General features: G+C 54.8%; 109 protein-coding genes and 5 tRNA genes (1 of these 114 running past the window's edge). 65 read left to right on the plus strand and 49 right to left on the minus strand.

The window, feature by feature from the left end:
• Positions 1-303: 303 nt before the first annotated feature.
• Positions 304-379: transfer RNA gene (locus tag ACOTX3_RS09050), tRNA-Phe, on the minus strand.
• 169 nt (positions 380-548) lie between these two features.
• Between ACOTX3_RS09050 and ACOTX3_RS09055 the strand changes: the two genes are divergently transcribed.
• On the plus strand, positions 549-1,394 hold the full coding sequence (locus tag ACOTX3_RS09055) for an AraC family transcriptional regulator (RefSeq protein ID WP_040020545.1): 846 nt from the start codon (positions 549-551) through the stop codon (positions 1,392-1,394).
• A gap of 36 nt (positions 1,395-1,430) precedes the next feature.
• Positions 1,431-2,021 (plus strand): LysE family translocator, encoded by a 591-nt coding sequence (locus ACOTX3_RS09060; RefSeq protein ID WP_020688994.1) that lies wholly within the window; start codon positions 1,431-1,433, stop codon positions 2,019-2,021.
• Here ACOTX3_RS09060 and ACOTX3_RS09065 read toward each other — a convergent pair.
• The 5 genes from ACOTX3_RS09065 to aspA all read right to left on the minus strand — a co-directional run bounded on the left by ACOTX3_RS09065 (position 2,018) and on the right by aspA (position 7,609).
• A complete protein-coding gene (locus ACOTX3_RS09065) occupies positions 2,018-2,593 on the minus strand; it encodes a transcriptional regulator (RefSeq protein WP_057071266.1) in 576 nt (191 codons plus the stop codon). The two genes, ACOTX3_RS09060 and ACOTX3_RS09065, sit on opposite strands and share 4 nt — an antisense overlap.
• 48 nt (positions 2,594-2,641) lie before the next feature.
• Positions 2,642-4,342, minus strand: coding sequence for a protein-disulfide reductase DsbD (locus tag ACOTX3_RS09070; RefSeq protein WP_058678919.1), 1,701 nt, complete (start codon positions 4,340-4,342; stop codon positions 2,642-2,644).
• The gene (gene cutA, locus ACOTX3_RS09075; protein WP_038985610.1) at positions 4,318-4,641 is read right to left on the minus strand and encodes a divalent cation tolerance protein CutA; all 324 of its coding nucleotides are present in this window, start codon (positions 4,639-4,641) and stop codon (positions 4,318-4,320) included. Before cutA ends, ACOTX3_RS09070 begins: the two co-directional genes overlap by 25 nt.
• Positions 4,642-4,754: 113 nt before the next feature.
• Entirely contained in the window at positions 4,755-6,056 is a 1,302-nt protein-coding gene (locus ACOTX3_RS09080) for an anaerobic C4-dicarboxylate transporter (protein ID WP_013095257.1), read from the minus strand.
• Between the two features lie 116 nt (positions 6,057-6,172).
• Positions 6,173-7,609, minus strand: coding sequence for an aspartate ammonia-lyase (gene aspA / locus ACOTX3_RS09085; RefSeq protein ID WP_003855923.1), 1,437 nt, complete (start codon positions 7,607-7,609; stop codon positions 6,173-6,175).
• Positions 7,610-7,944: 335 nt separating this feature from the next.
• Between aspA and ACOTX3_RS09090 the strand changes: the two genes are divergently transcribed.
• Positions 7,945-8,409 (plus strand): FxsA family protein, encoded by a 465-nt coding sequence (locus ACOTX3_RS09090; protein ID WP_013095258.1) that lies wholly within the window; start codon positions 7,945-7,947, stop codon positions 8,407-8,409.
• Between the two features lie 37 nt (positions 8,410-8,446).
• On the opposite strand, the gene yjeH is transcribed toward ACOTX3_RS09090, so the two are convergent.
• Positions 8,447-9,667 carry an L-methionine/branched-chain amino acid transporter gene (gene yjeH / locus ACOTX3_RS09095; protein WP_058678918.1) on the minus strand — a complete coding sequence of 407 codons (1,221 nt, stop codon included), beginning with the start codon at positions 9,665-9,667 and terminating at the stop codon, positions 8,447-8,449.
• A gap of 178 nt (positions 9,668-9,845) precedes the next feature.
• Here yjeH and ACOTX3_RS09100 point away from each other — a divergent pair, with 178 nt between their 5' ends.
• Positions 9,846-10,139, plus strand: coding sequence for a co-chaperone GroES (locus ACOTX3_RS09100; protein WP_003855929.1), 294 nt, complete (start codon positions 9,846-9,848; stop codon positions 10,137-10,139).
• Positions 10,140-10,178: 39 nt separating this feature from the next.
• Positions 10,179-11,825, plus strand: coding sequence for a chaperonin GroEL (gene groL, locus ACOTX3_RS09105; RefSeq protein WP_013095260.1), 1,647 nt, complete (start codon positions 10,179-10,181; stop codon positions 11,823-11,825).
• Between the two features lie 89 nt (positions 11,826-11,914).
• Here groL and ACOTX3_RS09110 read toward each other — a convergent pair whose 3' ends face one another.
• Both ACOTX3_RS09110 and ACOTX3_RS09115 read right to left on the minus strand, forming a co-directional pair.
• Positions 11,915-12,376: a YjiG family protein gene (locus ACOTX3_RS09110; protein WP_023622425.1), complete on the minus strand. Its 462-nt coding sequence runs from the start codon at positions 12,374-12,376 to the stop codon at positions 11,915-11,917.
• Complete coding sequence (locus ACOTX3_RS09115) at positions 12,357-13,034, minus strand: nucleoside recognition domain-containing protein (protein WP_013095262.1); 678 nt, start codon at positions 13,032-13,034, stop codon at positions 12,357-12,359. Before ACOTX3_RS09115 ends, ACOTX3_RS09110 begins: the two co-directional genes overlap by 20 nt.
• Positions 13,035-13,288: 254 nt before the next feature.
• Here ACOTX3_RS09115 and ACOTX3_RS09120 point away from each other — a divergent pair, with 254 nt between their 5' ends.
• The gene (locus ACOTX3_RS09120; RefSeq protein ID WP_013095263.1) at positions 13,289-13,642 is read left to right on the plus strand and encodes a DUF4156 domain-containing protein; all 354 of its coding nucleotides are present in this window, start codon (positions 13,289-13,291) and stop codon (positions 13,640-13,642) included.
• Positions 13,643-13,689: 47 nt separating this feature from the next.
• Here the strand turns inward: ACOTX3_RS09120 and epmB are convergent, their stop codons facing one another.
• Positions 13,690-14,718: an EF-P beta-lysylation protein EpmB gene (gene epmB / locus ACOTX3_RS09125; RefSeq protein WP_020688987.1), complete on the minus strand. Its 1,029-nt coding sequence runs from the start codon at positions 14,716-14,718 to the stop codon at positions 13,690-13,692.
• A 40-nt stretch (positions 14,719-14,758) separates the two neighbouring features.
• Here epmB and efp point away from each other — a divergent pair, with 40 nt between their 5' ends.
• The 3 genes from efp (at position 14,759) to ecnB (ending at position 15,759) form a co-directional block, all read left to right on the plus strand.
• Positions 14,759-15,325 (plus strand): elongation factor P, encoded by a 567-nt coding sequence (gene efp, locus ACOTX3_RS09130; RefSeq protein ID WP_014830362.1) that lies wholly within the window; start codon positions 14,759-14,761, stop codon positions 15,323-15,325.
• Between the two features lie 47 nt (positions 15,326-15,372).
• Positions 15,373-15,504: an entericidin A/B family lipoprotein gene (locus ACOTX3_RS09135; RefSeq protein ID WP_013095266.1), complete on the plus strand. Its 132-nt coding sequence runs from the start codon at positions 15,373-15,375 to the stop codon at positions 15,502-15,504.
• 108 nt (positions 15,505-15,612) lie between these two features.
• Positions 15,613-15,759: a lipoprotein toxin entericidin B gene (gene ecnB, locus ACOTX3_RS09140; RefSeq protein ID WP_003025482.1), complete on the plus strand. Its 147-nt coding sequence runs from the start codon at positions 15,613-15,615 to the stop codon at positions 15,757-15,759.
• A 37-nt stretch (positions 15,760-15,796) separates the two neighbouring features.
• Here ecnB and ACOTX3_RS09145 read toward each other — a convergent pair whose 3' ends face one another.
• A complete protein-coding gene (locus ACOTX3_RS09145; RefSeq protein ID WP_020688984.1) occupies positions 15,797-16,396 on the minus strand; it encodes a response regulator transcription factor in 600 nt (199 codons plus the stop codon).
• A 262-nt stretch (positions 16,397-16,658) separates the two neighbouring features.
• Between ACOTX3_RS09145 and sugE the strand changes: the two genes are divergently transcribed.
• Positions 16,659-16,976, plus strand: a complete 318-nt coding sequence (gene sugE, locus ACOTX3_RS09150; protein ID WP_013095268.1) for a quaternary ammonium compound efflux SMR transporter SugE — start codon at positions 16,659-16,661, stop codon at positions 16,974-16,976.
• Here sugE and ACOTX3_RS09155 read toward each other — a convergent pair.
• On the minus strand, positions 16,973-17,503 hold the full coding sequence (locus tag ACOTX3_RS09155) for a lipocalin family protein (protein ID WP_058678917.1): 531 nt from the start codon (positions 17,501-17,503) through the stop codon (positions 16,973-16,975). The genes sugE and ACOTX3_RS09155 overlap by 4 nt on opposite strands.
• Before the next feature lie 158 nt (positions 17,504-17,661).
• The gene (locus tag ACOTX3_RS09160; RefSeq protein WP_058678916.1) at positions 17,662-18,807 is read right to left on the minus strand and encodes a class C beta-lactamase CMH-19; all 1,146 of its coding nucleotides are present in this window, start codon (positions 18,805-18,807) and stop codon (positions 17,662-17,664) included.
• A 132-nt stretch (positions 18,808-18,939) separates the two neighbouring features.
• On the opposite strand from ACOTX3_RS09160, the gene ampR reads away from it, so the two are divergent.
• Positions 18,940-19,815 carry a LysR family transcriptional regulator AmpR gene (gene ampR / locus ACOTX3_RS09165; RefSeq protein ID WP_013095271.1) on the plus strand — a complete coding sequence of 292 codons (876 nt, stop codon included), beginning with the start codon at positions 18,940-18,942 and terminating at the stop codon, positions 19,813-19,815.
• Between the two features lie 29 nt (positions 19,816-19,844).
• Here the strand turns inward: ampR and frdD are convergent, their stop codons facing one another.
• Genes frdD through frdA form a run of 4 tightly spaced genes read right to left on the minus strand, consistent with a single transcriptional unit; the run spans position 19,845 to position 23,138 of the window.
• Positions 19,845-20,204 (minus strand): fumarate reductase subunit FrdD, encoded by a 360-nt coding sequence (frdD, locus tag ACOTX3_RS09170; protein ID WP_013095272.1) that lies wholly within the window; start codon positions 20,202-20,204, stop codon positions 19,845-19,847.
• A gap of 10 nt (positions 20,205-20,214) precedes the next feature.
• A complete protein-coding gene (frdC, locus tag ACOTX3_RS09175; RefSeq protein WP_013095273.1) occupies positions 20,215-20,610 on the minus strand; it encodes a fumarate reductase subunit FrdC in 396 nt (131 codons plus the stop codon).
• A gap of 10 nt (positions 20,611-20,620) precedes the next feature.
• Positions 20,621-21,355 (minus strand): fumarate reductase iron-sulfur protein, encoded by a 735-nt coding sequence (gene frdB, locus ACOTX3_RS09180; protein ID WP_013095274.1) that lies wholly within the window; start codon positions 21,353-21,355, stop codon positions 20,621-20,623.
• Positions 21,348-23,138: a fumarate reductase (quinol) flavoprotein subunit gene (gene frdA, locus ACOTX3_RS09185; protein ID WP_013095275.1), complete on the minus strand. Its 1,791-nt coding sequence runs from the start codon at positions 23,136-23,138 to the stop codon at positions 21,348-21,350. Before frdA ends, frdB begins: the two co-directional genes overlap by 8 nt.
• Positions 23,139-23,447: 309 nt before the next feature.
• Between frdA and epmA the strand changes: the two genes are divergently transcribed.
• Positions 23,448-24,425 carry an elongation factor P--(R)-beta-lysine ligase gene (gene epmA / locus ACOTX3_RS09190; protein ID WP_058678915.1) on the plus strand — a complete coding sequence of 326 codons (978 nt, stop codon included), beginning with the start codon at positions 23,448-23,450 and terminating at the stop codon, positions 24,423-24,425.
• A gap of 42 nt (positions 24,426-24,467) precedes the next feature.
• Here epmA and mscM read toward each other — a convergent pair whose 3' ends face one another.
• From mscM to rsgA, 3 genes are all read right to left on the minus strand, one after another.
• Positions 24,468-27,791 (minus strand): miniconductance mechanosensitive channel MscM, encoded by a 3,324-nt coding sequence (gene mscM / locus ACOTX3_RS09195; protein ID WP_029883866.1) that lies wholly within the window; start codon positions 27,789-27,791, stop codon positions 24,468-24,470.
• 19 nt (positions 27,792-27,810) lie between these two features.
• Positions 27,811-28,779 carry an archaetidylserine decarboxylase gene (asd, locus tag ACOTX3_RS09200; RefSeq protein WP_038984051.1) on the minus strand — a complete coding sequence of 323 codons (969 nt, stop codon included), beginning with the start codon at positions 28,777-28,779 and terminating at the stop codon, positions 27,811-27,813.
• Between the two features lie 96 nt (positions 28,780-28,875).
• The gene (rsgA, locus tag ACOTX3_RS09205; RefSeq protein WP_013095279.1) at positions 28,876-29,928 is read right to left on the minus strand and encodes a small ribosomal subunit biogenesis GTPase RsgA; all 1,053 of its coding nucleotides are present in this window, start codon (positions 29,926-29,928) and stop codon (positions 28,876-28,878) included.
• 107 nt (positions 29,929-30,035) lie between these two features.
• Between rsgA and orn the strand changes: the two genes are divergently transcribed.
• The 5 genes from orn to ACOTX3_RS09230 all read left to right on the plus strand — a co-directional run bounded on the left by orn (position 30,036) and on the right by ACOTX3_RS09230 (position 31,216).
• Entirely contained in the window at positions 30,036-30,581 is a 546-nt protein-coding gene (gene orn, locus ACOTX3_RS09210; protein ID WP_013095280.1) for an oligoribonuclease, read from the plus strand.
• Between the two features lie 196 nt (positions 30,582-30,777).
• Positions 30,778-30,853 (plus strand) — tRNA-Gly (locus ACOTX3_RS09215).
• A 45-nt stretch (positions 30,854-30,898) separates the two neighbouring features.
• A tRNA-Gly gene (locus ACOTX3_RS09220) sits at positions 30,899-30,974 on the plus strand.
• A gap of 45 nt (positions 30,975-31,019) precedes the next feature.
• Positions 31,020-31,095: transfer RNA gene (locus tag ACOTX3_RS09225), tRNA-Gly, on the plus strand.
• 45 nt (positions 31,096-31,140) lie between these two features.
• Positions 31,141-31,216 (plus strand) — tRNA-Gly (locus ACOTX3_RS09230).
• 270 nt (positions 31,217-31,486) lie between these two features.
• Here ACOTX3_RS09230 and queG read toward each other — a convergent pair.
• Positions 31,487-32,626 carry a tRNA epoxyqueuosine(34) reductase QueG gene (gene queG / locus ACOTX3_RS09235; RefSeq protein ID WP_013095281.1) on the minus strand — a complete coding sequence of 380 codons (1,140 nt, stop codon included), beginning with the start codon at positions 32,624-32,626 and terminating at the stop codon, positions 31,487-31,489.
• On the opposite strand from queG, the gene nnr reads away from it, so the two are divergent.
• The 14 genes from nnr to rlmB all read left to right on the plus strand — a co-directional run bounded on the left by nnr (position 32,625) and on the right by rlmB (position 48,401).
• Positions 32,625-34,148: a bifunctional ADP-dependent NAD(P)H-hydrate dehydratase/NAD(P)H-hydrate epimerase gene (nnr, locus tag ACOTX3_RS09240; RefSeq protein WP_058678914.1), complete on the plus strand. Its 1,524-nt coding sequence runs from the start codon at positions 32,625-32,627 to the stop codon at positions 34,146-34,148. The two genes, queG and nnr, sit on opposite strands and share 2 nt — an antisense overlap.
• Complete coding sequence (gene tsaE / locus ACOTX3_RS09245) at positions 34,141-34,602, plus strand: tRNA (adenosine(37)-N6)-threonylcarbamoyltransferase complex ATPase subunit type 1 TsaE (RefSeq protein WP_013095283.1); 462 nt, start codon at positions 34,141-34,143, stop codon at positions 34,600-34,602. Before nnr ends, tsaE begins: the two co-directional genes overlap by 8 nt.
• 16 nt (positions 34,603-34,618) lie before the next feature.
• Positions 34,619-35,956, plus strand: a complete 1,338-nt coding sequence (gene amiB, locus ACOTX3_RS09250) for an N-acetylmuramoyl-L-alanine amidase AmiB (RefSeq protein WP_023619489.1) — start codon at positions 34,619-34,621, stop codon at positions 35,954-35,956.
• 9 nt (positions 35,957-35,965) lie between these two features.
• Entirely contained in the window at positions 35,966-37,810 is a 1,845-nt protein-coding gene (gene mutL, locus ACOTX3_RS09255; protein ID WP_045295644.1) for a DNA mismatch repair endonuclease MutL, read from the plus strand.
• Positions 37,803-38,753, plus strand: a complete 951-nt coding sequence (gene miaA, locus ACOTX3_RS09260) for a tRNA (adenosine(37)-N6)-dimethylallyltransferase MiaA (RefSeq protein WP_020688973.1) — start codon at positions 37,803-37,805, stop codon at positions 38,751-38,753. The genes mutL and miaA overlap by 8 nt, the downstream gene beginning before the upstream one ends.
• 85 nt (positions 38,754-38,838) lie before the next feature.
• Entirely contained in the window at positions 38,839-39,150 is a 312-nt protein-coding gene (gene hfq, locus ACOTX3_RS09265) for an RNA chaperone Hfq (RefSeq protein WP_013095287.1), read from the plus strand.
• Between the two features lie 74 nt (positions 39,151-39,224).
• Entirely contained in the window at positions 39,225-40,505 is a 1,281-nt protein-coding gene (gene hflX, locus ACOTX3_RS09270; RefSeq protein ID WP_127869107.1) for a ribosome rescue GTPase HflX, read from the plus strand.
• Between the two features lie 56 nt (positions 40,506-40,561).
• Entirely contained in the window at positions 40,562-41,821 is a 1,260-nt protein-coding gene (hflK, locus tag ACOTX3_RS09275; RefSeq protein ID WP_013095289.1) for an FtsH protease activity modulator HflK, read from the plus strand.
• Between the two features lie 2 nt (positions 41,822-41,823).
• Complete coding sequence (gene hflC, locus ACOTX3_RS09280; protein WP_013095290.1) at positions 41,824-42,828, plus strand: protease modulator HflC; 1,005 nt, start codon at positions 41,824-41,826, stop codon at positions 42,826-42,828.
• Between the two features lie 71 nt (positions 42,829-42,899).
• Positions 42,900-43,097 (plus strand): DUF2065 domain-containing protein, encoded by a 198-nt coding sequence (locus ACOTX3_RS09285; RefSeq protein WP_013095291.1) that lies wholly within the window; start codon positions 42,900-42,902, stop codon positions 43,095-43,097.
• Between the two features lie 104 nt (positions 43,098-43,201).
• Complete coding sequence (locus ACOTX3_RS09290; RefSeq protein ID WP_006178975.1) at positions 43,202-44,500, plus strand: adenylosuccinate synthase; 1,299 nt, start codon at positions 43,202-43,204, stop codon at positions 44,498-44,500.
• Between the two features lie 193 nt (positions 44,501-44,693).
• Positions 44,694-45,119, plus strand: a complete 426-nt coding sequence (gene nsrR, locus ACOTX3_RS09295) for a nitric oxide-sensing transcriptional repressor NsrR (RefSeq protein ID WP_014830384.1) — start codon at positions 44,694-44,696, stop codon at positions 45,117-45,119.
• A gap of 38 nt (positions 45,120-45,157) precedes the next feature.
• On the plus strand, positions 45,158-47,599 hold the full coding sequence (gene rnr / locus ACOTX3_RS09300; RefSeq protein ID WP_058678913.1) for a ribonuclease R: 2,442 nt from the start codon (positions 45,158-45,160) through the stop codon (positions 47,597-47,599).
• Between the two features lie 67 nt (positions 47,600-47,666).
• Positions 47,667-48,401 (plus strand): 23S rRNA (guanosine(2251)-2'-O)-methyltransferase RlmB, encoded by a 735-nt coding sequence (gene rlmB, locus ACOTX3_RS09305; protein WP_013095294.1) that lies wholly within the window; start codon positions 47,667-47,669, stop codon positions 48,399-48,401.
• Between the two features lie 78 nt (positions 48,402-48,479).
• On the opposite strand, the gene ACOTX3_RS09310 is transcribed toward rlmB, so the two are convergent.
• Positions 48,480-49,754: an MFS transporter gene (locus tag ACOTX3_RS09310; protein WP_020688968.1), complete on the minus strand. Its 1,275-nt coding sequence runs from the start codon at positions 49,752-49,754 to the stop codon at positions 48,480-48,482.
• A gap of 193 nt (positions 49,755-49,947) precedes the next feature.
• Here ACOTX3_RS09310 and ACOTX3_RS09315 point away from each other — a divergent pair, with 193 nt between their 5' ends.
• On the plus strand, positions 49,948-51,570 hold the full coding sequence (locus ACOTX3_RS09315; RefSeq protein WP_058678912.1) for an isovaleryl-CoA dehydrogenase: 1,623 nt from the start codon (positions 49,948-49,950) through the stop codon (positions 51,568-51,570).
• Here ACOTX3_RS09315 and ACOTX3_RS09320 read toward each other — a convergent pair.
• The 3 genes from ACOTX3_RS09320 to bsmA all read right to left on the minus strand — a co-directional run bounded on the left by ACOTX3_RS09320 (position 51,567) and on the right by bsmA (position 54,422).
• Entirely contained in the window at positions 51,567-53,498 is a 1,932-nt protein-coding gene (locus ACOTX3_RS09320) for a methyl-accepting chemotaxis protein (protein ID WP_058678911.1), read from the minus strand. The two genes, ACOTX3_RS09315 and ACOTX3_RS09320, sit on opposite strands and share 4 nt — an antisense overlap.
• Positions 53,499-53,668: 170 nt before the next feature.
• Positions 53,669-53,956 carry a DUF1471 family protease activator YjfN gene (gene yjfN, locus ACOTX3_RS09325; protein ID WP_058678910.1) on the minus strand — a complete coding sequence of 96 codons (288 nt, stop codon included), beginning with the start codon at positions 53,954-53,956 and terminating at the stop codon, positions 53,669-53,671.
• A 136-nt stretch (positions 53,957-54,092) separates the two neighbouring features.
• Positions 54,093-54,422: a biofilm peroxide resistance protein BsmA gene (gene bsmA / locus ACOTX3_RS09330; RefSeq protein ID WP_071830088.1), complete on the minus strand. Its 330-nt coding sequence runs from the start codon at positions 54,420-54,422 to the stop codon at positions 54,093-54,095.
• A gap of 137 nt (positions 54,423-54,559) precedes the next feature.
• Between bsmA and yjfP the strand changes: the two genes are divergently transcribed.
• Positions 54,560-55,282, plus strand: coding sequence for an esterase (gene yjfP, locus ACOTX3_RS09335; RefSeq protein ID WP_058678909.1), 723 nt, complete (start codon positions 54,560-54,562; stop codon positions 55,280-55,282).
• Here the strand turns inward: yjfP and ulaR are convergent.
• Both ulaR and ulaG read right to left on the minus strand, forming a co-directional pair.
• Positions 55,279-56,034 carry an HTH-type transcriptional regulator UlaR gene (gene ulaR, locus ACOTX3_RS09340; RefSeq protein ID WP_013095301.1) on the minus strand — a complete coding sequence of 252 codons (756 nt, stop codon included), beginning with the start codon at positions 56,032-56,034 and terminating at the stop codon, positions 55,279-55,281. The two genes, yjfP and ulaR, sit on opposite strands and share 4 nt — an antisense overlap.
• A 110-nt stretch (positions 56,035-56,144) precedes the next feature.
• A complete protein-coding gene (ulaG, locus tag ACOTX3_RS09345) occupies positions 56,145-57,209 on the minus strand; it encodes an L-ascorbate 6-phosphate lactonase (RefSeq protein ID WP_010427455.1) in 1,065 nt (354 codons plus the stop codon).
• 359 nt (positions 57,210-57,568) lie between these two features.
• Between ulaG and ulaA the strand changes: the two genes are divergently transcribed.
• Genes ulaA through ACOTX3_RS09375 form a run of 6 tightly spaced genes read left to right on the plus strand, consistent with a single transcriptional unit; the run spans position 57,569 to position 61,983 of the window.
• Positions 57,569-58,969, plus strand: a complete 1,401-nt coding sequence (gene ulaA / locus ACOTX3_RS09350) for a PTS ascorbate transporter subunit IIC (RefSeq protein ID WP_013095302.1) — start codon at positions 57,569-57,571, stop codon at positions 58,967-58,969.
• A 12-nt stretch (positions 58,970-58,981) separates the two neighbouring features.
• Complete coding sequence (gene ulaB / locus ACOTX3_RS09355; RefSeq protein WP_004109091.1) at positions 58,982-59,287, plus strand: PTS ascorbate transporter subunit IIB; 306 nt, start codon at positions 58,982-58,984, stop codon at positions 59,285-59,287.
• Between the two features lie 9 nt (positions 59,288-59,296).
• Entirely contained in the window at positions 59,297-59,764 is a 468-nt protein-coding gene (gene ulaC, locus ACOTX3_RS09360) for a PTS ascorbate transporter subunit IIA (protein ID WP_013095304.1), read from the plus strand.
• Between the two features lie 13 nt (positions 59,765-59,777).
• Positions 59,778-60,428, plus strand: a complete 651-nt coding sequence (ulaD, locus tag ACOTX3_RS09365; RefSeq protein ID WP_013095305.1) for a 3-keto-L-gulonate-6-phosphate decarboxylase UlaD — start codon at positions 59,778-59,780, stop codon at positions 60,426-60,428.
• Positions 60,429-60,437: 9 nt separating this feature from the next.
• Positions 60,438-61,298, plus strand: a complete 861-nt coding sequence (locus tag ACOTX3_RS09370) for an L-ribulose-5-phosphate 3-epimerase (RefSeq protein WP_013095306.1) — start codon at positions 60,438-60,440, stop codon at positions 61,296-61,298.
• A complete protein-coding gene (locus ACOTX3_RS09375) occupies positions 61,291-61,983 on the plus strand; it encodes an L-ribulose-5-phosphate 4-epimerase (RefSeq protein ID WP_127869106.1) in 693 nt (230 codons plus the stop codon). Before ACOTX3_RS09370 ends, ACOTX3_RS09375 begins: the two co-directional genes overlap by 8 nt.
• A gap of 140 nt (positions 61,984-62,123) precedes the next feature.
• Here the strand turns inward: ACOTX3_RS09375 and yjfY are convergent, their stop codons facing one another.
• Positions 62,124-62,399 carry a DUF1471 family protein YjfY gene (gene yjfY / locus ACOTX3_RS09380; protein WP_058678908.1) on the minus strand — a complete coding sequence of 92 codons (276 nt, stop codon included), beginning with the start codon at positions 62,397-62,399 and terminating at the stop codon, positions 62,124-62,126.
• 343 nt (positions 62,400-62,742) lie between these two features.
• On the opposite strand from yjfY, the gene rpsF reads away from it, so the two are divergent.
• The 5 genes from rpsF (at position 62,743) to ACOTX3_RS09405 (ending at position 65,263) form a co-directional block, all read left to right on the plus strand.
• A complete protein-coding gene (rpsF, locus tag ACOTX3_RS09385; protein ID WP_003856034.1) occupies positions 62,743-63,138 on the plus strand; it encodes a 30S ribosomal protein S6 in 396 nt (131 codons plus the stop codon).
• Positions 63,139-63,144: 6 nt separating this feature from the next.
• A complete protein-coding gene (priB, locus tag ACOTX3_RS09390) occupies positions 63,145-63,459 on the plus strand; it encodes a primosomal replication protein N (RefSeq protein ID WP_008502895.1) in 315 nt (104 codons plus the stop codon).
• A gap of 4 nt (positions 63,460-63,463) precedes the next feature.
• Positions 63,464-63,691 carry a 30S ribosomal protein S18 gene (gene rpsR / locus ACOTX3_RS09395; RefSeq protein ID WP_000135199.1) on the plus strand — a complete coding sequence of 76 codons (228 nt, stop codon included), beginning with the start codon at positions 63,464-63,466 and terminating at the stop codon, positions 63,689-63,691.
• Positions 63,692-63,732: 41 nt separating this feature from the next.
• Entirely contained in the window at positions 63,733-64,182 is a 450-nt protein-coding gene (rplI, locus tag ACOTX3_RS09400) for a 50S ribosomal protein L9 (protein ID WP_008502894.1), read from the plus strand.
• 151 nt (positions 64,183-64,333) lie between these two features.
• Complete coding sequence (locus ACOTX3_RS09405; protein WP_013095309.1) at positions 64,334-65,263, plus strand: DMT family transporter; 930 nt, start codon at positions 64,334-64,336, stop codon at positions 65,261-65,263.
• 46 nt (positions 65,264-65,309) lie between these two features.
• Here ACOTX3_RS09405 and ACOTX3_RS09410 read toward each other — a convergent pair whose 3' ends face one another.
• Entirely contained in the window at positions 65,310-65,954 is a 645-nt protein-coding gene (locus tag ACOTX3_RS09410; RefSeq protein ID WP_058678907.1) for an OapA family protein, read from the minus strand.
• A gap of 233 nt (positions 65,955-66,187) precedes the next feature.
• Between ACOTX3_RS09410 and fklB the strand changes: the two genes are divergently transcribed.
• Positions 66,188-66,808 carry an FKBP-type peptidyl-prolyl cis-trans isomerase gene (fklB, locus tag ACOTX3_RS09415; RefSeq protein ID WP_008502892.1) on the plus strand — a complete coding sequence of 207 codons (621 nt, stop codon included), beginning with the start codon at positions 66,188-66,190 and terminating at the stop codon, positions 66,806-66,808.
• A gap of 311 nt (positions 66,809-67,119) precedes the next feature.
• On the plus strand, positions 67,120-68,529 hold the full coding sequence (gene cycA, locus ACOTX3_RS09420) for a D-serine/D-alanine/glycine transporter (protein ID WP_023619712.1): 1,410 nt from the start codon (positions 67,120-67,122) through the stop codon (positions 68,527-68,529).
• A 95-nt stretch (positions 68,530-68,624) separates the two neighbouring features.
• On the opposite strand, the gene ytfE is transcribed toward cycA, so the two are convergent.
• Positions 68,625-69,287, minus strand: a complete 663-nt coding sequence (gene ytfE / locus ACOTX3_RS09425) for an iron-sulfur cluster repair protein YtfE (protein ID WP_048971397.1) — start codon at positions 69,285-69,287, stop codon at positions 68,625-68,627.
• A 244-nt stretch (positions 69,288-69,531) separates the two neighbouring features.
• Between ytfE and ACOTX3_RS09430 the strand changes: the two genes are divergently transcribed.
• Complete coding sequence (locus tag ACOTX3_RS09430) at positions 69,532-71,181, plus strand: methyl-accepting chemotaxis protein (protein ID WP_047023498.1); 1,650 nt, start codon at positions 69,532-69,534, stop codon at positions 71,179-71,181.
• Positions 71,182-71,243: 62 nt separating this feature from the next.
• Here ACOTX3_RS09430 and ACOTX3_RS09435 read toward each other — a convergent pair whose 3' ends face one another.
• From ACOTX3_RS09435 to ACOTX3_RS09445, 3 genes are all read right to left on the minus strand, one after another.
• Complete coding sequence (locus tag ACOTX3_RS09435) at positions 71,244-72,209, minus strand: DMT family transporter (protein ID WP_058678906.1); 966 nt, start codon at positions 72,207-72,209, stop codon at positions 71,244-71,246.
• A 75-nt stretch (positions 72,210-72,284) separates the two neighbouring features.
• A complete protein-coding gene (locus ACOTX3_RS09440; protein ID WP_013095315.1) occupies positions 72,285-73,109 on the minus strand; it encodes an AraC family transcriptional regulator in 825 nt (274 codons plus the stop codon).
• A gap of 49 nt (positions 73,110-73,158) precedes the next feature.
• The gene (locus ACOTX3_RS09445; protein ID WP_234355668.1) at positions 73,159-74,202 is read right to left on the minus strand and encodes a GlxA family transcriptional regulator; all 1,044 of its coding nucleotides are present in this window, start codon (positions 74,200-74,202) and stop codon (positions 73,159-73,161) included.
• A 177-nt stretch (positions 74,203-74,379) separates the two neighbouring features.
• Here ACOTX3_RS09445 and ACOTX3_RS09450 point away from each other — a divergent pair, with 177 nt between their 5' ends.
• Positions 74,380-76,278, plus strand: a complete 1,899-nt coding sequence (locus tag ACOTX3_RS09450) for a beta-ketoacyl synthase (protein WP_058678905.1) — start codon at positions 74,380-74,382, stop codon at positions 76,276-76,278.
• A gap of 214 nt (positions 76,279-76,492) precedes the next feature.
• Here the strand turns inward: ACOTX3_RS09450 and ACOTX3_RS09455 are convergent, their stop codons facing one another.
• Positions 76,493-77,341 (minus strand): SDR family oxidoreductase, encoded by an 849-nt coding sequence (locus tag ACOTX3_RS09455; protein WP_058678904.1) that lies wholly within the window; start codon positions 77,339-77,341, stop codon positions 76,493-76,495.
• Positions 77,342-77,430: 89 nt separating this feature from the next.
• On the opposite strand from ACOTX3_RS09455, the gene ACOTX3_RS09460 reads away from it, so the two are divergent.
• Positions 77,431-77,811 carry a winged helix-turn-helix transcriptional regulator gene (locus ACOTX3_RS09460; protein WP_028027891.1) on the plus strand — a complete coding sequence of 127 codons (381 nt, stop codon included), beginning with the start codon at positions 77,431-77,433 and terminating at the stop codon, positions 77,809-77,811.
• A 531-nt stretch (positions 77,812-78,342) separates the two neighbouring features.
• Here ACOTX3_RS09460 and ACOTX3_RS09465 read toward each other — a convergent pair.
• Complete coding sequence (locus tag ACOTX3_RS09465; RefSeq protein ID WP_058678903.1) at positions 78,343-80,286, minus strand: bifunctional 2',3'-cyclic-nucleotide 2'-phosphodiesterase/3'-nucleotidase; 1,944 nt, start codon at positions 80,284-80,286, stop codon at positions 78,343-78,345.
• Positions 80,287-80,476: 190 nt separating this feature from the next.
• On the opposite strand from ACOTX3_RS09465, the gene cysQ reads away from it, so the two are divergent.
• Complete coding sequence (cysQ, locus tag ACOTX3_RS09470) at positions 80,477-81,217, plus strand: 3'(2'),5'-bisphosphate nucleotidase CysQ (protein WP_013095322.1); 741 nt, start codon at positions 80,477-80,479, stop codon at positions 81,215-81,217.
• Here the strand turns inward: cysQ and ACOTX3_RS09475 are convergent.
• Positions 81,211-81,768 carry a YtfJ family protein gene (locus ACOTX3_RS09475; RefSeq protein ID WP_127869105.1) on the minus strand — a complete coding sequence of 186 codons (558 nt, stop codon included), beginning with the start codon at positions 81,766-81,768 and terminating at the stop codon, positions 81,211-81,213. The two genes, cysQ and ACOTX3_RS09475, sit on opposite strands and share 7 nt — an antisense overlap.
• A 324-nt stretch (positions 81,769-82,092) precedes the next feature.
• Here ACOTX3_RS09475 and ACOTX3_RS09480 point away from each other — a divergent pair, with 324 nt between their 5' ends.
• From ACOTX3_RS09480 to ACOTX3_RS09495, 4 genes are all read left to right on the plus strand, one after another.
• Positions 82,093-82,299, plus strand: a complete 207-nt coding sequence (locus ACOTX3_RS09480) for a DUF1107 domain-containing protein (protein WP_008501430.1) — start codon at positions 82,093-82,095, stop codon at positions 82,297-82,299.
• A gap of 263 nt (positions 82,300-82,562) precedes the next feature.
• Positions 82,563-83,048: an Hcp family type VI secretion system effector gene (locus tag ACOTX3_RS09485; protein WP_038418543.1), complete on the plus strand. Its 486-nt coding sequence runs from the start codon at positions 82,563-82,565 to the stop codon at positions 83,046-83,048.
• A 1-nt stretch (position 83,049) separates the two neighbouring features.
• Entirely contained in the window at positions 83,050-83,466 is a 417-nt protein-coding gene (locus ACOTX3_RS09490; protein ID WP_071885244.1) for a polymorphic toxin type 44 domain-containing protein, read from the plus strand.
• Entirely contained in the window at positions 83,444-83,851 is a 408-nt protein-coding gene (locus ACOTX3_RS09495; RefSeq protein WP_058678902.1) for a hypothetical protein, read from the plus strand. Before ACOTX3_RS09490 ends, ACOTX3_RS09495 begins: the two co-directional genes overlap by 23 nt.
• A gap of 76 nt (positions 83,852-83,927) precedes the next feature.
• Here ACOTX3_RS09495 and ACOTX3_RS09500 read toward each other — a convergent pair whose 3' ends face one another.
• The 6 genes from ACOTX3_RS09500 to ACOTX3_RS09525 form a co-directional block, all read right to left on the minus strand.
• The gene (locus ACOTX3_RS09500; RefSeq protein ID WP_013095324.1) at positions 83,928-85,265 is read right to left on the minus strand and encodes a hemolysin family protein; all 1,338 of its coding nucleotides are present in this window, start codon (positions 85,263-85,265) and stop codon (positions 83,928-83,930) included.
• A 197-nt stretch (positions 85,266-85,462) separates the two neighbouring features.
• Positions 85,463-87,010 (minus strand): MFS transporter, encoded by a 1,548-nt coding sequence (locus ACOTX3_RS09505; RefSeq protein ID WP_023619690.1) that lies wholly within the window; start codon positions 87,008-87,010, stop codon positions 85,463-85,465.
• Between the two features lie 79 nt (positions 87,011-87,089).
• Positions 87,090-88,112: a Gfo/Idh/MocA family protein gene (locus tag ACOTX3_RS09510; protein ID WP_058678901.1), complete on the minus strand. Its 1,023-nt coding sequence runs from the start codon at positions 88,110-88,112 to the stop codon at positions 87,090-87,092.
• Positions 88,113-88,124: 12 nt separating this feature from the next.
• Positions 88,125-89,192 (minus strand): Gfo/Idh/MocA family protein, encoded by a 1,068-nt coding sequence (locus ACOTX3_RS09515; protein ID WP_058678900.1) that lies wholly within the window; start codon positions 89,190-89,192, stop codon positions 88,125-88,127.
• Positions 89,189-90,373, minus strand: coding sequence for a Gfo/Idh/MocA family protein (locus tag ACOTX3_RS09520; RefSeq protein ID WP_127869104.1), 1,185 nt, complete (start codon positions 90,371-90,373; stop codon positions 89,189-89,191). Before ACOTX3_RS09520 ends, ACOTX3_RS09515 begins: the two co-directional genes overlap by 4 nt.
• Positions 90,374-90,389: 16 nt before the next feature.
• Complete coding sequence (locus tag ACOTX3_RS09525; RefSeq protein WP_013095330.1) at positions 90,390-91,541, minus strand: Gfo/Idh/MocA family protein; 1,152 nt, start codon at positions 91,539-91,541, stop codon at positions 90,390-90,392.
• 192 nt (positions 91,542-91,733) lie between these two features.
• Here ACOTX3_RS09525 and ACOTX3_RS09530 point away from each other — a divergent pair, with 192 nt between their 5' ends.
• A complete protein-coding gene (locus tag ACOTX3_RS09530; RefSeq protein WP_029882373.1) occupies positions 91,734-92,792 on the plus strand; it encodes a LacI family DNA-binding transcriptional regulator in 1,059 nt (352 codons plus the stop codon).
• Here ACOTX3_RS09530 and msrA read toward each other — a convergent pair whose 3' ends face one another.
• Positions 92,793-93,434, minus strand: coding sequence for a peptide-methionine (S)-S-oxide reductase MsrA (msrA, locus tag ACOTX3_RS09535; RefSeq protein ID WP_014830428.1), 642 nt, complete (start codon positions 93,432-93,434; stop codon positions 92,793-92,795).
• Positions 93,435-93,659: 225 nt separating this feature from the next.
• Between msrA and tamA the strand changes: the two genes are divergently transcribed.
• Genes tamA through ACOTX3_RS09550 form a run of 3 tightly spaced genes read left to right on the plus strand, consistent with a single transcriptional unit; the run spans position 93,660 to position 99,513 of the window.
• Complete coding sequence (gene tamA / locus ACOTX3_RS09540; RefSeq protein ID WP_250116759.1) at positions 93,660-95,393, plus strand: autotransporter assembly complex protein TamA; 1,734 nt, start codon at positions 93,660-93,662, stop codon at positions 95,391-95,393.
• Entirely contained in the window at positions 95,390-99,166 is a 3,777-nt protein-coding gene (tamB, locus tag ACOTX3_RS09545; RefSeq protein WP_058678898.1) for an autotransporter assembly complex protein TamB, read from the plus strand. Before tamA ends, tamB begins: the two co-directional genes overlap by 4 nt.
• 2 nt (positions 99,167-99,168) lie before the next feature.
• The gene (locus tag ACOTX3_RS09550) at positions 99,169-99,513 is read left to right on the plus strand and encodes a gamma-glutamylcyclotransferase family protein (protein WP_028027890.1); all 345 of its coding nucleotides are present in this window, start codon (positions 99,169-99,171) and stop codon (positions 99,511-99,513) included.
• A 313-nt stretch (positions 99,514-99,826) separates the two neighbouring features.
• Here the strand turns inward: ACOTX3_RS09550 and ACOTX3_RS09555 are convergent, their stop codons facing one another.
• The 3 genes from ACOTX3_RS09555 to ppa all read right to left on the minus strand — a co-directional run bounded on the left by ACOTX3_RS09555 (position 99,827) and on the right by ppa (position 101,627).
• Positions 99,827-100,297 carry a hypothetical protein gene (locus ACOTX3_RS09555; protein WP_038984263.1) on the minus strand — a complete coding sequence of 157 codons (471 nt, stop codon included), beginning with the start codon at positions 100,295-100,297 and terminating at the stop codon, positions 99,827-99,829.
• Positions 100,294-100,878 (minus strand): hypothetical protein, encoded by a 585-nt coding sequence (locus ACOTX3_RS09560; protein WP_013095338.1) that lies wholly within the window; start codon positions 100,876-100,878, stop codon positions 100,294-100,296. Before ACOTX3_RS09560 ends, ACOTX3_RS09555 begins: the two co-directional genes overlap by 4 nt.
• A gap of 218 nt (positions 100,879-101,096) precedes the next feature.
• Entirely contained in the window at positions 101,097-101,627 is a 531-nt protein-coding gene (gene ppa, locus ACOTX3_RS09565) for an inorganic diphosphatase (RefSeq protein WP_008501423.1), read from the minus strand.
• 309 nt (positions 101,628-101,936) lie between these two features.
• Between ppa and ytfQ the strand changes: the two genes are divergently transcribed.
• From ytfQ to ACOTX3_RS09590, 5 genes are all read left to right on the plus strand, one after another.
• Positions 101,937-102,893 carry a galactofuranose ABC transporter substrate-binding protein YtfQ gene (gene ytfQ / locus ACOTX3_RS09570; protein WP_014882271.1) on the plus strand — a complete coding sequence of 319 codons (957 nt, stop codon included), beginning with the start codon at positions 101,937-101,939 and terminating at the stop codon, positions 102,891-102,893.
• Between the two features lie 131 nt (positions 102,894-103,024).
• A complete protein-coding gene (ytfR, locus tag ACOTX3_RS09575; protein WP_038418554.1) occupies positions 103,025-104,527 on the plus strand; it encodes a galactofuranose ABC transporter, ATP-binding protein YtfR in 1,503 nt (500 codons plus the stop codon).
• Between the two features lie 10 nt (positions 104,528-104,537).
• The gene (gene ytfT, locus ACOTX3_RS09580; protein WP_161496896.1) at positions 104,538-105,563 is read left to right on the plus strand and encodes a galactofuranose ABC transporter, ATP-binding protein YtfT; all 1,026 of its coding nucleotides are present in this window, start codon (positions 104,538-104,540) and stop codon (positions 105,561-105,563) included.
• Entirely contained in the window at positions 105,550-106,551 is a 1,002-nt protein-coding gene (gene yjfF, locus ACOTX3_RS09585) for a galactofuranose ABC transporter, permease protein YjfF (RefSeq protein ID WP_014830436.1), read from the plus strand. Before ytfT ends, yjfF begins: the two co-directional genes overlap by 14 nt.
• Positions 106,552-106,644: 93 nt before the next feature.
• Positions 106,645-108,216 carry a methyl-accepting chemotaxis protein gene (locus tag ACOTX3_RS09590; protein ID WP_038418556.1) on the plus strand — a complete coding sequence of 524 codons (1,572 nt, stop codon included), beginning with the start codon at positions 106,645-106,647 and terminating at the stop codon, positions 108,214-108,216.
• On the opposite strand, the gene ACOTX3_RS09595 is transcribed toward ACOTX3_RS09590, so the two are convergent.
• Positions 108,188-108,547 (minus strand): helix-turn-helix domain-containing protein, encoded by a 360-nt coding sequence (locus tag ACOTX3_RS09595; protein WP_038418557.1) that lies wholly within the window; start codon positions 108,545-108,547, stop codon positions 108,188-108,190. The genes ACOTX3_RS09590 and ACOTX3_RS09595 overlap by 29 nt on opposite strands.
• Before the next feature lie 145 nt (positions 108,548-108,692).
• Positions 108,693-109,691, minus strand: coding sequence for a class 1 fructose-bisphosphatase (gene fbp, locus ACOTX3_RS09600; protein ID WP_013095345.1), 999 nt, complete (start codon positions 109,689-109,691; stop codon positions 108,693-108,695).
• Between the two features lie 197 nt (positions 109,692-109,888).
• Here fbp and mpl point away from each other — a divergent pair, with 197 nt between their 5' ends.
• A complete protein-coding gene (gene mpl, locus ACOTX3_RS09605) occupies positions 109,889-111,262 on the plus strand; it encodes a UDP-N-acetylmuramate:L-alanyl-gamma-D-glutamyl-meso-diaminopimelate ligase (RefSeq protein WP_013095346.1) in 1,374 nt (457 codons plus the stop codon).
• Positions 111,263-111,365: 103 nt separating this feature from the next.
• On the opposite strand, the gene yjgA is transcribed toward mpl, so the two are convergent.
• Positions 111,366-111,917 carry a ribosome biogenesis factor YjgA gene (yjgA, locus tag ACOTX3_RS09610; protein WP_008501414.1) on the minus strand — a complete coding sequence of 184 codons (552 nt, stop codon included), beginning with the start codon at positions 111,915-111,917 and terminating at the stop codon, positions 111,366-111,368.
• Between the two features lie 95 nt (positions 111,918-112,012).
• On the opposite strand from yjgA, the gene pmbA reads away from it, so the two are divergent.
• Positions 112,013-113,282, plus strand: the 5' portion of a protein-coding gene (gene pmbA / locus ACOTX3_RS09615) for a metalloprotease PmbA (protein WP_032618803.1). It continues 83 nt past the right edge of the window; 1,270 of the gene's 1,353 nt are visible here — the first part of the coding sequence; the start codon lies at positions 112,013-112,015; the stop codon falls past the right edge of the window.

The following is a 113,282-nucleotide window of genomic DNA, read 5'->3' on the forward strand; positions in this document are numbered from 1 at the left end:
GAAGTGAAACGCCGTAGCGCCGATGGTAGTGTGGGGTCTCCCCATGTGAGAGTAGGGAACTGCCAGGCATCAAATAAGAAGAACCCCGTACCGTAAGGTGCGGGGTTCTTTGCTTTGCACGCCAGAAAATATGCCGGATGGCGGCTTCGCCTTGCCTACAAAACCTGTAGGCCCGGTAAGCGCAGCGCCACCGGGCATGGCAGATCGCACGATCCCACGGTAAAGAGAAACAAGAATACTGAAGAAGGGATTTATAGATGCAGAAAAGCAAAAACCCAGCCATAGGCTGGGTTCTTTAAATAGTGGTGCCCGGACTCGGAATCGAACCAAGGACACGGGGATTTTCAATCCCCTGCTCTACCGACTGAGCTATCCGGGCAACGGAGCGCATTAAACCGCAATCCTGCCCGAGCGTCAACATTATTTAGGGAAAAGCTGTTCAACTGCTTAAGTTTGCGGCAATCTGTCGGTTTATGCGACGAAAGTGCACAAATCTTCCAGACAGAACCCGTTCACTGCAGCAATGCTGATAGTAAGAGGAGGGCAGTATGGCGAACGACTGGCTTGAGCTGCGTCAGCATGCAGAGACGGGCATTGAGACGATTAAAGCGCACTTCGAAGGGCATGCCTACGATCCGCACTGGCACGACAGCTATCTGGTAGGGATCACCCTTTCGGGTACTCAACAGTTTCACTGCCGCCGCGTGCGTCATCGTAGTCAACCGGGGGATGCGTTTTTACTGGAACCGGGTGAGATCCATGATGGTGACGCACCTGTAGAAGGCGGCTTTACCTATCTTACCTTTTATCTGGATGAGCAGTGGCTAACACGTACGCTGCGCGGATTATATGACGCTACGCCTGACAGCTATTCACTGCACTTTTCTCAAACGCTGACGCGCGAGCCACGGCTGGTACGTAGCATCGGTGAGACCTTTGCCACACTGCATAACGCGGAGATGAAAATCGTTCAGCAGAGCGCGATGGATAATTTGCTCTCTCAGATCACCGCCCACTGCCACTGGCGTAAGCGGCTCCCGTCTCAACGGCAAAGCGCTGCCGTCGCGCATCGTGCACGCGATTACCTCTACGCGCATATGGACGAAAACGTCGGGTTGTCGGATCTGGCACGTGAGACGGGAACCGACCGCTTCACGCTGACGCGCTGTTTTAAACGCGAGTTTCACCTGGCACCGCATGCGTGGCTTATTCAGCTACGCCTTGCAAAAGCTCGCCAGTTGCTGGCTCATGGTGAGCTGCCCGTGGATGTGGCATCGGCGGTAGGCTTTGCCGACCAAAGCCACCTTGGACGCTGGTTCCAGCGAGCATACCGTATATCGCCAGCCTATTACCGTCGGCTGTGCACAAACCTTCCAGACGTTTCCAGAAAATAGCGGCACATTGATGGCTCTGATAATAAGGAGCCATCTGTGAGTACAATACCTTTTCTGCTGTTTGCCTTTGTCGCTTCGATAACGCCAGGGCCGACCAATATCCTCATTCTCACCAACAGCCAGCACTTCGGCATCAAAAAAACCGTTCCGGCCATTCTTGGAGGATGCATGGCGGCGAGCATGATTGTGCTGGTTTCAGGTGCCGGTGCAGGGGAAGTGCTTCGCCAGTACCCCCTGATTCGTCAGATGATGAGCTGGGCAGGGGTGTTATGGCTAAGCTGGATGAGCTGGCAGTTATTTAACGCGCCTGCAGCAAACCTCTCTGCGAAGACGCATACCCGTTTTACCGCGCAAGCTGCAGCCCTGTTGCAGATCGTAAACCCGAAAACCTGGATGATGGCGCTGGCGGTTGTCAGCCTGTTTGCCCCTGCAAGCGAGCACGCGCTGCGGGATATAGCGCTGATGGCGCTGTGGTTCCTGGCCATCTCGGTGGTGTGTCTGATGTGCTGGGCGTGGCTGGGGAAGGCGGTAAATAAATTCTTTCGCACCACCGTGGCGATGGTGCGATTTCAGCGGCTGATGGCATTGTGCCTGCTTGTCTCAGCCTGGGCTGGGGTGCTGGCTTAGGTCAACGCGCCGCCCATGCGGCACTGGGCAAAGCGCAGGATGTCCTCTGCCAGGCGGTGAGCGGTATCCACATCGGCCTGGCTACGGTTTACCAGCATACGGCTCAGGCAGCCTTCCAGCACCAGCTCCATTTGCTTTGCCACCATTGCCGGATCATCCACTTCAAGCGTTGTCAGCAGTTCGTGGGTGAAGTCGTGCGCCGCCCGTTTTTGCTGATCCGCCAGCTGATGGATCGGATGGCCTGGATCGGGGTAGTACGTGCAGGCGGCGATAAACAGACAACCCGGATAGCGGTTGTTACTTACACATTCCGTCAGCGCGGTATAGCGCGCCAGCAGCTTCTGTTCGGCGGTCAGTTCTTCATTCAACATCAGCTGCCTGCGCCAGATATCAACCTGCTGGCTGAGGTAGTGCAGGGCATCATAAAGCAGCGCCTCTTTATCGGGCCAGAAGCGCGTAAGCTCATCCAGAGGGTAATCGATACGGTCGGCTACCATCTCAAGCGTGGTGCTGGCGATCCCTTGAATCTCAAGTAATTGCAGGGCTTGTCCCAGTACGTCTTCGCGTTGCACGGTTCTCTCCTCCGTTATTCCCAACGGTTGTCCCGTTTAAAGTGTTGTTTACGGTTGGCGATCGCGCAAATGCGCGCTGAAAGCCGCCGCGTCCATAAACCCGGTCACACGCTGCCCTGGCTGTTCTTCACCTTGTTGATTGAAGAACAGAATGGTCGGCAGCCCGAGCACGTTAAGTTGCTTCAGCAGGGCTTTATCCTGCGCATTGTTGGCGGTCACGTTTGCCTGAAGCAGAACGGTCCCGTTTAGCGCACCTTGCACCTGCGGGTCGCTAAAGGTGTACTTTTCAAACTCTTTGCAGGCAACGCACCAGTCTGCGTAGAGATCGAGCATCACCGGTTTGCCGCGCGCCTGGGCCAGAGCCTGATTAAGATCATCCACGTTCTTAATCTGGATGAAATTCAGATGCGCCTGATTCTGAGCCACTGGCGTGCCAAATGCCCAATCCTGAAGTGGACGCACGCTTACCAGCGCAGCGGCGAGCAGGACGATTTGTACCAGACGCATCCACGCGCTTTTTGCCCCCAGACTGACGATAAACGCCCAGGAGAAGAACGCTACGCCGAGCATCGCCCACAGGCGCATCCCCCAGACGTCACCGACAATACGCTCCAGCAGGAAGACCGGCAGCGCCAGAATGACAAAGCCAAACGCGGTTTTCACCGTCTCCATCCACGGCCCGGTCTTCGGCAGCAGGCGGTTGCCAAATACCGTGACCAGGATCAGCGGCAGACCCATCCCAAGCGCGTAAAGGTACAACGTACCGCCGCCAAGCCACATATTACCGCTCTGGGCGATATAGAGCAGAATCGCGCTAAGCGGTGCAGTGGTGCAGGGCGAACAAATCAGCCCGGCGATAGCTCCCATCGCAAACACACCACCTGCTGACCCCCCCTGTTGGCGGTTGCTGAGCAGCGTTAAGCGGGTTTGCAGGGAAGACGGCAGTTGCAGGGTGAACAGGCCAAACATCGACAATGCCAGCAGGATAAACACCACCGACAGGCCGATAAGGACATAAGGGTGCTGAAGAGCCGCCTGGAACTGTAAGCCGGCCGCCGCAACCACGAGGCCGAGTGCCGTATAGGTTAACGCCATTCCCTGCACGTAAATAAAGGCAAGCAGTAGCGCGCGGGCGGTGCTAAGACGCTGTTTTCCGCCCAGCACTATCCCGGAGATCAACGGGTACATCGGCAGTACGCATGGCGTGAAGGCGATGCCGATACCTATCAGCAAGGCCCAGAGCGCGGAGAAAGGGAGGTCTGACGCAGGCTCACCTTCACGCTTGACCTCTGCAGGAAGAGGAGCAACGTTGGCGGCAGACGCTTTAACTTCACTAAGCGGAACGACCTTGGTTTCTGGGGGATAGCAGAAGCCTGCATCGGCACAGCCCTGGTAAGTAACGGTGAGCGTAGCGCCTTTGTCTGCCTGTTGCACCGTTACGGGCACGCTTAAGTGCTGGCGATAAATCTCGCTTTTGCCGTAAAACTCATCCTCGTGCCATTCGCCCGCAGGCAGTTGCAGCGCGCCCACGCTTGCGTGAGCGGGTGTGATACTGACCTGCTTACGATACAGGTAATAGCCCTCTTTCACCTGCCAGGTGAGGTTGAGGTCATGCTGGTTTTGCTGGAAATCGAAAACAAATGCCTGATCGGCAGGAATAAAGTTCGAACGGCCGGGCGCGTCAAACAACCCGGCAAAGACTGACGTGCTGCACAGCAGCAGGATCAGCGTAAGGAAACGTTGAGCCATGAGAGATAATCGTTATCACCGTGGAGCACTGGCAATACCAGCAGTTCCGGAGTTTGGTAAGGATGATGAGATTTGAGGCAGTCAAGAAGCGCCTGCTGGTTTGCCAGGTTGGTTTTGAGCAACATCTGGACTTCGTACTCCTGCTCCAGTTTGCCTTCCCAGTAATAAAGGGAGGTCGCTCCGGGGAGGAGGGTTACACAGGCAGCCAGTTTTTCGGCCAATACTTTGGCGGCGAGATCCTGGGCGGAAGCTTCATCAGGGGCGGTACACAATACGACAACAGCATCAGGCGTGTTCACAAGTCGACCTCCTCATCACGAAAGTGGTCACTATATCACGCAAGGCGATTGGTCATTAATGAAACGGGCCGCAGAGCGGCCCGATTTTAACTATTTTTACAACCCGAAACGGTTTACAGCACGACGCCGCCGATGATAAAGCCGAGGATCACGCACAGCGTAATCGCGACCACACCCGGGATCAGGAACGCATGGTTAAACACATACTTACCGATGCGGGTTGAACCGGTGTCATCCATTTCAACCGCCGCCAGCAGGGTTGGATAAGTGGGCAGAACGAACAGGGCAGAAACGGCAGCAAACGAGGCAATGGCCGTCAGTGGCGTTACCCCCAGCATCAGAGCCGCAGGCATCAGCGCCTTGGTCGTGGCAGCCTGAGAGTAAAGCAGGGTCGCGGCAAAGAACAGCACCACCGCCAGCAGCCATGGGTAGTTGTGCAGCAGGTCACCCGCAACGGTCTGGATATCGCTGATGTGCGCTTTTACGAAGGTATCACCGAGCCATGCCACACCCAGCACGCACACGCAGGCGCTCATACCGGATTTAAAGGTGCTGGCATTCAGCACTTCGCTGGTATCGATTTTACAGGTGATGCTGATCAGGGTTGCGATGGTCAGCATGAATACCACAATCGCTTCGTTACGCGGCAGAACCGGGTTCTGGATGAGGCCTACTGTGTCACTGATGGCCGTCGCGTAGAACATCACCGCCACGATACCGATCAGGAACAGCACCACGGAGCGTTTCGCATGCGGCTTCAGCTTGAAGACCTGGCTACCGCGCAAGCTCACTTCGCCCTTGGCCAGACGTTCCTGATAAACCGGATCGTCTTTCAGTTCAGCGCCGAGGAAGTTACACAGCACGGCGGTGATCATGACTGCAATCAACGTTACCGGAATACAGATCGCCAGCAGCGTCAGATAGCTCACACCCATGGGTTCCAGGATACCGGCGAAGAACACCACTGCCGCGGAGATAGGCGAGGCGGTAATCGCAATCTGGGAGGCCACCACCGCAATAGAGAGCGGGCGAGATGGACGGATACCCTGTTCTTTCGCCACTTCGGTAATCACCGGCAGCGTGGAAAAGGCAGTGTGACCGGTACCGGCGAGAATGGTCATGAACCAGGTCACCAGCGGGGCAAGGAAGGTAATGTATTTAGGATGACGGCGCAGCATACGCTCCGCCAGACTCACCAGGTAGTCCATACCGCCAGCCACCTGCATGGCGGCGATAGCGGCAATAACTGCCATGATGATTTCGATAACGTCAAACGGGATTGCGCCGGGTTTAATCTGAAAGATAAGGGTAAGAACGAGCACCCCGAGACCGCCGGCAAAACCGATGCCGATACCCCCGAGTCTTGCTCCCAAATAAATCGCCAACAGGACGATGACGAGTTCTGCTCCAAACATAAGGACCTGCCTTGCTTATTAACAAGTTGATATTGAATTGTTGTATTTTGGTAACGCCTAAAAAGAAAAAAGGCACGTCACAAGTGACGTGCCTTTCGGAAGCTTAGCCTGAACGGTTACTGTTCGCTTTCATCGGTGTATCGTTTCGCTTTATATGCCGGGTGCATCAGGTTCTGGGCGGAGAAGATATCGTCCAGCTCGGCTTCGGTCAACAGTCCGCGCTCCAGTACGACTTCACGCACGCTCTTACCGGTTTCGGCGCAAATCTTACCGACGATGTCGCCGTTATGGTGGCCAATGAACGGGTTAAGGTAGGTGACGATCCCGATGGAGTTGTACACGTAGCCTTCGCAGACTTCTTTATTCGCGGTAATGCCGTTGATGCATTTTTCCAGCAGGTTATAGCAGGCGTTAGTCAGGATGTGGATAGATTCGAACATCGCCTGGCCAATCACGGGCTCCATGACGTTCAGCTGCAGCTGACCGGCTTCAGAGGCCATGGTTACGGTCGTATCGTTACCAATAACCTTGAAGCAAACTTGGTTCACCACTTCTGGCACTACCGGGTTCACTTTCGCTGGCATGATGGACGAACCGGCCTGCAGTTCTGGCAGGTTGATTTCGTTCAGGCCAGCGCGTGGGCCGGAAGAGAGCAGGCGCAGGTCATTACAGATTTTGGACAGTTTCACCGCCAGACGTTTCAGGGCGCTGTGTACCATGACGTAGGCGCCGCAGTCGGAGGTGGCTTCAATCAGGTCTTCCGCAGGCACCACCGGCAGGTTAGAGACTTCAGCCAGTTTCTGAACCGCCAGCTGCTGATAGCCATCCGGGGTGTTCAGACGCGTACCGATGGCGGTGGCGCCCAGGTTCACTTCCAGCAGCAGCTCGGAGGTGCGCAGCAGGTTTTTGGTTTCTTCATTCAGCAGCACGTTAAACGCGTGGAATTCCTGACCGAGGGTCATTGGTACCGCGTCCTGCAACTGGGTACGCCCCATTTTCAGAATGTCCTGGAACTCAACCGCTTTGCGCTGGAAACCGTCGCCCAGCTGGTTGATGGCGTCGACCAGTTTCACAACGGAGGCATAAACCGCGATGCGGAAGCCGGTTGGGTAGGCGTCGTTAGTGGACTGACATTTGTTGACGTGATCGTTCGGGTTCAGGTACTGGTATTCACCTTTCTGGTGGCCCATCAGCTCCAGGCCGATATTTGCCAGTACTTCGTTGGTGTTCATGTTGACGGAGGTGCCCGCGCCGCCCTGATAGACGTCAACCGGGAACTGGTCCATGCATTTGCCGTTGTTCAGCACTTCATCGCAGGCCGCGATAATCGCATTTGCCGCGCTTTTAGGAATGGTTTGCAGCTCTTTGTTTGCCAGCGCTGCCGCTTTCTTCACCATCACCATGCCACGGACAAACTCAGGAATGTCGCTGATTTTGCTGTTGCTGATGTAGAAGTTTTCAATCGCTCTCAGAGTGTGGACACCGTAGTAGGCATCCGCTGGAACTTCCCTGGTACCCAACAAGTCTTCTTCGATACGAATGTTGTTTAACATGTGAACCTTCTTTTCAAGCTGCCGATGGATTGTACTAAACACACAGTATTTATGTGGTTTTGAATATTTTCTGACCGACGATTATTCCCTCAATCGGCCAATTGCTCGAGATCATATGCTGATGATAGCGAATTGCCGTAAGCTGGATCACTTATTATGGACCCGATTCCATGATAATTATTAATCTGTGAAATGGGTCACCGCTTTAATATTTCCAAAAAAAATATCCGTGCAAACCGATTGAATTTTAGCTAACCGTCCTCATCTCTTACAGACGCGTGTCGCGAACACATTCAGACAGGGGCCAAAAGGCACCTGCCACACAGGAGATGCCAGTGCGCTGGATACCGTTTATTGCTTTCTTTCTCTATGTTTACATTGAGATTTCAATTTTTATCCAGGTCGCCCATGTGCTGGGCGTCCTGCTGACGCTGATTCTGGTGATTTTCACCTCCGTCATCGGCATGTCGCTGGTGCGTAATCAGGGTTTCAAAAATTTCCTGTTAATGCAGCAGAAGATGGCCGCAGGCGAGAGCCCGGCGGCCGAGATGATCAAAAGCGTATCGCTGATTATTGCTGGTCTGCTGCTGATCCTGCCGGGCTTCTTCACCGACTTCCTCGGTCTGCTGCTGCTGTTGCCGCCGGTGCAAAAACACCTGACCATGAAGCTGCTGCCGCATCTGCGCTTTAGCCGGATGCCGGGCGGCGGGTTCAGCACCGGCCCGGGTGATACGTTTGAAGGGGAATACCAGCGTAAGGATGACCAACACGACCGTTTGGATCATAAAGACGATCGGTAATGTCTTTGCCCGGTGACGCTTCGCTTACCGGGCGCGACTAAAGCGCCACCCACAGCCCTGCCAGCATGACGACAGCGTACATACTCTTCCATCCCACCATCATCAGCAACAGCAGGCAAAGCACTCCCCCGACAACGGCCAGTGCTTTATAGCGACCCTTCAACAGACGACAACCAGCCAGCATGCACAGCAGGTAGATCATAATAAATATGCCGTTGGCATAAATGATCAGTGCATCCAGATTGATCTTAAGCGCGTAAATACACAACGTGCTCACAACGCAACTTCCCAGCACGAGATTCAGCGCATTCAACGGCAGCTGACGCTTAGACAACTGCGCAAGACGGCTCTGCGGTTTATTGCGCGCTTGAGACCACACCAGCCGCGCAAAGCTCTGGATGTAAATATTGAGGCTGGCAAAACAGGCCAGATAGCCAATCACACAGGCCACCCACAGCGCTTTTACGCCAAACAGCTGTACCACGATACCCGGCAGCGAAGCGGCGGCTGCTTTATCTGCGCCAAAGGCGTCGAAGTGCAGCACCAGCACAGTACAGGCCCAGTAAACCGTGCCTGCGACCAACAGGCCAATCATCAGGGCTCGCGGAAAATCGCGCTCGGGATGCTTAAACTCCGACGCCAGATGGGCGAACGCTTCCAGACCGACAAAACACCAGAACATGACTGACAGCGCAGCGAAGAGCTGCGCATGATTGATATCGGTGATGGCCGGGAAGGGGATCTCCTCGACGCGAATATCACCTGCCCACCAGATAGCGGCGATGAGCGCGACAATCAGCACCGCGACGATCGTCTGCAGGTTAGCGCTGGAACTGGCCCCGCGTGAGCCCACACACCAGACGATAGCCAGCGTACCCAGTTCAGCCAGCAGCAGTGCTTCGTCATGCCAGCCGAAGAGCGCTTGCCCAAAGCCGGTTGCGATATGCAACGCCGCAGGCAGACCAACCGGAATGACGGAAAGGAACAGCCAGCCGGTGACGCGCTCCAGTCGTGGGCCAAACGCCATGCCGACAAAGTGCGCCACGCCGCCCGCGCTGGGAAAATGCCTTCCCAGAATGGCGAACACGAGCGCAACCGGGAACACCAGCACAATCAGCACCGGCCACGCCCACAGGCTGTTATTACCGGCAACCAACGCCGCCAGTGCGGGCACCGCAAACACCCCTGTTCCTAACAAGGAGGTTGAGAGCAGACCTACCCCCTGCGCCAGCCCCAACTCCTGTTTGAGTCCACTCATTGACATCGTCCCGTCACCATTCAAAGAGAGCCGATGGTAACACTTTCGCAAATTTTTTTTCGACTCCCCCTTGAAGGGGTAAAAAGCTATCCCCATCTCTCAGGGCACTAGCCGGAAAACCGTGTGCGGCCCGGCGTCATCCATAACTGATAATGACTTTCTCAAAGGAGAGCTATCAATGAGTATTCGTCCGTTACATGATCGTGTGATCGTCAAACGTAAAGAAGTTGAAACCAAGTCTGCTGGCGGCATCGTTCTGACGGGTTCTGCAGCAGCAAAATCAACGCGTGGCGAAATCATCGCTGTCGGTAAGGGCCGCATCCTGGAAAACGGAACTGTGCAGCCACTGGACGTTAAAGTTGGTGACATCGTCATTTTCAACGATGGCTACGGCGTGAAATCCGAGAAGATCGACAATGAAGAAGTGTTGATCATGTCCGAGAGCGACATTCTGGCAATTGTTGAAGCGTAATTAACGCACGAAACTGTACGAATTTGAGGAAATAAGAACATGGCAGCTAAAGACGTAAAATTCGGTAACGACGCTCGTGTAAAAATGCTCCGCGGCGTAAACGTACTGGCAGACGCAGTGAAAGTCACCCTGGGCCCGAAAGGCCGTAACGTAGTGCTGGATAAATCCTTCGGCGCGCCAACCATCACCAAAGATGGTGTTTCCGTTGCACGTGAAATCGAGCTGGAAGACAAGTTCGAAAACATGGGCGCGCAGATGGTGAAAGAAGTGGCCTCTAAAGCGAACGACGCTGCAGGCGACGGTACCACCACCGCGACTGTACTGGCGCAGGCAATCATCACTGAAGGTCTGAAAGCCGTTGCTGCGGGCATGAACCCAATGGATCTGAAACGTGGTATCGACAAAGCTGTCGCGTCCGCTGTTGAAGAACTGAAAGCGCTGTCTGTACCATGCTCTGACTCTAAAGCGATTGCTCAGGTAGGTACCATCTCCGCTAACTCCGACGAAACCGTAGGTAAACTGATCGCTGAAGCGATGGACAAAGTCGGTAAAGAAGGCGTGATCACCGTTGAAGACGGTACCGGTCTGGAAGACGAACTGGACGTGGTTGAAGGTATGCAGTTTGACCGCGGTTACCTGTCCCCATACTTCATCAACAAGCCAGAAACTGGCGCTGTTGAACTGGAAAGCCCGTTCATCCTGCTGGCTGATAAGAAAGTCTCCAACATCCGCGAAATGCTGCCAGTGCTGGAAGCCGTTGCGAAAGCAGGCAAGCCGCTGGTTATCATCGCTGAAGACGTTGAAGGCGAAGCGCTGGCGACCCTGGTGGTTAACACCATGCGTGGCATCGTGAAAGTGGCTGCGGTTAAAGCACCTGGCTTCGGCGACCGTCGTAAAGCTATGCTGCAGGACATCGCTACCCTGACCGGTGGTACCGTAATCTCTGAAGAGATCGGTATGGAGCTGGAAAAAGCGACCCTGGAAGACCTGGGCCAGGCGAAACGTGTTGTGATCAACAAAGACACCACCACCATCATCGATGGCGTAGGTGAAGAGTCCGCTATTCAGGGCCGTGTTGCTCAGATCCGTAAGCAAATTGAAGAAGCAACGTCTGATTACGACCGTGAAAAACTGCAGGAGCGCGTAGCGAAACTGGCAGGCGGCGTTGCGGTAATCAAAGTCGGTGCGGCTACCGAAGTTGAAATGAAAGAGAAAAAAGCACGCGTTGACGATGCCCTGCACGCGACCCGTGCTGCGGTAGAAGAAGGCGTGGTTGCTGGTGGTGGTGTTGCGCTGGTGCGTGTTGCCGCCAAACTGGCTGGCCTGTCCGGTCAGAACGAAGACCAGAACGTGGGTATCAAAGTTGCGCTGCGCGCGATGGAAGCGCCTCTGCGTCAGATCGTTTCCAACGCCGGTGAAGAGCCATCTGTTGTTACCAACAACGTGAAAGCGGGCGAAGGTAACTACGGTTACAACGCGGCAACAGAAGAATACGGCAACATGATCGACTTCGGTATCTTGGATCCAACTAAAGTGACCCGTTCTGCTCTGCAGTATGCGGCATCTGTAGCTGGCCTGATGATCACTACCGAGTGCATGGTGACCGACCTGCCTAAAGGCGACGCACCTGATTTAGGTGCTGCTGGTGGTATGGGCGGCATGGGTGGTATGGGCGGCATGATGTAATTGCCCCCTTCGCCCGGCAGCCATCAGGCGTTGGGCGTATCTACCTCTTAATAAAAAACCCCGGGCATCGCTGTCCGGGGTTTTTTGTTTTAGAACAGCAGTTGCATGACCCACATAGAGAGCAGAGCGTTAATTACGCAGACGCCAATAATATGCGGATAGTATTTAGGGTTTACCCCTGCCGTACCGAGACAGCGGCCGGTGTTTTGCACCGGATTACCCATCAGATAGATAGCCGGAAGCAGTACGGTGGCGTCATGCCCGCTGAGCGACCCTGCCACCACCAGGCTTGCGCAGACGCCCACGCCGCCGCCCATGCTCATCACCGACGCCAGCAACACGGTGGCGGCTTCTCCGGGCAGCCCCCACAGCGCCATAATCGGCTCGCAAACGCGGCCAACGATATCCAGCAATCCTGTTACCTTCAGCGCCTGGATGATCACAAAGGCCATTACGACGTTTGGCAGCAGGCTGGTGGTGGCGATGGTAAAGCCACGGCGAGCGCCGTCGATAAAGAGATCCATCAGGTTTTTACGCACTTCGGCGGTCATCTTCTCTCTCCTTGATCTGACGGGTTTCCATGTGCGCAATCCATGCTCTGAGAAAATTGGCACCTATAAATTTAAAGACAAGAATCACTGCCAGCGGGGTGATAACCGGCACGGTGATGCTGGTGAACAGCGCCGCGCCGGACGAGAAGTAATTGGTGATAATTGCGCTACCGCTGGTCTGAAAGGTGGCGAAAATCGCTCGTTCCCTGTCGCTGATAACGCCTTCATCGGCGAGCTCTTTGGTCATACCTGCAGCCGCATCGGTGTTTTGCAAATTGGCGATAAGCGCCAGAGAACAAATGCCTGGAATGCCCAGCAACGGTTTCAAAACGGGCGTCATCAATTGCTGTGCCGCCCGCAGCCCGCCCAGCCCTTCGGTCACTGAAATGATGCCCAGCGACAAAATAACAGACGGTGCCAGTTCCAGCGCAAACAGAAAGCCATCTTTTGCGCCGGTACCGCCTGTGCCGCGAAAAGAGACGCTTGCGGCGCCTTCGCCGTTAACCTGACCAAATGTGCCGTTCAGCACGGTGAAATCAAAGACTCGCCACCATTCGGTGGCTTTGGCGAAAAAGCCAGAAAAGAAAATGATGGTTAGAAAGAAAGCGAGATACCCCACCCACGTCACTTTCCCCTGATTCGGGGATACTTCACTCATGTTGCCTCCTGTTTTTATGTTTCCCTGTCACCACACGCGCAAAAAATAAGCCGGTGGCCTGTCACTAAAAACGAAAAAGCATAAAAAAACGATATCCGCGGGGTGATTATCAGAATTCATTTAGGGGAGGCGAAGGCACCATTCGTGCTTGATATCTCGCAGAAACGCACGGAGGTTTTTCTTTTGGTCATCTTTTTAGTATAAGGTTTACACACGGACAACTACTGTCCAGCTTATTGAAAACGAGGAATAACATGCGCGTAAAAGTCTGTGCAGGGATTGTAGGAGCAGCATTGCTGCTGGCGGGTTGTAGCTCCAGCAATGAGCTGACTGCAGCGGGTCAGGGCGTTCGCTTTGTGGAAGATAAGCCGGGTAACGAGTGCCAGTTTTTAGGCACGGCAACCGGTGAGCAAAGCAACTGGATGTCGGGTCAGCACGGCGAAGAGGGCGGCTCTATGCGTGGCGCGGCCAATGCCCTGCGTAACCAGGCCGCGGCGATGGGTGGCAACGTGATTTACGGAGTAAGCAGCCCGACGCAGGGAATGTTATCCAGCTTCGTGCCAACCGCCAGCCAGATGAATGGCCAGGTCTATAAGTGCCCGAACTGATTGCCTTTTTCCCTCTCCCGCCGGGAGAGGGTTAGGCTGAGGGGAAACTAGCTCTGTCTTAGCTGCAAATCCAGCGGCGTCTTGCTCGGTTCACCGCCAATCTCACGCGCCAGCTTCGGCACCATATAGCCTGACACCAGCGTTAACAGTTCACGCACGATCTGCCGGGCTTCTTCATCCGTCACCATGAAATGGGCCGCACCCTGAACGCGATCCAGCACGTGCAGGTAATAGGGCATCACTCCCGCATCAAACAGCGCATTGCTGAGGTCCGCCAGCACGCGGGCATTATCATTTACGCCGCGCAGCAGCACGCTCTGGTTCAGAAGCGTCACGCCTGCCTTGCGTAAACGCACCATTGCCGCACGAAATGCATCATCAATTTCATTGGCGTGATTGATATGGTTCACCAGCAGCACCTGCAGGCGGGACTGCTCAAGGCGTGAGACCAGTCCGTCGGTGATACGTGCCGGAATAACAATCGGCAGACGGCTGTGTATGCGCAGGCGCTTAATATGCGGAATGGCTTCAAGCTGGGTCAGCAGCCAGTCCAGCTCATGATCTTTCGCCATCAGCGGATCGCCACCGGAAAAAATGATCTCATCCAGCTCAGAATGGGCGGCGATATAGTCCAGCGCGACCTGCCAGTTGCGTTTATTGCCCTGATTTTCGGCATACGGGAAGTGTCGACGGAAGCAATAACGGCAATTTACCGCACAGCCACCTTTCACCAGCAGCAGCGCACGGTTCAGATACTTGTGCAGCAAACCGGGTACCACGCTGTTCTGCTCTTCCAGCGGATCGGTGCTATAGCCCGGTGCCGTAATGAACTCTTCCTGTGCGGTAAGCGTCTGTTTTAATAATGGATCGTCAGGATTGCCTTTCTCCATACGGGCAACAAACGCGCGGGGAACGCGCAGGGCGAAAAGCCGCTTCGCCTCCCGGCCAGCCAGCAAATCGGTATGCTGTTCGAGCTCAAGAAGACGCAGTAATTCATCAGGACTGGTGATTACATCGGCAAGTTGCGATAACCAATCTTCTCTGGACGGGGTGTTTAGGGTTACAATATGCGCCATTTTGTGGCTAAGCTACCAGTTAACAAATTTAGAGGGCCTTATGGCAACGTACTATAGCAACGATTTTCGTGCTGGTCTTAAAATCATGTTGGACGGCGAACCGTATGCGGTTGAAGCCAGCGAATTCGTTAAACCAGGTAAAGGCCAGGCATTTGCACGCGTTAAGCTGCGCCGCCTGCTGACCGGTACCCGTGTCGAAAAAACCTTCAAGTCTACTGACTCCGCTGAAGGCGCTGATGTTGTCGATATGAACCTGACTTACCTGTACAACGACGGTGAGTTCTGGCACTTCATGAACAACGAAACGTTCGAACAGCTGTCTGCTGACGCTAAAGCCATTGGCGATAGCGACAAATGGCTGCTGGATCAGGCTGAGTGCATCGTGACCCTGTGGAACGGCCAGCCTATCGCGGTTACCCCACCGAACTTCGTTGAACTGGAAATCGTTGAAACTGACCCAGGTCTGAAAGGTGACACCGCCGGTACAGGTGGTAAGCCAGCGAAACTGTCTACCGGTGCCGTGGTTAAAGTGCCACTTTTCGTACAGACTGGCGAAGTGATCAAAGTGGATACCCGCTCCGGCGAATACGTATCTCGCGTGAAGTAAGTGTTAAGGCGCAGCGTTGCTGCGCCTGATTTTTGCAGGCAGGGATGATGAAACGCACCGTTAAAATTCTGCTTCTGTTAGCGCTGTCCAGCGCGTTGCTTTCCGGCTGTAATACCACACGTGGAATGGGGGAGGATATCCAGGATCTCGGCCATATCATTTCTCACGCCGCCAGCTAATCCCGTCTAATTTTCCTAAAAATGCTTCCTTTTCCGTCAACTGGCGGGATCTTGTCTATTCTTAAGTTGCTATACACAAAACAACTCTGGCTATAAAAGGAAGATATTATGGTTAAGAAGACAATTGCAGCGATCTTTTCAGTTCTGGTACTTTCTTCAGTATTAACGGCCTGTAATACCACGCGCGGCGTTGGTCAGGACATTTCTGAAGGCGGTAGTGCAATCTCCGGCGCGGCAACAAAAGCTCAGCAGTAATTTAAAAACGGTACGGGCCCGGACGGGTTTCGTACCGTCAGTTTTCTGATTCCTGCAGAGATAAAAACGGGGAAAAGCGCGTATCCATATGCAATTTCATGCGGATATTTCGCTTATAGGTATAGACCGTTTTTCCATTGATACTCAGGTGAGTGGCAATCTTCTGATTGCTTGCGCCATCCATCCACAGCGTCAACACCTTCTCCTCCTGGCGAGTGAGCAGAGGGGCCGCGACCGCAGGGATCTCAACGCTTGCGCGAGTCGTCAGGGCGTCGTTGATGACCGTCGCCAGCGTCTCCAGTCCGACATTTTTGGTAAGCGAAGCCCATATCGGAAATTGGGACAGAAAGCCTGCCATCTCTTTATCTTCCCCCGACTGCAGCAAAATGAAAGGCACTTTTTCACTGGCGTTCAGCAGGGAAGAAAGCTGCTGGAAATGATGAATGTCCTGCATAAAGCCGTGCAGATCGGCGATAACCACCGATGGATCCCACTGCAGAATATGCTCTCTGGCGAGGATGAGATTATTCAGCCCGGTCACGACGAAGTGCCCGGGAAACAAACCGGAATGATTGAGCCATGCTTCAAACCCCGCGCGGGTGAAGTGACATCGGTCAATCAAAAGAATTTTGAACATAATAGATTCGCAGTCGGCTAGTGGTTTGGCTTCCTGCCATCAGAAAGCACATCATGATAGAGAAGTCGGATGAGTGATAAATGCCTGAACTACGCGCCATACTGAGGCTATTTCTTGCCTTAACAGGTTCAGCACAAAGGGATTGAAAAAAAATCGTTCGTTAACCAAAATAAGTGACCTAATCTATGCCTTACGGGACGACCCGTAAGCGTTTCGTTCACCGGGGACGGCCCCAACTTGCAGTTAAGTTAAGGAGCCTGAAATGTCCTGGATTATTCTTGTTATCGCCGGTCTGCTCGAAGTGGTTTGGGCAATTGGTCTGAAGTACACCCACGGATTTACCCGCCTGACACCCAGCGTGATTACCGTTACCGCCATGATTGTGAGTATTGTGCTGCTCTCCTGGGCGATGCGCTCTTTGCCGGTGGGGACGGCCTATGCTGTCTGGACGGGCATTGGTGCAGTGGGCGCGGCGATTACCGGGATTTTGCTGCTGGGAGAGTCGGCGAGTCTGGCGCGTATCGCCAGCCTCGCGTTGATTGTGTGCGGTATCATTGGGCTGAAACTCAGCGCCCACTAATGCGGTTGTTCTACCCAGATGAGTTTTGACACATCAAACCCTTGCCGGGTCGCAACGTCCAGCATCTGCTGTTTCATCTCTGACGAAATGGTCGGCGTGCGGGAGAGTATCCATAAATAGTCGCGATCCGGCCCGCAGACCAGCGCATGGCGGTACTCTCTGTCGAGGGCGATGACATTGTACCCGCCATAGAACGGGCCAAAGAACGAGACTTTTAGCGCGGCCCGGCGCGGGTCGCCGGTAAAGTACGCTTTTCCCGTCGACTGTTGCCACATCTGCCGATCCGGATTGTATCCACGGTTGATCACCTGAATACCCCCGTCGTCCATCGAACTGTAATGTGCTGTGACTTTCTCTAACCCCCGCTCAAACCGATGATCGAGCCGGGCGATTTCATACCAGGTTCCGAGGAAACGTTGAGCGTCGAAATTACTTACAACAGTGACGCCGGAGGGAGGGGTAGGGGAACTGCAGGCAACCACTAAAAACACGGCTGTCACCGCGGCGATAACAGGCAGAATGCGCATAGGAGTTTCCTTACTGTTTTTTGTTAAGTGTAGATGACAGCAGGGAAATTGCGGAAGATTGTGCAGCGTGTTTCGCCGGGTGGCGCTGCGCTTACCCGGCCTATACAACGCGTAAATTTTGTAGGCCGGGTAAGGCGAAGCCGCCACCCGGCAAAGGTTTAGTGTAGCGCGTCGAGGATACGGTAAGCCGTTTCCACCCGTACCGGGTTCGGATAGCTTTTATTTGCGAGCATCACAATACCGATCTGCTTTTCAGGAATAAACGCCACGTAGCTGCCAAACCCACCCGTAGAGCCCGTTTTATGCACCCAGGAGGCTTTTACTGGCGGAGCCGGAGGATTCACTTCTGCGACCGGCAACGGCGCCAGTGCAACCTTATTATCGCTGCCATCCACCACGGTTTTGGCATCGACCGGCCAGTTGAGCATCTCCCAGCCTAACCCTTGATACATGGCACCCACGCGCCAGTAGCGAGACTGCGCCAGCGCAATACCCTGCTGCAGAGTGGACGGCGGGAGTGTCTCAGGTGCCATATTGGCCATCACCCAGCTCGCCATATCTTTGACGTTAGATTTCACGCCATAGGCTTCTGCATCCAGCATACCAGGCGAAACGTGGACCGCTTTTCCCTCACGATAACCCCATGCGTAGTGCGGCTCTTCAGCGTGTGGAACGTTTATCCACGTATGGTTGAGTTTCAGGGGCTTAAAGACCCGCTCCGCCATGGCCTGCTCGAAGCGCATGCCGGAAGGTTTAACGGCCAGTGAGCCAAACAAACCGATGCTGGTGTTGGCGTACAGACGCGTGGTACCCGGTGCCCACTTTGGCTGCCAGGACTGGTAGAAACGCAGCAGAGAGGCGTTATCGGTGACATCATCCGGTACCTGCAACGGCAATCCGCCTGCGGTATAGGTTGCCAGGTCGAGCAGGCGAATGCCTTGCCACTGCTTGCCCGTCAAATCAGGCCAATATTTCGTGACCGGGTCGGCCAGCGAAATCTCTTTGCGGGCAATGGCATCGCCACCCAGCACGCCGGTGAAGGTTTTGCTGACGGAGCCCAGCTCAAATAAGGTTTGCGGCGTGACGGGCTTATTCGCCGCAACGTCTGCTTTACCGAAAGTAAAATAGTGTGGCTGGCCCTGATAAATGACGGCCACGGCCATACCGGGTATGGCCTGCGCCTTCATCAGGGGCGTAACGGTACGTTCCACGACGTCAGCCAGCTGTTTTTCTGACATCGGCGCGGCAAAAGCAGAGCAGGCAACGCTGAGCAGCAGGGCGCAGCTTAGGGATTTTTTCATCATCAGTTATCTTCCGTAATAGCGAATCAAGGGGATGTCCGGGCCCGTCAGACGTTCGTAGTCTGGGTGATTTGACTGAGGCTGACAAACGGTTAAATTTAGCATTAGCTGTTAATTTTTCTAACGGAAGGAACCATGACACGCAGCTATCTCCCTCTTAATTCGCTTCGGGCGTTCGAAGCCGCCGCCAGGCACCTCAGTTTTACTCATGCCGCGATTGAGCTGAATGTGACCCATTCCGCGATTAGCCAGCACGTGAAGGCGCTGGAACAACACCTTAACTGCCAGCTGTTTGTCCGCGTTTCGCGCGGGTTGATGTTAACCACCGAAGGCGAGAATCTGCTGCCGGTGCTGAATGACTCCTTCGATCGTATCGCAGGCATGCTGGATCGCTTTGCTAACCATCGGGCGCAGGAGAAGCTGAAAATTGGCGTGGTGGGGACCTTTGCCACTGGGGTGTTATTTTCACAGCTGGATGATTTCCGTCGCAGTTATCCGCATATCGATCTTCAGCTTTCCACGCACAACAATCGCGTCGATCCGGCAGCTGAGGGGCTTGATTACACCATTCGCTACGGTGGGGGAGCGTGGCACGGCACGGAGGCGACGTTCCTCTGTTCAGCGCCGCTGGCACCACTTTGCACGCCGGACATTGCAGCCGCGCTGCACACCCCTGCCGATATCCTGAAGTTTACCCTGCTGCGCTCTTACCGGCGCGACGAGTGGACAGCCTGGATGCAGGCCGCCGGAGAAAACCCGCCTTCACCCACGCATCGGGTGATGGTGTTTGATTCGTCGGTCACTATGCTGGAGGCCGCACAGACAGGCACAGGCATTGCTATCGCCCCTGTCGATATGTTTACCCATCTGCTGAACAGCGAGCGCATTGTGCAGCCGTTTACGACGCAGATTGATCTTGGCAGTTACTGGCTAACGCGGCTGCAGTCACGCGCCCAAACCCCGGCAATGCGTGAATTTGCTCAGTGGCTGGTGGGGAAGATGCAGAAATAACAGGCCCGCCGGAGGGCGGGCCTGGTGTGTCAGATAGTGACTACGGCAATCAGTGTGACCACGGTCAGGATGGTTGCCAGACCGTAGAACACCCATTTACCGCTCGGTACGTGGATCTTAAGATCATGCATCGCATGATGGATACGGTGCAGGCCGCACCACAGCGGCAGGACAATCATCAGGAAGATGAATACCCGACCAATAAAACTACCTGCAAATGCCAGGACGCGCTCATAGCTCAGCGCATCACCGGGGAACAGACCCAGCGGCAGCATAATGCCGACCAGCAGTATAATGACAGGCGCAATGATGGCACTCCACATGCCGCCTGCGCCAAAGAGGCCCCAGAAGACCGGCTCGTCTGAACGTTTTGGATTTGGATTGATCACAATAGTCTCCTTACCAGAACAGTGCGACAAACAGAATGACCACAGAGACCACTGCCGTCACTGCCCAAAGCCCTTTAATGACCGGCTCTGGCCCCATTTTTTCGCCTTTTACGATAATATTCGCCGCTTTTGGCGCCAGTTCAAACCAGGTTTTGGTATGAAGCAGGGCGGCTGCGAGCACAATCAGGTTCAGGATCACGATGATCGGGTTTTGCAGGAACCCGACAAAACTGGCCCAGGTTTCAGGACCATGTTTGAGGGCAAAGACGCCATACATCAGTTCAAGGCTGAACCAGACCGCAGGCACCGCAGTGCCTTCACGCAGCATATAGAAGCGATAAAACGGCAGTTTCTTCCACCAGGTGGACGGCATCGGCCGCACGTAGGCTTTGCGTTTAGTCGTCATCATGCACTCCTTAGCGTGGTTTCAGGGTGGCGATAAGAAAGTCTTTCGAGCTTTCCACTTTACCCTGCTGAATAGCGGCGGCCGGGTCGACGTGCTTCGGACAGACTTCGGAGCAGTAGCCCACAAAAGTACAGCTCCAGACGCCGTTCTGGCTGTTAAGCTGCGGCATACGTTCTTTTTTACCGTGGTCGCGGCTATCCTCGTTGTAGCGGTGCGCCAGCGTGATCGCCGCCGGGCCGATGAACTCAGGGTTCAGGCCAAACTGTGGACACGCGGCGTAGCAAAGACCGCAGTTGATGCACCCGGAGAACTGATGGTATTTCGCCATCTGGGCGGGTGTCTGGGTATTCGGTCCCTGATCCGGCGTGCGCGGGTTGCCAATGATGTACGGCTTAATGGCTTCCAGGCTTTCGATAAAGTGGGTCATATCGACCACCAGATCGCGCTCAATCGGGAAGTTGCCCAGCGCTTCAACCTTGATGCCTTTGGTGTAATCACGCAGGAAGGTTTTACAGGCCAGTTTCGGTACTTTGTTCACCATCATGCCGCAGGAGCCGCAGATGGCCATGCGGCAGGACCAGCGGTAGCTCAGGTCCGGTGCCAGGTTATCCTTGATATAGCCGAGCGCATCCAGCAGAGAGGTTTGCTCGTCATAGGGCACTTCATAGAAAGCGCTGTGTGGCGCGGTGTCCACTTCCGGGTTGTAGCGCACCACTTCAACTTTCAGTGTTTGCATCTCAGCCATTCGCCTTCTCCTTCTTCTCGGCGGCTTCTGCTTCTGCGCCGTAAACGCGTTTAGCCGGTGGCAGCGTTGTGATCTTCACGTCGCTGTAGTCCAGACGAGTGGTGCCATCCGCGTCGCGCCAGGCGAGGGTGTGTTTCAGGAAATTGACGTCGTCACGCTCGGTGCAGCCCTCATCAAGACGCTGATGTGCCCCGCGTGACTCTTTGCGTGCCAGCGCAGAGTGCGCCATACATTCCGCGACGTTCAGGCCGTGACCGAGCTCGATGGTATAAAGCAGGTCGGTGTTGAACACGCTGGAGGTGTCGGTGATGCGCACGCGTTTGAAACGCTCCTGCAGTTCCGCCAGCTTATCGACAGTTTTCTGCATCAGCTCTGGTGTACGGTAGATACCGCAGCCCTCTTCCATCGACATGCCCATTTCGTCGCGGATTTTCGACCAGTTTTCGTTGCCTTCCTGATTGACCAGATCCTTCAGCCGTTTCTCTACGTCAGCGACCTGCGCGTCCAGTGCTGCGCCGTTGGCTTCGCCCGCCGTTGCGGCACGCTCCATCGCGCGTTCGCCCGCCATGCGGCCAAAGACAACCAGCTCCGCCAGCGAGTTTGACCCGAGACGGTTGGCACCGTGCAGGCCGACAGAGGAGCATTCGCCGACGGCGAACAACCCTTTGATGCGCGTTTCACACTGCTGGTCGGTTTCGATCCCACCCATGGTGTAGTGCGCTGTTGGGCGTACCGGAATCGGCTCTTTCACCGGGTCGACACCCACGTAGGCTTTTGCCAGCTCGCAGATGAACGGCAGACGTTCCAGCAGTTTCTTCTCGCCGAGGTGACGCAGATCGAGGTAGACCACATCGCCACGCGGCGTGGAGATCGTGTTGCCTTTGCGCCACTCATGCCAGAAGGCCTGAGACACTTTGTCGCGCGGGCCGAGCTCCATGTATTTGTTTTTCGGCTCACCGAGCGGCGTTTCCGGGCCCATGCCGTAATCCTGCAGATAACGGTAGCCATTCTTGTTGACCAGAATACCGCCTTCGCCACGGCAACCTTCCGTCATCAGAATGCCGGAACCCGGCAGGCCGGTAGGATGATACTGGACAAATTCCATATCGCGCAGCGGTACGCCGTGGCTGAGCGCCATGCCCATACCGTCACCGGTGACGATGCCGCCGTTGGTGTTGTAGCGATAAACCCGGCCCGCGCCGCCCGTTGCCATCACTACCGCGTTAGCGCGGATCTGCACGAGCGTGCCTTCCATCATGTTCATCGCCACCAGACCACGCGCGTGACCGTCATCGACCAGAATATCGAGGACAAAATGTTCGTCAAAACGCTGGATTTGTGGGAACTGAAGGGAGGTCTGGAACAGGGTGTGCAGCATGTGGAAGCCGGTCTTATCAGCGGCAAACCAGGTGCGTTCAATTTTCATTCCGCCGAAGCGGCGAACGTTGACGCTGCCGTCCGGACGGCGACTCCACGGGCAGCCCCACTGTTCAAGCTGGGTCATCTCCGTTGGACAGTGATGTACAAAGTAGTCAACGACATCCTGTTCGCAAAGCCAGTCGCCCCCTGCAACCGTGTCGTGGAAATGGTATTCGAAGCTGTCATGATCCTGCGCAACGGCGGCGGATCCTCCTTCTGCGGCAACCGTGTGGCTGCGCATCGGATAGACTTTTGAAATCAGTGCGATTTTAGCGTTGGGATTAGCCTGTGCTGCAGCAATCGCAGCACGTAATCCCGCTCCGCCAGCGCCTATTACGGCAAGATCGGCTTGAAAAGTTTGCACGACATTCCTCCAGATTTTTGTTATTTCGCAACGCGATAAACTAAAGGTAGCCCACCTGTCCGCAAGGACGATTGCGAAAGCGTTTCCACTGCTCCTTTATGGGTAAAGAAGTATAACCGCGCGAACGGCAGGGAAATTTGACGTGTTCGATTTTTTTGCTGTTCTGTGCGGTGATTTATCATCGTGAATGATGAATTCCGTCACGTGATAGTTGCCCTAAATGAAATGCGATTTTTATTGCGCAAAATTTGTCTCTGTCCGTGCTAACGAGTAGACTTCGTGCCCTTGTCTGAAATCGGAGAATTACCCATGAGCGAAACGGCCACCTGGCAGCCGAGCGCATCCATCCCCAATCTGCTGAAACGCGCTGCAATTATGGCGGAGATCCGCCGCTTCTTTGCCGACCGCGGAGTCCTTGAGGTGGAAACGCCGTGCATGAGTCAGGCTACGGTAACGGATATTCATCTGGTGCCGTTTGAAACCCGTTTTGTTGGCCCCGGCCATTCACAGGGCATGAACCTCTGGCTGATGACCAGCCCGGAATACCACATGAAACGCCTGCTGGCGGCAGGGTGTGGCCCGGTGTATCAGTTGTGCCGCAGTTTCCGTAATGAAGAGATGGGGCGTCACCATAATCCGGAATTCACCATGCTGGAGTGGTACCGTCCGCATTACGATATGTACCGCCTGATGAACGAGGTGGACGATCTGCTGCAGCAGGTTCTCGACTGCTCAGAAGCGGAAACGCTCTCTTATCAGCAGGCTTTCCAGCGTTATCTGGAAATTGATCCACTGTCAGGGGATAAAACCCAGCTGCGCGAAGTCGCGGCAAAACTGGATCTGAGCAACGTGGCGGATACTGAAGAAGATCGCGACACGCTGCTGCAACTGCTCTTCACCTTTGGGGTTGAACCGCAGATTGGCAAAGATCGTCCGACTTTCGTCTACCACTTCCCGGCAAGCCAGGCTTCTCTGGCGCAGATCAGCACTGAAGATCACCGCGTGGCGGAGCGTTTTGAGGTCTATTACAAGGGCATTGAGCTGGCGAATGGTTTCCACGAACTGACCGACGCCCGCGAACAGCAGCAGCGTTTTGAGCAGGATAACCGCAAGCGCGCCGCGCGCGGTCTGCCGCAGCAGCCTATTGATACTAACCTGCTGGAGGCCCTGAAAGCGGGTCTGCCGGATTGTTCTGGCGTGGCGTTGGGTGTGGATCGTCTGGTGATGCTGGCGCTGGGCGCAGAACAGCTGGGCGATGTGATTGCTTTTACCGTCGATCGAGCCTGACGGCAGTACCCCCTCTCCCACGGGAGAGGGGTACTGGCTGGCTTACAAACTCCCCGCCGGGCGTTTACGTGCCGCAGAGGTTAATGTTTTTCCTGTCTTAAGTCCGTCCAGGCTTTCCAGACGCATCTGGAACGGTGGGAACGGCATATCAATACCGTGCTCACGGAAGCCAGCCAGAATCAGCTGGTGGATCTCATGGCGCAGCGGCATACGGTGCCCCATTTCGGCGGCGTAAATACGCAATTCGAAAATCTGGATACCTTGCTGGAGATCGACCAGGAACACTTCCGGCGCCGGGTTATCAAGGACCAGCGTGCAGCGTTCGGCGGCGGTGTAGAGGATCTGTGTGACCTCTTCACTGTTGGCATCCGAGGGCGCCGGTACCGTCAGCACCACACGCGTGACGGAGTCTGACAGCGACCAGTTGATAAACTGCTCGGTGATAAACGCCTTGTTGGGCACGATGATCTCTTTGCGATCCCAGTCGCTGATCGTGGTGGCGCGGGTGTTGATTTTGGTGATGCTGCCTGTCAGATCGCGGATCGTCACCGTATCGCCAATACGAATCGGTTTTTCAAACAGGATAATCAGGCCGGACACAAAGTTAGCGAAAATCTCCTGCATGCCAAAGCCCAGACCAAACGTCAGCGCGGCAACCAGCCACTGCAATTTAGACCACTCAATACCAATCATGGAGAATCCAACCATCCCGCCAAAGAGCAGAATCAGGTATTTGGTGATGGTGGTAATGGCATAGCCCGTACCGGGGGTTAAATCCAGGTGCTGCAACAGCGCCAGCTCCAGCAGTGCCGGGAAATTACGCACCAGCTGCGTGGTGATGATCAACACCAGAATGGCAATCAGCACCGCACCTAAGGTTATGGGCTCCAGGCTCTCCACACCCTGCACCGTGGACGTCACATCCCATAGCGAGATGTTCTCCAGGAAACCAAACGCGGAGTGGATTTCTGACCACAGGAAGATCACCGACAGCAGCGCAATCAGCATCAGGATGGAGCGTACCAGACGCAGAGACTGGGTGCTGATAGCGTCGAGATCCAGCTCAACCTCGTCCGCATCTATCGTGCCTTCGGTGCTGTTGACGTGGTTTGGCTCATCCTCGCCTCGCGCACGCTGGGCGAGGATCTCTGCCCGACGGTGCTTGGCGCGGTCAAACGCCAGACGGCGTCGCTGGATCAACATCCCCCGGCGGATGACGTGATAGATCACCAGCAGCAGGAACCAGATGGCAACGGAGGTTTCCAGTCGCGCCAGCAGTGCCTGCGAGGTCGCCAGGTAACCCACCGCCGCTGCCAGCATGGCAACCAGGGGGGCGCACAGCAGCAGGTTCCAGAGCATGCGGTTAAACATGTTGTCGCCGCTGCCGGTTTTATCCAGATAGAGCGGTATACCAGCCCGTTTCAGGCTGAGCGTGACGATGGCCAGCGCACCGCATATCAACATAAAGCAGAGACGGCCCAGCGAGCCCGAAAACTCCCGGTCATTGAGATTATCAAACATGATCAGCGCCATAATCAGCGGCACAATCAGCCCGATGCTCATCAGGTAGTAACGCATGGCGCGCGCCACGCGGTTACGCGGCCAGCCAAAGTGAGCAATGAACAGACCATTCGGTCGCGCAAACGTGGCGCAAATCATCACTACCCACAGCAGGGGGACGGTAGCGGTCACGCCATCGCCAATGGCGACCGCGAGCGGGTAGGGCCAGGCCTCCCTCAGGCCATAACCGAGCGTCATCCACAGGACCGGCAGCGGCGAGGCGACAAGTATTGACCAGAACACGGTACGCAGCGTCAGCCAGAAGTGATCCTGCGTAACCTTACCCACCCGGGCGCTGGAGCGTTCCAGGAAGCGGGTGAAGTGTCTGCGTGAGTAAATGCTAAAGCCCACCAGAATCAACGCGCCCAGAAGAGGGAAAATGGTCTCTTTGCTGGTGAGCATCATCACGCTGGCTTTTCCAAGCTGGCTAAAGGTATCCAGCGAGATCAAACGGCGCAGATCCTGAACGATCTCGATTGGCCATGAGAAGGTCATTGGGCGCACGTCAGAGGTCCAGAAGAGATAACGGTGCGTTGCCTCGTTCACCTCTTTCAGCGCATCTTCCAGCTGACTGTTGGAGACCTTCAGCTTGGTCAGCTCCAGAATCAGCGTATCCCCGCCCTGTAACAGGGAGTTCAGCAGCTCGCGCTGGGTCCGCAACTGGGCTTCCAGAATACGATTTTGCTCGCTGGTGAGAGGCTGCCCATCGGCCTGACGGATCTGGCGGATTTGCGGCTGTTTATTGAGAAGGTCTTCATAGTGCAGGCGTTGAACACGCAGTTGCGCCATCTCGGTATCCAGTTGCTGCGGTTTTGGCATCTCCGGCAGGCGTGAAACCTGGGCGCGTAATGCCTCTCCCAGCAGGTTGGACGAGCCCAGCCATTGAGACTGTTCACGCAGGGTGTTGAGCGCCTGGCGAACCTGAAGGGTTTGATTGGTGGCCTGACGTTGCTGGGACGCCACCAGATCCATACGCTGCGCCTGCTGATTCAGTGCAGCAGAGAGTTCACGGTTAACCTTAAACTGGTCAACGATGCCCGCTGGCAGGTTATCGCTGTTTTCTGCCAGCAGCTCGGTGCTTTCGAGCGCGCGCTCTGCTTCACGCTGGCGCTGGCTGTTAAGTTGATTACGTAAAGCCTGCAGGTAAGCATCGAGCTGTTCGCTCTGCTTTTGCGCCAGTTCGGAGCGCATCCGCGACAGCTCCTGGCGGTTGTTTGCCGAGAGCTGCGCCAGCTCCAGTTCATCGACCAGTGCTTTAAGTCTGGCTGATTCAGCCTGAAGCGACAGATTTTGCGCCTGGTTCTGCGGTGTGTTACCCGTTTGGGTACCGATACGGCGCTCAACCTCGTTGAGCTGACGGCGGGCATCGGTTTGCTGTTGCGGAAGCTGGCTCAGCGAGTCGGCGATTTCACGTGCGCGTTCCTGCTCCTGCTGTGCCAGACGGCTCTTTTCCAGAAGCTGACTGCTAACCTGCAGGATCTCCTGATTCAACGCGTCAGAGGTCATGCCAGCAGGCACATCGCGCGGTTCATCGCGCAGATTGCTCAACTGATTGCGTAGCGTTTGCGAGAGTTTGGGGAAGTTGTCGATAACCTGCTGATATTGCTGAGCGCGCTCGAGGGAGCCTTTCCGCTCCTCAAGCGCATTCAGTGCAGACTGGAGCGACTCCACGGTCTCTGGCTGAGCGGGTTTTGCCGCTTTCGCCTGCTCCAGTTCCTGGGTTATCTGTTTTGCGTCGGGGGCTGTCGCTGCGTACGCCCCCATGCTGAGGCACCAGGCCATCAGTAGTACGATAATCGGGCGCACGTCAGCGTTCCTTCTGTTGTTAGCCTTCGTCTTTTTTGTCGTCAACCAGCGGGCTGGCGTCAAGTTCGGCCTTGATCTCTTCTTCCGGGAGCGGTGCAGGCTCTGCGTCCGGCGTCACGAAAGGTTCAGTCGAGACCGCCAGCGGCTGGCCGAGTTTGGTGACCGACAGGCTCTGGAGCTGTTCAACCAGTTTCACTTTGCCAGGGGCAAAGAGGTTGATAACCGTGGAACCCAGCTTGAAGCGACCCATCTCCTGGCCTTTCAGCAGAGCGACCGCGCCTTCTTCTTCACCGGCAGGCCAGGTCCAGCGTTTGATCACGCCTTCACGTGGTGGGGTGATGGTTCCAGCCCAGACCGTTTCGATGCTGCCGACAATCGTTGCACCCACCAGAATCTGCGCCATTGGGCCAAACTCAGTATCAAACAGGCAGATGACGCGTTCGTTACGCGCGAACAGGTTGGGAACGTTTTGTGCGGTCAGGTGGTTCACGGAGAACAGATCGCCCGGCACGTAGATCATTTCACGCAGGATCCCGTTGCACGGCATGTGCACGCGGTGATAGTCACGCGGAGAGAGATAGGTGGTGGCGAAGGTACCGTTGCGGAACAGATCCGCCATCAGGTAGTTACCCGCCAGCAGCGCTTCCAGGCTGTAGTTGTGGCCTTTTGCCTGCAGGATTTTGTCGTCTTCGATGTTACCCAACTGGCTAATCACGCCATCCGCAGGCATGACCAGCACGTTAGGATCGGTATCAACCGGGCGGACTTCGTCACGCAGAGGGCGCACGAAGAATTCGTTGAAGGTGCGATAGCTGGCGGTATCTGGCTTCTGCGCCTCTTTCATGTCGACCTTGTAATATTTTACGAAAAGGTCGATGACCAGTTTGGTCAGCCAGCCCGCTCGTTTGCTCGCGCCCCAGCCCGCCAGGCGAGTGAGCCACAGTTTTGGCAGAATGTATTGAAGCGAAAGTTTAAATGCGTTTAACAAGGTAGCCTCCAGGCCATTTTTTGTCGTTCCTGATCCGGCTGTAATCAGCCGGAACCTGAAAAAAGGGGACGATTTTAGCGATGCTTAGCTTAGTTGTCAGTTATCAGAATCAGAAAAGTTTTTACGCGTTTTTACCTGATCCATGCTCTCAAGAATGCGGTGGTAGTTATCAAAGCGGGTCTCCGCAATCTCACCTTTCTCGACCGCTTCGCGGATGGCACAGCCCGGGTCGTTATCGTGTTTGCAATCCCGGTATTTGCAAGCCCCTAAATAATCATGGAATTCGACAAATCCGTTGAAGATTTGTTCCGGTTCAAGGTGCCACAAACCGAATTCGCGCACGCCCGGAGAGTCAATCACATCGCCGCCATGCGGGAAGTGGTAGAGACGAGAAGCGGTAGTGGTGTGCTGGCCCAGGCCCGAGACATCAGAGACATCGTTAGTCAGAATTTCTTGCTGGAGACCGAGAAGATTATTCAGCAGGCTGGATTTCCCCACGCCGGACTGACCCGCAAAGATACTGATGCGCCCGGTCAGCGCTTCTTCTAAGGGTTTCAGGCCATCTTTGGTGTAGCTGGAGACCATCAGCACGCGATATCCGATCTTGCGGTAGATATCCATCTGCTCATTCACGAAATCCATACCTTCATCATCCAGCAGATCGATCTTGTTCAGAACAATGATCGGCTCAACCTGTAACGTTTCGCAGGCAACAAGGTAGCGGTCGATAATATTGAGCGACAGCTCGGGCAAAATCGCCGAGACGATGACGATCTGGTTGATATTGGCGGCAATGGGTTTTACCCCGTCGTAGAAATCGGGACGGGTAAGTACCGACGTGCGCTCGTGAACCGCTTCAACGATACCTTTGACCGTTACGCCTTCCGCCGCCTCTTTACCTGGACGCCAGACAACGCGATCGCCGGTGACCAGCGAACGAATAGTCCGTCGAATGTTGCAACGGTGGATCTCACCGTCGGCGGATTCCACGTCGGCATGCATACCGAAACGGCTGATGACGACGCCTTCCGTCGGTTCACCAAACAGGTTGTCGTCGTAATCGACCTTCTCCGAAGTGGTTTTAAGGCGGCGCTGGTGATTGGCATTCACGCGGCGCTGCTGCCCTTTGGAGAGTTTATTTTTACTCAATCGCGCTGGCTCCTGGTCGCCCGTAAGGGGCAAAACCTCTATGATACACTCTAATTAATACTAGTTAACCTGCTACAGCCGGTTATGCGAGAAGGGTGGAAAATAACATGAGCGCGGATGAAAACAACCTGATTTGGATCGATCTTGAAATGACCGGGCTGGATCCCGAGCGCGATCGCATTATTGAGATTGCCACGCTGGTCACCGATGCAAACCTGAATATTCTGGCGGAAGGGCCAACCATTGCGGTGCACCAGTCCGACGATCAGCTGGCGTTGATGGATGAGTGGAACGTGCGTACCCACACCGGCAGCGGGCTGGTTGAACGCGTGAAGGCGAGCACGATGGGCGACCGCGAGGCGGAGCTGGCGACGCTTGAGTTTCTGAAACAGTGGGTCCCGGCGGGCAAATCCCCTATCTGCGGTAATAGCATTGGCCAGGATCGTCGTTTCCTGTTTAAGTACATGCCGGAGCTGGAGTCTTACTTCCACTACCGTTATCTGGACGTGAGCACCCTTAAAGAGCTGGCGCGCCGCTGGAAACCCGAAATCCTCGATGGCTTTAAAAAGCAGGGTACGCATCAGGCGATGGACGATATCCGTGAGTCCGTCGCGGAGCTGGCGTACTATCGCGAAAACTTTATTAAGCTGTGATTTTGAGACCTGGCGCCTTGCGTGGCCGGGTTTTTGTCGTTAAATTGTTCAGCTTGCCGATTAAATAAGCACTTGAACTGATTTTCGAAAAAATCGCGTTGAGGGGGGTTGCAGCTAAAAGGATTTCTCGTATAATGCGCCTCCCGTAACGACAGAGAAATACGCGTTACGACAGCAACAAAAGCAGTACAAATTTGCGGGAATAGCTCAGTTGGTAGAGCACGACCTTGCCAAGGTCGGGGTCGCGAGTTCGAGTCTCGTTTCCCGCTCCAAAATTTGAAAAGTATCGCAAGATACGCCAGCACCAGAACACCCAAGCGGGAATAGCTCAGTTGGTAGAGCACGACCTTGCCAAGGTCGGGGTCGCGAGTTCGAGTCTCGTTTCCCGCTCCAAAATTTGAAAAGTATCGCAAGATACGCCAGCACCAGAACACCCAAGCGGGAATAGCTCAGTTGGTAGAGCACGACCTTGCCAAGGTCGGGGTCGCGAGTTCGAGTCTCGTTTCCCGCTCCAAAATTTGAAAGTATCGCAAGATACGCACAGCTTCAGAACACCCAAGCGGGAATAGCTCAGTTGGTAGAGCACGACCTTGCCAAGGTCGGGGTCGCGAGTTCGAGTCTCGTTTCCCGCTCCAAATTCTTCTTGATATCAAAAATATCCACAGCGATAAAATGCGTTGGGGACGTTTTCTATTACTTCCGAAATACTCTTGTAAACAGAGTTATCCACAGATTTTGGGTATGACCGAAACCGTGTGAAAAGTTAGCAGGGTGAATAGTATCTCTGTAACTTGCTGTATATGCTTGAGAAAATTTGATTTCAAAATGTTATTGAGATCACTTGACCTCATCTCCAGCCCTGATGCTGCTTGAGTTTGTAATTTTATTCACAGGCTGTGAATAGTTCACGCATCCCGCGGAAGCCCTTTTTCTATCACCCTCACCAGGCGTTGTTTTTGCGGTGGTTGCACCTCAACCACGCAGGCATTTCGCTTCTCGATTTGCTGCGCAATCGCCCACTCTATGTGTTCATCGAGAAGTGGGTGCTCACCTCTACGGCTCTCAAGCGCCCGGATATTCGCTTCATCCCACGGGGCATTCCCCAGCGCAACGGCGACATTACGCAGCCAGCGCAGATGGCCAATACGGCGAATGGCCGAACCTTCCGTCACTTTCAGGAACCAGGCTTCACTCCAGGCGAACAGTTCAATGAGCTGTGGCGCATGCAGCGCCTTACGCGGGCTAAAATCCTCTTCGTCTGTGAGCTGCGAATAACGGTTCCACGGGCAAATTAACTGGCAGTCGTCGCAGCCGTAGATGCGATTGCCAATAAGTGGTCGGAACTCTTCAGGGATCGCCCCTTCCAGTTCGATGGTGAGGTAAGAGATGCAGCGTCGGGCATCCACCGTATAGGGCTCAACGATAGCGCCCGTCGGGCAGATAGTCATACAGGCCACGCAGCGCCCACAACCTTCTTCTACCGGGCCGTCTACCGGCAGTGGTAAATCAATCAGCAGTTCACCAAGGAAAAAGAACGATCCGGCGTCGCGGCTCAGAATAAGTGAGTGCTTACCAGTCCAGCCAAGCCCGGCTTTTTCAGCGATAGGGCGCTCAAGAACAGGCGCGGAGTCGACAAACGGTCTAAAATTCAGCGAAACACAGTGCTGCTGAATAGTTTCGCCGAGTTTTTTTAGTCGGTTACGCAGAAGCTTATGGTAATCACGCCCCAGGGCATACCGGCTAACGTAACCGAGAGAGGGATTTTTTAACGTACGCGCAAAAGCCGCGTTGGCGGGAAGATAATTCATGCGTACGCTGATAACGCGTAACGTACCCGGCAACAGCTCGTGTGGACGGGCCCGCATCATGCCGTGACGTGCCATCCACTCCATTTCGCCGTGGTATTGTTTATCCAGCCAGGCCTGCAGTTTTGGCTCGCTGGCGGAGAGATCGGTGTCGGTGATCCCCACCTTCTGGAAGCCCAGTTCAGCACCCCACTGTTTTATTTTTTGCGCTAACTGATTGAGATCGAGGGGCTGTGACATGACGGACCATACTGTGAAGAAAAACCCCGCAAGTATACCACATTCCATCTGGCATGCGGATGACCTCAGACGCGCCGAAAAAGAGGCCGCAGACAGTCTTGGCATTACCCTTTATGAGCTCATGCAACGGGCGGGCGAGGCGGCATTCAACATTGCCCGCAGTGCGTATCCGCAATCCGGCCACTGGCTCATTTTATGCGGACACGGCAATAACGGCGGCGATGGTTACGTTGTCGCCCGGCTGGCGGTCGCGGCAGGTCTCCGCGTTACGTTACTGGCGCTGGAGAGCGATAAGCCGCTGCCGGAAGAAGCCAGCGCCGCGCGGGAAGCCTGGCTGAATGCAGGCGGAGTGATTCATGCATCCAATATCGTCTGGCCAGAGGATATTGATCTCATTGTTGATGGTCTGCTGGGCACCGGGTTACGTAGTGCGCCCCGTGATAACGTAGCCGCTCTGATTGCGCGCGCCAATGCCCATACCGCGCCGGTGGTGGCACTGGATATTCCCTCTGGTCTGTTGGCGGAAACCGGTGCGACGCCAGGAGCGGTGATCCAGGCCGCGCATACTGTCACGTTTATTGCCCTGAAGCCCGGGTTACTCACCGGGAAAGCGAGGGATGTGGTGGGCTCGTTGCACCATAACGCCCTGGGGCTGGAGAGCTGGCTTGCCGGGCAGGAGATACACCTTTCCCGCTTTGATGCTACTCAACTTAGCCACTGGCTGCCGCCGCGTCGGCCAACGTCGCACAAGGGCGACCACGGCAGGCTGGTCATCATTGGCGGCGATCACGGCACGGCTGGCGCAATCCGGATGACGGGTGAAGCTGCGTTGCGTAGCGGCGCGGGGCTGGTCCGGGTGCTGACGCGCAGTGAAAATATCCCGCCCATTATTACGGCCCGACCGGAACTGATGGTGCATGAGCTTACGCCGCAGACCCTTGAAGAGAGTCTTGAGTGGGCGGATGTGGTGGTGATTGGCCCGGGACTCGGGCAACAGGCTTGGGGTAAGCAGGCGCTGCAAAAGGTCGAGAATTTTCGTAAACCGATGCTCTGGGATGCCGATGCGCTGAACCTTCTGGCAATCAACCCGGATAAGCGTCACAATCGCATCCTGACGCCACACCCCGGCGAAGCCGCGCGGCTGCTTAACTGCAGCGTGGCAGAAATTGAAAGCGATCGCTTACTTTCTGCCCGCCGTCTGGTAAAACGTTACGGAGGTGTTGCCGTTCTCAAAGGGGCGGGAACCGTCATCGCAAGCGATGAGGCACTGGGCATTATTGATGCCGGAAATGCGGGCATGGCGAGTGGCGGAATGGGCGATGTGCTTTCAGGCATCATCGGCGCATTGCTCGGGCAGAAACTTCCCCTTTATGATGCAGCCTGTGCCGGCTGCGTGGCTCACGGTGCGGCGGCTGACAGCCTGGCTGCACGGTATGGCACACGCGGTATGCTGGCCACCGATCTTTTTTGCACGCTGCGGCGTGTTGTTAACCCGGATGTGATTGACGTAGAAAATGACTAATCGAGCGATTCCTTTACCTGATGAACAAGCCACTTTAGAACTCGGCAAGCGCGTGGCGCAGGCCTGTCAGGGGGCGACTGTCATTTATCTTTATGGTGATTTAGGTGCGGGTAAAACCACCTTCAGCCGGGGTTTTTTGCAGGCGTTAGGCCATAACGGGAATGTGAAAAGCCCAACCTACACGCTGGTAGAACCGTACACTCTTGAAAATCTCATGGTGTATCACTTCGATTTATACCGACTTGCGGATCCTGAGGAGCTGGAATTTATGGGGATCCGTGATTATTTTGCCAATGATGCCATCTGCCTGGTGGAGTGGCCGCAACAAGGTGCGGGTGTGTTGCCTGACCCGGATGTCGAAATTCACTTAGATTACCAGGCACAAGGGCGTGAGGCGCGCATCAGTGCTGTTTCCTCATCAGGCAGTTCCTTACTGGCGCGTTTAGCCGGTTGAGCGTAGGGATGACGGGATGATAAATCGCGTTAAAGGTTGGTTATTGGCTGCCACAGTGCTGCTGTGCGCGCAGGCTGGTGCGGCAAGCCTCTCGGATATTCAGGTGTCGAACGGGGAGAGTCAGGCCCGGATCACGTTCAGTTTTATGGGCGACCCTGAATATGCTTTTTCTCAACCAGACAGCCGCAGCGTGGCGCTGGATATCAAACAGACGGGTGTGATCCAGGGGTTGCCCTTGCAGTTCAGCGGTAACAACCTGGTCAAAAGTATTCGTTCCGGTACGCCAAAAGACAGTCAGTCATTGCGCCTGGTGGTCGATCTGACCGAAAAGGGTAAAACGCGGGCGGTGAAGCAGCAAAACGGCGCGAATTATACGGTGGTCTTTACCATCAATGCCGATGCGCCTCCGCCACCGCCACCGCCGCCGGTTGTGGCGAAACGGGTGGAAGAGCCGGTTTATACCCCGCGCCCGTCTGAACCTGCGCGTAATCCGTTTAAAACCGACAACGATCGCATCACCGGCGTCACCAGCAGTAATACCGTGACGCGCCCGGCGGCCAGCGCGCGTCGGGTGGTCAGCGGTGATAAAGTGATTATCGCCATTGATGCCGGTCATGGCGGGCAGGATCCTGGTGCAATTGGTCCAGGTGGTACGCGCGAGAAAAACGTGACCATCGCCATTGCCCGTAAGCTACGGACGCTGTTGAACGATGACCCGATGTTTAAAGGCGTATTGACCCGTGACGGCGATTATTTTATCTCCGTGATGGGACGCTCAGACGTGGCGCGTAAACAAAATGCTAACTTCCTGGTCTCCATTCATGCGGATGCCGCACCAAACCGTAACGCCACGGGGGCATCGGTGTGGGTGCTGTCAAACCGTCGGGCGAACAGTGAAATGGCTAACTGGCTTGAAGAGCATGAGAAGCAGTCCGAACTGTTGGGTGGTGCGGGCGATGTGCTGGCCAACAGCCAGTCTGACCCGTATCTCAGCCAGGCGGTGCTCGATTTACAATTCGGTCATTCTCAGCGCGTCGGGTATGATGTCGCCACCAACGTACTGAATCAGCTGCAAGGCATCGGGGCATTGCATAAACGCCGTCCGGAGCATGCGAGCCTTGGGGTTCTGCGTTCGCCGGACATTCCATCGATCCTCGTGGAAACGGGCTTTATCAGTAATAACAGCGAAGAGCGTTTGCTGGGCAGCGACAGCTATCAGCAGCAAATTGCCGAAGCAATTTATAACGGTCTGCGTAAATATTTTGAGGCTCATCCGCTGCAGTCTGCGCCGCAGGGCGGTGCAGCCCAGACGGCCAGCGCCGTGCTGCCGGGTGAGATGACCGCGACCAACTAAGGAGAATTCATGCCGATTCAGGTTCTACCGCCGCAGCTTGCGAACCAAATCGCCGCCGGTGAGGTGGTGGAGCGCCCTGCGTCGGTGGTGAAGGAGCTGGTCGAAAACAGTCTTGATGCGGGAGCCACCCGCATCGATATTGATATCGAACGTGGTGGTGCAAAGCTGATTCGCATTCGGGACAACGGGTGCGGTATCAAAAAAGAGGAGCTGGCGCTGGCGCTGGCGCGTCACGCGACCAGTAAAATCGCCTCTCTGGACGACCTGGAAGCGATCATCAGCCTCGGGTTTCGCGGCGAGGCGCTGGCCAGTATCAGCTCGGTTTCCCGTTTAACGCTAACCTCCCGTACGGCCGAACAGCAGGAAGCCTGGCAGGCCTATGCCGAAGGGCGCGATATGGACGTCACGATTAAACCTGCGGCGCATCCTGTTGGCACGACGCTCGAAGTATTGGATCTCTTCTACAACACTCCCGCCCGCCGTAAGTTTATGCGCACCGAGAAGACCGAATTCGGCCATATCGATGAGATTATCCGCCGTATCGCGCTGGCGCGTTTCGATGTCACCATCAACCTCAGCCACAACGGCAAGGTGATGCGCCAGTACCGCGCAGTAGCGGAGGGCGGGCAGAAAGAGCGTCGTCTGGGGGCAATCTGCGGTACGCCGTTTCTGGAACAGGCGCTGGCCATTGAATGGCAGCACGGTGATTTGGCCTTACGCGGTTGGGTTGCCGACCCGAACGCCAGCAGCGCCGCCTTCGCGGAGATCCAGTATTGCTACGTTAACGGCCGCATGATGCGCGACCGTCTGATCAACCACGCCATTCGTCAGGCCTGTGAAGATAAGCTCGGCGCGGATCAGCAGCCTGCGTTTGTGCTTTATCTGGAAATCGACCCGCATCAGGTTGATGTTAACGTCCATCCTGCCAAGCATGAAGTTCGGTTCCATCAGTCGCGGCTGGTGCACGATTTCATCTATCAGGGCGTGCTGAGCGTTTTGCAGCAGCAGGTTGAACCCACGCTGCCGCTGGAAAAAGAAGAGCCCGCTCCGCGTCCAATACCGGAAAACCGTGTTGCGGCGGGGCGTAACCATTTTGCCGAGCCCGCTGTCGCGCGTGAACCGGAAGCGCCGCGTTTCTCGTCGGCAGGAAGCGCGCCGCGACCCACCGGTGCGAACTATCCCAACGCTCAGCCCGGCTATCAAAAGCAGCAGGGGGCGTTGTACCGTAAACTGCTGGAAACCCCCGCAGTCACGCGTAAAGAGCACAGTGAGGTACAAGCGCCTTCGCTGGAAGGGCATAGTCAGAGCTTTGGCCGGGTGCTGACGATTATTGCGCCGGATATGGCGTTACTCGAACGCGAGGGCAAGCTCATGCTCCTGGCCCTGCCGGTTGCAGAACGCTGGCTAAAACAGGTGCAACTGACCCCGGGAGAAAACGCGGCTTGTGCGCAACCGCTTTTGATCCCGGTTCGACTAAAAATATCCACTGAAGAAACAAGGGTACTGCAGCGCGCAGAGGCCCAACTGGCGCAGATGGGGATTGAAATGGTACTGGAATCACAGCATGTGACAATTCGCGCAGTGCCTTTACCCTTACGCCAACAAAATTTACAAAACTTGATTCCTGAACTGATAGGCTACCTGGCGCAACAAACAATGTTTGATGCCGCCAACACCGCGCAGTGGATCGCCCGCCATTTGGCCAGCGAACATACGCCGTGGAGTATGGCGCAGGCGATTAGCGTGCTGGCAGAGGTGGAACGCCTTTGCCCGCATCTGGTGAAAGCACCGCCGGGTGGATTATTACAACCTGTTGATTTACAAACGGCGATGACTGCCCTTAAAGATGATTGATGTCAGTAAGGCGAGCCTGCCTAAGGCGATTTTTTTGATGGGCCCTACGGCCTCCGGCAAAACGGCGTTAGCCATTGAGCTACGTAAAGTTTTGCCCGTAGAGTTGATTAGTGTCGATTCTGCCCTCATCTACCGAGGAATGGACATTGGCACGGCGAAGCCCGACGCAGCCGAACTGCGCGCGGCTCCGCATCGTTTGCTGGACATTCTCGACCCGGCGCAGGCCTACTCCGCAGCGGATTTTCGCCGCGATGCCTTAGCCGAGATGGCCGAGATAACGGCGGCGGGACGTATACCGCTGTTGGTTGGCGGCACCATGCTCTATTTCAAGGCGTTGCTGGAGGGGCTCTCTCCTCTGCCATCGGCGGACCCTGAAATAAGAGCAAAAATTGAACAGCAGGCGGCAGAGCAGGGATGGGACGTTTTGCATCAGCAACTGGCAGAGATTGACCCGGTTGCCGCAGCACGGATCCATCCAAATGATCCGCAAAGGCTTTCCCGGGCACTGGAAGTTTTTTTCATTTCGGGTAAAACTTTAACGGAACTGACGCAAACGTCAGGAGACGCTCTGCCGTATCAGGTGCATCAGTTCGCTATCGCCCCGGCGAGCCGTGAACTGCTCCATCAACGAATTGAGCAGCGTTTTCATCAGATGTTGGCTTCAGATTTTGAAGCAGAAGTGCGGGCGTTATTTGCCCGTGGAGATTTGCATACGGACATGCCTTCCGTTCGTTGTGTGGGATACCGCCAGATGTGGTCATATCTTGAAGGCGAGATTTCATATGATGAAATGGTTTATAGAGGTGTTTGCGCCACGAGACAGTTAGCGAAGCGCCAGATCACCTGGTTGCGCGGTTGGGAAGGGGTTCACTGGTTAGACAGCGAAAAACCGCAACAGGCGCTAAACGAAGTGATTGAGGTTATTGGTGATATCGCTCACTGAATGTGTACAATTGAGACGTATCGTGCGCAATTTTTCAGAATCGCAAGGTTCTAAGTACAAAACAAGCATATAAGGAAAAGATAGAATGGCTAAGGGGCAATCTTTACAAGATCCGTTCCTGAACGCATTGCGTCGGGAACGTGTTCCAGTTTCTATTTATTTGGTGAATGGTATTAAGCTGCAAGGTCAGATTGAGTCTTTCGATCAGTTCGTGATCCTGTTGAAAAACACGGTCAGCCAGATGGTCTACAAGCACGCTATTTCTACTGTTGTTCCGTCCCGTCCGGTATCTCATCACAGCAATAACGCTGGCGGCGGCACTGGTAGTAACTACCATCATGGCAGCAACGCGCAGGGTTCTTCTGCTCCTGCGCAGGACAGCGACGAGACCGAATAAGGTTTCGCACTGTTATCCACACGGGGAGCCAGGGATCCTGCGTTCCCCGCTGATATTTTTAGAGGGTTTTACGCTTGTTTGACCGTTATGATGCCGGTGAGCAGGCGGTGCTGGTACACATCTATTTTTCGCAAGACAAAGATATGGAAGACCTCCAGGAGTTTGAATCTCTGGTCTCTTCCGCCGGTGTCGAAGCAATGCAGGTGATTACCGGTAGCCGTAAAGCGCCGCACCCAAAGTATTTTGTTGGTGAAGGTAAAGCAGTAGAAATTGCGGATGCCGTAAAAGCAACCGGTGCGTCAGTCGTGTTGTTTGATCATGCGCTGTCTCCGGCTCAGGAGCGTAACCTGGAAGCGCTGTGCGAATGCCGTGTTATCGATCGCACGGGGTTGATTTTAGATATTTTTGCTCAGCGTGCACGTACCCACGAGGGTAAGCTGCAGGTTGAGCTGGCGCAGCTGCGCCATCTGGCCACGCGTCTTGTACGTGGCTGGACCCACCTTGAACGACAAAAAGGCGGGATTGGTTTGCGCGGTCCGGGTGAAACCCAGCTCGAAACCGACCGCCGTTTGCTGCGCGGCCGTATTACCCAGATCTTCTCTCGTCTGGAAAGAGTCGAGAAACAGCGTGAGCAGGGACGTCGGGCGCGTACGAAAGCCGACATCCCGACGGTGTCGCTGGTGGGGTATACCAACGCCGGTAAATCCACCCTGTTTAACCAGATTACCGAGGCCCAGGTCTATGCCGCAGACCAGCTGTTTGCGACCCTGGACCCAACGTTGCGTCGTATCGATGTGGCGGATGTGGGTGAAACCGTGCTGGCGGATACCGTAGGGTTTATCCGCCACCTGCCGCATGATCTGGTGGCCGCGTTTAAAGCCACCCTGCAGGAGACGCGTCAGGCGACCCTGCTGCTGCACGTGATTGATGCTGCAGATGTCCGCGTGCAGGAAAACATCGACGCGGTGAATGTGGTGCTCGAAGAGATCGAGGCCCACGAGATCCCAACGCTGTTGGTGATGAACAAGATCGACATGCTGGATGATTTTGAGCCGCGTATCGATCGTGATGAAGAGAACAAACCAATTCGGGTCTGGCTTTCCGCCCAGACCGGTATTGGCGTGCCACTGCTTTTCCAGGCTTTGACAGAACGTCTTTCCGGTGAGGTAGCCCAGCACACGCTGCGACTGCCACCACAGGAAGGCAGGCTGCGCAGCCGGTTTTATCAGCTTCAGGCGATAGAAAAAGAGTGGATGGAGGATGACGGCAGCGTGGGGATGCAGGTGCGTATGCCGATCGTTGACTGGCGTCGCCTCTGTAAACAAGAACCTGCGCTGGTCGACTATATCGTCTGATCGGAAAGGGGATGCCTGAATAATTCGCCCTTGCATAACAAATATGGAGCATATACATGGCGTGGAATCAGCCCGGTAATAACGGACAGGACCGCGACCCGTGGGGAAGCAGCAATAATCAAGGCGGCAACTCTGGGGGAAATGGCAACAAAGGTGGTCGCGATCAGGGGCCGCCGGATCTGGATGATATCTTCCGCAAGCTAAGCAAGAAGCTTGGTGGGCTTGGTGGAGGAAAAGGGTCTGGCTCGGGTGGCAATTCTACCCAGGGCCCGCGCCCGCAAATGGGTGGTCGCATCGTGGGCATTGTGGCCGCTGCCGTGGTCATCATCTGGGCAGCCAGCGGGTTCTACACCATTAAAGAAGCCGAGCGCGGCGTGGTCACCCGTTTTGGTAAGTTCAGCCATCTGGTTGAGCCGGGCCTGAACTGGAAACCGACCTTCATTGACGACGTCACTGCTGTGAACGTGGAGTCGGTGCGTGAGCTGGCCGCTTCCGGCGTGATGCTGACCTCTGATGAGAACGTAGTGCGCGTTGAGATGAACGTGCAATATCGTGTTACGGACCCAGAACGTTATCTGTTTAGCGTGACCAGTGCCGATGACAGCCTGCGTCAGGCGACCGACAGCGCCTTGCGTGGCGTGATCGGTAAATACACCATGGACCGCATTCTGACTGAAGGTCGTACCGTTATTCGTAGCGATACCCAGCGTGAGCTGGAAGAGACCATTCGTCCGTACAACATGGGTATCACCCTGCTGGACGTCAACTTCCAGGCTGCTCGTCCGCCGGAAGAGGTGAAAGCCGCGTTTGATGACGCGATTGCCGCGCGTGAGAACGAACAGCAGTACATCCGTGAAGCGGAAGCGTACGCCAACGAAGTTCAGCCACGTGCTAACGGTCAGGCGCAGCGTATTCTTGAAGAAGCACGCGCGTATAAGACCCAGACCATCCTGGAAGCGCAGGGTGAAGTGGCACGTTTCGCGAAAATCCTGCCGGAATATAAAGCGGCTCCGGAAATTACCCGCGAGCGTCTCTATATCGAAACCATGGAAAAAGTGCTGAGCCATACACGTAAAGTGCTGGTTAACGACAGCAAAGGTGGAAACCTGATGGTACTGCCGCTGGATCAGATGCTGAAAGGCGGTTCTGCACCGGCAGCAAAAGACAACAGCGGTGCGAATAACCTGCTGCGTCTGCCACCTGCATCGTCCGGTAGCTCCAGCGCAACAACCACGCCTTCTTCGAACGATGGTGACATTATGGACCAACGCCGTGCTAACGCGCAGCGTAACGACTACCAGCGTCAGGGGGAATAAGGATGCGTAAGTCAGTTATTGCGATCATCGTCATCGTACTGGTCGTACTTTATACCTCTATCTTTGTGGTGAAAGAGGGCGAGCGCGGGATTAAGTTCCAGTTCAGCAGCGTCGTCCGTGACAGTGACAAGCGTCCGGTGATTTATGAGCCGGGTCTGCACTTCAAGGTTCCTTTTATCCAGTCAGTGAAGACGCTTGATGCGCGTATCCAGACCATGGATAACCAGGCCGACCGTTTCGTGACTAAAGAGAAGAAAGACCTGATCGTTGACTCTTATATCAAGTGGCGTATCAGTGATTTCAGCCGTTACTTCCTGGCAACGGGCGGCGGTGATGTTTCTCAGGCGGAAGTGCTGTTGAAACGTAAATTCTCTGACCGTCTGCGTTCTGAAATTGGTCGTCTGGATGTGAAAGACATCGTGACCGACTCTCGTGGTCGTCTGACGCTGGAAGTGCGCGATGCGCTGAACTCCGGCACCGCGGGTACGGAAGACGAAGTTGAAACGCCAGCAGCGGACGATGCAATTGCTAAAGCGGCGGAACGTGTTCAGGCTGAAACCAATGGTAAAGTGCCTGTAATCAACCCGAACAGTATGGCTGCGCTGGGTATCGAAGTGGTGGATGTGCGTATTAAGCAGATCAACCTGCCGGCTGAAGTGTCTGAGGCGATCTACAATCGTATGCGCGCCGAGCGTGAAGCGGTAGCCCGTCGTCACCGTTCACAGGGTCAGGAAGAAGCGGAAAAATTGCGTGCAGCCGCGGACTACGAAGTGACCAAGACGCTGGCGGAATCTGAGCGTCAGGGCCGTATCCTGCGTGGTGAAGGTGATGCGGAAGCCGCGAAACTGTTCGCCGATGCGTTTAGCCAGGATCCAGACTTCTACGCCTTTATCCGTAGCCTGCGTGCTTACGAGAATAGCTTCCAGAGCAACCAGGATGTGATGGTGCTCAGCCCGGACAGCGATTTCTTCCGTTATATGAAGACGCCGACTAACGCAACGCGATAAACTCAGTCTCGTTTGAGTATTCAAACCACCGCTCTTAACGGAGCGGTGGTTTTCTTTTATAAGGATTAAAAATGAATTCAACGATCTGGCTGGCACTGGCGCTGGTTTTAGTCCTGGAAGGCCTGGGCCCGATGCTCTATCCGCGCGCCTGGCGTCGCATGATCGCCACCCTGAGCCAGTTGCCGGATAATATTTTGCGCCGATTCGGCGGCGGTCTTGTGGTTGCTGGCATTGTTATCTACTACATGTTGAGGAAAACGATTGGCTGATCAAAAAGTGATCGGTTTTGGCATATTTTGGGGTCAAAAAGTGCTGTATATCTGAAAAAGCGATGGTAGAATCCATTTTTAAGCAAACGGTGATTTTGAAAAAAATGGGTAACAACGTCGTCGTACTGGGCACCCAATGGGGTGACGAAGGTAAAGGGAAGATTGTTGATCTTCTGACTGAACGGGCTAAATATGTTGTACGCTACCAGGGCGGTCACAACGCAGGCCATACTCTCGTAATCAACGGTGAAAAAACCGTCCTCCATCTTATTCCATCAGGCATTCTCCGCGAAAACGTCACCAGCATCATCGGTAACGGCGTAGTGCTGTCTCCGGCTGCGCTGATGAAAGAGATGAAAGGTCTGGAAGACCGTGGTATCCCGGTTCGCGAGCGTCTGCTGCTCTCCGAAGCCTGCCCGCTGATCCTTGATTATCACGTGGCACTGGACGTTGCGCGTGAAAAAGCGCGTGGCGCGAAAGCGATCGGCACCACCGGTCGTGGTATCGGCCCGGCTTATGAAGACAAAGTGGCTCGTCGCGGTCTGCGCGTGGGCGACCTGTTCGATAAAGCAACCTTCGCTGAAAAACTGAAAGAAGTGATGGAATATCACAACTTCCAGCTGGTGAACTTCTACAAAGCAGACGCTGTTGACTACCAGAAAGTGCTGGATGATGTCATGGCGATTGCAGACATTCTGACCGGCATGGTAGTTGATGTGTCCGATCTGCTGGACCAGGCGCGCAAGCGTGGCGATTTCGTCATGTTCGAAGGTGCGCAGGGTACGCTGCTGGATATCGACCACGGTACCTATCCGTACGTAACCTCCTCTAACACCACCGCAGGTGGCGTGGCGACCGGCTCTGGCCTGGGTCCACGTTATGTGGATTACGTTCTGGGCATCATCAAAGCGTACTCCACTCGCGTGGGTGCGGGTCCATTCCCGACCGAGCTGTTTGATGAAACCGGCGAGTTCCTGTGCAAGCAGGGTAACGAGTTTGGCGCGACCACCGGTCGTCGTCGTCGTACCGGCTGGCTGGATGCAGTGGCTGTGCGTCGTGCAGTGCAGATCAACTCCCTGTCTGGCTTCTGCCTGACCAAACTGGACGTCCTGGACGGCCTGAAAGAGGTGAAAATCTGCGTCGGCTACCGCATGCCAGATGGCCGTGAAGTGACCACCACTCCGCTGGCTGCTGACGACTGGGAAGGTATCGAGCCAATCTACGAAACCATGCCAGGCTGGTCTGAGACCACTTTCGGTGTGAAAGAGCGTAGCGGCCTGCCACAGGCAGCGCTGGATTACATCAAGCGCATTGAAGAACTGACCGAAGTGCCGATCGACATTATCTCTACCGGCCCGGATCGTACTGAAACGATGATCCTGCGCGACCCGTTCGACGCATAATCTTCGTGACTGCTGGCCTGCGGGGAAACCCGTAGGCCGGATAAGCGTAGCGCCATCCGGCGACCGCTCCTGGATATCCGCTTTTTCGCCCCGTCTGTCAAATAAATTAGCCCCTAACTATCTGGCTGGTTTATCATCATTAATGAATATCTCTGCGGTTTTACCGCATTTTCCCTTTTTTCCTGAGGTTGATGTGCAGTTAACAAGTTTCACCGATTACGGCTTACGCGCGCTAATCTACATGGCGTCGTTACCCGATGGGAAAATGACCAGTATCTCTGAAGTGACAGAGGTCTACGGCGTGTCCCGTAATCATATGGTCAAAATAATCAATCAACTTAGTCGTGCCGGATACGTTGCTGCCGTCCGCGGGAAAAATGGTGGGATCCGTCTTGGTAAACCGGCGCAAAGTATTCGTATTGGGGATGTGGTGCGTGAACTGGAGCCTTTGTCTCTGGTGAACTGCAGCAGTGAGTTCTGCCACATTACACCCGCTTGTCGCCTGAAACAGGCGCTTTCTCTGGCCGTGCAAAGTTTTCTTAAGGAACTGGATAACTACACGCTGGCCGATTTGGTTGAAGAGAATCAACCGCTTTATAAATTATTGCTGGTGGAATGAAGAAAATTTCCACCGGAGCTGACAACGGAGGAACCGATATGTCACATGATCCTTTCCAGGAACGCGAAGCTGAAAAATACGCGAATCCTATCCCCAGCCGCGAGTTCATCATTGAACACTTAACAAAACGCGAAAAACCCGCCAATCGTGAAGAACTTGCTGTTGAATTAAACATTGAAGGTGAAGAGCAAACTGAAGCCCTTCGCCGCCGCCTGCGCGCCATGGAGCGCGACGGGCAACTGGTCTTTACCCGCCGCCAGTGCTATGCGCTGCCAGAACGCCTCGACCTGTTGAAAGGGACCGTCATTGGTCACCGCGACGGTTACGGTTTTCTGCGCGTAGAGGGCCGCAAAGACGACCTCTACCTCTCATCCGAACAGATGAAGATGTGTATTCACGGCGACCAGATCCTGGCGCAGCCGCTGGGTGCCGATCGTAAAGGCCGCCGCGAAGCACGCGTGGTTCGCGTGCTGGTGCCAAAAACCAGCCAGATCGTTGGCCGCTACTTTACCGATGCCGGTGTAGGCTTTGTGGTACCGGATGACAGCCGTCTGAGCTTCGATATCCTGATCCCGCCTGAAGAGGTGATGGGCGCGCGCATGGGCTTTGTGGTAGTAGTGGAGCTTACCCAACGTCCAACGCGTCGCACCAAAGCGGTAGGTAAAATCGTCGAAGTGCTGGGCGATAACATGGGTACCGGCATGGCTGTTGATATGGCCCTGCGTACGCATGAGATCCCTTACATCTGGCCAAAAGCGGTTGAAGAGCAGATTGTGGGTCTGAAGGAAGAGGTTCCGGAAGAGTCCAAAGCGGGACGCGTGGATCTCCGCAGTTTGCCGCTGGTCACCATTGATGGTGAAGATGCCCGCGACTTCGATGACGCCGTATACTGCGAGAAAAAACGTGGAGGCGGCTGGCGTCTGTGGGTTGCTATCGCCGACGTGAGCTATTACGTTCGTCCCCACACGCCGCTCGATAACGAAGCGCGCAGCCGTGGTACGTCGGTTTACTTCCCGTCTCAGGTGGTACCGATGCTGCCGGAAGTGCTTTCCAACGGCCTCTGTTCCCTGAACCCGCAGGTTGATCGCCTGTGTATGGTTTGCGAGATGACCATCTCCAGTAAAGGTCGCTTAACCGGTTATAAATTCTACGAAGCGGTAATGAGCTCCCATGCGCGTCTGACCTACACCAAGGTCTGGCATATGCTGCAGGGCGATCAGGATCTGCGTGAACAGTATGCGCCGCTGGTGAAGCACATCGAAGAGTTGCATAACCTCTACAAAACGCTGGATCAGGCGCGTGAAGAGCGTGGCGGGATCTCGTTTGAGAGCGAAGAGGCGAAGTTCATTTTCAACGCTGAACGCCGCATTGAGCGTATTGAACAGACCCAGCGTAACGATGCGCATAAGCTGATCGAAGAGTGTATGATCCTGGCGAACATCTCGGCGGCCCGTTTTGTCGAGAAAGCTAAAGAGCCGGCGCTGTTCCGTATCCACGATAAACCGTCGACGGAAGCGATTACTGCGTTCCGCTCCGTACTGGCTGAACTCGGTCTGGAGCTGCCTGGCGGTAACAAGCCAGAGCCGCGCGACTATGCTGAGCTACTGGAATCCATTGGCGATCGTCCGGATGCAGAAATGCTGCAGACCATGCTGCTGCGCTCCATGAAGCAGGCGATTTACGACCCGGAAAACCGTGGTCACTTCGGTCTGGCGCTGCAGTCTTACGCGCACTTTACATCGCCGATCCGCCGTTATCCGGACCTGTCTTTGCACCGTGTGATCAAGTATCTGCTGGCGCAGGAGCAGGGCCATAAAGGGAACACGACTGAAACCGGCGGGTACCACTATTCAATGGAAGAGATGCTGCAGCTTGGCCAGCATTGTTCCATGACCGAACGCCGTGCCGATGAAGCGACGCGCGAAGTCTCTGACTGGCTGAAATGCGACTTTATGCTGGATCAGGTCGGTAACATTTTCAAAGGTGTTATCGCCAGCGTGACCGGGTTTGGTTTCTTTGTTCGCCTTGACGAGCTGTTTATCGACGGTCTGGTGCATGTCTCCAGCCTCGATAACGACTATTACCGTTTCGACCAGGTTGGACAGCGCCTGATTGGTGAATCGGGTGGACAGACCTATCGTCTTGGCGACCGGGTGGAAGTGAAAGTCGAAGCCGTCAACATGGACGAGCGTAAGATTGACTTCAGTCTGATCTCCAGCGAGCGCGCGCCACGTAACGTAGGTAAAACCGCGCGTGAGAAGGCGAAAAAAGGCGGTAACGGCAACGCGAGCGGCAAACGTCGTCAGGCGGGTAAGAAAGTGAACTTCGAGCCAGACAGCGCCTTCCGCGGTGAGAAAAAGCAGAAGCCAAAAGCGGCGAAGAAAGAGGCTCGCAAGGCGAAAAAGCCGTCCGCGAAAACGCAGAAAATTGCTGCTGCGACCAAAGCGAAGCGCGCAGCGAAGAAACAGCAGGCGGAGTAAATTCTCCCCTCACCCTGACCCTCTCCCCACTGGGGAGAGGGGGAAATACCTATTAAGAGAATCATCAATGAGTGAAATGATTTACGGCATCCACGCGGTGCAGGCCCTGCTGGAGCGCGCACCGGAGCGTTTTCAGGAAGTGTTCATTCTGAAAGGGCGTGAAGACAAACGTCTGATGCCGCTGATCCACGCACTGGAAGCGCAGGGCGTGGTGATCCAGCTGGCCAACCGCCAGTTCCTGGATGAGAAAAGTGAAGGCGCGGTTCACCAGGGGATTATTGCCCGCGTGAAGCCAGGCCGTCAGTATCAGGAAAACGATCTGCCGGATTTGATCGCTGCACTGGATAACCCGTTCTTCCTGATCCTTGATGGCGTGACCGATCCGCACAACCTCGGCGCGTGCCTGCGCAGCGCCGATGCGGCGGGCGTGCACGCGGTGATCGTACCGAAAGATCGTTCTGCACAACTGAACGCAACGGCGAAGAAAGTGGCCTGCGGTGCAGCGGAAAACGTTCCGCTGATCCGCGTCACCAACCTGGCGCGCACCATGCGTATGCTGCAGGAAGAGAATATCTGGATCGTCGGTACCGCCGGTGAAGCGGATCATACTCTGTATCAGAGCAAAATGACCGGCCGTCTGGCGCTGGTAATGGGTGCGGAAGGTGAAGGCATGCGTCGCCTGACGCGTGAGCACTGCGACGAGCTGATCAGCATCCCGATGGCGGGCAGCGTGTCGTCCCTGAACGTTTCTGTTGCAACGGGTATTTGCCTTTTTGAAGCGGTACGTCAGCGCGGCGAATAAACAGCAAGGCCGTCCCGTGGACGGCCTTTTGTGTTTTATCTCTCTCCCGGTGGGTGAGGGCACCAGACGGTGACAACCTTACTCCTCCAACGCCCGCAAATGGTCATCCTTCCTGAGCGTCATCAGCGCCACAATACTCACCACCGCCGTCGCCATGACGTAATATGCCGGAATGTCGAGGTTTCCCGTCTCCTTAATCAACCCGGTAATAATAAGCCCCGCACACCCCGAGAAAATGGCATTCGACAAGGAATACGCCAGACCAAGCCCGGTATAGCGCACACGCGTCGGGAACATCTCTGAGAGCATTGCCGGCCCTGGACCTGCCAGCATGCCCACCAGACCGCCAGCTATCAATACCACGATCGCTTTTACCGCGAGGGTACTGGACTCCGCCTGCAGAATTTTCAGCAGCGGCAGGGCGAGGATCAGCAGTAACGCGGTGGCGATAATCATCACCGTGCGGCGGCCAATCCTGTCGCTCAGGATCCCCGACGGAATAATGGTGAGCGCAAAGCCGACATTTGAAATCACGGCTATCAACAGTGCCTGGTTAAATCCGGTGTGCAGTGCCGATTGCAGATAGGTCGGCATAATCACCAGATAGGTATATCCCGCCGCCGACCAGACCATCACCCGGCCAATTCCCATCACAATCGCTTTAATTGTGGCGACGGTACTGGCCTGCGCGATCAGCGGTTTTTCCTGCTGCTGCACGAAGCTCGGCGTCTCTTCCATACTCACCCGCAACCAGAGCGCCACCACCCCCATGGGCAGGGCCAGGAAAAATGGGATACGCCAGCCCCAGTCATGCAGGGCTTCCGGTGTCAGTAAGGCAGAAAGCAAGGCGACGATACCCGCGCCCGCTAATAGCCCCAGCGCCACCGTGAACGATTGCCATGCGCCATACAGACCACGTTTACCGCGTGGTGCAAATTCCGTCATCAAGGAAACCGCACCACCGTACTCTCCCCCCGCGAACAATCCCTGCAGGATGCGCAGCAACGTAACGATCAGCGGCGCAGCGATACCGATGCTGGCATAGACTGGCACAACACCGATGGCGGCGGTGGCGAGCGTCATCAGCACCAGCACAATAATCAGCGTCGGTTTGCGGCCAATCCGGTCGCCGATGCGGCCAAACACCACCGCCCCCAGCGGACGGAAGAAGAAAGCGATGGCAAATGAGGCATAGGTGAGGATCAGGCTGGTCAGCCCCGACTCGCCTTCAAGCTGGAAGAAGTTTTTCGCAATCACGGTGGCCAGAAAGCCGTAGACCGCAAACTCATACCACTCGATGAAATTACCAATGGAGCCTGCAATTAACGCACGCTTATGCGCATTCGGTTGCATAACTTTCCTCACTGAAAGGGGTAAGAATAAATTATTCAATAAAAGTGAAGTGATGAAATAGTTTATTCTTATGTTCTGTGAGCTATTTCACGAATGATATCAGCGGGATCGCTACCGTGTGACCTTACTCCCATGCAGCGTGCACAGGGTCTGTCCATACTTATCTTCATTGCCACTGAAGGAGGGAGACAGCATGCACTGGCAAACACATACCGTTTTTAACCAACCCGCACCGCTTTCGAACAGCAACCTTTTTCTCTCTGATTGTGCCCTGCGTGACGCGGTGGCCCGCGAAGGCGCGGAGTGGGATAGCGAACTGCTGGCCAGTATAGGCCAGCAGTTAGGTACGGCGGAGTCGCTGGAGCTTGGCAGGCTGGCGAACGTCAATCCGCCGGAGTTACTTCGCTATGACCCTACCGGTGAGCGGCTGGATGATGTCCGTTTTCACCCCGCCTGGCATCTTCTGATGCAGGGGCTGTGCGCTAACCGGGTGCATAACCTGGCGTGGGAAGAGGAGGCGCGTAAAGGCTCCTTTGTCGCTCGCGCCGCGCGCTTCGTGTTGCATGCTCAGGTTGAGGCCGGAACGCTGTGCCCCGTGACCATGACGTTTGCCGCCACGCCGCTGCTGCAACAGGCGCTCCCTGAACCTTTCCAGAACTGGCTCACGCCGCTACTGAGCGATCGTTATGATCCTCACCTTGCCCCTGGAGCCCAAAAGCGCGGCCTGCTGATCGGCATGGGGATGACGGAAAAACAGGGCGGCTCGGACGTGCTCAGCAACACTACCAAAGCAGAAAAGTGCAGCGACGGCAGCTACCGGCTGGTGGGTCATAAGTGGTTTTTCTCTGTGCCACAAAGCGATGCGCATCTGGTGCTGGCGCAGGCGAAAGGCGGGTTGTCCTGCTTTTTTGTTCCTCGCTTTTTGCCTGACGGGCAGCGCAACGCCGTGCGCCTGGAGCGGCTGAAAGACAAGCTCGGCAACCGCTCTAACGCCAGCAGTGAAGCGGAGTTTCTGGATGCGTCCGGCTGGCTGTTAGGGGAAGAGGGGGAAGGGGTACGACAGATCCTTCGCATGGGCGGGTTAACGCGTTTTGACTGCGCTCTGGGCAGCCATGGGTTGATGCGTCGGGCATTATCCGTGGCGCTGTACCACGCCCATCAGCGGCAGACGTTCGGAAAAAACCTCATCGATCAGCCGCTGATGCGCGACGTCCTGAGCCGCATGGCGCTGGTGCTGGAGGGGCAAACGGCGCTGCTGTTTCGTCTTGCCCGGGCGTGGGATAAACGCGCCGATCCGCAGGAGGCGGCCTGGGCGCGGCTTTTCACGTCAGCCGCGAAATTCAGCGTCTGCAAAGCGGGTATCCCGTTCGTGGCAGAGGCGATGGAGGTGTTGGGCGGCATCGGGTACTGTGAGGAGAGTGAACTCCCCCGCCTGTATCGCGAGATGCCGGTGAACAGCATCTGGGAAGGCTCAGGGAACATCATGTGTCTGGATGTTCTGCGCGTTCTGGCGAAGCAGCCGGGTATGTTCGATCTGCTGGCAGAGGATTTTGCGCAGGTGAAAGGTCAGGACAGACACTTCGATCGTAGCTGGCGGCAGCTGCAGCAAAAACTGCGTAAACCGCAGGAGGCGCAGGGGCGGGAGATTGCGCATCAGCTATTCCTGCTGGGCGCCGGAAGCCAGATGCTGCGGCACGCCTCTCCGCCCGTCGCGCAGGCGTGGTGCCGCATGATGCTGGATACCCGTGGCGGCACGCTGATGACAGAGCAGGTTCAAAGCGATCTTCTGCTGCGCGCCACGGGCAGGGTAGGCTAGTTTTTAAGCTGGAACAGGCTCACCAGTTGAGTGAGGTGCGACCCTTTCTCGCGCAGTGATTGTGCGGTTTGCTCGCTGCGCGAGACGCGATCGGCGTTGATGTGGGAGGCTTCACCAATATGGGTCATGGCCAGATTCACCTGACGGATCCCCGCCGACTGTTCGCGGGATGCATGGTTAATCTCGGTCACCAGTTGGTTGATGTTATCGATGTGCGCGATGATGGCATCCATCGCCAGACGCGTCTGCTCTGAGAGCGCATGGCCTTCACTCACCTTGTTCAGCGTGTCGCCAATCAGCTGCTCAATCTCTTTCACCGCATTAGCGCTGCGTGCCGCCAGGGCGCGCACTTCCTGCGCGACCACAGCAAACCCTTTTCCGTGTTCGCCGGCACGTGCTGCTTCAACCGCTGCATTAAGCGCCAGAATGTTAGTCTGGAAAGCAATCGACTCAATCACACGCGTGATGTCCTCGATGCGCTTTGAGGCGTCGCGAATATCGTCCATGGTGGAGACCGCGTGCGTCACCGTCTCGCCCCCCTGATGCACCGCGCGTGAGGTTTCCCCCACCAGCTGCTGCGTCTGTTCCATATTGGCCGCGTTTTGCTGCACGGTTGCGGCGAGTTGTTCCATACTCGCGGAGGTCTCTTCAACGCTACTGGCCTGTTTGTTGATCTGCTCTGAGATCTCACCGGTATCAGAGGCCAGGGCGTTAGTGCCCAGATGGATCTCGCCTGCGGCCTCGCGTACCTGCAGGACAATCTTTTGCAGACCGCCGCCGATCCCGTTGATGGCGTCGATAAGCTGGCCAACCTCATCCTGGCGGGTAACGGACAGGCTGGCACGCAAGTCGCCTGCCGCATATTGCCGGGCAAGATGAATGACGTTACGCAGCGGGCGCGTCAGCATGCGACGAATGATAATAACAAACAGCGCGGCAAACAGGACTGACAGCGCCACGCCTGCCAGCAGGAAGCGATCCCGCATCGTGGTGACGCTTGAGAGCAGCGCCGATTTATCCACTTCCCCCACAATGGTCCAGTTCCAGCCCGGCAGCGGCGTATAGGCCATTTTCAGTATGCGACCATCCTCACTTGCGCGTTCCAGCGTGCCCGGGGTATTGCTCAGCAACTGCTGCTGGGTGGCGCTGTCCCACTCAGGAAGCTGGCCTTCCCGGTTCGAGTGGAACAGGAACTGTCCGCGCGTTTTACCGTTGCTGCGATCCAGCACGAAGAAGTGTCCGCTGTCACCTAAACGACGATTGAGGATTTTTTCGCGCATCACGTTCCAGGAGTGGGTGATATCCACACCAACAAAAATGATCCCAATGACCTGGCCTTCTGCGTTTTTGAACGGCTGATACTGGGTGATATAGCGCTTGCCGAACAGCAACGCCAGACCGCGATAGACCTCGCCTTTGGTGACGGCCGCATAGGCCGGGCTGGCAGTGTCCAGAATGGTACCCATTGCCCGATCGCCGTTCTCTTTGCGCAGGGAGGTGGCGACACGGACAAAATCATTACCGCTGCGCACAAACAGGGTCGAGATTGCCCCTGTACGCGTCAGGAAGTCGTCAGAAAGTGCATTGTTTTCATGCAGGCCCGTTTCACCCCCTTTCAGAAGGGGAACGCTAAGCCCGTTAATGGTCTGGAGTTGACTGCTGTCGACGCTCAAAGGCTGCGGTAAAAAGGTGGTGAACAGCCGGGTATAGCTCTCGACCTCTTCGCTCAGACTGGTGTTAAACATCTGTACCATATCAACCATACCGGTGGACTGGTTATGCAGGTCTTCTACCGCAAGGGCTTCAAGCTGCTGGCTGGCTTTATGGCTGAGCAGAAAAGTGAAAAGCAGAAACAGCGTGGCGACACTCACGCCGGTAAGAAGCGATAGCTTTGCGCCCAGACCCGCACGGCGAAAAAAGGTGATCATAAATTGCTCATTATTGAAAAGGTATGGCTTTTCAACGGCAGGACAGAGCTAACATTTACTTAAATAATGTAACAAAATGTTATCAAGTTGTTTTTAATAGGGTTGAAAGAAGATAAAAAATTTGCAAAAACGAAAAGCCACTAAAAATAAGTGGCTTTTATCGGAGGTGATTAGACGTAGAGAATAGCCTGTACGCGCCAATAATCGCTGCGGTTATCTTCCTGCATCTGAATAATTCGATACCAGGAAGCGCCCTGTTCATCGGCTTTTAGTGCCACGACACGTTCAACATCTTGCGGGCTCCCCGAAATGTTATTGACGGAGATCTGGCCAATTTCATTAAGGCCAGTGACGCAATCAGCACTGGCGAATTCTGCTGACTGTGCAGTCGTGCTCACAAGGCCTACTGAGAGCAACAGAGAGGTCAAAGCAAGAGTTCGTTTCATTGTCAGCTCCATTTCACATTTCTCCGGTATCCGCCGGGCACTCCTTCGCAAATAAACTCACTTCCATTGTCGCGGGCATGGAGTTTATTGTGGACAGGAAAATGTCTATGGACGCAAAGCAGTGTAAATGTCGTTCAAATGAAGATCGTTATTTACGGTACAAAATAGCCTGTGAATACCACTGTCCCGTAATGATGGTTTCATCGATCATAATGATGACGTAATAATCTGCTTTGGCGGCGGCAGCTTGCGCCTTTATTGACTCCTCTGCGTCATCCGGGGATCCGCGAACCAGCGCGGAGACGGTACCCATTCGTTGTAATCCTTCCGTCTGATTACGACGAATCTCCTGCGGATGGTCGGCGACCGGGGGAGCGGGTTGCGGTGTCCCCTGTAGTGCACTACAGCCACTGAGCAGAACCAGCAACAATAAAGTAGCAAACCTGCGCATAACCATATCTCGTTTCCTGATAGCCATAGTGTAGTTGTCTGCGAATTTAGTTTTGGGGGAATGTTCCCGAAGTGTTATCTGGTACGTATATTTCGAATGAAAATATCGTGAAAGCGTAATCCAGTTCTCAACATTATGAATCATTCATCAGCACAGGGTCGACAATGATTGAAATTGAAACTCGCCGCCTCGGCAATCATGAAATATTACACGCTATCCCTGCGGGAAAAAGTGCACACCCGCTGCCTGTTGTGGTTTTTTATCATGGCTTTACTTCATCGAAGCTGGTTTACAGCTACTTTGCGGTGGCGCTGGCGCAGGCCGGTTTTCGGGTAGTAATGCCGGATGCACCCGATCACGGTGCACGTTTTACCGGTGATGAACAGGTGCGACTTGGGCAGTTCTGGCAGATTTTGCACGGTAGCCTTACCGAATTTGCCGGGCTGCGCGATGCGCTTTACCAGGCGGGGCTGGTGGCGAATCAACGGCTGTCGGTGGCCGGCGCATCGATGGGGGGAATGACGGCGCTCGGGATCATGGCCCGCCACCCTGAGGTGAGCTCCGTGGCGTGCCTGATGGGCTCGGGCTATTTTACGTCATTGTCAAAAACGCTGTTTCCACCGCAAGACGCGACGGAGATTGATGCGTTGCTGGCCGAATGGGAAGTGACCCGGGCGTTACCGCGTCTGGCCGATCGCCCGTTGCTGTTGTGGCATGGTGACGCGGATGATGTGGTGCCCCCTGGCGAAACCTTCCGTCTCCAGCAGGCACTACAGCGCGAAGGGCTGGACGGCAACCTGACCTGCCTGTGGGAAGCGGGGGTTCGCCACCGTATCACGCCAGCGGCGCTGGACGCGACGGTGGACTTTTTCCGCCAGCATCTTTAAACGCGCAGAATTTTGACGCCCTGATCTTCCAGCTTCTGCAGGATCTCTGGATTGGCATGTTTGCCGGTGATCACCATGTCAATCTGTTCGGCGCGGCTGAACAACATGCCAGCTCGCTCGCCGACTTTGCTGCTGTCGACCAGTACGACGAGCTTGCCCACGACGTTAAGCATATTTTGCTCTGCCATCGCGGTTAACATGTCGGTTTTGTAGAGCCCGTCTGCTGTCAGGCCTTTGCCGCTGGTAAACATCCAGTGCCCGGCATAGAGGCTGTTTTCGCTATCCTGGGGACTGAGGGTAATGGACTGGCTCTTATTATACTGGCCGCCCATGATCACCACGCTTTCATGTTCCTGATCGATAAGATAGTTAGCCAGCGGCAGATAGTTGGTGATGATTTGCACCGGTTTACCGCACATCTCGCGGCCCAGCAGAAATGCCGTGGAGCCGCAGTTGATCACCACGCTCTCACCCGGGTTGACCAGCTGTGATGCGGCTCTGGCAATGCGCACTTTTTCATCGTGGTTTTGCGCCTGATGGATGTTCATCGGCGTCCAGCGGGGGCGCTGCTGGCTGATGGCTTCCGCGCCGTTACGGACTTTTTTCAGCTTACCGCTCTCATCCAGTTTGTTGATATCTCGTCGTGCCGTCGCGGGGGAAATCCCTAAACGTTCGATCACTTTCTCGACGGTGATAAACCCTGTTTGCGCCAGGAGTTCCAGTAATATTTGATGCCGTTGCGCTTCCGTCATGAGCTATTCCGATAAGAATTGATTTGAAAAGATGATATTTGAAATAGCGTGAAATTACTAAAATAAATATGAAATCGCCAGACGCAAGGTCTGGCGATGGGGTTTCACAATCAGAGGAATGACTTGAACGGCAGGTCTGGCTCAATGGTGAAGCAATCATCGAAACCGCGTGGGTAGTGATACTCGAGATTGTCTTTGTCCAGCGGCCAGGTGAACTTGCCGCCTACCTGCCAGATAAATGGCTTGAAGCCATACTTCAGACGGTCTTTTTTCATCTCCCACAATACGCGGATTTCCTGCGGATCGGCCTGGAAGTTTGACCAGATATCGTGGTGGAAAGGAATCACCACTTTGGTGTTCAGTGCTTCCGCCATGCGCAGCATATCGGCGCTGGTCATTTTGTCGGTAATGCCGCGTGGGTTCTCGCCGTAGGAGCCCAGCGCCACGTCAATCTGATGCTCGTTACCATGCTTCGCATAGTAGTTGGAGTAGTGAGAATCACCGCTGTGGTACAGGGAACCGCCAGGGGTTTTAAACAGATAGTTCACTGCTCGCTCATCCATGCCGTCTGGCAGGACGCCTGCGGCTTTCTGGTCAGCAGGCAGGGTGATCAGCGCGGTGCGGTCAAAGGCGTCCAGCGCATGGATTTCAATGTCTTTAATTTTCACCACGTCGCCTGGCTTCATGACGATGCAGCGCTCTTTCGGCACGCCCCAGCCAATCCAGAGATCCACGCAGGTCTGCGGCCCGATAAACGGCACGTCGTCCGCGCAGTTTTGCATCACCGCTGCCGCCACGTTTACATCGATGTGATCGTTATGATCGTGGGTGGAAAGGACGGCGTCGATCTGGCGAATGGCAAAAGGATCAAGAACAAACGGCGTGGTACGCAGGTTCGGCTGCAATTTTTCTACACCTGCCATGCGCTGCATCTGATGACCTTTTTTCATCAGTGGATTGCCGTGGCTCTGTTTGCCGGTACCGCACCAGAAATCAACGCAAATATTGGCGCCACCCTCGGATTTCAGCCAGATGCCGGTGCAACCCAGCCACCACATTGCAAACGTACCAGGAGCAACCTGTTCCTGCTCAATCTCTTCATTCAGCCAGCTGCCCCATTCCGGGAAGGTGCTCAGAATCCATGATTCACGGGTGATGGTGTTCACTTTACTCATCGTTTTGACTCCTGGTTTAATCAAAAGTAATCATTTGGTGATTTGTTGTGATTGATGCTGGCACTATTTTAATCGGTTTGCAACGAGTAAATTGAGGAAATTTATCTTCGTCATGTCACAGATAATCCTTTTCTACGTTGTTAGAATATCCTCTATAAATGATTAATTGCATGAATTATAAGAAATAATTTATACGTGGGAATCGGTAGTGAAAATCATTACTAACACCATGGAAATAATTTGCGTGATACGTCACAAATAATCAAATGCAATCTTGTGGTGATTATTTGTGATTAATAGAGTGATGGCACCAACCGAACAGGGATTACCCCCTCGTGTTCTCATTTCTGGAGAGAGTTATGGAGATCCTCTACAACGTCTTTACCGTGTTTTTTAATCAGGTAATGACTAATGCCCCGCTTTTGCTGGGTATCGTGACGTGCCTGGGCTACATCCTTCTGCGCAAAAGCGTCAGCGTCATCATCAAAGGCACAATCAAAACCATCATCGGTTTCATGCTGTTGCAGGCGGGTTCAGGCATTCTGACCAGCACCTTTAAGCCTGTGGTTGCGAAGATGTCGGAGGTGTATGGCATCAACGGCGCCATCTCTGACACCTACGCGTCGATGATGGCCACCATTGACCGCATGGGAGATGCCTACAGTTGGGTGGGGTACGCGGTACTACTCGCGCTGGCGTTGAACATCATTTACGTTCTGCTGCGCCGCATTACCGGCATCCGCACCATCATGCTGACTGGCCACATTATGTTCCAGCAGGCCGGGCTGATTGCGGTGTCTCTCTATATCTTCGGCTACCCCATGTGGACCACGATTATCTGCACCGCCGTGCTGGTATCGCTCTACTGGGGTATCACCTCCAACATGATGTACAAGCCGACGCAGGAGGTCACCGACGGCTGCGGTTTCTCCATCGGCCATCAGCAGCAATTCGCCGCCTGGCTCGCTTACAAGGTCGCACCGTACCTGGGTAAAAAAGAGGACAGCGTAGAAGATCTCAAGCTGCCGGGCTGGCTGAATATCTTCCACGACAACATCGTCTCAACCGCCATTGTGATGACCATCTTCTTCGGCGCCATTCTGCTCTCCTTCGGGATTGATGTGGTGCAGGCGATGGCGGGGAAAACGCACTGGACGGTTTATATCCTGCAAACCGGTTTCTCCTTCGCGGTAGCCATTTTCATCATTACCCAGGGCGTCCGTATGTTTGTTGCCGAACTGTCTGAAGCCTTTAATGGGATCTCCCAACGTCTGATTCCTGGTGCGGTGCTGGCGATTGACTGTGCGGCTATCTACAGCTTTGCGCCAAACGCGGTGGTCTGGGGCTTCATGTGGGGCACCATCGGCCAGTTGATTGCGGTAGGCATTCTGGTCGGCTGCGGCTCATCCATTCTGATTATTCCTGGCTTTATCCCCATGTTCTTCTCCAACGCCACCATTGGCGTCTTTGCTAACCACTTTGGCGGCTGGCGCGCGGCGCTCAAGATCTGTCTGGTGATGGGCATGGTGGAGATCTTCGGTTGCGTGTGGGCGGTCAAGCTCACCGGCATGAGCGCCTGGATGGGCATGGCGGACTGGTCAATCCTGGCACCGCCAATGATGCAGGGCTTTGCGTCCGTCGGGCTGGTCTTTATGGCCGTCATCATCCTGATTGCTCTGGCTTATATGTTCTTCGCTGGCCGTTCTCTGCGAGCTGAAGAAGATGCGGAAAAACAAACAGCAGAAGTTTCTGCTCATTAAGGAGTTTCGATTATGACCGTACGTATCCTGGCTGTGTGTGGCAATGGGCAAGGTAGCTCCATGATCATGAAGATGAAAGTGGACCAGTTTTTAACCCAGTCAAACATTGACCACACGGTGAACAGCTGCGCGGTGGGTGAATACAAAAGTGAACTAAACGGCGCCGATATCATCATCGCGTCTACCCATATCGCCGGTGAAATTAGCGTTTCTGGCAACAAGTATGTCGTGGGGGTACGCAATATGCTCTCCCCTGCGGATTTCGGCCCAAAACTGCTGGAAGTGATCAAAGCGCACTTCCCCCAGGACGTGAAGTAAGGACGCCACATGAAACTACGTGATTCGCTGGCAGAGAATAACTCCATCCTTTTACAGGCCGAGGCCAGCACCTGGCAGGAGGCGGTCAAGCTGAGCGTGGATCTGCTGGTTAAGGCTGACGTTGTCGAGCCGCGGTATTACCAGGCCATTCTTGATGGTGTGGCGCAGCATGGTCCTTATTTTGTCATCGCGCCAGGCCTTGCAATGCCACACGGTCGCCCGGAAGAGGGCGTGAAGAAAACCGGCTTCGCGCTGGTAACGCTGAAAACGCCTTTGGTGTTTAACCATGAAGATAACGACCCGGTCGACATTCTGATCACCATGGCGGCCGTCGATGCCAATACCCATCAGGAGGTTGGCATCATGCAGATCGTTAACCTGTTTGATGACGAAGCGAATTTTGATCGTTTACGCGCCTGCCGCACCGAGCAGGAAGTGCTGGATTTAATTGATAACGCCACAGCGGCGGCAGTTTAAGAAGGAATTGAAAATGTCATTACCAATGTTGCAGGTCGCGCTGGATAACCAGACTCTGTCCGATGCGTATGAAACCACCCGCTTGATTGCGGAAGAGGTGGATATTATCGAAGTTGGCACCATTCTGTGCGTAGGCGAAGGCGTGCGCGCCGTTCGCGATCTGAAAGCGCTCTACCCGCATAAAATCGTGCTGGCCGATGCCAAGATTGCCGATGCAGGCAAAATTCTCTCCCGCATGTGTTTTGAAGCCAATGCCGACTGGGTCACTGTGATCTGCTGTGCAGATATCAACACCGCGAAAGGCGCGCTGGATGTGGCGAAAGAGTTCAACGGCGATGTGCAGATTGAACTGACCGGTTTCTGGACCTGGGAACAGGCCCAGGCGTGGCGCGATGCTGGCATTCAGCAGGTCGTTTATCACCGCAGCCGTGATGCGCAGGCCGCCGGCGTGGCGTGGGGAGACGCGGATATCAGCGCCATTAAACGTCTTGCTGACATGGGCTTTAAAGTGACCGTTACCGGTGGCCTGGCACTGGAAGATCTGCCGCTGTTTAAAGGTATCCCTATTCACGTCTTTATCGCGGGTCGCAGCATTCGTGATGCCGCGTCTCCGGTGGAAGCGGCACGTCAGTTCAAACGTTCAATCGCTCAGCTTTGGGGCTAAGGAGCGGATATGTTGTCTAAACAGGTCCCGCTTGGCATCTATGAAAAGGCACTCCCTGCGGGGGAGTGCTGGCTGGAGCGGCTGAAACTGGCGAAACAGTTGGGCTTCGATTTTGTCGAAATGTCCGTGGATGAGACCGATGAACGTCTTTCTCGCCTCGACTGGAGCCAGGAGCAGCGTCTGGCGCTGGTGAGTGCGGTCGCCGAAACGGGCGTACGCGTGCCGTCCATGTGCCTCAGTGCCCACCGTCGTTTTCCGCTTGGCAGTGAAGATGATACGGTGCGTGCGCAGGGGCTGGAGATCATGCGTAAAGCCATTCGTTTTGCGCAGGATGTGGGTATTCGCGTGATACAGCTTGCCGGGTATGACGTTTACTATCAGGAAGCCAATGACGAAACGCGTCGTCGTTTTCGTGATGGCCTGAAAGAGAGCGTTGAAATGGCTAGCCGCGCGCAGGTGACGCTGGCGATGGAGATCATGGACTATCCGTTAATGAACTCGATCAGCAAGGCGCTGGGCTACGCGCATTACCTGAACAATCCGTGGTTCCAGCTCTATCCTGATATCGGCAACCTGTCGGCGTGGGATAACGACGTACAAATGGAACTGCTGGCGGGGATGGGCCATATCGTCGCGGTTCATGTCAAAGATACGCGTCCTGGGGTATTCAAAAACGTTCCGTTCGGCACCGGGGTGGTGGATTTCGAACGGTGCTTCCAGACGCTCAAACAGGCGGGGTATTGCGGACCTTACCTGATTGAGATGTGGAGCGAAACGTCAGATGACCCGGCAGGTGAGGTGGCTAACGCTCGCGACTGGGTACGGGAACGTATGGCACGGGCCGGCTTACTGGAGGCTGAATATGCTTAAGCTTAAGCTTAAGCAGCAGGTCTTTGACGCTAATATGGATCTCCCTCGCTATGGGCTGGTGACCTTCACCTGGGGAAACGTCAGTGCTATCGACCGAGAGCAAGGGCTCGTGGTGATTAAGCCTAGCGGCGTGGCATATGACGCCATGAGCCCTGACGATATGGTGGTGGTTGATCTTGAGGGTAACGTTGTCGACGGCAAATGGCGCCCTTCTTCAGATACAGCCACCCATCTGGCGCTCTACCGGCGTTACCCTTCTCTGGGCGGCGTAGTGCATACGCACTCTACGCATGCCACAGCCTGGGCACAGGCGGGGCGGGCCATTCCGGCTCTGGGAACCACGCATGCGGACTACTTCTTTGGTGACATTCCGTGCACGCGGGCACTCACGCAGACAGAAGTGGAAGGCGAGTACGAGCTCAACACTGGCAACGTCATTATCGAAACGCTGGGTGAGAGCGAACCGCTGCATACGCCGGGCATTGTGGTCTATCAGCACGGTCCGTTCGCCTGGGGAAAAGATGCGCATGACGCTGTCCATAACGCGGTAGTCATGGAGGAGGTGGCACGCATGGCGTGGATTGCTCGCGGCATCAACCCACAGCTTCAGGGCATTGATGATTACCTGATGAACAAACATTTCATGCGCAAGCACGGTCCAAACGCCTATTACGGGCAGAAGTGAATAAGTGCTCTGGAATACCGAAAACAGTTGTAACCGGTGGTATTTCAGAGCCATTCATAAAAAAAAGCCCCCGGGCAGGGGGCAAGTAAAACGATGGCTATATTCTTTTTGTTGGCTTTCCTGGTGCTAGCGTCAAAGCGTTATCGGTAAATATCTGCACTGGCGTGCATGTTGCCGTTGCTGCCGGGCTCACGCATCAGAATGACGTGGTAGTAATTTGCCCCCTGAGCATCGGTTTCTTTATTAAGCGCGTGATCTGCTTCGCTCTCTGTGGCGAAATGGTGATTGATGTAAATAACGCCTAAGCTCTGCACATCATCCATGTTTCTGGCCTGTCGGCTGTCTATCTTGATGGCTGCCATCGCGTTTGCACTGAGCAAAAGCGCAGCCATTACGGCAATTGCGATTTTTTTCATGATATGCGCTCCACGACTGCGTGCTGTGAGACGGTTGTTTGCTCCCCTCCGGTATTTATATGGTCTCTGATTAAAGTGTAATCACTTATCCGGCGAGGATGCGTGACCATTTCTGATGCAGTTGTTCAAAAAAACAACGCTTCCTGATGTGGTTAATTTTAAATCACCCACTTAGACCAGCTTTGCGGTTTGTGCGAATTATTTGTGCAATCAGCTTGAGTTTCCTGGGGGGCGCAAGTATTATGACGCGTCAATTTTTCAGCCGACCTTTAACACGTTCCTTGCCTCCCCGGGCCTCGGCTGACCCAGACAGGAGGCTGAATAATCCGTAAGGAGCAATTCGATGCGTCATTACGAAATCGTTTTTATGGTCCATCCTGACCAGAGCGAACAGGTTCCGGGTATGATCGAGCGTTACTCTGCTGCCATCACTGGTGCAGAAGGTACGATCCACCGTCTGGAAGACTGGGGCCGCCGTCAGCTGGCTTACCCGATCAACAAACTGCACAAAGCACACTACGTTCTGATGAACGTTGAAGCTCCGCAGGAAGTGATCGATGAGCTGGAAACTACCTTCCGCTTCAACGATGCCGTTATCCGCAGCATGGTTATGCGTACCAAACACGCAGTTACCGAAGCATCTCCGATGGTTAAAGCGAAAGACGAGCGCCGTGAGCGTCGCGATGATTTCGCAAACGAAACCGCAGATGATTCTGATGCTGGGGATTCTGAAGAGTAATTTCTGATGACCAACCGTCTGGCGTTGTCCGGCATCGTATGCAGGGCTCCCCTTCGAAAGGTCAGTCCATCAGGAATTCCGCATTGCCAGTTCGTGCTTGAGCATCGTTCTGTGCAAGAGGAAGCCGGGTTTCACCGGCAGGCGTGGTGCCAAATGCCCGTTATCATTAGCGGACACGAAAACCAGGCCATTACTCACAGTTTAACGGTCGGTAGTGCAGTAATCGTTCAGGGGTTCATCTCTTGCCACAAGGCAAAGAACGGTCTGAGCAAAATGGTTCTGCATGCCGAGCAGATTGATTTGATAGATTCTGGAGACTAGCCATATGGCACGTTATTTCCGTCGTCGCAAGTTCTGCCGTTTCACCGCGGAAGGCGTTCAAGAGATCGACTATAAAGATATCGCAACGCTGAAAAACTACATCACCGAAAGCGGTAAGATTGTCCCAAGCCGTATCACCGGTACTCGTGCAAAATACCAGCGTCAGCTGGCTCGCGCTATCAAACGCGCTCGCTACCTGTCTCTGCTGCCGTACACTGATCGTCATCAGTAATCGGGCACGGTCCATTAATACGACTTTAAGAGGATAAGGTAATGCAAGTTATTCTGCTTGATAAAGTAGCAAACCTGGGCAGCCTGGGTGATCAGGTAAACGTTAAAGCGGGCTACGCTCGTAACTTCCTGGTTCCACAGGGTAAAGCTGTTCCTGCTACCAAGAAAAACGTAGAGTTTTTCGAAGCACGTCGTGCTGAACTGGAAGCCAAACTGGCTGACGTTCTGGCGGCTGCTAACGCTCGCGCTGAAGCAATCAACGCACTGGGCACTGTTACCATCGCTTCCAAAGCTGGCGACGAAGGTAAACTGTTCGGTTCCATCGGTACCCGCGATATCGCTGATGCAGTTTCTGCAGCAGGCGTTAAAGTGGCTAAGAGCGAAGTTCGTCTGCCGAACGGCGTTCTGCGTACCACTGGTGAGCACGAAGTTGACTTCCAGGTTCACAGCGAAGTGTTCGCTAAACTGGTTGTTAACGTTGTAGCTGAGTAATTTTTTACTCTGCTCGCGTCGAAGCGCCGGCCTTGTGCCGGCGTTTTGCTTTTTAAAGCCTGACGAACCTCTCTTTTAGCTTGTATGGTCGCGATTCCTGACGCATTCTCTGATAATAAAATGAAACGCAATTTTATCTTTGAGATTTGCCATGGAAACCGCTCTCTCTACGCCTGTCTTTGCCCGTCGCAATGTGGCCTACGCCTGCGCCACACTCTGCTGTCTGCTCTGGGGTAGCTCTTACCCGGCCATTAAAAGTGGCTATGAACTCTTTCAGATCGCAACCGATGATATCCCGTCAAAAGTCGTCTTTGCCGGATACCGTTTTCTGTTTGCCGGAGCACTGCTGCTGCTGTTTGCGCTGGCACAGCGTAAACCCATCGCCAGGCTCACGCCCACGCAGTTTGGCCAGCTTACGATCCTGGGACTGACGCAGACCACCATTCAGTACACCTTCTTTTATATCGGGCTGGCATACACCACGGGCGTAAATGGCTCGATCATGAATGCCACCGGCACCTTCTTCAGCGTACTGCTGGCGCATTTTATCTACCACAACGACAAGCTCAGCTATAACAAAACGCTGGGCTGTATTCTGGGGTTTGCCGGGGTGATGCTGGTGAATTTCCACAGTGGTATTCGTGATTTCCGCTTTGTCTGGAATGGTGACGGGTTTGTGGTGCTGGCGGCGTTCATCCTCTCCGCCGCCACGCTTTACGGCAAACGGATTTCCCAGACGGTTGATCCCACGGTGATGACCGGCTGGCAGCTGGGCATTGGTGGTCTTGCGCTGGTGGCAGGGGGATATGCAACGGGCGGGACGCTGGAGGTGCATAGCCTTACCGCGGTGGCGGTATTAGGGTATCTGACGTTGCTCTCATCCGTCGCCTTCGCCCTGTGGAGCGCGCTACTGAAAGTGAACCGCGTCAGTATGATTGCCCCGTTCAACTTTGTGATTCCCGTCGCCGGGACGGTACTGTCCGCTATTTTCCTCGGCGAAAACATCCTTGAGATTAAATACGCGATTGCGCTGGTGCTGGTCTGCTCGGGGATCTGGTGGGTGAATAAACGGAGTGCCTGAGAACAAAAGTGCCGGGTGGCGGCTTCGCCTTACCCGGCCTACGCCATTACCGTGCTCTGATAAAACTGCCGTCTGGCTGGCGGGTAAACAGCACCTGTTGGCCATTACCCGTATCAATCGTTAGCCCGGTGACCACGCCGCTGGCATTCTGGCGGATCAGCACCATCTGGCCGTTCTGCAGGTTACTGAGCGGCTTACCCGCACCTTCTACCTGAGCCATCGCATAGACATCGGTTGGCGGCAGGTTATGGTCGCGGAACAGCTGAGCAAGCGTTTTGCCCGCCTCCACGCGGTAGGAACGCCATTGCTGCTCAATGCCGGTTGGCTGCTGCGTCTGCGGTTCAGACGGGGCTGCGGCCTGCTCCTGCGGCTGTTCTTCCTGAATAGGCTCTGGCTCAACCGGTGCAACCTGTCCCGGATCGTTAGACGGCGTCACAAGCTGTGTCTGCATGGGCTGCGCATCAGGCTGCGGGCGCGTTTGTGACTGAAGATCCAGTTGCGCATTGCGGGTGACCGGTGCGGTGTCGACATCATCGCCGCCAGAAGGGAGCAGGAAACCGACGATCACCAGCAGCGCGCCTATGATAATCCCTCTGCGATGCAGAGGAGGTAGCGGGTCCATAATGCGAAAATTGTCCGGCGCATGCCAGATTTTCGCCAGGGTAGGTTTCAGTTCAAATCGCCCGGGCATGGCTCTCCTCCTGCTCCGCGTCTTTTTTATCCTGTGCTCCGAAGTATAGTTCGCTAACTGCCTGAACGGCGTAGCAAACCCGACATCCGTGACATCCATTCGGGATTAATCCTGGTTACCTCTATTGTTTCTGTTTCGTCGCAGTTTGTCACCTTAACTTCAGACAAAGTTTTACCCATAAGGGCATGGCTGCTATGCTGCCCGCTACTTTAAATGTGATGGAAGGAAAACCCATGACCACCCCGACTTTTGACACTATCGAAGCGCAGGCAAGTTACGGTATCGGCTTGCAGGTAGGACAGCAACTGAGCGAATCCGGCCTGGAAGGTCTGTTACCAGAAGCGCTGGTGGCGGGTATCGCTGACGCGCTGGAAGGCAAACAGCCAGCCGTTCCGGTTGATGTTGTGCACCGTGCGCTGCGTGAAATCCACGAACGTGCGGACGCTGTGCGTCGCGCGCGCTTCGAAGAGATGGCGGCAGAAGGCGTGAAATATCTGGAAGAGAACCGTGAGCGTGAAGGCGTGAACAGCACCGAGTCTGGCCTGCAGTTCCGCGTGATCAACCAGGGCGACGGCGCTATCCCGGCACGCACTGACCACGTTCGCGTGCACTACACCGGTAAACTGATCGACGGTACCGTGTTCGACAGCTCTGTTGCACGCGGCGAACCGGCTGAATTCCCGGTTAACGGCGTTATCGCAGGCTGGATTGAGGCTCTGACCCTGATGCCAGTCGGCTCCAAATGGGAACTGACTATCCCACACAACCTGGCGTACGGTGAGCGTGGCGCTGGCGCGTCCATCCCACCATTCAGCACCCTGGTGTTTGAAGTCGAGCTGCTGGAAATCCTGTAATCGGCTTTTCTTATTTCCTCTCTCCGTCCGGGGAGAGGAAAATAGTGTTAAAACCTATAGTTACGTCGGAATCAATATTTTATCTTGCAAACGAAACTGTTGCGTGTATTTTTGTGAGCTGTTTCGCGCTGTATGAGTGATATGACACTCACTTCCAACATATTATTAACATAATATCTAAATCATAGTATTCATCCCGCCGATTCTTACCTAATATCGATAAACCCTTACAAAGGGACCGTCATTTATTTGACGTTTTTAAAGGCCAGAAGAGCCTTAACAACACAGACAGGCATAAACAGGAAAATTACATGGTAGATCAGGTCAAAGTCGCCGCGACAGAAGAGGCGACGTCTGAACAGTCGCTACGGCGCAATCTCACAAACCGTCATATTCAGCTTATCGCCATCGGGGGTGCCATCGGTACCGGGCTGTTTATGGGCTCAGGCAAAACCATCAGTCTTGCCGGGCCGTCGATCATTTTTGTTTATATGATCATCGGTTTTATGCTCTTTTTTGTGATGCGTGCAATGGGTGAATTGCTGCTCTCCAACCTCGAATACAAATCTTTCAGTGATTTTGCTTCCGACCTGCTCGGTCCCTGGGCGGGTTATTTCACCGGCTGGACCTACTGGTTCTGCTGGGTCGTAACCGGCATGGCGGATGTCGTCGCCATTACTGCCTATGCGCAGTTCTGGTTCCCGGGGCTGTCGGACTGGGTCGCCTCGCTGGCGGTGATTATTCTGCTGCTGAGCCTCAACCTCGCCACCGTTAAGATGTTCGGTGAGATGGAGTTCTGGTTCGCGATGATCAAGATTGTCGCTATTGTGGCGCTGATTGTGGTGGGCCTGGTAATGGTGCTGACGCACTTCCAGTCGCCAACTGGCGTACAGGCTTCGTTTACCCATCTGTGGAATGACGGCGGCTGGTTCCCGAAAGGCATCAGCGGCTTCTTTGCCGGCTTCCAGATTGCGGTATTTGCCTTTGTGGGGATTGAACTTGTCGGAACCACCGCTGCGGAAACCAAAGACCCTGAAAAATCCCTGCCGCGTGCAATCAACTCCATTCCGGTTCGTATCATCATGTTCTACGTCTTTGCGTTGATCATTATTATGTCCGTGACGCCGTGGAGCTCGGTTGTGCCAAGCAAGAGCCCATTCGTTGAACTGTTCGTGCTGGTGGGACTGCCTGCGGCAGCGAGCCTGATTAACTTCGTGGTGCTGACATCTGCAGCGTCATCGGCGAACAGCGGTGTGTTCTCAACCAGCCGCATGCTGTTTGGCCTGGCGCAGGAAGGCGTTGCGCCGAGCGCGTTCGCGAAGCTCTCTAAGCGTGCTGTTCCGGCGAAAGGGCTGACGTTCTCCTGCATGTGCCTGTTGGGTGGGGTGGTAATGCTCTACGTGAACCCGAGCGTTATCGGTGCGTTCACCATGATCACCACCGTTTCGGCGATCCTGTTTATGTTCGTCTGGACGATCATCCTTTGTTCGTACCTGGTGTATCGTAAACAGCGTCCGCATCTGCATGAGAAATCGATCTATAAGATGCCGCTGGGCAAGCTGATGTGCTGGGTGTGCATGGCGTTCTTCGCGTTCGTTCTGGTTCTGCTGACGCTGGAAGATGACACCCGTCAGGCGCTGATCGTCACGCCGCTGTGGTTCATCGCCCTGGGATTGGGCTGGCTGTTCATTGGTAAGAAACGAATGGCAGGCGTAAGGTAAAAGCAAAACGGCAACTTCGGTTGCCGTTTTTAGTTTTTGCACCCTCTCCCCGTGGGAGAGGGCCGGGGTGAGGGCATCAGGCTTCAGTGGCCTTTTTATTCACCCGCCAATGCACGCGGGAACAGAACGTTATTCTCAAGACTGATGTGTTCCATCAGGTCATCGATCATCTCGTTAATGCCGTTGTACATCGCTTTCCATGTGGTGCAGGCTTCTGGCGGCGGCGTGACGTTATTGGTCGTGTGTTTGATGACTTCCAGCAGTTCACCCGCGTCGTCATGTTCGCTTTCCATCACGCTAATTGGCCCCATCGCCTGGCTGCCCATTCCCTGTTTAATCATCGGGAAGAGGATCTGCTCTTCTTTCATCATATGGCTGGTGAGTTCTTCATGCAGCATGGTCAGGTATTTCGCCAGGCCGCGCGGCACGGAAGGCTTGTCGGCGTGCACACGTTCAACTTTGGTGGCCTGCAGGATCAGCTCCGGCAGTTGTTCGCGGTGGCGATCGTGGTAACGCACGATAATGTGGTCGATGATTTCGGCAAGCGGGGCCGTGCGCCACTCTTTGTCGATGGGTTGCTCTGCCAGCAGAGCCAGCTCCGCTTCAATAACCTCTATATCCAGCTCTTTGCGCGAGGCCGCACGTGCCAGAGTTTGCTTACCGCCGCAGCAGTAATCCATGTCGTATTTACGAAACAGCGCAGAAGCGCGAGGGATGGAGAGCGCCAGCTCGCCGAGTGGTTGGTCGCGGAAGGCCATAGCAGTTACCTCATCATCAAGAATATAAGATGCATATTAAATGCATCTTTAAGGCGGCGCTATAACCCTTTAGAGGCAAGGGTGAAAATGAGATGTAAGTCACAAAAAATTAGCGTGTTTAACTCACTGAATGAATGCAGAAAATAACTTTAGAAACTTTTTTAACGTGGAGAAACAGTAAACAACCCGCTGCGCCTGCCGATATATCCACGTCAGACAAACCTGCATATTACAAAGGCAACGCATGTTTAAACGTATAAAAGTCATTACCCTTTTGATTTCGGTGCTGCTTGTGCTCGGCATCATGCAACTCGTTTCCGCCGGTATCTTTATCAACGCGCTGAATAACGATAAAGACAATTTCACCGTGTCGCAGCTATCCAGCAAGAACGTGGCGGAGTTTACCGATGCATGGATCAGCCTGAACCAGGCGCGCGTCACCCTGAACCGCGGCATGCTGCGTCTGCAAAGCAGCATGGCCTCGCAGATTAACGGCGGACAGCTCAATGAGCTGGTAAACACGGCGAAAAACCTGCTGGCCAATGCCCAGTCTCATTACGACAAATACTATGCTTTGCCGAATACCCCAGGGCTGGATCCCAACCTTGCAAATCGCCTGGAAGAGCAGTACCGCAATTACTCCGCGACACTGACCCAAATGAACGTTTTGCTCTCTCAGGGCAATCTGGAAGAGATGTTCAAGCAGAATGCGGAGCAGAAACAGACCGCGATGCAAAACGTTTACCGGGAATGGCGTGAAGCCCAGGCCGTGCTTACGGATAAAGGGATCAAAGATAACGAAAGTGATTACAAGCGTATCCTGTGGATCCTCTCTGCGGTCATGCTGCTGGTAATTATCGTGATTATCTCCAGCTGGATTGCCATGCGCCGCGTGCTGTTGTTGCCGCTGCAGGATGTGATAAGCCATATCCGCGCCATTGCCGCCGGTGATTTAACCCAGCCGATCCATGCAGAGGGTAAAAACGAGATGGCCGTGCTTGCGCAAAACGTCCAGGAGATGCAAACCGCGCTGGCAAACACCGTGGGCGTGGTTCGTGAAGGTGCGGATACCATTTACACCGGTGCGGGGGAAATCTCTGCGGGCAGTAACGATCTCTCTTCCCGTACCGAGCAGCAGGCTGCCTCGCTGGAAGAGACGGCTGCCAGCATGGAGCAGCTGACGGCAACGGTGAAACAAAACGCCGACAATGCCCGTCAGGCTTCCCGTCTTGCGCTTGATGCCTCTTCAACGGCGAAGAAGGGCGGTAACGTTGTAGAAGGCGTGGTGCGCACCATGGACGAAATCGCCACCAGTTCCAGCAAAATTGCGCAAATTACCAATGTCATTGACGGCATTGCCTTCCAGACGAACATCCTGGCTCTTAACGCGGCAGTTGAAGCGGCGCGCGCAGGTGAGCAGGGGCGTGGCTTTGCGGTGGTAGCCGGAGAAGTGCGTACGCTCGCTCAGCGCAGCGCCCAGGCGGCGAAAGAGATCAAAGCGCTGATTGATGACTCTGGTGAGCGGGTTAACGCAGGCTCGCAGCTGGTGAACGAAGCCGGGGCCACCATGGCGGAAATTGTTAACGCCGTGACTCGCGTCACCGACATTATGGGTGAAATTGCCTCTGCGTCTGATGAACAGAGCCGCGGGATCGACCAGGTGGGCCAGGCGGTGGCAGAGATGGATCGGGTTACCCAACAGAACGCCTCGCTGGTGGAAGAGTCTGCGGCCGCAGCGGCCGCGCTGGAAGACCAGGCGGCACGCCTGAACGACGCGGTGGCAGTGTTTAAAATTGCCCGCAGCCAAGCGGTGAAGGCGGCTCCGGCGAAAACCTATGTGCCAAAAGCGCAGCCCGTCGCTTCTGCGTCTGAAGCCAACTGGGAAACGTTTTAAAAGCTTGCCCGGTGGCGGCTACGCCTGACCGGGCCTACGTTTTTGCAGGCCGTGCAAACGCCTCACATCTCCGACGCCGGAACGACCATCGGTTTTTCCGGCTTCGCTCTTACCGCCATCACTACCCCCATCACCAGCAGCACTATTCCACAGGCCGTTAACAGCGGCGGTACGCTCTGGCGCATCAGGAAGGTGTACAGCAACCCGGCCAGCGTTTCGAAGACAATCAGCGGCCCTAAGATCACCGTTGGCAGTTTCTGGCTGGCGATATTCCAGCACAGCGCGCCCACCCAGGAACAGAGCACAGCGATAGCGATCATCAGCCCGACAAAGACCCACGGCCGCGGCCCGAAAGGGAGGGCGAAGTCCGGTTGTTGCTGCGCAGACCAGAGGCACGCCCCGGCATAGCCCACCAGCGAGACCGGCAGCGTCACCAGCGCCTGTGCCGTTGCCCACATCATCGGATGCTTATCCGGGTTCTCCCGTAACCATCGCGCATTACGCAGGGCATACCAGGCCCAGCAGGCGACGGAAATAAACGCTAAACCGATCCCCGAGCCGTAACGCCAGACGCTGAAATCAGCGAGCCCGTGGCGAAGCTCGGCAATATTCACACAGACCAGCCCGACGCCCGTGCAGATCAGCGCGGGTACCATTTTTGACCATGCCAGTTTGCCATCGCGCTGGCTGTACAGCAGGTTCGCAAAGACAGGGATAACGACAGGCAGCGTGCCGATAATCATGGTCGATACCGGCGCGCCGGTACGCTGAATGGCGCTCGCCAGGCAGACGTAATAGATAAGGTTGCCCATCATGGTCAGCGCCAGCGCGGTCATCCAGTCCTGGCGGTTGAGCTGGCGTAAACGCGTACGACCGAGCCAGGCCAGCGGCAGGGCAATCAGCCCCAGCGCCAGATAGCGTCCGGTTGACTGCAGGGCCGCCGGATACTGGGGCACAATCAGCGGGCCGACAAAAATCAGCCCCCACATCAGCCCTGCCAGCAGGGCATACAACACGCCACTAATCATTATTCCATCCACATCAATTGACTTTGTACTCAGTGTAGAAGGGGGGATTGCGCGCGTATTGTATGAGATTGCGCATCAGCGCCCGATAACTTGTTTCTGGTAGCGGACGGGCGTAATCCCGTAGCGGCGGGTAAACGCGCGGGTTAAATGCGACTGGTCGGTCAGCCCGGTCGCGGCGGCCACTTCGGCGGCGGGCATGCCGTGCGTAAGGAAGCCTTTGGCGCGCCACAGGCGAATAGCCATCAGCATCTGGTGCGGCGTGACGTGGAAATGGGCTTTAAACTGGCGCTGAAAATGGTAAGGGCTGAGAGAAACCACGTTGGCCAGCTCGTCCAGCGTCACGGCGTGCATATAGTTATCGTGCAGATATTCGCGTACCCGTTCGAACCGGTGCGCGCCTTCCTTAATTATTGGGGCGTGATGGGCCAGTGGCTGGAAGGTCTCAATCAGATCCAGCAGCAGTCCTTTTTGCGCAAGCGGGTCCTGGGTATGCCACAGGCCGTAGATCAGCTGGCCGATTTGCTGCGAACGCAGCGGGTCGTGGCGGGTAACGTCGCTAAACCACCAGTGGCGCAGGCCAGTCACCTCTTCCAGTAAAGCGGGTTCGATGTAGACCATCCGGTAGCGCCAGCCGCCTTCGGTGGCCGATTCTCCGGTGTGGATCTCGTCCGGGTTCATGGTGACAACGGATTTTTCAGCGGCCAGGTGCTGGGTACCGCGATAGCGAAAGCGCTCGGCACCGGTTTCGATGGTGCCGATGCCGAAGGCTTCATGCGTGTGAGGCTCAAAGGCGTAGTCAGCGATATGCGCGTGATAAAGTTCCAGACCCGGCAACTGCGCCAGATGGCGAAAGCGCGCGCTGTCTCTCTCATCGCTAAATTGTTCCGGTACGCCTTGCACACTGATTCTCCTCGGGGGCTATCTTGTGATTATCAGAGATGATCCGGGATTATGCACTAAACATCTTTGCGCGAACGGTCTTACGGTAATCCCCCGGTGAAACCGTGGTTTTATGTTTAAACTGGCGATTGAAGTGCGCAATATCCTGATACCCAACCGCGTTGGCGATCTCCTGAATACACAGGTTGGTTGATTGCAACATATTCATGGCTAACTCAATTCTGGCGGTTAATAAATATTGCAAAGGGGACATGTCAGTGGCGTTTTTAAAACGACGATTAAAGTTGCGCAAACTCATGCCAGCCATATTGGCAAGATTTTGCATTGATATATCTGAGGCGCAGTTGGCTTTAATCCAGGTCTGAATTTGTACAATATCTTCATCGGGATGGGGTTTGTTTTCTTCGCTGTAGCACTGACGATCAAACTGGCTACGAATTTCATGGAAAAATGTCCGTTGAGTATGTGTGGCTACCCGTTTTCCATATATCGTTTCAATAAAATGAATTGTCAGATCTGACAAGGCCTTAACGCTGGCGGCGCAGTAAATATTTTCGGCCTGGGTGAGAAAATGTTTAGTTTGTAATTTAACGCTGGGGTAATCGCGTGAGAATTGCCGGAAGTAGTGCCAGTGGGTGGTGGCGGGTTTCCCGTTAAGCAACCCTGATTCCGCCAGAAAACAACAGCCGGTTCCGACGGCAGCGATGCGGGTGCCTCGTGCGGCCTGCTCAGAAAGCCACGCCAGCAGCTCAGGCTGTTGTCTGACTACCGCGCGAGGGTTGCGCCACAGGGCCGGAATATAAATAACATCGTAGTGTCTGTCGTCGGCAAGTGTGGTGTCGGCAGTAATACTGAAGCCACTGTGCGTGCGGATCGGCAAACTGTTTATGCCGATGGTATTGACCTTCAAAATGCTTTCCGGTCGACAGAGCCTGAAACGCGATCGCTTTGCCGGGGACGTATCTGTGTTGGCGTTTGTTTTTTGCTCAGCTAAATAGCTACTGGCCGCTGATTTCCACATTTCAATCGGTAGACTGAGGCCGGAACTTAGCATGCGTTCGCATAACACAAATCCTATTTGTGTATTTGTCATTTTTGATTAATACCTGTTTTGACTATTATTTTTGGTAGCTCATCTTTAACCTGGCCAAAAAAGTCAGCATTTTGGCTGGATTTTCATATTAGCTTTTTTTGGCGATTTGTAAACTAATATCTGTAAATTGTCTTAGCTTGATAACAAAATAAATTCACGACCAATACAGGATTGATTATGGTGAAATTACCCGTAATAACAGCATTTGGTGGCTATGGTCCGGCTGGTCGTAGTTCTTCACATCATGCATTTCGCCGAATGGTTATTGAGTCATTATCCGAAGAGGAACGGCAGCAGACGTTATTATCGCTCGCCATCCTGATGGGCATTCTTAAATATGATGAAGGCGGATATTGTGACATTTCCGGTAAAAGATTCACGCCCGATCAGGCTGCCGCGACGATAAAGAACGAGACGCTTGAAGGATCCCTTATCAGAAAAATCACGGACGATTATTTTGATGTTGATGCCATCGTTAGTCATGCAAAATTGAATATGGCTTCGGACGAAAACGGTTTTAGTTTTAATATCTCTTCCAGACAATTACCTCAACCCTTACCGCAGGGATGGCATGCTGAGGAATTAACGGATCAGCGCGTGCGCATTACCGTCCGGGGTGATATGGACTGTAGAATTGAGACGCTGTTGCGCACGGAAGTTCAGGCCGCAGGTTTGCTACCACAAGGATTCCGGCCGGGTGACTATTACAATTCACAGTTTCACCCGCGGGCGTTGCAAATGGCCGTTGTCGGGGCGTCAGATGCGATCAACGCTTTGGGGATCCCGTGGCGGGATATACAGGCGAAAATTTCGCCGGATCAGCTGGGTATCTACTCGGGCAATATTATGGGACAGCTCGACGAGTATGGCTTTGGCGGAATGTTGCAGTCGCGTCTCAAGGGCCATCGCGTCAGCGCCAAGCAGTGTCCGCTGGGCCTGAACAGCATGTGCGCTGATTTTCTCAATGCCTATGTGCTGGGTAGCGTGGGCCACACCAGCGCCACGCTGGGAGCATGCGCCACGTTTCTTTATAACCTGAACGCGGCCGTCGAAGACATAAAAGCAGGGCGCATTCGCGTGGCCGTGGTAGGCAGCGCAGAAGCACCGGTTACGTCAGAGGTGATTGAAGGTTTTGATGCCATGGGCGCGCTGGCGACAGAGAGCAAACTCAGGCATATCGATCAGACGGAGACGGCCGACTGGCGCAACAGCAGCCGTCCGTTTGGCAACAGCTGTGGGTTTGTGATCGCCGAGTCCAGTCAGTATATCGTGTTGATGGACGACGAACTGGCGATGCAGCTCGGCGCAGAGATTCACGGTTCTGTGGGAAACGTCTTTATCAATGCTGATGGCTATAAGCGTTCGATTGCTTCACCGGGGCCGGGGAATTACATCACTATGGCGAAAGCTGTCGCCTCTGCAGTGTCGATGGTTGGACTGGAGACGGTGCAAAAGGGATCGTTTATCCAGGCTCATGGTTCAAGCACGCCGAAAAATTGTGTCTCGGAAGCGGATATTTTTGACCGTGTTGCGCAAGCCTTTTCGATTCACGACTGGCCGGTGACGGCGGTGAAATCTTACCTGGGACACTCCCTGGGGCCTGCCAGCGGTGACCAGTTGATAAGCTGTCTCGGTGTCTTCCGCTATGGCATTTTACCGGGCATTAAAAGTGTGTCGCACATCGCGCCACAGGTGAATAACGCGCGTTTACACATCCCTGTTCAGGACTGCAAATTAGAGGATGAACAGGGGCAAATTGCGTTTATTAATTCAAAAGGCTTCGGCGGTAATAATGCCACGGGGGTGGTTTACTCGCCGAAGCTTACTCAACAATGGTTGCGCAAACGCTATGGCGAACCGGCCTTTGCAGATTATCAGCAGCGTAACCGCCAGGTGCAACGACAGGCCTGTGCTTACGATGAAGCTGCATCTCATGGCGAATTAAACGTTATTTATCTGTTTGGACAGCAGGGGATAAATGAAGACGATATCAATATTGATATGAATGGCATCACTATTCCCGGCTTTGAAAAGCCTATTTCGTTTGCGAGGGAAAAAGAATATAGCGATTTTTAATTTCTACCTGCGACGTAAGCGGGGTTAACTGGAGTCACTTTTATACAGGCGCAAATTAATTTGAATACTATGTCAGCGGCAGGATTGAGTGCTTTATAGCGACTCTCTTTCGCAAAAGAATAGATTGAGCTGTGCTCTTTAAGCCCTAATCGAGTCGGTGGCGAGGTATTCCGCTTTTTATTTTACCCCGCCATCCGTAATAATAGCCTTCCCGTTACAAAATGGTTTTAACGCTTTCAGCCAGTGACGTGGTTGGTCGCCCAATCAGTTTGCTCAGCGTATGGCTATCGTCAAAGAGCCCGCCTTTAGATGCGCCCACATCAGAGTCCGCCAGCATATCCGCCAACCCGGCAGGCAGGCCGACACTCTTCAGCGCAGCGGCGAAATCCGCTTCGCTCATGTTCTGATAAACCACCGGTTTACCGCTCTGCTTGCTCAGTTCAGCCGCCAGTTCGCTCAGCGTCCACGCGCTGTCGCCTGCCAGTTCATAGACCTTGCCAGCGTGGCCCTCTTCCGAAACCACTTTTGCCGCCGCCGCCGCGTAATCCGCACGGGTGGCTGAGGCGATTTTGCCTTCACCTGCGGCACCGATAAACACGCCGTGTTCCAGCGCAGGCGGCGCGCTCGCCAGGTAGTTTTCGATATACCAGCCGTTGCGCAGCAGGGCATAAGGAATGCCGGATGCCGCCAGCGCTTTTTCCGTAGCAACATGCTCAACGTGCAGGCCCAGCGGTGAGTTATCCGCATGCAGCAGGCTGGTGTAGGCGATAAATGTCACGCCAGCCGCTTTGGCAGCGTTGATGACGTTCTGGTGCTGCGTGGCGCGCTGACCCACTTCGCTGGATGAGATCAGCAGAAGTTTCTCCACATCCTTCAGCGCCGTGGTCAACGCGGCCTGGTCGGTGTAATCGCCCTGACGAACCACAATACCCTGCTGGCTCAGGGCTTCCGCTTTCGCCGGGTTACGCACAATGGCGACAATCTGGTTTGCCGGGACGGTTTTTAACAGCTGTTCGATAACGAGGCGGCCAAGCTGGCCGGTAGCGCCGGTAATCGCGATCATGATCAATCTCCTTCGTGTTTGTCTGGTGTTGTGGCACACTAGCATCATAACTAACTTTTAGTAAGTACGTACAAAAAGGTAAGTATTAAATGACGATACCGACACTCAGCGAACAAATGCGCGATGGTAATCTCTTCGCGGAGCAGTGCCCGTCCAGAGAGGTGCTCAAACATGTCACCAGCCGCTGGGGAGTTCTGATCCTGGTGGCGCTACGTGAGGGAACGCATCGCTTCAGCGATCTGCGCCGTAAAATGGGCGGCGTGAGCGAGAAGATGCTGGCCCAGTCGCTGCAGGCACTGGAGCATGACGGTTTTGTCGATCGCGTTTCGTATCCTGTTGTACCGCCGCACGTTGAGTATAGCCTGACGCCGCTTGGCGTAGAGGTGAGCGAGAAAGTGGCCGCGCTGGCGGACTGGATAGAGGTGAATACGCCAAAAGTAATGGCGAACCGGGATGAGCGGGCAGCGTAAAAGCCGGGAATGTGCGGTCTGATGCCCTCACTCTAACCCTCTCCCACAGGGCTGGGTTCCCCACAAAATAATGCCTGCACGGAGGACCCCCTCTCCCTTGAGGGAGAGGGTTGGGGTGAGGGGGAACATATGGCTGTAGAGGTCATTCCGTTCACTTTATGTTCCTTGCTACTCTGTAACGGCATGACTTGTGAACGTGCCAGGGCGGCTCAGTCGCCACCACCCTGGCGACCCGGGCTCCCGGCGGTAAATCGCCGCTCCGCGGTGCCTTCGGCTTATTCCTTCCGGCTTATCGGGGACGGGCGGATGTAACGTCCCTGTAAAGCCGCCCTCTCGGCGCATCCATGCGCCTCGCCCCGGCCTGCACGAAACGCCTCAGCGATTTACAGCCGGACCAGGGCGTCGCTATAAGTCATTCATTTTCCTGAAGCAACATTCATCGCTTTCGGTAAAAAAATTACTGGGGAGCCCTCAGCCCACAGGGAGAGGGAATAAACACTAAAAACGGCAACGTGCGTTGCCGTTTTGCTTTTACTTACTTAAATCCACCTGATAAATGGCGAACCCGATATCATCCGTCGCAACCTTCTTCATAGGATACTGCGCCTTCTCCTTAATAAACGCCGCAGCCTTATCCGACGGAGACGTTTCAATGCGAATATCCAGTGGGGTATCGCTGTGGATCGGGGCCAGACGCCAGTTGTTATCGACCGCCGGATGAATTTCTCCCGCCTTTTTCGACTCTGCGCTGATCCAGGCGGCCAGCACTGAGCGGTTCTCATCCGGAGAAGCAAAGGCAATGTGGCTATCGCCGGTGCCGGCAAATTTGCCGCCATACGCGCGATAGTTATTGGTCACCACCAGGAAGGTGGCCGCCGGATCGACAGGCTTACCCTTGAAGGTCAGGTTTTTGATGCGCTCTGCCTGCGGATTAATGGCCTGACACTCGCCGTCATATTTCGCCGGCTGGGTGACATCAATCTGATAATCCACCCCGTCGATAACGTCGAAGTTGTAGGTGCGGAACCCGTCCCAGTTAATCAACGACTGCGGCTTGCTGCTCTTCGGATCGATCTGGTTAAACTGCCCGGCGGAGCATTCCAGCCACTCTTTCACCTCTTTACCCGTTGCTTTAACCACGACCAGCGTGTTCGGGTAGAGATAGAGATCGGCGGCGTTACGGAACGTCAGCTGGCCTTTTTCCACTTCAACATAGCTGGCCGGGTCATTTTTACGTCCGCCCACTTTGAACGGTGCGGCGGCGGAAAGCACCGGCAGGTTGGCTAAGTCCGGATCGCCCTGAACAAAATGTTCGGCATAGGCTTTCTGCGCCATGTTGACCACCTGAACGGTTGGGTCATCCTGTATCAGCGCCAGATAGCTGTACATGTTGTCGGCGGATTTGCCGATCGGCTTGCTAACGAATTCGCGGGTGGCGACGTGGTCATGCTTGAGCACGTCGACGAGTTTTTGGTCTTCAGCCGCCAGTGATTTTTTGGCGGCAGCATCGTAAATGGGGCGCGCTTCGGCTTTGGATCCGGTCACCTTCCAGCTGCCGCTGTCGTTATTGAGTACCAGATCCACCACCCCAAGATGGTCGCCCCACATGCCGGGCATTACCGCCGGCACGCCGTTGAGCGTTCCCTTGTCGATGTCTGCCCCTTTGATTCTGGCAAAATCCTTACCCGGGAAGACCGCATGAGCGTGGCCGAAGAGGATCGCGTCCACGCCCGGCACTTCGCTCAGGTAGTAAACCGAGTTTTCCGCCATCACCTGGTACGGATCGGCAGAGAGGCCCGAGTGGGCGACAACGACCACAACATCCGCCCCTTTTTCACGCATCTCCGGTACGTATTTACGCGCCGTTTCGGTGATGTCGTTAACGGTGACTTTGCCGGTGAGATTGGCTTTATCCCAGGTCATGATCTGGGGCGGTACAAAGCCGATGTAGCCAATTTTCAGCTTCTGCTTTTTACCGTCCTGATCAACAACCTCGGTCTCTTTAATCAGATAAGGGGTGAAAAGCGGCTTTTTGGTCTTAACGTCGATGATATTGGCGTTAACGTACGGGAATTTTGCGCCTGCCAGCGCATCGTGCAGGTATTTCAGACCATAGTTGAATTCGTGGTTACCGAGGTTGCCGACGGTATAATCCAGGGTGTTCATCGCTTTATACACCGGGTGGATCTCGCCTTTTTTCAGCCCCTTTGCCGCCATGTAGTCACCCAGCGGACTCCCCTGAATCAAATCACCGTTGTCGACCAGCACGCTATTTTTCACTTCATTGCGGGCGGCATTGATCAAACTTGCCGTGCGTACCAGTCCGAATTTTTCCGTAGGGGTATCTTTGTAGTAATCGAAGTCCATCATATTGCTATGCAGGTCGGTGGTTTCCAGAATACGGAGATCGACCGTCGCCGCCTGTACGCTCGCTGCAATCAGCGTCGCCAGGAGCGTTGCGCTAAACTTAATCATCAGAGGAGTCCTTTTTTCGATCCAGGCCACAAAAGAATATGTATCTATCGTTTGTTGCTTACAGAAGTGTGAATCCTGCCAGAAAAAAGGGCGATGAAACCGGAATTGCTTCACAGATAGCGGAATTGTTCACATTACGATATAAATAAAACAAAGAGTTATACCCACTGCGTTAACGAAGAGGTGGAGAATGTTAGATAAAATTTGTCAGCTCGCACGGGATGCGGGCGATGCCATCATGCAGGTGTATGACGGCGCACAACCGATGAACGTTGTCAGCAAGGCGGATGATTCCCCGGTCACGGCGGCGGATATCGCGGCGCATGGCGTGATCATGAAAGGGCTACAGGCACTCACGCCAGAGATCCCCGTGCTTTCCGAAGAAGCGCCGCAGAGCTGGGATGAGCGTCAGCACTGGCAGCGTTACTGGCTGGTCGATCCTCTTGACGGCACCAAAGAGTTTATCAAGCGTAACGGTGAATTCACCGTGAATATCGCCCTGATCGACAAGGGCAAAGCGGTGCTTGGGGTGGTCTACGCACCGGTGATGAAAGTGATGTACAGCGCCGCAGAAGGCAAGGCCTGGAAGGAAGAGTGTGGTGTCCGCAAGCCGATCCAGGTGCGCGATGCGCGCCCTCCGCTGGTGGTCATCAGCCGCTCGCACAGCGACAGCGAGCTGGAAGAGTACCTGCAACAGTTGGGTGAACATCAGACGACCTCGATTGGCTCCTCGCTGAAATTCTGTCTGGTGGCGGAGGGGCAGGCGCAGCTCTATCCCCGTTTCGGGCCGACGAACATCTGGGACACGGCAGCCGGCCACGCGGTAGCCGCGGCCGCGGGTGCGCATGTTCATGACTGGCAGGGCAAGCCGCTGGACTACACCCCGCGCGAATCATTCCTCAATCCAGGCTTCCGGGTCTCTCTTTACTGAGCCAGCAGCTTGTGCAGCAGATCAACCACCTGCTGCACCTCTTCCTGGGTTAACGCCCCGTCTTTTACCCACTGCACCTGGCCGTTTTTATCCAGCACGATAATCGCTGAACTCTCTTCCTCAAGCTGCCAGGCTTTGCGCGTCACGCCGTTGCTGTCGACAATAAACTGCGACCACGGGTAGAGCTTTTTGTTGCTCTCAAGGCTTGAGCGTACAAACATCCCGGAGCCAGGGATGGCATCGTCGGTGTTCACAATGGTGGTGGTCTGATAGCGGTCATGCGGGAATTTTGCGGCCTTGATCGCTTCCACCAGGTTTGCGTTTTTCTCTTTTGCAGATGTACGACCGGCAATATGTTGTACAACTCTCACTTTGCCCGCGAGCTGCGCGCTATTCCACGGTTTGTAGCTAAACTTATCATTGTCGAGAATCAATTCTCCCCGGTCAGCAATGCCGACTGGCGGTACGCGTTGTCCTTTTTCAATGTTGTGGGCACTCCCCCACAGGGGCAGGAGCAGGCATGCGGCTGCAAGAATGTTACGTAGGGTCATGGTGTTTCCTTATTGTATGCAGGTGATCCGACCACTTGGTCTTACGCTTTTAATCATAAGTGCGATCAATGGGCTTTTCCCGCAATCCCGATGCCAGTTTGCGGGCGAACGCACATATCCATAAAAAAACGACGGCTTATACTGCCTGTAGTCACAGTTTGAAAAGATTATTCTGAATAATTGTAATCAAACGGTAAATAAACTTATGCACACTGGGTAACTACGTAGTTCTGGTCTATAGTCATTGGGCAACAAAATTTGCGCTCAGAACAGTCGGGCCGATTGTGGCGCCGCAAGAGCGTATGATTCGCAGGAGATACAAGAATGAAAATTTTCCAACGCTACAACCCGCTTCAGGTGGCGAAGTACGTGAAGATCCTGTTCCGTGGACGGTTGTATATCAAGGATGTTGGCGCTTTTGAGTTTGATAAGGGCAAGATCCTTGTCCCAAAAGTGAAGGACAAACAGCACTTGTCTGTGATGTCCGAAGTCAACCGTCAGGTTATGCGTCTGCAAACTGAGATGGCTTAACCTACGTGCTATGCAGTAGTTAAAAAAACGGCTCCCGATGGGAGCCGTTGATGTTTGTGGGGGGAAGTATAACTCTGACTCTGTTGCATCGGTAAATTTCTGGTTGCCACTTTCCAGAGGAAGTATGAGCTTGTGTAGTTATTCTTAAACTCTCTTTCAGTGCTCTCGTTTTGATATAAAACAATAAAAAATTGATTCTCTATTGGGCTTATTGAATAACGCATAAAGAATGCTCATCTCATTAACGAAAAGGAGTTTTAAGGATGGCTATTCCTGCTTATTTATGGCTGAAGGATGATGGTGGTGCGTTAATAAAAGGTGCTGTTGACGTACAAGATAGAGAGTCAAGTATAGAGATCAATGGGTTTTCACATAATGTATCTATTCCAACAGATCCATTGACAGGAAAAATTACCGGAACAAGGAAGCACTCAAGTATCCTCTTTATGAAAGAATTTGATTGTTCATCTCCCTATCTGTTCAAGGCGGTTTGTACCGGTCAAACGTTAATAAGCGCAGAGTTTAAATGGTATCGTATTAACGATGCGGGTCAGGAAGTTGAGTATAACAATATGTTTCTTGAAAACGTAAAAATTGTCGGAGTTTCTCCTGTCATGCATGATACGAAAGATGCTTCGAAAGAGAAACATAATCACCTTGAATGTGTTGAGATGCGATATGAAAAAATAACATGGAAACACTGTGATGGGAATTTGCTCTTTTCCGATAGCTGGAACGAAAGGGCATAACATGAGACGTCCAGCAATCGCTGTTAAGCCTCAACCTCCTTATGATATTTCTTCATTTTCTCCACCTGGCGTTTCATTATCAAACAACATGATGATTGCGCGGTTCCATCATGGCCCGTCAGCGCTGACCTACTTATGGTTTTATAAGCAAGTAAAAGGGCATGGCCCTTGGGATTATAAAAACATATTAGGTAGGCAATACGAAAATTTTGGAAATTTTCATTTCGGAGCGGTAGGCATTGCCGCCGGAATTGAACCCGAGATATTATTGCGGGCAGCCGGACTTGCTCAAATTCTTGCAGGGACCAGCGACCCTAGTTTTAAAAATTATCAAGGGCCGGATTCACATGGGGATGATCCAACCGATCAGACATGGATTAGAGCAGGAATAGACTATGCTCAACGCTCTGGTTTTTAAAAAGAAGTGGCTATATATAATCGTCGTGATTATTTTGTTAGGGTGTGGCATATGGCGTGTAGTTGATGAACTTCTTTACCTTGAACAAGATATTATACGCCGGGAGAAAGTTGGTGAGTTGTCAACTTTAATTATTACTGAAAGTAATGCTGGAGCAACCACTCCATATGTATACCAATATTACCTATACTCTGCGAAAAAATCGGATGCGGATTTTTTAAATGATCTAAGAAGTGGCTATGAACCTTTCCTGGTGACTACCGCCTCAGATGTGTATGTAAAAATTGAAGATAATTCTATCCATCTTAAGGTTAGTGGTGATATCTTTAAATTTAAGAACGTTGCAGGCTATAGTTTTATATATATGGATTCATCACCGTTCTAAATTTTTTTATCAATGTCAGATACGTACTGCATATGAGTGAAAAAAGAAAGGGCAGTTAATCACTGCCCTTTTGTTATCACGCCGACACCTTCTCTTCCGCATCCGGCAGCTTCGGCACCAGCACGGTCGGTTTGTTATCAATACGCGTCACCAGCAACTGGTCGATGCGGTAGTTATCAATATCCACCACTTCAAACTTGTAGCCGGAGAACTTCACCGAGTCGGTGCGCTTCGGGATTTTACGCAGCATAAACATCATAAAGCCGCCGATGGTCTCGTAGTTGCCTGACTGCGGGAACTCGTCGATATCCAGCACGCGCATCACGTCGTCGATTGGCGTTGCGCCGTCAATCAGCCATGAGTTCTCATCACGCGCCACAATCTGCTCTTCCAGACCCTGGCCGACCAGGTCACCCATCAGCGTGGTCATGACGTCGTTGAGGGTAATGATACCCACCACCAGCGCGTATTCGTTCATGATAACGGCAAAGTCTTCACCGGCGGTTTTGAAACTTTCCAGCGCTTCAGAGAGCGTCAACGTGTCCGGTACAATCAGGGTATTGCGGATCTGCACGCCGCTGTTAAGCGCCAGGCTTTGGTTCGCCAGCACGCGGTTCAGCAGATCTTTGGAGTCCACATAGCCGATGATGTGGTCGATATCTTCATTACAGACCAGGAATTTAGAGTGCGGGTGCTCCGCGACTTTATTCTTCAGGCTCTGCTCGTCTTCATGCAGATCGAACCAAATCACGCTTTCACGGCCCGTCATGGAAGAGGGCACGGTACGGGATTCCAGCTCGAACACATTTTCGATCAGCTCATGCTCTTGCTTGCGCAGCACCCCGGCCAGCGCACCGGCTTCTACCACGGCGTAGATGTCGTCGGAGGTGATGTCATCTTTACGCACCATCGGCAGTTTAAAGATGCGGAAGATGACGTTCGCCAGGCCGTTGAAGAACCACACCAGCGGACGGAACACGAACAGGCAGAAGCGCATCGGGTTGATGATACGCAAAGCCACAGCTTCTGGCGCAATCATACCGATGCGTTTCGGGGTCAGGTCAGCGAACAGGATGAACATCCCGGTGACCAGCGAGAAGGAGAGAATAAAGCTCATCTGCTCGGCAAGTTCGGCGGACATGTACTGCACGAACAGGCTGTAAAAGGCCGGAGAAAATGCTGCATCCCCCACGATACCGCCGAGAATAGCGACCGCGTTCAGGCCAATTTGTACCACGGTGAAGAACGTTCCAGGATTTTCCTGCATCTTCAGGATACGGGAAGCATTGATGTTGCCTTCGTCGGCAAGCAGCTTAAGTTTGATTTTACGGGACGCGGCCAGCGAGATCTCGGATATCGAGAAAAATGCGCTGACGGCTATCAGACAAAGTATTACTAAAATACTGTTTAACATAGTTTATCCGGCTTCTCGCCAGATCCTCGGAAGGGAAGTTGATACCATTTGTGTGGAAACACATTGAACGTCAGCTCGTAGCGTTGAGCCGATTATTTCAGCGGGTAGTATAGCGTAAAGAGATGTAAACCTGCCAGAGGTCACATTTTGCGGCGAAAAGAGGCCGGGCAGGCGGGGAACCGGCCCGGCGAGACGCGCTATTTTGCCGCTGATAACCCGACGTTGTTCACTGCACGACGGGCAGCATCGCCTCCCCACACCTGATCGTACTCATAGCCTGTGAGCTGTTTTATCACCACACGGGTATTGGCATCGCAGTCGCGGTAATCACCGCCCAGCTTACGGCGGGCAATCTCCTTGAGAAGCAGTTTATGCGTCTCGCGGGTGAGCTTGAATTTATAGGTAGTGAAGAAGCTCACCGCCAGCAGGGCTGCCGTCGCGAAGATCATCAGGCCTATAATCGCCCCCAGCGCGCTTTCAGGCTGTGCACCGCCGCCCTTAACAAAGCCGGACTCCTGCAGGACCAGGCCAATAATCATGATGGCGATCGCCACGGTGCTTTTGCGGGTCAGGACCATCACCCCGGCAAAAATCCCTTCGCGGCGCTGCTGCGTCACCATCTCGTCAATATCAGGAATGAAGCTGTAGATATTCCACGGTATGTAATAGAGGCCCGCGCGGGTGGCGCCCAGCAGGATAAAGACCGCCGTGAACAGCAGCGTGGGCACCTGGGTTTTGGTCAGGTAGACCGTAAACAGGAACACCAGCACGAAGAAGATCCCGCCGTAAGAGAGGCGCAAAGCGGCAGAAGGGGAGACATTCAGCCTGTTCAGCAACAGCATAAATCCATATGTGCCAGGTACTGAGGCGAAAGCCGCAATGCTCAGCCAGCCGGAGACGGCTGCCGCGTCCTGGCTCAGACAATACACGACATAATAGGTAAAGACCGAACCGAATACGTCCATCGCCGTAAATGAAAAGATATAAATAATAATATGCAGGCGGAACGCGCGAATACGGAAAGAGGAAAAGAGATCCAGCACCAGATATTTCAGGTGATTAATTAATCCGCTGCTGCGCTGTTTATCCACTTTAAACGTGGATGGCTGTTGCACATCTTTCGCTTCCCAGGTGGTGTACCAGGTAATAAATACCGCAATACAGAATACGCAGGAGAATATCAGCCCGGTAAGAGTATAGGTAAACGGATTATCTTTCCCCGTGAACTGCATAATGACGCCGGGAACGGAAACCGCAAGAAAGCCGCCGAGCTGAGAGCAGATCATACGCACGCCGGAGAGACGGCTACGCTCTTCATACCGGTTAGTCATCTCAGCGGCCAGGGTTTCCCAGGGCACCAGAACCATCGCTGACAATAGCTCAATAGAGAGGTAAGTGCCCAGGTAATACCAGTACCCCATGTCCGTAAGCCACAGCAGGGCATACAGAAACATTAAGGGCGAACTGAGTAATAAAAAGAAGCGGCGACGGCCAAATTTACGCCCGAGCCAGGTATCACCGAAATTATCCGTGATATAACCCATAATCGGGCTTAATAACGCATCAATGACGCGAGCAATAGCAAATATCGAACCCGCTTCGACGACAGAGAGCCCGCAATAGGTGGTGTAAAAAAATAAAAGCCAGGTGCCGATAATGGCGAAAGCGCCTCCGCCAAACAGATCGGTTATACCGTAGCCGAGCGCCACGCCATAACCCACTCTACGTTCAGTTGGTTTGACCATAATAATATCCAGTGTAGGGTAATGATTAACCCGATCTGTCGGGTCGTTTTTTATTTACTGCTGGAATACAAATTACGTTCTATTTATTGATTTCTATCCATTGCCTTAATTGAGATGATCGATAAATAGCCTCCACAAGGGTCAGTGATTTCCCGGCTTCACGGATATCGGTGTAATCCGTGTAACCGGGGTGGGTGATAGCCTGATAAAAACGACGGATCGCCTGCTGGTGGCCCAGCCCCCAGTAGCTTTTGACCGAACCGTCCGGGGAGTCGTCGCAGGTGAGCCTGACGCGCTCGCCCGGCGTCACGCGCCAGAGCGTGTTGTCGTTGAGCAGCAGCGAGCCCTGCTCGCAGTGGATCTCCATCAGAAGCGGGGAATCGGTGGTATTGCAGTTGCTGGCGTAAAACAGGCCGCGCGCGCCGTTAGCAAAGTGCAGCGTGGCCATCGCGCTGTCTTCACCTTCCGTCACGTCCGCCAGCTCACCGCTATCCACCACACCTTTCACACGCGTCACGCCGCCGGCGAACCACTGCATCAGGTCGAGGGTATGAATGGCCTGGTTGATCAGCAGGCTGCCTCCTTCCGTAGCCAGTCGCCCACGCCACGGACTTTGGGTGTAGTACGCGCCCGAGCGTGCCCACGTCAGCACCGCTTTGATACTGAGCATTTTTCCCAGCTCGCCTTCGTCCAGCGCCTGGCGAATGCGCAGGCTGGTGGGGTTGAGCCGGTTCTGATAACACACGCCGAGCAGACCCGTAGCCTGTTCAGCGGCGCGGGTGATATCCACCAGTTCGCTGCTGTTCATGCCCACCGGTTTTTCGCAGAACACATGCTTTCCGGCGGCGAGGGCCGCCAGAATCATGCTTTTATGCTCAAAGTGCGGCGTGCAGATATGGACCACATCGATGGCATCATCCAGCAGCATCTCCCGGTAATCCTGATAGAAGCGGCACTGATAGCCCAATGCCAGCTTCAGTCCTTTGACGCTGTCGATATCTGCCAGCGCGCGCAGCGCAACGTTGGGGAGCTGGCGCAGCGCATTCACGTGGCAACCGTGAATCGCTCCGGCGCCGATCACCGCCGTGTTCAGGAGCTTCATTGTCGCCTCCCGTTATGCCGTTGCGTTGGCCAGCATCTGTGCCTTCACGCAGAGCTCCGCCGCCTTAAAGGCGTGAGCCTGGGTCATGGCATGTTCAGTACGATGCAAACAATCGAGGATCAGTTCGCCAAAGAACGGGAATCCGACCTGGCCGGCGACCGGATAACGGAACTCCCCCTCGTTATTGACGAGATACACCACGTCCTGTTCACCACGGGTGAGATCGACATATTTGCGGATCTCGATATAGCCTTCGGTGCCCAGCAGCGTCAGGCGGCCATCGCCCCAGGTCGAGAGCCCGTCAGGGGTAAACCAGTCGCAGCGGAAATAGCCGCTGGCGCCGTTTTCCCCTTTCAGCATGGCATCGCCAAAATCTTCGAAGGCGGGGTACTGGGGGTGGTTAACGTTCCGTACCTGGCTTGCCACCACGGTGGCGTCGCTGTTGCCGGTGTAAAACAGGAACTGCTCAATCTGATGGCTGCCGATATCGCACAGAATGCCGCCGAAGTAGCGCCGATCGTAGAACCAGTCCGGGCGGCCGGTCCCTTCCCGGTGCGGGCCCGTCCCCAGCGTTTGTACGACGCGGCCAATGGCCCCTTGCTGCACCAGCTGTCCGGCAAAGACCGCGCTCTCAACGTGCAGACGTTCGCTGTAATACACGGCGTATTTTCGGCCCGTTTTTTCCACCATGGCTTTGGCATCCGCCAGTTGTTCAAGGGTGGTAAGGGGGGCTTTATCGGTGAAGTAGTCTTTGCCTGCGGCCATCGCTTTTAGCCCCAGCGCACAGCGCTCGGCGGGAATGGCGGCGCCAGCTACCAGACGCACCTCATCGTCGGCGAGTATGACATCCAGGGAGTCTGTAACCCTGGCCTGCGGATACTGCTGAATAAATTTATCCACTTTTGCCGGATCGGGGTCGTAGACCCATTTCAGCGTGGCGCCCGCTTCAATCAGGCCGTTACTCATGCCGTAGATATGGCCGTGGTCGAGCGCGGCAGCGGCAAAGACAAACTCTCCTTCCCTGACAACGGGCTGAGGTTTACCCACTGGCGCGTAGTTCATGCCGTCATTTTTGTTCATGGTGTCACTCCTTCATCCAGATCTTTGCCCAGGGGAATCGCACCGACTTCGCTGAAGTTGGCGACGCTTGCGGATTTTTCATAAAAACGGGGGGCGAGGGCGTTGGTCCCGCCGGTACGGTAAAACGGATCGTCGCGTTGAATCGGCAGCGAAACCACGGAGCGGGTGATGGCGGATTTATAGATCGCGGTTATCAGCTCCAGCGAGCGTTTGCCCTGCAGACCATCCACTAACGGCGCCGTGCCGTGCTCAATGGCATACAGCAGGTCGTTAATCTGCCCGGTGTGCAGCGTCCATTCGAGCTTCGGCGTCTCGTGAAAAACGGCGTTAAGCTGCGCTTCCCGTTGCCGGTCCCGATCCTCCTGGGGGAAGCCGTTATCAGCGCTGACGCTGGCAAAAGCCTGCCACGGTGCGGAGATGCGCGCCTTTTCACCCTGGATAATGATTTTCTGATCTTCGCCGTGGTGCACGACCGAGGCGGTTAGCTGAGTGAGTGCGCCGCTGGGGTATTTAAATATTGCCGCGCTGAGATCTTCGACTTCAGCGTTGTCGTGCGCCACGTTGGTCATCATGGCCACCACTTCAGACGGGAAGCCCAGCATCCACTGAATGGCGTCGATGTGGTGAACAGCGTGGTTAAGGGTGCAGCCGCCGCCCTCTTTTTCCCAGGTGCCGCGCCACCACAGGTCGTAGTAGCAGTGTCCGCGCCACCAGAACGAGTCCACCTGGGCATGGCACACCTTGCCAGCAAGGCCCGAATCCAGCGCCGCTTTTAAACGCCAGAAGGCATCGGTAAAGCGGTTTTGAGCGATGATGGCGAGCAATTTACCGCTGGCCTGTTGCGCGGCGATCATGGCGTCGCACTCCTCCAGCGAGGCGGCCATTGGTTTTTCGCACAGCACATGGCAACCCGCATTGAGGGCATTAATGCTTATCTCTGCATGAACGTAGGGCGGCGTGCTGACGTCGACGATATCGATATCTGGCTCTGCCGCCAGCATCTGCTGGTGGCTTTCATACACGCGTGCGTCCGTCAGGTTGTAGCGTGCTTTTTTCTCGTGGGCTTTTTCCGGGTAGATATCGACCAGCGCGACGATCCGGCAGCGTTGGCCAAACTGCAAATAACCCTGAATATGGTTATGCGAGATATTTCCTGTTCCCACGATAGCGACATCTAACATCGTTTCTTCTCCTGAGTTACCAGGTGCCGGAGGCATCCAGCGTGACGCTGGCGGTCTCTTTAGCCACTGAGGTGCTGATACGCTGTTGAAGCAAGCGCAGATACTGTTTCTCGTTGAGCGGGAGGTCGACCCAGTCGTCGGTCCAGGTGGAGAGGTGCATGGCGTTGGAGAGCGTTAACCCGTGGATCCCTTCCAGCCCCGGGGCAATGAGCGGCTCGCCGCGCAGGATGGCGCCGCAGAAATTGGCGGTAATAACGTGGTGTTCACTGCATTCCGGGCCGACGGGAAGCGTGACCTCCCAGCATTCCGGTTCACCAAAGCCGTTTTGCCAGCGGGCGTTGAAGGCGGTTTCAGATTCCCGCAGCCGCCAGTAGCGCAGTTTCCCTTCTTCGACGACCACCTTGCCGCGATCGCCGACGATCTCCAGCCGGTTGGTCCCCGGCGTTTCAGCCACGGTCGTGATAAATACGCCCGTCGCACCGTTGGCGTATTCGGCGTAGGCGGTGACCTCATCTTCCACTTCAATGTCGCGATGCTTACCAAACTGGCAAAACGCGCGCAGACGGATCGGCATACCAACCAGCCACTGCCAGAGATCGAGCTGATGCGGGTCCTGATTGAGCAGTACGCCACCGCCTTCTCCTTTCCAGGTGGCGCGCCAGCCGCCGGAGTTGTAGTAGCTCTGCGAGCGATACCAGTTGGTAATGATCCAGTTGGAGCGGCGGATCTCACCCAGCTCGCCGCTGTCGATCAGATCTTTCACCTTCTGGTAGAGCGGATTCGGGCGCTGGTTGTACATGATGCCGAACACCACATCGCAGGTCCGGGCACAGGCGTTCATCTCCTGCACCTGCGCCGTATATACGCCGGCCGGTTTTTCGCAGAGCGTGTGGATGCCGTGGCGCATCGCCAGCATCGACAGACGCGGATGCTCATAGTGCGGCGTTGCGACAATCACCGCGTCGATAAGCCCGCTCTGAAGCATCTCCTGCGCATCGCTGAAAAGGGGGAGGGAGCCGACCAGCTGGCGAATGGCCGGATGCTTTTCCGGTGCATTATCACAAACCGCCGCCAGGCATGCGTCACTGACCGTACCCGCCAGTAAATAACGCGCGTGGACCGTACCGATATTACCTATTCCGATAATGCCAAAACGTACCTTCTCCATGTCACACCTTAATTTCAGTTGAAATGAGGGATGACCGGAAAATAGGAAAGGGGAGCCGCAGCGACAATGTGTTTTTGTGAGAATACTCGCAAGCTGTTTAAGTAATCTCCAGGGTCTCTGAAATTTGGTTTTAAAATCAAAGCGCTGTTTCTGCAAATATTTGCAAAAACTGATTGAGAGCGAGGTCACACTATGCCGGGCAGATTAAAAATGGAGGAGATTGCGACCCTGACGGGGTATTCCGTCAGCACGGTTTCGCGGGTATTAAGCGGCAAGTCTTATGCCAGCGATAAAGCCCGTGACGCGATCGTTCGCACCGCGCGCGAATTAGGTGTTCTGGAGGCAATGGCAAGCGGAAGGCTGTTAATTAACGGTATCGCTGTCTTTGCCCCGGAAAGAACTTTTCAGGGGCGTGGAGACATTTTTTATCTGGAAGTGACCAAAGGCATTGCTGAAGCGTGCGCCCCGCATAACGTGTGGGTCAGTTGCTGCGGATTAGAAGAGCAGCACGCCGACGTGAAATTGTTTATGGAAAAGGCCAGCCATAAGAATATCAACGCGATAATAATTATTGGGACTGATGATTCCACCATCTTTAAACTGGCGAGCACGCTGAATAAGCCCTGCGTATTGATTAACTCCGTTGATCGGGATCGGGTGCTGGACGCCGTGTCACCCGATCACCGGGCGATTGGTTTCACCGCCATGCAGTACCTTTTTGAGCAGGGGCACCGCCGTGTGCTCACGCTCACCTGCCTGCGGCGAGAGACGCTGTATGCGCGTCTGGACGGCATTAAAGAGGCGTACCGCCATTTTCACGTGGCCTTTGATCCCCAGCGTGATTTGCTGGTGACGGAGTGGTTTACGGCAGAGGAGGCCGAGCGGGCGCTGGATGCATGGCTGTTAAGTCATGACAGATCGCAGTGGCCAGAGGTGATTTTCCCGAACAGTACCAGCATGACGGAGGGGGTGATCAGGGCGTTAACGCGCCACGGGCTGCGCATTCCGGAAGACATTTCGCTCATTACGACCGATTTTGCATGGAATTTAGCGCACCGTCTGGAAAAACCGATCACAGGCGTCACGGTGCCCTGCCGTGAGCTGGGGATTGAGGCCGTACACCTGCTGCAAACGCGGCTCAACCGACCTCAGGCGCCGGTCTATAACCTGCTGTTGCAGGGCAAAGTCATGGATTACGGCTCAGTCAGTAATGCCACGCGCCACGCGGCTCGCGTGGCGCTGGATCAGTAATCAGGCAAGCTGCGGCGGCAGGCACACGCCGATGCCACCAATTCCGCAGTAGCCGTACGGATTTTTGTGCAGATACTGCTGGTGGTCGTCCTCGGCATAGTAGAACGGTTTCGCGGTGGTGATTTCCGTTGTCACCTCGCGCGTATCACCTGCGTCGCGCATGGCCTGCTGGAAACGCTCCTTACTGGCGAGTGCGGCGGCTTCCTGCTCAGGCGTGAGCGGATAAATCGCCGAACGATACTGGGTGCCATGGTCATTACCCTGACGCATACCCTGCGCCGGGTCGTGGTTTTCCCAGAATACCTGCAGCAGCTGTTCATAGCTGATGACGGACGGGTCGTATACCACGCGTACGGCTTCAGCATGGCCGGTCTCGCCGGAGCAGACTTCGCGGTAGGTGGGGTTTGGCGTATATCCGCCCGTGTAGCCCGCCGCGGTGCTGTAGACGCCAGGCAACTGCCAGTAGAGGCGTTCCACGCCCCAGAAGCAGCCCATGGCAAACAGGGCGATTTCCATGCCTTCAGGTACGTTGGTCATGGAATGGCCATTCACGGCGTGTAAGGTTGCGACTGGCATAGGGGTGTTGCGTCCCGGTAATGCATCTGCTTGTGAAACCAGATGCTTTTTGTCGAATAAACTCACGATGGGGCCTCCCGGGGTGCGATGTTTCGGTTAAGGTTGTCACGAAGCGTTTAATTGAACACAATAAATGCGCTGAATGAGTCTAGATTTAATCATAAGAAATATTTGGGTGTTACACCCTTTTTCAACCCGAGAATTGGGTTTTTTGGCTAACAGGCCGTATTTTGCCGCGGAGCGGCACTTCATTTGCTTCCAGGGTGGAAACAGGGATATTCAGGAGAGAACGTGACAAAAATCCGCCAGTTATGTTTGGTCAGTGTCTTGCTGACAAGCGGGGTTGCCAGCGCGGCGAATGTCCGTTTGCAGGTTGAGGGGTTATCCGGGGCGCTGGAAAAAAACGTGCGTGCACAGCTGTCGACGATTGAAAGTGACGAAGTGACGCCGGACCGGCGTTTTCGTGCACGCGTGGATGACGCGATACGCGAAGGGCTAAAAGCCCTGGGATATTACGAACCCACCATCGATTTCGATCTCCGCCCACCGCCAAAAAAGGGGCGGCAGGTGCTTATTGCCCGCGTCTCGCCGGGTGAGCCGGTGCTGATAGGCGGCACCAATGTGGTGTTACGCGGCGGCGCGCGTACCGATCGCGATTATCTGGATCTGCTCAGTACGCGGCCTAAAATCGGTACCGTACTGAATCACGGTGATTACGACAGTTTCAAAAAATCGCTGACGAGCGTCTCCTTACGCAAGGGCTACTTCGACAGCCAGTTCAATAAAAGCCAGCTGGGCATTGCGCTGGGCAGACGCCAGGCTTTCTGGGATATCGACTATGACAGCGGCGAACGCTACCGCTTTGGCGACGTGACGTTCGAAGGCTCGCAAATTCGTGAAGAGTACCTGCAAAACCTCGTGCTGTTCAAAAAGGGTGACTACTACCATTCACGCGATCTGGCCGAGCTGAACCGCCGCCTGTCGGCAACCGGGTGGTTTAATTCGGTGGTTGTTGCGCCGGAGTTTGAAAAGGCCCGCAAAACCAAGGTATTACCGCTGCACGGTGTGGTGTCGCCACGCACCGAAAACACCATTGAGACCGGGGCTGGCTATTCAACGGACGTGGGGCCGCGCGTGAGGGCGACCTGGAAAAAGCCGTGGATGAACTCGTACGGCCATAGCCTGACCACCAGTGCCAGTATCTCAGCCCCGGAGCAACAGCTCGACTTCAGCTACAAAATTCCGCTGCTGAAGAACCCGCTTGAGCAGTATTACCTGGTCCAGGGGGGCTTTAAGCGTACCGATCTGAACGATACCGAGTCGGATTCCACCACGCTTGCCGTATCCCGATTCTGGGATCTCTCCAGCGGCTGGCAGCGCGCCATTAACCTGCGCTGGAGTCTTGACCACTTTACCCAGGCCAACGTCACCAACACCACCATGCTGCTCTATCCGGGGGTGATGATCAGCCGTACCCGCTCACGCGGCGGCCTGATGCCGACCTGGGGCGATTCCCAGCGTTACTCTATCGATTACTCCAACACCATGTGGGGTTCCGATGTGGATTTCTCGGTAATTCAGGCGCAAAACGTCTGGATCCGCACGCTGTATGACAAACACCGCTTTGTGATGCGCGGTAACCTCGGCTGGATTGAAACCGGCGACTTCGACAAAGTCCCGCCTGACCTGCGCTTCTTCGCCGGGGGCGACCGCAGTATCCGCGGCTACAAATACAAATCCATCGCGCCTAAAGATGATGACGGCAAGCTGATCGGGGCCTCCAAGCTGGCGACCGGCTCGCTGGAGTACCAGTACAACGTCAGCGGAAAATGGTGGGGCGCCATGTTTGTGGACGGCGGCGAAGCGGTGAGCGATATCCGCCGCAGTGATTTCAAAACCGGCGCGGGCGTGGGCGTGCGCTGGCAGTCGCCCGTCGGGCCCATCAAGCTCGACTTCGCTGTGCCGGTGGGTGACAAAGAAGAACACGGTTTACAGTTTTACATCGGTCTGGGGCCTGAATTATGAGTTTATGGAAGAAGATAAGCCTCGGAGTACTGATTTTTATCGTGCTGCTGCTCGGTACGGTGGCGTTTCTGGTGGGCACGACAACCGGCCTGCATCTGCTGTTTAACGCGGCGAACCGCTGGGTACCCGGGCTGGAAATCGGCCAGGTGACGGGCGGCTGGCGCGATCTACGTCTGAAGAATATTCGCTACGAGCAGCCTGGCGTTGCGGTCAACGCGGGCGAGTTTCACCTTGCCGTCAGGCTGGGTTGCCTGCGGGACAGTAAGCTCTGCGTCAACGACCTGTCGCTAAAAGATGTGAACGTGGCGATTGATTCGGAGAAAATGCCGAAATCAGCGCCGGTTGAAGAAGAGGACAGCGGCCCGCTGAATCTCTCGACGCCGTACCCGATTGCGCTTTATCGGGTGGCGCTGGACAACGTCAATGTCAAAATCGATGACACCACCGTATCGGTGATGGATTTCACCTCCGGCCTGCGCTGGCAGGAGAAAAACCTCACCCTGACGCCAACCACCCTGCAGGGATTGCTGATCGCGCTGCCGAAGGTGGCGGACGTGGCGCAAGAGGAGATCGTCGAGCCGAAGATCCAGAACCCACAGCCGGAAGAGAAACCGCTGGGTGAAACGCTGAAAGATCTGTTCTCGAAGCCCGTCCTGCCGGAGATGACGGACGTGCACCTGCCGCTGAACCTGAATATCGAAGCGTTCAAGGGCGAGCAGTTGCGTCTGACTGGCGACACCGATCTCACGGTCTATAACATGTTGCTGAAGGTCAGCAGCATCGACGGCAACATGAAGCTCGACGCGCTGGATATCGACACCAACCAGGGCTCTGTCAATGCCTCGGGTCATGCCCTGCTGCGTGACAACTGGCCGGTGGATATTACCCTGAACAGCGCGCTCAACATCGACCCGCTGAAAGGCGAAAAAGTGAAGGTCAAGGTAGGCGGCGCGCTACGCGACAAGCTGGATGTCGGGGTGAATCTCTCCGGCCCGGTGGACATGGTTCTGCGCGCGCAAACCCAGCTGGCGGAAGCCGGACTGCCGCTTAACCTTGAGGTGGTCAGCAAGCAGCTGTACTGGCCGTTCACCGGCGAAAAACAGTTCCAGGCCGATGACCTGAAGCTGAAGCTGAGCGGCAAGATGACCGATTACACGCTGTCGTTCCGTACCGCCGTGAAGGGCCAGGACGTGCCACCCGCCACGATCACGCTGGATGCAAAAGGGAATGAACAGCAGGTTAATCTCGACAAACTGACCGTTGCGGCGCTGGAAGGCAAAACCGAGCTGACCGCGCTGCTCGACTGGCAGCAGGCGATCAGCTGGCGCGGTGAGCTGAAGCTCTCGGGGATTAACACGGCGAAAGAGGTGCCGGACTGGCCGTCAAAACTGGACGGTCTTATCAAAACCCGCGGCAGCCTGTACGGCGGCACGTGGCAGATGGATGTCCCGGAAATCAAGCTCACCGGTAACGTGAAGCAGAACAAGGTTAACGTGGAAGGTTCGCTCAAAGGCAACAGCTACCTGCAGTGGGTGATCCCGGGTCTGCACGTGGCGCTGGGGCGCAACACGGCGGATATCAAAGGCGAGCTGGGGGTGAAAGATCTGAACCTCGACGCCACTATCGATGCGCCGAATCTGGATAACGCCCTTCCGGGGCTTGGCGGCACGGCGAAGGGGCTGCTTAAGGTGCGCGGCACGGTGGATGCACCGCAGTTGCTGGCGGATATCACGGCCAGTAACCTGCGCTGGCAGGAGCTGTCCATCGCCCGCGTTCGCGTTGACGGGGATGTGAAATCCACCGATCAGATCGGCGGTAACCTGAACCTGCGCGTGGAGCGCATTTCTCAGCCAGACGTGAACATTAATCTGGTGACCCTTGACGCCAAAGGCAACGAGAAGCAGCACGACCTCCAGCTGCGCGTGCAGGGCGAGCCGGTTTCCGGGCAGCTTCACCTGACGGGGAGCTTCGACCGCAAGGCGGAGCGCTGGAATGGGACGCTCGACAATACCCGTTTCAACACCCCGGTAGGGCCATTGGTGCTGTCACGCGCTATTGCCCTGGACTACCGCAATGCCGAACAAAAGATCAGCATTGGCCCACACTGCTGGACCAACCCGAATGCGGAGCTGTGTGTGCCGCAGACCATCGACGCGGGAGCGGAAGGGCGCGCGCAGATCACCCTCAATCGTTTTGATCTGGCGATGTTAAAACCGTTCATGCCGGATACCACTCAGGCGAGCGGCGTCTTTAGCGGGAAGGCCGATGTGGCCTGGGACACCACCAAAGAGGGGCTGCCACAGGGCAGCGTGACGCTTTCTGGCCGCAACGTGAAGGTGACACAGGATGTCAACAACGCGCCGCTGCCGGTGGCGTTTGATACCCTGAACCTGAGCGCGGATCTGCACAACAACCGGGCCGAGCTGGGGTGGCTTATCCGCCTGACCAATAATGGCCAGTTCGACGGTAAGGTGCAGATTACCGACCCACAAGGGCGACGTAATCTGGGCGGGAACGTCTCTATTCGCAACTTCAACCTGGCGATGGTTAACCCGATTTTCTCGCGCGGTGAAAAAGCGGCGGGGATGCTCAACGCGAACCTGCGGCTGGCGGGCAACGCGCAAAGCCCGCAGCTGTTCGGCCAGATGCAGCTAAACGGTGTGGATATCGACGGCAACTTTATGCCGTTCGATATGCAGCCAAGCCAGATTACGATGAACTTCAATGGGATGAGCTCAACGCTGAACGGCTCGGTGCTGACCCAGCAGGGGCAAATCAACCTCAGCGGTGACGCCGACTGGAGCCAGCTTGATAACTGGCGCGCCCGTATCGCCGCGAAAGGCAGCAAGGTGAGGATCACCGTACCGCCGATGGTACGTCTGGATGTCTCGCCGGATATCGTCTTTGAAGCAACGCCGAGCCTCTTTACCCTCGACGGGAACGTGGACGTGCCGTGGGCGCGCATCGTGGTTCACGAGGTGCCGGAAAGCGCGGTGGGCGTCTCCAGTGATGAAGTGATGCTCGACGATAACCTCAAGCCGATTAATCAGCAAAGCGCGGGCATTCCGATCAACAGCAATCTTACCGTGCATGTGGGGAATAACGTTCGTCTGAACGCGTTTGGGCTGAAGGCACGCCTGACGGGTGACCTGAAAGTGGCGCAAGACAGACAGGGGCTTGGCCTCAACGGGCAGATCAACATTCCTGAAGGGCGCTTCCATGCTTATGGTCAGGATTTGATTGTGCGTAAAGGTGAACTGCTGTTCTCCGGTCCGCCGGATCAGCCGCTGCTCAACATTGAAGCGATTCGTAACCCGGAAGCGACAGAAAACGACGTGATTGCGGGCGTGCGCGTCACCGGTTCGGCCGACGAACCGAAGGCGGAGATCTTCTCCGACCCGGCGATGTCCCAGCAGGAAGCACTCTCTTACCTGCTGCGTGGTCAGGGCCTGGATAGCGGCCAAAGCGACAGTGCAGCGATGACCTCAATGTTAGTGGGTCTGGGGGTTGCACAAAGTGGTCAGGTTGTGGGTAAAATCGGTGAGACGTTCGGCGTAAGCAATCTGGCGCTGGACACCCAGGGCGTGGGTGACTCCTCGCAGGTGGTGGTCAGCGGCTATGTACTGCCGGGTCTGCAGGTAAAATATGGCGTGGGGATCTTTGACTCGCTGGCAACTCTCACGTTACGCTATCGCCTGATGCCTAAGCTATATCTGGAAGCAGTGTCCGGCGTAGACCAGGCACTTGATCTGCTCTATCAGTTTGAGTTTTAGCAATGCGAATATTTGTCTACGGCAGTTTACGAACCAAGCAAGGCAACAGTCACTGGATGACCAATGCCCTGTTGCTTGGGAATTACAATATCGAAAACTACCAGTTGTACAGCCTGGGCCACTATCCAGGCGCGGTTCCCGGCGAAGGAACAGTACACGGTGAAGTTTATCGTATTGATAACGCGACACTTGCTGAACTTGATGCCTTGCGCACCAGGGGCGGTGAATACGCGCGCCAGTTGATCCAGACGCCGTACGGAAGTGCGTGGATGTACGTCTACCAGCGTCCGGTCGAAGGGTTAACGCGGATTGTAAGCGGTAACTGGTTAGACAGAGACCAGTACTGAAAAAACAACGCCACCGTGAGGTGGCGTTGTTTTTTTGTTCCTTCAACTCTCTTCTTTATCCCGGCGACGGGTTAAAAACAGAGGAACAAACAGCATGATGTACGGGGCAATAAGCCATAACAGGCACAAGGCGCGTGAACGGCCATAGTAGTTTATGCACCGCGTATTGCTTGAAATGACGGGCAGGAAAAACAGTAAAAACAGCAGAATCGCATAATCACTTCGATAAGGGATCCATAAGTACCCCAAAAACCAGGCAAGCTGGAATGCCAGGATGCAGAGATACTGCCATTTACTGTCTTTGCCGTAACAGTCAAACGCCTTTATGTAGCCCATCTTTATGCTTTGAAGAAAGAAACTTAGCATGTATAACGCTCACGATCGCGACGGTCAGGAGGGTGCTCGTGAGCAACGCCCCTAAAAAATAGCCGTAGGTAATGTCAGTAGCACCCGGGCCTAAAGTATGCAATTTACTATATCCTCTCTCTACGGCAACGAAAAGCGTATAGAGACCGATATTAATACAGAACTGAAGCAGACATGAAACAACGATATTTCTGGGGATTCTTTTTAATAGAGTGAGCGACGCATAAATAATACATGCTGAAAGAACGAAGAAGAGCCCGTTGCATAAACTGGATAATAAGGCGCTGTTCACTTCGCTAAATACTAAATTATTGCTCCCATAGTACCATGCCAGGTATTCAATATATGTGCTTCTGCCAAAGATAAAGGCGGCAATAATAAGGATGAAAAGACTCACGATATGAGTTTTTTTATTCATAATTTTGCTCCTTTTGAGAGCAGTTCTTTCATTGTTTTACTGGCTTCTAGCTGATCTTTGATTATGGCAAGATCGCGCGTGTTATGGTTATATTTTGCAATAGCGGTTGGCGTGCCTTTTCCACCATTGTCCATAAAGAAAACAATATCCTTACGGCCATACAGAAGAACTTGTGGAATGGGATCACGGCCATAACTCACCGCCTGTGGCAGCGAGTGGATAGACTCTGTCGTGAGGAACCGAGGAATATTTTCAAGTTCAATATTGCCTAACGGTGTTGTGGCAACAAGGGAGCCGATAAAATCGGTCGTATACACTAACGTATCTGTATCTTTGGTCGTGACTTTTGAACCCGTAATATATTTTATCTGTTGCCAAAGAGTAATGTCTTTGGGGATAACCTTAACACCATCCATAAACATATCTTGCTTACGTTTGAGCTGAATGACAGTACGGTGTACCTGTGTCAAAGAGGGACTTATTTCCCCAAAAGAAGGCATCAGGCCATCGCGAGAATACAGGCGTTCAATGATAAAATAAATTCCAGTTGGGCGGGCAACATCAATGTTAATGGATGACATGTGAATCCTATAATGAATGGGGATTAATGTTCATCGTGACAGTATGTTGTTAATGACCAGTCTATTCAACTATCCCCACCATAAATGATAGTGCATCGTTTATGGTTTTATTATATGTATGAAAAGGAATGAGATTCTTCTTAAATATCCGCTTGTGATGCGTTAGCCAGGTACAAAAAAGCCCCGACCAGCGGGGCTTTATCGATGTGCGGTAAGAATTACTTCTTAGCAGCGCGTTCGAAAGAGGCGATGATTTCTGCTTTCGCCGCTTCTGCGTTGTCCCAGCCGTCAACTTTAACCCATTTGCCTTTTTCGAGGTCTTTGTAGTGCTCGAAGAAGTGAGTGATCTGCGCTTTCAGCAGTTCTGGCAGGTCGTTCACATCTTTGATGTGATCGTACTCTTTGCTCAGCTTGGTGTGCGGTACCGCAACCAGTTTCGCATCTTCGCCGGATTCGTCGGTCATTTTCAGCACGCCAACTGGGCGGCAGCGAATGACTGCGCCTGGCTGCAGTGGGTATGGCGTTGGAACCAGCACGTCAACCGGGTCACCGTCCAGAGACAGGGTGTGGTTGATGTAACCGTAGTTGCATGGATAGAACATCGCGGTAGACATGAAACGGTCTACAAACAGCGCACCGCTCTCTTTGTCCACTTCGTATTTGATAGGATCTGCGTTAGCCGGGATTTCGATAACAACGTAGATGTCTTCTGGCAGTTCTTTACCCGCAGGGACGTTGAGTAAGCTCATGTCTGTGTCCTTTAAAATGGATGGTAAACAAGTGGCAGGTATTATAGCCAACTGGCGCTGAATGTCTCCGCCTGTTTTCGTCTTCTCACCGCGTTCGTCTCACTTTTCAGACCGATTCCATGGCAGAAAAATCCATAAACTCAGCCGCATTTTTCATGGAGAAATGAAAGCGATTACAAACTTGTGATTAACGTTTTATTCACTTTTCTGAAGTGTGATGTAACGCAATTCGTTACATATTTCATTGGCTATAGTCATTTCGCAGAACATCTTTTAACCAACAATAACTCACCCTACGAGGACGTTCATATGTGGAAGCGCTTACTTCTTGTCACAGCAGTTTCGGCAGCCATGTCGTCTATGGCGATGGCCGCACCTTTAACCGTAGGATTTTCGCAGGTCGGCTCTGAATCAGGCTGGCGTGCGGCAGAAACCAACGTGGCGAAAAGCGAGGCCCAGAAACGCGGCATCACGCTGAAGATCGCCGATGGCCAGCAAAAACAGGAAAACCAGATTAAAGCCGTGCGTTCGTTTATTGCGCAGGGTGTGGATGCCATCTTTATTGCGCCCGTTGTGGCCACCGGCTGGGAGCCTGTCCTGAAGGAAGCGAAAGATGCTGAGATCCCGGTCTTCCTGCTCGATCGTTCCATCGATGTAAAAGACAAATCTCTCTATATGACCACCGTGACCGCCAACAACGTTCTTGAAGGGCAATTAATTGGTGACTGGCTGGTGAAACAGGTGGATGGCAAGCCGTGTAACGTCGTTGAGCTGCAAGGTACGGTCGGCGCGAGCGTGGCCATCGACCGTAAGAAGGGGTTTGCTGAGGCCATCGCCAAAGCGCCAAACATTAAAATTATCCGTTCTCAGTCCGGCGACTTTACCCGCAGTAAAGGTAAAGAGGTCATGGAGAGCTTTATCAAGGCTGAAAACAACGGCAAGAACATCTGCATGGTTTACGCCCACAACGATGACATGGTGATCGGGGCGATTCAGGCCATTAAAGAAGCGGGCCTGAAACCGGGCAAAGATATCCTCACCGGCTCTATCGATGGCGTGCCGGACATCTACAAAGCGATGATCGACGGCGAAGCCAACGCCAGCGTGGAGCTCACGCCAAACATGGCCGGTCCTGCATTCGATGCGCTGGAGAAATTCAAGAAAGACGGCACGATGCCTGAGAAGGTGACGGTCACCAAATCCACTCTCTACCTGCCGGATACCGCGAAAGAAGAGTTAGAGAAGAAGAAAAATATGGGCTACTAAGCTCAGCCCCCTCACCCTAGCCCTCTCCCCGGAGGGGAGAGGGAAAAGGGCAGTTTGGGCAGAAAATTAAAGACTGGCACGAATAGTCCCCTCTCCCCTACGGGGAGAGGGTCAGGGTGAGGGGGAAAACCATGACCACTGAACAACACCAGGAAATCCTCCGCACAGAGGGCTTGAGTAAATTCTTCCCCGGCGTAAAAGCGCTGGATAACGTTGATTTTAGCCTGCGACGCGGCGAGATCATGGCGTTGCTGGGCGAGAACGGTGCGGGGAAATCGACGCTGATTAAAGCCCTGACCGGGGTTTATCACGCGGATCGCGGCACCATCTGGCTGGAAGGTAACGCCATATCACCCAAAAATACCGCCCATGCGCAGCAGCTGGGGATCGGGACGGTGTACCAGGAGGTGAACCTGCTGCCGAACATGTCGGTCGCGGATAACCTGTTTATTGGCCGGGAGCCACGACGCTTTGGCCTGCTGCGCCGCAAGGAGATGGAAGCGCGGGCGACAAAACTGATGGCGTCTTACGGCTTCTCTCTTGACGTACGCGAGCCGCTGAACCGTTTTTCCGTCGCCATGCAGCAGATTGTCGCCATTTGTCGCGCTATCGACCTCTCGGCAAAAGTGCTGATCCTTGATGAGCCCACCGCCAGCCTCGATACCCAGGAAGTGGAGATGCTCTTTACCCTGATGCGCCAGCTGCGCAATCAGGGCGTGAGCCTGATCTTCGTCACCCATTTCCTCGATCAGGTGTATGAGGTGAGCGATCGCATTACGGTACTGCGCAACGGCAGTTTTGTCGGCTGCCGCGACACCCGCGAGCTGCCGCAGATTGAACTGGTCAAAATGATGCTCGGCCGCGAGCTGGAGTCCAATGCGCTCCAGCGTGCCGGCCGTACGCTGCTGAGTGAGAAACCGGTCGCCGCGTTCAGTGATTTCGGCAAGAAAGGGGTGATCTCGCCGTTTAACCTGGAGGTGCGCCCCGGTGAAATTGTCGGTCTGGCGGGCCTGTTAGGCTCGGGCCGTACCGAAACCGCCGAGGTGATCTTCGGGATCAAGCCTGCAGACAGCGGCACCGCGCTGATCAAAGGTAAACCGCAAACCCTGCGCTCGCCACATCAGGCCTCCTGTCTGGGTGTGGGTTTCTGCCCGGAAGACAGAAAAACGGATGGCATTATTGCCGCCGCCTCGGTGCGGGAAAATATCATTCTGGCCTTACAGGCGCAGCGCGGCTGGCTGCGGCCGATCCCACGGAAAGAGCAAAACGCCATAGCCGAGCGCTTTATTCGCCAGCTCGGTATCCGTACCCCGAGCGCAGAACAGCCGATAGAGTTCCTCTCCGGGGGCAACCAGCAGAAGGTACTGCTTTCCCGCTGGCTGCTGACCAAACCTCAGTTCCTGATCCTCGATGAACCGACCCGCGGCATTGACGTGGGGGCGCACGCCGAAATTATCCGCCTTATTGAAACCCTGTGCGCGGACGGGCTGGCGCTGCTGGTCATCTCGTCTGAACTGGAGGAGCTGGTGGGCTATGCCGATCGCGTCATCATCATGCGCGATCGCAAGCAGGTGGCAGAGATCCCGCTGGATAAACTGTCCGTTCCGGCAATCATGAATGCCATCGCGGCGTAAGGAGTGAATCGTGATGTCTCGTTCGCTTTCGCAAACTGGCGAAACAAAACGCCGCTTCAACTGGCCGACCGGCACGCCGCAAATCGCCGCGCTGCTGGTGGTGTTGCTGGTCGATAGCCTGGTCGCACCGCATTTCTTCCAGATAATCGTGCAGGATGGCCGCCTGTTCGGCAGCCCGATCGATATTTTAAACCGCGCCGCGCCGGTGGCGCTGCTCGCCATTGGTATGACGCTGGTGATCGCCACCGGCGGGATCGACCTTTCTGTTGGCGCGGTGATGGCCATTGCCGGGGCGACGGCAGCCTCAATGACCGTGGCCGGGCACAGCCTGCCGGTGGTGCTGCTGGCGGCGTTGGGCACCGGCGTGCTGGCCGGACTGTGGAACGGCATTCTGGTGGCGGTGCTCAAAATTCAGCCGTTTGTTGCCACGCTGATATTGATGGTGGCCGGGCGCGGTGTCGCGCAGCTCATCACCTCGGGGCAGATTGTTACCTTCAACTCGCCGAACCTGGCGTGGCTCGGGAGCGGCAAGCTGCTCTTCTTCCCCACGCCGGTGATCATTGCGCTGGTGACGCTGGTGGTGTTCTGGATCTTTACCCGCAAAACGGCGCTGGGCATGTTCATTGAAGCGGTCGGGATCAACATCCGTGCGGCGCGCAACGCGGGGGTCAATACGCGGCTGATGGTGATGCTCACGTACGTGTTGAGCGGCGTGTGTGCTTCCATCGCCGGGGTGATCGTCGCGGCAGATATTCGTGGGGCTGATGCCAACAACGCCGGGTTATGGCTGGAGCTGGATGCGATCCTGGCGGTGGTCATTGGCGGCGGATCGCTGATGGGCGGGCGCTTTAACCTGCTGCTCTCGGTAATTGGCGCGCTGATTATTCAGGGCATGAACACCGGGATCCTGCTTTCCGGGTTCCAGCCGGAACTCAACCAGGTGGTGAAAGCGGTGGTCGTACTCTGCGTGCTGATCGTCCAGTCACCGCGCTTTGTCAGCATCATTAAGGGGATCCGTGGCCATGATAAAACGTAATTTACCGTTAATGATCACACTGGGCGTGTTTGTGCTGGGCTATCTCTACTGCCTGACCCAGTTCCCGGGGTTCGCCTCGACGCGTGTGATTTGTAACATTCTGACGGATAACGCCTTTTTAGGCATCATCGCGGTCGGCATGACCTTTGTGATCCTCTCCGGGGGGATTGATCTCTCCGTCGGATCGGTGATCGCCTTTACCGGCGTGTTTCTTGCCAAAGCGATCGGTTTCTGGGGCATCTCGCCGCTGGTGGCGTTTCCGTTGGTGCTGGTGATGGGCTGTGCGTTTGGTGCCTTTATGGGGCTTCTGATTGACGCGCTCAAGATCCCGGCCTTTATCATTACGCTTGCCGGGATGTTCTTCCTGCGCGGCGTGAGCTACCTGGTGTCTGAGGAGTCGATCCCAATCAACCATCCAGTGTACGACACGCTCTCCAGCCTGGCGTGGAAAATCCCCGGCGGGGGGCGCCTGAGCGCGATGGGGCTGCTGATGCTGGGCGTGGTGGTCATTGGTATCTTCCTTGCCCATCGCACCCGGTTTGGTAATCAGGTCTACGCTATTGGCGGCAACGCGACCTCGGCCAATCTGATGGGGATCTCCACCCGTAGCACCACCATCCGCATCTATATGCTCTCCACCGGGCTGGCGACGCTGGCGGGGATTGTCTTCTCCATTTACACCCAGGCGGGTTACGCGCTGGCCGGGGTTGGCGTTGAACTGGATGCGATTGCCTCTGTGGTGATTGGCGGCACGCTGCTCAGCGGCGGGGTGGGGACGGTGCTGGGAACACTGTTTGGCGTGGCAATCCAGGGGCTGATCCAGACCTATATCAACTTTGACGGCACGCTCAGCTCCTGGTGGACGAAAATCGCCATCGGCATTTTACTGTTTATTTTTATTGCCCTGCAGCGCGGTCTGACGGTGCTCTGGGAGAACCGCCAGAGCTCGCCTGTTACCCGCGTGAACACATCAGTAACAGAGCGATAACATGCTGAATTTGCTTAAAGTCTAAACATTTTCCGGTAGCGGCCGATACTCTTTTTTTATGCCCAGAAATATCTCGCTACCGGAAATAACATCATGCTTAAAACGCTATCGATTCGTACCGGCTTGCTCTCTTTACTGGCCGTTATGACCCTTCTGCTGCTGATTGTCAGCGGCATTGGCATTTATGCCCTCACACAGAGTTCTTCGTCACTTCAGCGCATCAACCACCTTCAGGGTGAGCAGATGGTGCAGCTCAATTCTGGCTATACGCTGATCCTTCGTGCGCGCAACGAGGCGGGCCAGGCTGTCAGAATGATGGAAATTGGTCTGCTGGACGATGCCGCGAAATCGGTGAAAAGCATTAATCAGGAGATCGCCCTGGCGCAAAAAACGCTGAAAGGCGTGATCGACGCAGGCGTGGCCGATCCCCAGGGACAGCAGTTGCTGGATAAGGTGGCGGCCAGTCTGGCGGCCTATAACCAGCAGGGGATCAACCCAATGTTGAAAGCGCTGAACGAACAGAGCGCAGACAGCTATTACGATCTGCTGGAGAGTAAGCTCATTCCGGTAGCAAAGCAGTTTGATAATGATATGCAGGCGTTCCAGATGTGGAGCGACGCGCGCGGGAAAGCGGAAGTCAGCGCCGTGCAGTCGAGCAAAACGCGGGTTCTGATCCTGATCGTTGTCGCGGCGCTGCTGACGGCAGGCATCATTGTGCTGGCCTGGCTGGTGCTGCGCCACATGCTGCTCAAGCCGCTCTCGGCGTCGATTGCGCAGCTGGAAAACGTCGCCGCGGGGGATTTAACCCACACGCTGAATGCCCCGGCGAGCCAGGAGTTCAACCGTCTGAATGCCGCCATCGAAGGCATGCGCCAGTCGCTGATGCACTCGGTGCTGCGGGTCCGCGATGCCAGCTCGCAAATTGATACCGGCAGCCGCGAGCTGACGGCGGGAAACAGGGATCTTGCCGAGCGCACGGAGTCCACCGCGACCTCGCTGGAGCAGACCGCCGCCAGCATGGAAGAGATCACCGCCACGGTGAAACTCAACGCGGATAACGCCGAGCAGGCGCACCAGCTGGCGAAATCTGTCTCGGATACTGCCGATCACGGCAGCGAAATGGTCTGCTATGTGATTGAGAAAATGCGCGATATCTCCGGCAGCTCGGCGCGCATTGCCGACATTCTGAGCGTTATTGACGGCATTGCCTTCCAGACCAACATTCTGGCGCTGAACGCCTCCGTGGAAGCGGCGCGTGCGGGCGAGCAGGGGCGCGGTTTTGCCGTCGTTGCGGGCGAGGTGCGCAATCTTGCCAGCCGCAGCGCCGATGCGGCAAAAGAGATCCGTTCACTTATCAGCGACTCGCAGACCCACGTTAATGAGGGCAGCGAGCTGGCGCAGCAGGCGGGCGAAACGATGGATGAGATCGCAACCGAAGTGCTGCGCATGACCAAACTGATGCGCGAAATTGCCACCGCGTCTCAGGAACAGAGCCGTGGTATTGAACAGGTTAATATTGCGGTAAATCAGATGGATGAAACCGCGCAGCAGAATGCGGCGCTGGTACAGCAATCCTCTGCCGCGACGCGCTCACTGGAAGAGCAGTCACGCCAGCTGATGGAAGCCATGTCATCATTTAAACTGACGACGCAGAGTGTCGCATAATATTCCCCGACCCTGGTACATTCTGTACCAGGGTATTATTCTCGGACGAATTAATCGCGCTAATATTATCGTGAATATTACCGAGTAATATTTCCAGCTGGTGGGTTAAGGTTAACGCTTTTTCCGTCGGTTCAAGATATAACCCTTTACGGATAAATAGCGGTTCAGCAAAAAGCTGGCTAAAGCGCTTCAACGCCAGGCTCACGGCCGGGCGTGACATCTCCAGCCGGACAGAGGCCTTCGCCATGCTGCCGCAGCGGACCACTTCAATAAAGACAGGAATAAGATTTAAATCGATGCCGGTATTGGCACGGGAATAGTTTTTCGTCACGGGTACGCTCCAGGAAATATCTGTCAAACTGTTATGGAAATAATGCAGGAGCGAATCTGAATATTAAAGCGCGTTTTTTATAAACACTTATACGGTAAATTATATAAATGTATTGGGGAGCCAGAGCGGCTCCCCGGGAGAGGGATTACGCGTCCGGATACTCACGGATAAAACGTTCAACGTCTTCAACCATATGGTTGTTGCCGACGAAGAAGGAACGACGCTGGTGCAGACTTTCTGGCACGATATCCAGAATGCGCTCTTTACCATCGCTCGCCTTGCCGCCCGCCTGTTCCGCCAGGAACGCCATCGGGTTGCATTCATACAGCAGACGCAGCTTCCCGTCCGGGTGGCTGGCGGTGCTTGGGTAGAGGTAAATGCCGCCTTTCAGCAGGTTACGGTGGAAATCCGCAACCAGGGAACCGATATAGCGGGAGGTGTAAGGGCGCTGCGTCGCTTTATCTTCTTCCTGGCAGAATTTGATGTACTTCTTCACGCCAGTCGGGAACTTGATGTAGTTACCTTCGTTGATGGAGTAGGTGTTGCCCTTCTCCGGGAAGCGCATACGTTCCTGACACAGGCAGAACACGCCCAGCGACGGATCGTAAGTAAAGGCATGAACGCCACAGCCAGTGGTGTAGACCAGCATGGTGGAGGAGCCATACACGACATAACCGGCAGCAACCTGCTGACTGCCAGGCTGCAGGAAATCTTCTTCTGTCACCGGCGTGCCAACAGGCGTGACGCGGCGGTAGATGGAGAAAATGGTACCGACAGAAACGTTAACGTCGATGTTGGAGGAGCCGTCCAGCGGATCCATCAGAACAACGTATTTCGCGTGTTCACACCCTTCGAATACGACAATTTCATCTTCTTCTTCAGAGGCGATACCCGCAACGATGTCGCGTGCGCGCAGTGCAGCTTTCAGTTTTTCATTTGCGAACAGATCGAGTTTCTGCTGAACCTCGCCCTGAACGTTCTCGGCACCGCTGGCACCCAGGATATCGACCAGACCGGCCTTGTTGATATCACGGTGGATGATCTTAGCGCCCAGCTTTATTGCCGACAGCAAAGCAGTGAGTTCACCGGTAGCATGAGAGAACTCGTGCTGCTTTTCGACAATAAATTCACCTAACGTTTTCATAACACTTTCCCTGCATCTTTGTGAGTAGAGCGATTGTATGTTCACTAAAACGACTAATGCCCAACAATCTTAACAAATATTCAAATAGTAGCGCAGAGGTGAATCGCGCCAGCAATATACGGATTTACCTGAAATGCGTTTCACACCCGCTAACATGTGAGTAAAATGTGCGCCACATTGAAGAAGGATAGTGACGTATGCGCATTCATATATTGGGGATTTGTGGCACTTTCATGGGCGGACTGGCAATGCTGGCGCGCTCGCTGGGCCATGAAGTGACAGGTTCGGACGCCAATGTGTATCCGCCGATGAGCACGCTCCTGGAAAAACAGGGCATCTCTCTGATTCAGGGTTATGATGCCAGCCAGCTGGATCCCGCGCCGGATCTGGTGATCATTGGCAACGCCATGACGCGAGGTAATCCGTGCGTTGAGGCGGTACTGGAACGCAATATTCCGTTCATGTCTGGTCCACAGTGGCTGCATGATTTCGTCCTGCGCGACCGTTGGGTTGTTGCTGTGGCCGGTACGCATGGTAAAACCACCACCGCCGGTATGGCGACCTGGATCCTTGAAGCCTGTGGTTACAAGCCTGGCTTTGTCATTGGCGGCGTTCCGGGCAATTTCGACGTGTCTGCGCGTCTGGGGGAGAGCCCGTTCTTTGTGATCGAAGCCGATGAGTACGACTGTGCGTTCTTCGACAAGCGCTCCAAGTTTGTACACTACTGCCCGCGCACGCTGATCCTCAACAACCTTGAGTTCGATCATGCGGATATCTTTGACGATCTGAAAGCCATTCAGAAACAGTTCCACCACCTGGTGCGCATCGTTCCGGGTCAGGGCCGTATCATCCTGCCGGAGAACGACATCAATCTTAAGCAGACCATGGCGATGGGCTGCTGGAGCGAGCAGGAGCTGGTGGGTGAGCAGGGCCACTGGCAGGCGAAAAAACTCAACGTGGATGCCTCGGAGTGGGAAGTGTGGCTCGACGGCGAGAAAGTGGGTGAGGTGAAGTGGGGCCTGGTTGGCGAACACAACATGCATAACGGCCTGATGGCAATCGCTGCCGCACGCCATGTGGGTGTTCAGCCTGCGGACGCGGCGAATGCGCTGGGTTCATTTATCAATGCCCGTCGCCGTCTGGAGCTGCGCGGTGAAGCCCACGGCGTAACCGTGTATGACGATTTCGCGCACCACCCAACTGCTATTCTGGCGACGCTTGCAGCGTTACGCGGCAAGGTCGGCGGTACCGCGCGCATTCTGGCGGTGCTGGAGCCACGCTCTAACACCATGAAAATGGGCATCTGCAAAGACGATCTCGCGCCATCCTTAGGGCGTGCCGACGAGGTCTTCCTGCTGCAGCCGCAGCATATTCCGTGGCAGGTCGCTGAAGTGGCCGATGCCTGCATTCAGCCTGCGCACTGGAGTGCGGATGTTGATGCTCTGGCGGATATGGTGGTGAAAGCCGCTCAGCCGGGTGACCATATCCTGGTGATGAGTAACGGCGGTTTTGGTGGGATCCATCAGAAGCTGCTGGACGGTCTGGCGAAAAAGGCTGAGGCCGCAGAGTAAAAAAAAAGCCCGGTGGCGCTAGCGCTTACCGGGCCTACTCATTGCACGACCTTGTAGGCCGGATAAGGCGTTTACGCCGCCATCCGGCGCAAAACCGCACGGATTACTCTTCGTTCTCAGACAGCTCGCGCAGATACTGGAAAATCAGACGCGCGGACTTCGGCGGCTTATTCCCTTCTTTCTCTTTCTTCGCGTTGCGGATCAATGAACGCAGCTGCTGGCGGTCGGCATCCGGCCACAGGTTCAATACTTCCGGTACCGCATCATCACCCTGTTCAATCAGACGGTCGCGGATCTGCTCCAGCTTGTGGAACAGCGCAACCTGCTGGTTGTGGCGGTTTTTCAGTTTATCCAGCGCCTGGCGGATCGGATCGACGTCGCGCTGACGCAGCATTTTACCGATAAGCTGAAGCTGGCGACGACGGCCTTCTTTTTTGATTTTCTGTGCCAGTTCAATGGCATCACGCAGATCCTGGTCGAGCGGGATCTTATCCAGCGCGTTTTTACCCAGTTCCACCATTTCTGCGCCAAGCTGTTTTAACTCTTCGGCGTCGCGTTTAATTTCACTTTTACTGACCCAGATGATCTCATCATCTTCGTCTTCGATGTCATCACCGGGAACGTCGTCGAGCCAGTCTTCGGGCTGCTTAGTCATGTCAGGCTCCTTAAAAAAAGAGGCTAATGTTACCAGTTAAGACGCGCACTGAAAAACGGTTCTCTGTTAGACTTCAGTTAACTCTCTCTTACAGTATGGCATTTGCGATGAAAGTAACCTCACAAGTTGAAGCGCAGCGTAAGATTCTGGAAGAAGCCGTCTCCACCGCGCTGACGCTCGCTTCAGGTAAATCAGATGGCGCCGAAGTGGCGGTCAGCAAAACCACCGGCATTAGCGTGAGCACCCGCTATGGCGAAGTGGAGAATGTAGAATTCAACAGCGATGGCGCACTGGGGATCACGGTGTATCACCAGAACCGCAAAGGCAGCGCGTCGTCTACCGATCTCAGCCCCGATGCCATTGCCCGTACCGTGCAGGCGGCGCTGGATATTGCGCGTTACACCTCACCGGATCCTTATGCTGGCGTTGCGGATAAAGATCTGCTGGCGTTTGATGCCCCGGATCTCGATCTTTTCCACCCGGCGGAAGTTACCCCGGACGAAGCCATCGAGCTGGCCGCACGTGCCGAACAGGCGTCTTTGCAGGCGGATAAACGCATCACCAATACCGAAGGCGGCAGCTTCAACAGCCACTACGGCATCAAAGTCTTCGGCAACAGCCACGGAATGCTGCAGGGCTATTGCTCAACCCGTCACTCGCTTTCCAGCTGCGTGATCGCCGAAGAAAACGGCGATATGGAGCGGGATTATGCTTACACCATCGGCCGCGCGCTGGGGGATTTACAGTCCCCTGAGTGGGTGGGCAAAGCGTGTGCTGAACGCACGCTGTCTCGCCTGTCACCACGTAAGCTCTCCACCATGAAAGCCCCGGTCATTTTTGCCAATGAAGTAGCGACCGGCCTGTTTGGCCATCTGGTGGGCGCTATCGCGGGCGGCTCAGTTTACCGTAAATCGACCTTCCTGCTCGACTCGCTGGGCAAACAGATCCTGCCGGAATGGCTGACCATTGAAGAGCACCCGCACCTGCTTAAAGGTCTGGCCTCCACGCCGTTCGACAGCGAAGGCGTGCGCACGGAACGCCGCGATATCGTTAAAGACGGCATTCTGACTCAGTGGCTGCTGACCAACTACTCCGCGCGCAAGCTGGGGCTGAAAAGCACCGGACATGCGGGGGGCATCCATAACTGGCGCATTGCCGGACAGGGCCTGAACTTCGAGCAGATGCTGAAAGAGATGGGCACCGGCCTGGTGGTGACAGAACTGATGGGCCAGGGCGTGAGCGGCATTACCGGAGACTACTCTCGCGGTGCGGCAGGCTTCTGGGTCGAAAACGGCGAGATTCAGTATCCGGTGAGCGAAATTACCATCGCCGGCAACCTGAAGGACATGTGGCGCAATATCGTTA

This window comes from Enterobacter cloacae complex sp. IR5384 (assembly GCF_049237265.1).
Lineage (GTDB): Bacteria > Pseudomonadota > Gammaproteobacteria > Enterobacterales > Enterobacteriaceae > Enterobacter > Enterobacter cloacae.

Coding starts and splice junctions, on each gene's coding strand:
- ACOTX3_RS09055 (WP_040020545.1), top strand. CDS start 549: ATGGCGAACGACTGGCTTGAGCTGCGTCAGCATGCAGAGACGGGCATT.
- ACOTX3_RS09070 (WP_058678919.1), bottom strand. CDS start 4,342: ATGGCTCAACGTTTCCTTACGCTGATCCTGCTGCTGTGCAGCACGTCA.
- ACOTX3_RS09080 (WP_013095257.1), bottom strand. CDS start 6,056: ATGTTTGGAGCAGAACTCGTCATCGTCCTGTTGGCGATTTATTTGGGA.
- aspA (WP_003855923.1), bottom strand. CDS start 7,609: ATGTTAAACAACATTCGTATCGAAGAAGACTTGTTGGGTACCAGGGAA.
- yjeH (WP_058678918.1), bottom strand. CDS start 9,667: ATGAGTGGACTCAAACAGGAGTTGGGGCTGGCGCAGGGGGTAGGTCTG.
- ACOTX3_RS09100 (WP_003855929.1), top strand. CDS start 9,846: ATGAGTATTCGTCCGTTACATGATCGTGTGATCGTCAAACGTAAAGAA.
- groL (WP_013095260.1), top strand. CDS start 10,179: ATGGCAGCTAAAGACGTAAAATTCGGTAACGACGCTCGTGTAAAAATG.
- ACOTX3_RS09110 (WP_023622425.1), bottom strand. CDS start 12,376: ATGACCGCCGAAGTGCGTAAAAACCTGATGGATCTCTTTATCGACGGC.
- ACOTX3_RS09115 (WP_013095262.1), bottom strand. CDS start 13,034: ATGAGTGAAGTATCCCCGAATCAGGGGAAAGTGACGTGGGTGGGGTAT.
- ACOTX3_RS09120 (WP_013095263.1), top strand. CDS start 13,289: ATGCGCGTAAAAGTCTGTGCAGGGATTGTAGGAGCAGCATTGCTGCTG.
- epmB (WP_020688987.1), bottom strand. CDS start 14,718: ATGGCGCATATTGTAACCCTAAACACCCCGTCCAGAGAAGATTGGTTA.
- efp (WP_014830362.1), top strand. CDS start 14,759: ATGGCAACGTACTATAGCAACGATTTTCGTGCTGGTCTTAAAATCATG.
- ACOTX3_RS09135 (WP_013095266.1), top strand. CDS start 15,373: ATGAAACGCACCGTTAAAATTCTGCTTCTGTTAGCGCTGTCCAGCGCG.
- ecnB (WP_003025482.1), top strand. CDS start 15,613: ATGGTTAAGAAGACAATTGCAGCGATCTTTTCAGTTCTGGTACTTTCT.
- ACOTX3_RS09145 (WP_020688984.1), bottom strand. CDS start 16,396: ATGTTCAAAATTCTTTTGATTGACCGATGTCACTTCACCCGCGCGGGG.
- sugE (WP_013095268.1), top strand. CDS start 16,659: ATGTCCTGGATTATTCTTGTTATCGCCGGTCTGCTCGAAGTGGTTTGG.
- ACOTX3_RS09155 (WP_058678917.1), bottom strand. CDS start 17,503: ATGCGCATTCTGCCTGTTATCGCCGCGGTGACAGCCGTGTTTTTAGTG.
- ACOTX3_RS09160 (WP_058678916.1), bottom strand. CDS start 18,807: ATGATGAAAAAATCCCTAAGCTGCGCCCTGCTGCTCAGCGTTGCCTGC.
- ampR (WP_013095271.1), top strand. CDS start 18,940: ATGACACGCAGCTATCTCCCTCTTAATTCGCTTCGGGCGTTCGAAGCC.
- frdC (WP_013095273.1), bottom strand. CDS start 20,610: ATGACGACTAAACGCAAAGCCTACGTGCGGCCGATGCCGTCCACCTGG.
- frdB (WP_013095274.1), bottom strand. CDS start 21,355: ATGGCTGAGATGCAAACACTGAAAGTTGAAGTGGTGCGCTACAACCCG.
- epmA (WP_058678915.1), top strand. CDS start 23,448: ATGAGCGAAACGGCCACCTGGCAGCCGAGCGCATCCATCCCCAATCTG.
- orn (WP_013095280.1), top strand. CDS start 30,036: ATGAGCGCGGATGAAAACAACCTGATTTGGATCGATCTTGAAATGACC.
- nnr (WP_058678914.1), top strand. CDS start 32,625: ATGACGGACCATACTGTGAAGAAAAACCCCGCAAGTATACCACATTCC.
- queG (WP_013095281.1), bottom strand. CDS start 32,626: ATGTCACAGCCCCTCGATCTCAATCAGTTAGCGCAAAAAATAAAACAG.
- tsaE (WP_013095283.1), top strand. CDS start 34,141: ATGACTAATCGAGCGATTCCTTTACCTGATGAACAAGCCACTTTAGAA.
- amiB (WP_023619489.1), top strand. CDS start 34,619: ATGATAAATCGCGTTAAAGGTTGGTTATTGGCTGCCACAGTGCTGCTG.
- mutL (WP_045295644.1), top strand. CDS start 35,966: ATGCCGATTCAGGTTCTACCGCCGCAGCTTGCGAACCAAATCGCCGCC.
- miaA (WP_020688973.1), top strand. CDS start 37,803: ATGATTGATGTCAGTAAGGCGAGCCTGCCTAAGGCGATTTTTTTGATG.
- hfq (WP_013095287.1), top strand. CDS start 38,839: ATGGCTAAGGGGCAATCTTTACAAGATCCGTTCCTGAACGCATTGCGT.
- hflK (WP_013095289.1), top strand. CDS start 40,562: ATGGCGTGGAATCAGCCCGGTAATAACGGACAGGACCGCGACCCGTGG.
- hflC (WP_013095290.1), top strand. CDS start 41,824: ATGCGTAAGTCAGTTATTGCGATCATCGTCATCGTACTGGTCGTACTT.
- ACOTX3_RS09285 (WP_013095291.1), top strand. CDS start 42,900: ATGAATTCAACGATCTGGCTGGCACTGGCGCTGGTTTTAGTCCTGGAA.
- ACOTX3_RS09290 (WP_006178975.1), top strand. CDS start 43,202: ATGGGTAACAACGTCGTCGTACTGGGCACCCAATGGGGTGACGAAGGT.
- rnr (WP_058678913.1), top strand. CDS start 45,158: ATGTCACATGATCCTTTCCAGGAACGCGAAGCTGAAAAATACGCGAAT.
- rlmB (WP_013095294.1), top strand. CDS start 47,667: ATGAGTGAAATGATTTACGGCATCCACGCGGTGCAGGCCCTGCTGGAG.
- ACOTX3_RS09310 (WP_020688968.1), bottom strand. CDS start 49,754: ATGCAACCGAATGCGCATAAGCGTGCGTTAATTGCAGGCTCCATTGGT.
- ACOTX3_RS09315 (WP_058678912.1), top strand. CDS start 49,948: ATGCACTGGCAAACACATACCGTTTTTAACCAACCCGCACCGCTTTCG.
- ACOTX3_RS09320 (WP_058678911.1), bottom strand. CDS start 53,498: ATGATCACCTTTTTTCGCCGTGCGGGTCTGGGCGCAAAGCTATCGCTT.
- yjfN (WP_058678910.1), bottom strand. CDS start 53,956: ATGGAGCTGACAATGAAACGAACTCTTGCTTTGACCTCTCTGTTGCTC.
- bsmA (WP_071830088.1), bottom strand. CDS start 54,422: ATGGCTATCAGGAAACGAGATATGGTTATGCGCAGGTTTGCTACTTTA.
- yjfP (WP_058678909.1), top strand. CDS start 54,560: ATGATTGAAATTGAAACTCGCCGCCTCGGCAATCATGAAATATTACAC.
- ulaR (WP_013095301.1), bottom strand. CDS start 56,034: ATGACGGAAGCGCAACGGCATCAAATATTACTGGAACTCCTGGCGCAA.
- ulaG (WP_010427455.1), bottom strand. CDS start 57,209: ATGAGTAAAGTGAACACCATCACCCGTGAATCATGGATTCTGAGCACC.
- ulaA (WP_013095302.1), top strand. CDS start 57,569: ATGGAGATCCTCTACAACGTCTTTACCGTGTTTTTTAATCAGGTAATG.
- ulaB (WP_004109091.1), top strand. CDS start 58,982: ATGACCGTACGTATCCTGGCTGTGTGTGGCAATGGGCAAGGTAGCTCC.
- ulaC (WP_013095304.1), top strand. CDS start 59,297: ATGAAACTACGTGATTCGCTGGCAGAGAATAACTCCATCCTTTTACAG.
- ulaD (WP_013095305.1), top strand. CDS start 59,778: ATGTCATTACCAATGTTGCAGGTCGCGCTGGATAACCAGACTCTGTCC.
- ACOTX3_RS09370 (WP_013095306.1), top strand. CDS start 60,438: ATGTTGTCTAAACAGGTCCCGCTTGGCATCTATGAAAAGGCACTCCCT.
- ACOTX3_RS09375 (WP_127869106.1), top strand. CDS start 61,291: ATGCTTAAGCTTAAGCTTAAGCAGCAGGTCTTTGACGCTAATATGGAT.
- yjfY (WP_058678908.1), bottom strand. CDS start 62,399: ATGAAAAAAATCGCAATTGCCGTAATGGCTGCGCTTTTGCTCAGTGCA.
- rpsF (WP_003856034.1), top strand. CDS start 62,743: ATGCGTCATTACGAAATCGTTTTTATGGTCCATCCTGACCAGAGCGAA.
- priB (WP_008502895.1), top strand. CDS start 63,145: ATGACCAACCGTCTGGCGTTGTCCGGCATCGTATGCAGGGCTCCCCTT.
- rpsR (WP_000135199.1), top strand. CDS start 63,464: ATGGCACGTTATTTCCGTCGTCGCAAGTTCTGCCGTTTCACCGCGGAA.
- rplI (WP_008502894.1), top strand. CDS start 63,733: ATGCAAGTTATTCTGCTTGATAAAGTAGCAAACCTGGGCAGCCTGGGT.
- ACOTX3_RS09405 (WP_013095309.1), top strand. CDS start 64,334: ATGGAAACCGCTCTCTCTACGCCTGTCTTTGCCCGTCGCAATGTGGCC.
- ACOTX3_RS09410 (WP_058678907.1), bottom strand. CDS start 65,954: ATGCCCGGGCGATTTGAACTGAAACCTACCCTGGCGAAAATCTGGCAT.
- fklB (WP_008502892.1), top strand. CDS start 66,188: ATGACCACCCCGACTTTTGACACTATCGAAGCGCAGGCAAGTTACGGT.
- cycA (WP_023619712.1), top strand. CDS start 67,120: ATGGTAGATCAGGTCAAAGTCGCCGCGACAGAAGAGGCGACGTCTGAA.
- ytfE (WP_048971397.1), bottom strand. CDS start 69,287: ATGGCCTTCCGCGACCAACCACTCGGCGAGCTGGCGCTCTCCATCCCT.
- ACOTX3_RS09430 (WP_047023498.1), top strand. CDS start 69,532: ATGTTTAAACGTATAAAAGTCATTACCCTTTTGATTTCGGTGCTGCTT.
- ACOTX3_RS09435 (WP_058678906.1), bottom strand. CDS start 72,209: ATGATTAGTGGCGTGTTGTATGCCCTGCTGGCAGGGCTGATGTGGGGG.
- ACOTX3_RS09445 (WP_234355668.1), bottom strand. CDS start 74,202: ATGACAAATACACAAATAGGATTTGTGTTATGCGAACGCATGCTAAGT.
- ACOTX3_RS09450 (WP_058678905.1), top strand. CDS start 74,380: ATGGTGAAATTACCCGTAATAACAGCATTTGGTGGCTATGGTCCGGCT.
- ACOTX3_RS09455 (WP_058678904.1), bottom strand. CDS start 77,341: ATGATCGCGATTACCGGCGCTACCGGCCAGCTTGGCCGCCTCGTTATC.
- ACOTX3_RS09460 (WP_028027891.1), top strand. CDS start 77,431: ATGACGATACCGACACTCAGCGAACAAATGCGCGATGGTAATCTCTTC.
- ACOTX3_RS09465 (WP_058678903.1), bottom strand. CDS start 80,286: ATGATTAAGTTTAGCGCAACGCTCCTGGCGACGCTGATTGCAGCGAGC.
- cysQ (WP_013095322.1), top strand. CDS start 80,477: ATGTTAGATAAAATTTGTCAGCTCGCACGGGATGCGGGCGATGCCATC.
- ACOTX3_RS09475 (WP_127869105.1), bottom strand. CDS start 81,768: ATGACCCTACGTAACATTCTTGCAGCCGCATGCCTGCTCCTGCCCCTG.
- ACOTX3_RS09480 (WP_008501430.1), top strand. CDS start 82,093: ATGAAAATTTTCCAACGCTACAACCCGCTTCAGGTGGCGAAGTACGTG.
- ACOTX3_RS09485 (WP_038418543.1), top strand. CDS start 82,563: ATGGCTATTCCTGCTTATTTATGGCTGAAGGATGATGGTGGTGCGTTA.
- ACOTX3_RS09490 (WP_071885244.1), top strand. CDS start 83,050: ATGAGACGTCCAGCAATCGCTGTTAAGCCTCAACCTCCTTATGATATT.
- ACOTX3_RS09495 (WP_058678902.1), top strand. CDS start 83,444: ATGCTCAACGCTCTGGTTTTTAAAAAGAAGTGGCTATATATAATCGTC.
- ACOTX3_RS09500 (WP_013095324.1), bottom strand. CDS start 85,265: ATGTTAAACAGTATTTTAGTAATACTTTGTCTGATAGCCGTCAGCGCA.
- ACOTX3_RS09505 (WP_023619690.1), bottom strand. CDS start 87,010: ATGGTCAAACCAACTGAACGTAGAGTGGGTTATGGCGTGGCGCTCGGC.
- ACOTX3_RS09510 (WP_058678901.1), bottom strand. CDS start 88,112: ATGAAGCTCCTGAACACGGCGGTGATCGGCGCCGGAGCGATTCACGGT.
- ACOTX3_RS09515 (WP_058678900.1), bottom strand. CDS start 89,192: ATGAACAAAAATGACGGCATGAACTACGCGCCAGTGGGTAAACCTCAG.
- ACOTX3_RS09520 (WP_127869104.1), bottom strand. CDS start 90,373: ATGTTAGATGTCGCTATCGTGGGAACAGGAAATATCTCGCATAACCAT.
- ACOTX3_RS09525 (WP_013095330.1), bottom strand. CDS start 91,541: ATGGAGAAGGTACGTTTTGGCATTATCGGAATAGGTAATATCGGTACG.
- ACOTX3_RS09530 (WP_029882373.1), top strand. CDS start 91,734: ATGCCGGGCAGATTAAAAATGGAGGAGATTGCGACCCTGACGGGGTAT.
- tamB (WP_058678898.1), top strand. CDS start 95,390: ATGAGTTTATGGAAGAAGATAAGCCTCGGAGTACTGATTTTTATCGTG.
- ACOTX3_RS09550 (WP_028027890.1), top strand. CDS start 99,169: ATGCGAATATTTGTCTACGGCAGTTTACGAACCAAGCAAGGCAACAGT.
- ACOTX3_RS09555 (WP_038984263.1), bottom strand. CDS start 100,297: ATGAATAAAAAAACTCATATCGTGAGTCTTTTCATCCTTATTATTGCC.
- ACOTX3_RS09560 (WP_013095338.1), bottom strand. CDS start 100,878: ATGTCATCCATTAACATTGATGTTGCCCGCCCAACTGGAATTTATTTT.
- ppa (WP_008501423.1), bottom strand. CDS start 101,627: ATGAGCTTACTCAACGTCCCTGCGGGTAAAGAACTGCCAGAAGACATC.
- ytfQ (WP_014882271.1), top strand. CDS start 101,937: ATGTGGAAGCGCTTACTTCTTGTCACAGCAGTTTCGGCAGCCATGTCG.
- ytfR (WP_038418554.1), top strand. CDS start 103,025: ATGACCACTGAACAACACCAGGAAATCCTCCGCACAGAGGGCTTGAGT.
- yjfF (WP_014830436.1), top strand. CDS start 105,550: ATGATAAAACGTAATTTACCGTTAATGATCACACTGGGCGTGTTTGTG.
- ACOTX3_RS09590 (WP_038418556.1), top strand. CDS start 106,645: ATGCTTAAAACGCTATCGATTCGTACCGGCTTGCTCTCTTTACTGGCC.
- fbp (WP_013095345.1), bottom strand. CDS start 109,691: ATGAAAACGTTAGGTGAATTTATTGTCGAAAAGCAGCACGAGTTCTCT.
- mpl (WP_013095346.1), top strand. CDS start 109,889: ATGCGCATTCATATATTGGGGATTTGTGGCACTTTCATGGGCGGACTG.
- yjgA (WP_008501414.1), bottom strand. CDS start 111,917: ATGACTAAGCAGCCCGAAGACTGGCTCGACGACGTTCCCGGTGATGAC.